A 112,581-nucleotide genomic window follows, 5' to 3' on the forward strand; every position below is an offset into this window, starting at 1 on the left:
GATTTACGTGCCCAATGACGATGCAGCCCGTCTCTGGGAATCGCTGCTCGCGGCCGGCGAAGGGCACGGGCTGGTCCCCGCCGGCCTCGCCGCCCGCGACTCGCTGCGCCTGGAGGCCGGCATGCCGCTTTACGGCAACGAGCTCTCCCTCCGGGTCAACGCCTACGCGGCCGGACTCGGTCCGGTGGTTTCCCTGGCCAAGGAAAGCGACTTCGTGGGCAAGGCGGCGCTGGCCGACCTCAAGGCAGCCGGCGTCGGTTCCACCATCGGGCAGAAGCTCGTGGGCCTCAAGGGCACCGGCCGCCGCGCCGCGCGCGGCCACTACCCGGTCCTCAAAGACGGCACCCTGATCGGTGAGGTCACGTCGGGCCAGCCCTCCCCCACCCTCGGCTACCCGGTGGCCATGGCCTACGTCGACGTCGAGCACTCCGAGGTCGGCACGCTGGTGGACGTCGACCTCCGCGGCAAGCCCGAGCGCTTCGAAGTCGTCGAACTGCCGTTCTATAAGCGCCAAAAGTAACGCGCTACGGGCCCGACCGGCCCTCCCCCCGACCACAACAAGTTTCAAAACGTAAAGGACATACACATGGCAAAGGTTGTTGCTGAACTGAAGTACTCCGCCGAGCACGAATGGGTTGCCGTTGACGGATCCGGGCCTGTGGGCATCGGGATCTCCGCCGTGGCCGCCGATGCCCTGGGCGATATCGTGTACGTGGACCTGCCTGAGGTGGGCGCTACCGTCACGGCCGGCGAAACGTGCGGCGAGGTGGAGTCCACAAAGTCCGTCTCGGACCTGTACGCCCCGGTCACCGGCGAGGTCACCGAGATCAACGACGGCGTCGTCGCGGACCCGGCTCTCATCAACAGCGACCCCTACGGTGCCGGCTGGCTGTTCAAGGTGGCCGTCACCGACGAGGGCCCGCTGATGTCGGCCGAGGAATACGCCGCAGCAAACGGCGGCGAACTCTAGCGCCTGCTCCTCCGCTTAACCTCCCCAGCCCGAACCGATCACAACTATCCCAGTTAGGAACCGACCATGGCTGTTGGCGTCTTTGACCTGTTTTCCATTGGAATTGGCCCCTCGAGTTCGCACACGGTTGGCCCGATGCGGGCTGCCGCCGTTTTCGCGGAGGAGCTGAAGGCTGCCGGGACGCTGGCGGACGTGGCGTCGCTGCGGGTGGATCTCTACGGTTCGCTCGCGGCGACGGGGCACGGGCATGGCACCATGACGGCGGTGCTGCTCGGCCTGGAGGGCTTTCACCCGGAGCTGATCCTGCCGGATGAGGTGGAGGAGCGGCTGGCCTCGATCGCGGAGACCGGCATCCTGAACCTGGCGGGGTCGGTTCCGCTGCCGTACGGGGTGGAGGACATGGTGCTGCGGCCGCTGACGGTGCTGCCGCGGCACACGAACGGGATGACGTTCACGGTGTTTGATGCCGACGGCGGTGAGCTGCAGAAGGCGACGTTCTTCTCGGTCGGTGGCGGGTTCATTGTCCGCGAGGGCGAGGAGGACGCTGCACAGCAAGAGCTGGAGGAGTCGAAGCAGGAGCTGCCGCTGCCGTTCCGGACGGCCGCGGAGCTGCTGGAGCACTGCCGTGCCCAGGGCCTGTCGATCGCGGACATCATGCTGGTCAACGAGTGCGCGTCCCGGTCCGAGGAGCAGGTCCGGGAGGGCCTGCTGCATATCTGGTCGGTGATGGAGGGCTGCGTGGCGGCGAGTCTGAAGCGGGAGGGGCTGCTGCCCGGCGGACTGAAGGTCCGCCGTCGTGCCCCTGACTGGCACGAACGCCTGCTGAAGGAAGACAAGGACCGCGACCCCAAATACTGGCAGGAGTGGGTGAACCTGATTGCCCTCGCCGTCAACGAGGAGAACGCCTCCGGCGGCCGCGTAGTCACCGCCCCGACAAACGGCGCCGCCGGGATCATCCCGGCCGTGCTGTACTACGCGCTGCACTTCGCACCGGGCATGGAGAACGCGACACAGGAGGACCGCGACGACGTGGTGGTCCGGTTCCTGCTCGCCGCCGGCGCCGTCGGGGTGCTCTACAAGGAGCAGGCGTCGATTTCAGGGGCGGAGGTGGGCTGCCAGGGCGAGGTCGGATCGGCGTCGTCGATGGCCGCCGCCGGGCTGGCCGAGGTCATGGGCGGGTCCCCGGCCCAGGTGGAAAACGCGGCCGAGATCGCGATGGAGCACAACCTGGGCCTGACGTGTGATCCGATCGGCGGGCTGGTCCAGGTGCCCTGCATCGAACGGAATGCGATCGCCGCCGCCAAGGCGATCAACGCGGCCAAGATGGCGCTGTGGGGCGACGGCTCGCACCGGGTCTCCCTGGACGAGGTCATCGTGACCATGCGCGAGACCGGCAAGGACATGAGCTCTAAATACAAGGAAACCGCGATGGGCGGCCTCGCCGTCAACGTCGTGGCCTGCTGATTCAGCGCTCCTGCTGACAAGTACTACGGAAAGAGAACAATGACACTGGCACCAGAAGGCCGGAAAATGCTGCGGATCGAGCAGCGCAACGCGGCCACCCCGGTGGAACGCAAACCGGACTGGATCAAGGCCAAGGTCCAGATGGGCCCGGAATTCGTCGGCCTGAAGAACCTGGTCAAAAAGGAGGGCCTGCACACCGTCTGCGAAGAGGCCGGCTGCCCGAACATCTTCGAATGCTGGGAAGACAAGGAAGCCACCTTCCTGATCGGCGGGTCCGAATGCACCCGCCGCTGCGACTTCTGCCAGATCGACACCGGCAAACCCTCCCCCGTGGACCGGTTCGAACCCACCAAGGTCGCCCGCTCCGTCCAGGCCATGCAGCTGCGCTACGCCACCGTCACCGGCGTCGCCCGCGACGACCTCGCGGACGAAGGCGTCTGGCTCTACGCCGAAACCGTCCGCAAGATCCACGAACTCAACCCCGGCACCGGCGTCGAACTCCTCATCCCGGACTTCTCCGGCAACCCCGGCCACATCGCCGCGATCTGCGACTCCAAACCTGAGGTGTTCGCGCACAACGTCGAAACCGTGCCCCGGATCTTCAAGCGCATCCGCCCCGCGTTCCGCTACGAACGCTCCCTGGACGTCATCACCCAGGGCCGGAACCTGGGCATGGTCACCAAGTCCAACCTCATCCTGGGCATGGGCGAAACCCGCGAGGAGATCTCCGAGGCCCTGTGTGACCTGCACCAGGCCGGCTGCGACCTGATCACCATCACCCAGTACCTGCGCCCCTCCGAACGGCACCTGCCCGTGGACCGCTGGGTCAAACCCCAGGAATTCGTGGACCTGCAGCACGAAGCCGAAGAGATCGGCTTCCTCGGCGTCATGTCCGGCCCCCTGGTCCGTTCCTCCTACCGCGCCGGCCGGCTCTGGGCAACCGCCATGCGCAAAAAAGGCCGCGACATCCCCGCCGAACTCGCCCACATCGCCGAGGGCATCCAGGACTCCGGAACCACCCGCCAGGAAGCCAGCACCCTGCTCAAAAGGCCGGCCTGAAACCGCGGGTATAGCGTTATTGCATGACCGAAACCTACAGATACGACGTTGAGGTCCTGCACCTGCTCGTGTCGCCTGGCCATGCGTACTTCGGCCGCGCGCGGGACGGGGCGGCCGAAGTCCCGACAGCGGACGCCGAACGGGTGGAGATCGTCGCCGGCAAGGGCATTGTCGGGGACAGGTTTTTCGGGAAGGCGGCGCACATGGACGCCGCGGTCACGCTGTTCGCCGTTGAGGCCCTCGAGGCCATGGCTGCCGAACTCGACGCCGGCCCCTTCGACCCGCTGCTGACCCGGCGCAACGTGATCCTCAGGGGCGCACACCTGGCCCCGCTCCTCGGGCAGGACTTCGCACTGGAGTCCCGGGGCAGTGTGGTGCGGTTCAAGGGCGGGCGCCCCGCCCACCCTTGCGCCTGGATGGACAGGATGCTGGCGCCCGGCGCGCACGCCGCGATGCGCGGGCGCGGGGGCATGCGCTGCCGGGCTCTTTCCGACGGCGTGCTGCACCGCGGGCCTGCGGTGCTGGTCAGCCCGGTGCCGCTCGAGCCCGCGCAGGCGGGAACGCCGAACGTGCTCCGGCCGGGCCGGCTGCCGTAAAGCGGTAATAGCCCCGGTGCGGGACCGGGTTACAGCCCGGGCGCCTGGCCCAGCTCAGCCCGGAGCTGCGAGAGCCGGGCGTAGGTGCTGTCCCGGTAAGCCACGAGGTCCTCCCGGCTGGCCGGATCGATGTCCAGGAACCCGTGGCCGGTTTTCAGCCCCAGGTTGCCTTCCTCCACGGTGGACGTCAGCGCCGCGGGCGGGGCAAACCGCTCGCCGTAGGCCTTCTCCAGGGTCCGGTACGAGGACTCGTACACGTCCAGGCCGGCCATGTCCCCGATGGCGAAGGGGCCGAAGAGGGCGAGCCGGAACCCGAAGGTGCTGCTGACCACCGCATCGATCTGGGAGGGGGCGGCCACGCCCTCTTCAACGATCCGGGCCGCTTCCTTGTACAGCGCGAACTGCAGGCGGTTGGCAACGAATCCGGGTGTGTCGGCCACCCGGGCCGGAGTCTTGCCAAGGGACCGGATGAGCTCTTCGGCAAGGTCCATCACGCCGGGCGCGGTCTGCGGTCCGGGGATCAGCTCCACCCCGGGAATGAAGGGGGCAGGGTTCATCCAGTGGACGCCGAGGAAGCGTTCGGGGTTGCTGACCGCCGCTGCCAGTTCCCCGATCGGAATGGCGGACGTGTTGGATGCGATGACCGCCCCGGCGGGCGCTGCCGTAGAGATGCGGCCCAGGATGTCCGCCTTGATCACCGGGTCCTCCGGGACCGCCTCGGCGACATAGTCCGCCGTCGAGACAGCCTCCTCGATGCTCGCGGCAGCGGTGAGGTTGCCCTCAATGGTTTCGGCCGCGCCGGCGGGCAGCAGCCCCCGGGCTTCAAAGTCCCGGGCCTGGCCCACGAGCCGGACCCGGGAGCGTTCGGCGATCCCGCCGTCGACATCTCCCAGCGCCACCTTGTGGCCGTGCATGGCCAGAACCTGGGCGATGCCGCCGCCCATGTAGCCGGCACCGACCACGGCCGTGGCCGCGATGGTCTGCGTAATTTGCATGTTGCTGCTCCTATTCAAGACGCCATGGATGGGTCAGCGGATGGTGTAGCCGCCGTCGACGGCCAGCGTGTGACCGGTGATGAGCGACGCCGCGTCGCTGAGCAGGAACGCCACCCCGCCGGCGATGTCTTCCGGTTCCCCGAAACGGCCCGCCGGGATCCGGGACAGCAGTTCGCTGGCCCAGTCCGGCCTGCTGAGCGTGGACTCGGTCAGTTCCGTTCGGACGAAGGTCGGGGCGACGGCGTTGACCCGGATTCCGGCGGCGGCCCACTCCAGCGCCAGGATCTTGGTCAGGTGGATCAGCCCCGCCTTGCTGGTGCCGTACGCCGCGCGCTCTTCGATCCCGACGATTCCCGCCTGGGAGGCGATGTTGACGATGGCCCCGTGGGTACCCGCGTCCACCCAACGCCGGACAAGTGCCGTGGTGAGGAAGAAGGTGCCCTTGAGGTTGGTGTCAAAGACCGTGTCCCAGTCCTCCTCCGTGAGCTCCAGGGCAGGCTTGGGCACGTTGACGCCGGCGTTGTTGACCAGCAGGTCAATCCCGCCGCTGGCCTGCTGGAGTGATTCGACGAAGCCCTCGACGTTCCTGGTGTCGGTGACGTCCACGGCCAGCGGCGCGGTTCCGTACCGCTCGCTGATCTGCTTGGCGGTTTCGGCGTCGCGGCTGGTTCCGTAGACGGTGGCGCCGCAGCCGGCAAGGCCGTCAGCGATGGCCTTGCCGAGCCCGCGGCCCGCCCCCGTGACCAGGGCCTTCTTGCCGTCCAGTCGGAAATTCGGCGCTTTCGGCACTGGGTCCTCTTTCGGCACTGGGTCCTCTTTAGCTGTCGAAGGTGTGGTCCGACCAGGGCAGGGACGTGCCGCGGTACTTCGCGGCGCGGACGTCGCCGGACCGGGCGTGGCCCTCAAACCGCTCCACCCTGGATGCTCGGCCGCAGAGTTCGCCGAAGAAGGCGCTGGACTCGGTGTTGGTCACTTCCTGGTAGGTGACGGTGCGCAGGTACTTCCCCACCCAGAGGCCGCCGGTGTAGCGGGCCGCACCGCGCGTGGGCAGCACGTGGTTGGTGCCGATCACCTTGTCGCCGTAGGAGACGCAGGTCCCCTCGCCGAGGAACAGGGCGCCGTAGTCGTGCATCTTCTCCAGGGCCTCGCGGGGGTTCTGCGTCAGGATCTGGACGTGCTCGTAGGCGTACTCATCGGCCAGGGCGTAGGCGTCATCGAGGGTGGCCACCACGTGGACGGCGCCCCAGTCACGCCAGGCCGCGGCGGCGTAGTCGCGGGTGGGCATGTCAACCAGGATCGTGTCGATGTGCTCCATGACCTTGCGTCCCAGCTCCTCGCTGGTGGTGATCAGGACGGCCGGGGAGTCAGGGCCGTGCTCGGCCTGGGAAAGAAGGTCGACGGCGACAATGAACGGGTCGGCGTGCTCGTCCGCCACGATCAGGACCTCCGTGGGGCCGGCAAAGAGGTCGATGCCGACCTCGCCGAAGAGCTGGCGCTTGGCTTCGGCGACGAATGCGTTGCCCGGGCCGGCCAGCATGTTCACCGGCTTGATGGTCTCGGTGCCGGTGGCCAGCGCGGCCACGGCCTGGATGCCGCCCAGCAGGTAGATCTCGTCGGCGCCGGCCAGGTACATGGCGGCCACGGTGGCGTCCGGGACCTCGCCCTGGATCAGCGGGGTGCAGGCGGCAACGCGCTCAACGCCGGCCACCTTGGCGGTGACGATGGTCATGTGGGCACTGGCCAGGAGCGGGTACTTGCCGCCCGGAATGTAGGCGCCGGCTGCCTGGATCGGAACGTTCTTCTGGCCGAGGAAGACGCCGGGAAGGGTCTCGATCTCGAAGTCGGAGAGCGACTCGAGCTGCTTCTGCGCCATCACGCGGACCTGCTGCTGGACGAACTTGATGTCCTCGATGACCTGCTCCGGAACCCGGGCCATGATCTCGTCGAGCTGCTCCTGGCTGAGCAGGAAGGATTCAGGTGCGTGCTTGTCGAACTTGGCCGAGTATTCGCGGACGGCCTCGTCCCCGCGCTCACGGATGTCCGCAATGACGGCTTCCACGGTGGCGCGCACCTCGGGAGTGCTGCCCCGGGACACGCTGTTGCGCTCGGGCTCCTTCAGCAGGGTGGAGTCCACGGCGGTGCTAAGTGCTGTTGTAACGGTCATCAGGATTGCCTTTCCATCTTCGTCGATGGGCGACCTATGAAGCGCCCGGGCCGGCCCCTGCAGGACCGGATGATGATCGAGTGTATACGTATACATTTTCCGGCACAAGGTCTTGTTTCTGCTTTTTGCATACGTATACACTGCTAGTCACGAGCCAGCCGGTGTGGCTGGGCTCACTGTCCGGACGAAGACAAAGGAGTCTCTACATGAGCGCCCCCGTGACAACGGCAGCAACGCCGGCCATCGATCCGAAGATGCGCCGCAAAGCACTGGTCTCCTCAGTGCTTGGCAGCTGCATCGAGTGGTACGACTTTTACGTCTATGGCGTTGCCGCCGCAATCATTCTCAACAGCCAGTTCTTCCCGCAGGTGAGCCCGTTCGCCGGCATCCTGCTGTCCTTCAGCACCTACGCGATCGGTTTTGCCGCCCGCCCCGTCGGCGGCCTGATTTTCGCCCACTTCGGCGACCGCCTGGGCCGCAAGAAAATGCTCATGGCCACCCTCGGCCTGATGGGCGCCGGCACCTTCCTGATCGGCTGCCTGCCCAATTACTCCCAGATCGGCATTGCCGCACCGATCCTGCTGGTCCTGCTGCGGATCATCCAGGGCATCGGCGTCGGCGGTGAATGGGGCGGCGCCGCCCTCATGGCCACCGAATACGCCCCCGCCAAGCGCCGCGGCTTCTTCGGCTCCTGGCCGCAGATCGGCGTTCCGGCCGGCACCCTGCTGGCCAACGGCGCATTCTTCATCATGGGCGGCCTCATCTCCCCCGAGGCCTTCATGGCCTGGGGCTGGCGCATCCCGTTCCTGGTGTCCATCCTGCTGGTGGTGCTGTCCTTCTACATCCGCCGCAACGTGGACGAGTCCCCTGCTTTCGAGGAGATCAAGCGCAAGGGCGAAATCGAGAAGATGCCGGTGGTCAAGGTCATCAAGACCCGCCCGCTGACCATCCTGAAGGTCATCATGATGCGGTTCGCGGAGAACGCGAACTACTACATCTACACCACCTTCCTGCTGGCCTACGGCCCGGCGATCCTGCTGGAAAAGAACAGCATCCTGCTGGCAACCATGATCATGGCCGGCCTCGGCATCTTCTCGATCCCGTTCTGGGGCTGGGTTTCGGACCGCTGGGGCCGCCGCTACACGGTGATCGCCGGTGCGGTGACCATGCTCCTGATGGCCTTCCCGTTCTTCTGGGGCGTCCAGACCGGTGACTTCCTCATGGTCCTGCTGGTCCTCATCCTGACCTGCAACGTCGGACGCGACCTCTGCTACTCCGTGGAACCGGCCTACTTCACCGAGCTGTTCGAGCCCAAGCTGCGCTACTCGGGCGCCTCTGTCGGCCCGCAGGTGGCCGCGGTCTTCGCCGGCGGCTTCGCACCGCTGATCGCCACCGCCCTGATCGGCCCGGAGTTTGACCGGTTCTGGCTCGTGGCGCTGTACATGATCGCGACGTCGGTCATCACCATTGTGGGTGCGCTCTGGTCCCCCGAGACGGCACCCCGGGTCCGGCTGCGCCGCGGCCTGAGCGCCGAGCACGACCCCACAACGAGCCGGTAAGCAGACCCCGGCCGCCAGCCGCCACCGCCGGTGCCCCGCAGTAGGAAGGGGCCTCGGCGGTGCCGGTTTTGGATTGGCTAGTCTGAAACAGCAAACTAGAAAACTGCCCCAACAAATAAGGAGAACGCCCGATGGTCACCAGCCGCGACGTCGCAGAACTGGCGGGCGTTTCACAGGCCACCGTATCCCGGGTCATGTCCTCCCCCGCCAAGCTGTCCCCTGCAACGCGCGCCCGCGTCCAGGCCGCCATGGAAACGCTGGGCTACGTGCCGCACGCCGGAGCGCAGGCCATGAAAACCAGGCGGACCAACACCATCGGCGTTGTGGTCGCGGACCTGACCAACCCGTTTTACCCGGAGGTCCTCGACGAACTTAGCCGGGAGCTGGACACCGCAGGTTTCCGGGTTGTCATCTGGAATGCCGGGGGCGGCAGCCACCACGACGCCCTGAAGGCCATCCGGGAACACGCCGTCGACGGCGTCATCTTCACGACGGCGACCGAGGATTCCGTCGAACTGCAGGCAGCCATTGAGAAGAAGAGCCCGATCGTGCTCATCAACCGCGTGGTCGAGGGCCTGGACTGCGACCAGGTCACCAGCAGCAACACCGAAGGGGGCGCCGCGGTCGCCGACTACCTCCTGGACAACGGTAGGACCCGGGTGGCCTTCATCGGCGGCGCCGAAAACGCGAGCACGTCACGTGAGCGCGCCCGCGGTTTCCTGGACAGGATGGCGGAGCGGGGCCACGGCGTGCCGGAACACTTCCGCTTCCATGGCGGGTTCTCGCACGACGTCAGCGCGCAGACCATGAACCGGCTGCTTGCCCGCGCGGACCGGCCCCAGGCCGTCTTCTGCGCCAACGACCTGATGGCCTTTGGCGCGCTCGACGCCCTGCGGGCCAACCGGATCCCGGCGGAGGACTGCTGGGTCATCGGCTACGACGACGTCGACATGGCGGCGTGGGATTCGTTCAGCCTCACCACCGTGCGCCAGCCCAGCCGCGAAATGGCCCGCGCGGGTGCAAAGATGCTGCTCGAGCGCATCCATCTACCCGGCGAGCCGCCGCGCAGGGTGAATTTTCCCTGCGACCTGATCGTCCGGGGCAGCACCGGGCTCGCTGCAAAGTAGCCGAACGCAGTGTCCGCGTAAGCCGGACTGGCCGCCGCTACCGCTTGGCGTTCTCCAGGGCGGCCAGGTGCTCGGGCCGGACAGCGCTTGCGCGCTCCTGGTAGTCCGGGTGCTTCCGCAGCCAGAGCTTGACGTACGGGCAGACGGGCACGACGGCGATTCCGGCATCGAGCGTATCGTCCAGGGCGTCCTGTACCAGGCGCGCGGCAAGGCCCTGCCCGGCATGGTCCTCGCTGACCGTCGTATGGTAGAAAATGCGCTCCGGCCCCTGTACTCCGTCGTAGGGCAGGTAGTGCGCTTTGCCGATGACGGTGTCGCCGTCGAGAAGCTCGTAGCGGCGGCGCTCCGGGGCGCTCCGGACGGCCAGGGTTGATTGCTGTTCCAAAGGTCCTCCTGGGTTGATGGTCTGTCAGCCGCGGGGCCGAAGCCGGGCGTTGGGCAGAGCCGGGGCAGGCAGTGGCGCGGGTTGGCCCTCGGGAAAAGGCCCAAAGCGCGGGAAGGGCGCGCCGTCCGGGTACGTGTTGCCGGCGGGAGCGCCAGCAGGTTCGGCGCCGATCTCTGCCTGCCAGGCCGCACGGTAGGCCACCACTTCCTCGTGCGTGCGGCCCACAAAATTCCACCACATCACGATCTGTTCACCGAGCGGCTCTCCGCCAAGGATCAGCATGCGGGCCGGCGCCTGTCCGGCCTCCAGCGAAATCCTGGTCCGGCCTGGCTGCAGATAGTGCAGGTGGTCCACCGCCATGGCCGTCCCGTCGATGGAGGCTTCACCCGCATCGAGCAGGATTCCGTGTTCAAAGGACGGGTCCAGGTCCAGTTCGAGCCGCCCACCGGCAGGCAGGACCGCTTCGGCACCCAGCAACGGCGGGGTGTAAGTGGTCACGGGCGAGGAGGACCCGGCGAGTGAGCCGAGGAAAACACGCAACTCGCTGCCGTTTCCCCGCACGGGTTCCGGGGCGTAATGCTCGAACGTCGGGGCCATGTTCCTGGTTTCCTCGGGCAGGGCGTACCAAAGCTGGGCGCCGTGGAGGATGCGGGTGTCCGGGGTGGAGAACTCCTGGTGGGAGATCCCCCGTCCGGCAATCATGAGGTTGACTTCCCCGGGGCGGACGGTCGCCGCGTACCCCGCCGAGTCGCGGTGTGCCACGGTGCCGCTGAACAGCCAGCTCACCGTCGCCAGGCCCGTGTGCGGATGGCGTGGGACTTTCATGCCGCCCGACTCCGGGACGGGGTCCGGGCCGTAGTGGTCCAGGAAGCACCAGGCGCCGATGAGGCTGCGCTGCTTCTGGGGCAGCGTCCGGCGGACGGGCATGGCCCGCGGTCCGCCCAAGGGAACGCTCCGCGGAGCCAGGAATTCGATCGCTCCCGCATGGCCGCCCTCCGTGCAGACGATCTCCTCCGGGAAGGTTTCCAGGTTGCTCATGCCGCTCATCCTTTCAACAATGCGGCTTTCGGAGCAACGGACCTTCGGGGTTAAGGACCTCGGCTGCTCCACAACTGCCGTTTTCAGCCCGGAAAAGGGCAGTTGCGGAGCACTCGATGGAGGGAATTAGCTCTTGGGCAGGCCCGCCGGGTTCAGTTCCGACTTGGCGACGGCTTCCGATGACAGGCCCCAGCGGTCCAGGATCTTGCCGTAAGTGCCGTCCTCAATCAGGTGGTTCAGCCCGGCCTGGGCAGCAGCGGCAAAGCCGTTGCCCTTCTTGGTGGTGGCGGCGATGCTCGCCTTCAGCGGCCAGCCGCCGTCCACCAGGCCCACCAGCTTGGTCTTCTGGTCGGTCGCGGCCTTGTAGGCGGCCGTGGCGTTCGGCCCGAAGGTCAGGTCCGCGCGGCCGGACTGCAGTGCCAGGTTCGAGGCGGAGTCGTCGTCGTAGTACTGGAACTCAACCGGCTTCAGCCCCTTGGCCTTGTTCTCCTCGTCCCAGCGCAGCAGGATGGACTCCTGGTTGGTGCCCGAGCCAACGATGATGCGCTTTCCGGCGACGTCGGGCGCCGACTCGATTTTGGTAATGCCGCTGGAGCTCTTGGCGTAGAAACCCAGCTTGTCGTCGCGGTAGCTGGCGAAGTCGAATTTGAGCTTCCGTTCTTCCGTCACGGTGACATTGGAGAGAACAGCCTCGTACTTGCCCGATTCGACGCCGAGGGGCCAGTCGGCCCAGGCGGTCGGAACGATCTCGGCTTCCAGTCCCAGCGTCTGGGCCAGTGCGACGGCGATGTCCACTTCGTTGCCCACCGGCGTTTTGTTGTCGGTGGCGTATACCGCCAGCGGCGGGGCGAACGGGCTGACGGCCACGGTCAGCTTCCCGTCCTTCTTGATGGCTTCCGGAACCAGCGCCGCCGCCTTCTCGTCCACGCCGGCGGGGAACCGGTCCTGCTCGGGCGTCAGGTTAAAGGTCTTGGCTGCAGGTTCGCCTGACGATGTAGTGGTGTTTGTGGCGGCTGTCGCGTTCGCGGACGCGGCGGCCCCGGGATCGGAGCAGGCAGAGAGTGCCAGCAGTGTGGTGGCGGCGAGGGCCAGGCCTACCCCCGGCTTGAGTGCGCCCGTGCGGGATTTGAGAGACTGACGGACCATGGTTGCCCCCTGGAAGTAGTGGATGCGAAGGTTGTGGCAGCAACTATCCGGCAGCAAAAAAGCGGCGGTCAAAGCGCCGGAAACCGGAAGATACACGGCGTAACCGCGATTAACACGGTGTTCGAAGGCGTCATTCAGCCTGCCGTTCATCCCGGAAACGGGCCTAGCATCGAGTATGAGCGATCAATTCACCACCGAACGTGACAGCTACGGCCGGCTCCTTGCGGACCGCGAAGTCTGGCGGCAGGCGGCCACCCTCCCCGCCGCCGGTGAACTCACCGCGCGGTGGCTCGAAGGCATCAGCGAATACCAGCCCGGAACCCTCGCCCCGCGCTTCGATGACGAGACCCTGCCCATTGCCGGCCAGCTGGCCGAGCTCAACCGCAACGGACTCTTCACGAAGGAATCCCAGCCGGGCCTCGGCCCGGACGCCGGCCACGCCCAGCGCGAATACGTCACGGGATTCTGCTCCGCGGCGTCGGCCGCCCGCCTGCTGCGGCTGTCGGCAGAGACGGAACTCATCGCCATCGCCCACGCCCCCGGCGAGGTCAGCCAGGCCTCCGTTCCGGTCACACAGCACGACGGCGAAGTGGTCACCGTTCTGGGAAGCAGCGAAATTCCGGTCGAATCCGAGCAGATCCAGGACTGGGCGGGCGAAACGAACGAAGCCCTGGCCCTCCTGCTGGCAGACTCCTGGTACGTCGAACTGCTCGATCCGGTGTGGGGCCGGAAACAGCACCTCCTGCCCGCCGTGCTGGAAACGCTGAAGTCCGCACCGGACGGCTTTTAGGCCGCCATTTTTGACGTTCCGCGACTCCCGGTGAAGCAGTAAGACCCGGGTGATGACTGATTGCGACGCCGGGTGAACGCCTGCGTCGGCGGCCATTGTGGCCCCCGGAGAGGCCTCCGTAGTCTCAGTCCAACGCTCAGCGCCATCCCCCTCCGCTCCATCATCCAAAGGAAAAACACCATGTCTTCTGCAGACCAGAACCCGGGCTCCACCCGGATCTCCGCGGGCCAGCCCAGCAGCCGCAAACGCCCCAGCGGGCTCAAGATCGGCATCGCCGCCGGCATCCTGGCCGTCCTGGGAGCAGGTGCCGCCGTCGCCACCACGGCCGCCAACAGCTCTGCTCCGAACACTGCCACTGCAGCCGCCAGCCCCGCCGCCGAGCTGAAGCTCGGCTACTTCGGGAACATCACCCACGCCACCGCTCTGGTCGGAGTCCAGAAGGGCTTCATCGCGAAGGAACTGGGCGAGACCAGGCTGAGCACGCAGGTGTTCAATGCCGGCCCGGCCGCGATCGAGGCCCTGAACGCCGGCGCGATCGACGCCACCTACATCGGCCCGAACCCGGCGATCAACTCGTTCGTCAAGAGCAAGGGCGAATCCGTCAGCATCATCGCCGGCGCCGCCTCCGGCGGGGCGCAGCTGGTGGTCAAGCCGGAGATCAAGACGGCGGCGGACCTGAAAGGCAAGACCCTGGCCTCCCCGCAGCTGGGCGGCACCCAGGACGTGGCGCTGCGCGCCTGGCTGGGAAAGCAGGGCTACAAAACCAACCCCGACGGCGGCGGGGACGTTGCCATCAACCCCACCGAAAACGCCCAGACCCTGAAGCTGTTCCAAAACGGCAAGCTCGACGGCGCGTGGCTGCCCGAGCCTTGGGCCTCCCGCCTGGTGCTCCAGGCCGGGGCGAAGGTCCTGGTGGACGAGAAGGACCTGTGGGACGGGTCGCTGACCGGCAAGCCGGGCGAGTTCCCCACCACGATCCTGATCGTGAACAGGAAGTTCGCCGCGGAGCACCCGCAGACCGTGGAGGCGCTGCTCAAGGGCCATGTCGAGGCCGTGAAGTGGCTCAACGACACCCCGTCCGCAGAGAAGGCCACGGAAGTGAACGCCGCCCTGAAGGAAGTGGCCGGCAAGGCACTGTCACAGGACGTCATCGACCGTTCGCTCGAAAACATCGTGTTCTCGGTGGACCCGCTGGCCGGTGCCTTCAAGAAGCTGCTGCAGGACGGCGTCGATGCCGGCACCACCAAGCAAGCCGACATCAATGGCATCTTCGACCTTTCCACACTGAATGCCGTCACCGGCGAAAAGACCTCTGCTGCCGGACTTGGCAAGGAGTAAAGCGGGCAAGGAGTAATCGGTAAGACACGCACAAAAGGATCCGGCGGGAACGTTTCCCGCCGGATCCTCTTGTCTTGCTACTGTGCGGCGGCCGAGTATGTCGGAATTGAATACTCTGCCGAGTACTCAGGTATGGAGACCGGGTCGTCCTCGCTTTTCAAAAAGTAGTGAAAGACCCTTCCGTCCGGACTCTCCTGGCTTCCGACATATTCGGCCGCCGCCCACCCGCCGCTGGCCACGGCTCCGGCCCAGGCGTGGGCCTCCTCCCAGTGGACCGCCGAGGCGATCTGGCCGGGCTGCATGCTCATGGACACGGCTACCCGCACCGAAGGTTGTCCGCTGGAGGAACGGGGGCTGGTGAAGCCGATAATGTCCACCGATACTCCAGGGGAAGCCAGGCACGGCCGGCGGGCCATGGTGGTGGCCGCCGCATCCAGGCCTCCGGCCCCGATGTCCTGCCGCGCCAGCGCCTGCATTTGGCCGCTGAAGGCGTTGAGTTCCGCGCTGCACTGCGTCCGGATTCTGTGAACCAAAGCTGTGATCATGTCCCCCTCGATTCAGGGAGGGCGTGACGCCGCCCCGTCGTGATTATTGACTTACACAACCACCCGGTAACTTGCTTCACAATGGCCGGCGACACCCGCCGTCGTGCAAGGCAACAGTGCTTCATCTTCCGCATTTGGGCGTAACAAAGCGCATGCCCCGCCGAAGAAACGCCTGCTCAGACGTGCATGCGCGCGACGAAGCGGAACCGATCCCCCCTGAAGACCGACTCGGTCCACTCCACGGGCCGTCCCTCAGGCGTGAAGCCGAGCCGGTGCACCAGCAGCATGGGGGCGCCCATCTCGACGTCGAGGAGCTGCACCTCGGCCGGGCCGGCCAGCTTGGTCTCCACGGTGTCCTCCACCTCGGCGATCCGGATGCCGTAGTCCTCACGCAGGGCCGTGTACAAGGAGCCGCGCTCCGCGACGGTCCGTTCGAGGTCCGGCAGCGGGCCGGCAAGGAAAGCGATCTCATGCGCGAGCGGCTCGCCGTCCACCAGCCTGATCCGTTCCACCCGGTGGATATCCGCCCCCGGTTCCACCGCCAGGCGCCGTGCCGTGGCCGGGTCCGCCGGAAGCACGCTCACGTCCACGATCCTCGCCGCAGCCGTGAGCCCCTGGCTCGCGGCATCGTCCGAAAAGGACGTCAGCTGGCGGACGTGCGTCACCTTCGGCGGCGCCACATACGTCCCTCGCCCCTGCGTCCGGTCCAGGCGGCCCTCGGCCACCAGCTCGCCGATGGCCTGCCGCACGGTGGTGCGGGACGTCCCGTACTGCCCGGCGAGCGCACGCTCGGTGGGGATCAAAGTTCCGGGCGCCGCGTCCTCGATGAGGGCGAGGATCTGCTCCTTGAGTACGTAGTACTTGGGGAGGGCAGCCGCGGCAGAGGTATCCATGAATCCGATGGTATCTATTGACACGAAAATTGGTCTAGGCCAAAATAATGGAAATTGGTTTACACCAATTCCGCGGACCCCATCCCCCACACTTCCAAGGACCCAAAGATGTCGTTCCTGCAAGACCTGCGCCAGACGCCCCGCCTCGGCCTTTTGGTCGGCGGCACCGCCGCCACCATCGGCATAATCTACGGCTACGATCTGTCCAATATCGCCGGCGCCCTGCTGTTCATCACCAAGGAGTTCCAGCTCTCCACCAGCCAACAGGAGCTGGTGACCACCGCCGTCGTCGTCGGTGAAGTCCTAGGCGCCATGCTCGGCGGCTGGCTCGCCAACAAGGTGGGCCGCAAGGCCTGCATGGTGGGCGTGGCCGCAGCCTACGCAGCCTTCGCGGTGCTCAGCGCCGCCGCCGCCGACGTTCCCATGCTGCTCGTGGCCCGGCTCCTCCTGGGCCTGACCATCGGCATTTCCGTGGTGGTGGTACCCGTCTTCGTGGCCGAGTCTGCGCCGCCCAAGGTGCGAGGCGCCCTGCTCGTGGCGTACCAGGTGGCCACCGTCATCGGCATCATCATCGGCTATCTGGCCGCCTACGTCCTGTCCGCCAGCGAGAACTGGCGGCTGATGCTGGGCCTTGCCGCGGTTCCGGCCATCGCGGTCCTCGCCGTCACCCTCCGCCTCCCGGACACCGCCCGCTGGTACATGATGCGCGGCCGCACCGAAGAGGCCCGCCGCACCCTCAGCTCGATCGAGCCGAATGCCGACGTCGACGCCGAACTCGCAGACATGCGCCGCGCCATCAGCGAAGAGCGCGGCGGGGGCCTCCGCGAGATGCTCCGCTCCCCCTACCTGAAGGCCACCGTGTTCGTCGTCGGGCTTGGCTTCTTCATCCAGATCACCGGCATCAACGCCGTGGTCTACTACAGCCCCCGGATCTTCGAGGCCATGGGCTTCACCGGCAACGCCGCCCTCCTGCTGCTGCCCGCACTCGTCCAGGCGGCCTCCCTGGTGGCCGTGTTCGTATCGCTGTCCCTGGTTGACCGGGTGGGCCGGCGCCCCATCCTGCTCGGCGGCATCGGCATGATGATCGTGGCCAACGCCATCCTGGTGGGCGTCTTCATGGCCGGACGCGACTTCGGCGGAGCCCTGACCATAGTGGGCTTCCTCGGGGTCCTGCTGTTTACCGTCGGCTTCACCTTCGGGTTCGGCGCCCTCGTGTGGGTCTACGCCGGCGAGTCCTTCCCTGCCCGGCTGCGTTCCCTGGGCGCCAGCGCCATGCTGACCTCGGACCTGGTGGCCAACGTGATCGTCGCGGCCTTCTTCCTGACCATGCTGCAGCGGCTCGGCGGTGCCGGCACCTTCGCGGTGTTCGGGGCGCTGGCCATCGCCGGGTTCGTCTTCGTCCACCGCCTGGCCCCCGAGACCAAGGGCCGGAACCTCGAGGAAATCCGCCACTACTGGGAAAACGGCGCCCGCTGGCCGGAAGCCACCGGCAGCAGCTCAGGCAGCAGCACCCCGGCGGCCAAGTGATGCGGCACGACCGTCTCCTTGGCCTGGATATCGGCGGCTCCAAGACCCACACCATTTTGGCGGACGCTGGAACGGACGACGGCGGGCCATCAGTTTCCCGCTACCTCGCCGAATGCTCGGTGGGCAGCGCCAACATCGCCTCCGTCGGGGAACGCGAGGCCGCCGCGGCACTGGATGACCTGGCAGCCCGGCTTGGCATCGCCGATCCTGCCGGGCACGGCATCCACACTGTGTTTGCCGGCGCAGCGGGAGCGGACACGCCGGCGGCCCGCGAACGGCTCACCGGCCTGCTCTCCCGCCGGTTCCCCGGAGCCCGGATCCACGTGGACCACGACACCCGCATCATCCTCGCGGCCGGCGGCCTCACGGCAGGGACCGTCCTCATCTCCGGCACCGGCTCCGCCGCCTGGGCCACGTCGCACGACGGCAGGGAAACCCGGGCCGGCGGCTGGGGTTACCTGCTGGGCGACGAAGGCAGCGGCTATGCCGTCGCCCGCAGCGCGGTCCGCAACGCCCTCCAGGAATCGGACCACGGCCTCCCGGCCGGACCCCTGACCGCCCGGCTGCTGGCACAAACCGGAGCTGCGGAACCCACGGACCTGCTGGACCTGTTCTACCGCAGGCCGGAACGCCGGTACTGGGCAGGGCTGGCCGGAACCGTGTTCGCACTGGCCGCCTCGGACGCTGCGGGCGCAGCCATCGCCGAGGACGCCGCACGGCACCTCGCCGGACTGGCCCTGACGGTGAACCGCAGGCTTGGCGTCCTGGCGAAAGGCGTCCCTGCGAAAGGCATGCCGGTCCTGCTGGCCGGCGGCATGCTGGTGAACCAGCCGGCACTGGCCGCCAAGGTGCGTGAACTGCTGGCAGTCAGCGGCCTCACCGACGTCCGCGTGCTGGACCGCGCCCCGGCCTGGGGCGCCGTGGAGCTGGCCCGCCATCTCGCCGTAACACCACTGCAGCCACCGGTACAGGCCCCCGCCTGATCCCTATCCCTGCCCCATCACCCCATGCCCCTCTGATCCCCCAAGGAGACCCATGACCGCCCCGCACACCGCCATTGACACCATCACCGCCACACCCCCGCACATCACCCCCGTCCCCGGCGCCCTGATGGCCGCCGAAATCCTGGAACAGCCGGACGCGCTGGCCCGGCTGCTTGAGCACGGCCGTCCCGACATCGCCCGCCTGGCCGGGGTCCTTCGGGAAGCGGATATCCGGTACGTCCTCCTGGCCGCCCGCGGCACCAGCGACCACGCCGCCCTGTACGCGAAGTACCTCATCGAAACGGTGCTGGGGCTGCCCGCCGGGCTGGCGTCGCCGTCGAGCCTTACCGTGTACGGCGCTAAGCCGAAGATGGACGGGGTACTGTGGCTGGCGGTGAGCCAGTCCGGCGGTTCCCCGGACCTGGTGGACTCCACCGCCGCAGCCGCCCGCGCCGGCGCCCTCACCGTGGCCGTCACGAACGCGCCCTCCTCGCCGCTGGCGACCGCCGCCCGGCACCACCTGGACATTCTGGCCGGGCCGGAACGCGCCGTGGCCGCCACCAAGAGCTACACGTCCCAGCTGCTGGCGCTGTGGCTGCTCCTCGACGCGTGGGCCGGGGGGAACGGCGCGGAAGCGGCGGACCTGCCGCGTCTCGCCGCCGATGTCCTGGCCCGGCCGGAGATACTGGAGGTGGCAGGCCGCTACCGCTTCGTGAACCACATCATCACCACCGGGCGCGGCTTCTCCTACCCCACCGCACGGGAGGCGGCACTGAAACTGATGGAAACGTCCTACCTGGCGGCGCACGCCTTCTCCGGCGCGGACCTGCTGCACGGGCCGTTCGCAATGATCGACGCCGACCGGCCCGTCATCGCCGTCGCCTCGCCGGGCGCCGGCGGCCGGGCCCTGCACCCGGTGCTGGACCGCCTGGCCGAACGCGGCGCCGACGTCTGCCTGGTGGGCGACGCCGGCGCGGCCCGGCCCGGAAACCACGTGGTGCCGCTGCCGGCTGTCCACGAGCAGCTCTCGCCGGTCCTGGAGATCATGCCCCTGCAGCGGCTGGCGCACACGATGGCGGCGGCGCGCCACCGGGACCCTGATGCTCCCCGCGGCCTGCACAAGATCACGGAAACCTGGTGAGTCCGACGCTGATTTCTGCTTCCCGGGTCATCCTGCCGGACACCGTGCTGGAGCCCGGCTGGGTGGAAACCGACGGCGGCCGGATCACCGCCGTCGGCCCCGGGCTGCCCGCCCGCGAACCTGACGCGGACTTTCCGGACGCCACCCTCGCGCCCGGCTTTGTGGACGCCCACATCCACGGCGGCGGCGGTTTCAGCTTCAACGACGCTGATCCCGCTGCCGCAGCGGTCCGGATCGCCGCGGTGCACCGCTCGCACGGCACCACCACGCTGATGGCAAGCCTGGTCACCGCGCATCTGCCGGAGCTTGAGAAGGCGGTAGCCGCGCTGGCGTCCCTCGTGGAGCAGGGCGTCCTGGCCGGGATCCATCTGGAGGGGCCGTGGCTCAGTCCCGACCACCGGGGCGCCCACGCGGACGAGCTTCTGCTCGCACCGGAACCGGCCGCCGTCGACCGGCTGATGCTGGCCGGGCGGGGCACCGTCCGGATGGTGACCATCGCGCCTGAACTGGAAGGCGGTCTGGCCGCCGTTCGGCAGGTCACGGGCTACGGCGCTGTCGCGGCCATCGGCCACACGGGTGCCGGCTACGACCTGGCCCGGCAGGCAATCGCGGCGGGAGCCACTGCCGGAACGCACGTGTTCAACGCGATGCGGCCGCTGCACCACCGCGAGCCGGGTCCGGCCCTGGCGCTGTTGGAGGACCCCGCCGTGTTTGCCGAGGTGATCGCCGACGGCGTCCACCTCCACCCGTCGCTGGTCCGCTTCATCGCCGCCAGCCCGGCGCGGGCGGTCTTTGTCACCGACGCCATGGCGGCGGCCTGCGCGCAGGAGGGCCACTACCGGCTCGGCGGGCTGGACGTGCAGGTATCCGGCGGCGAGGCCCGCCTGGTCAGCGACGGCACCATCGCCGGCAGCGTCCTCACGCTGGATGCCGCGGTGCGGCACGCTGTCCGGGAGGCAGGCATTCCGCTGGCCGACGCGGTCCGCGCCGCAAGCCAGAACCCCGCGGACATGCTGGGGCTGTCCGACGTCGGCCGGCTGGAAACCGGACGGAAGGCGGACCTGGTGGTGCTCACCGGCGGCCTTGAAGTGGCCGCCGTCATGAAGTCAGGCGAATGGCTCGGGGGGTGAACCCCTCGGCCAGGAACTGCTCTCAGTCGCTGTCGTCCGGGCTCTGGCTCAGCACCTGGAAGTCCGGACTGATATTCACTTCGACTTCGGACCCGTCGCTCTTGCGGATCTCCACTTCGTAGGAGGAGCCGGGATCGTCGCCCCGCTCCACTTCGGTCACCTGTCCGGAACCGACCTTCGCCATCGCGGCGTCGACTGCCTTGTCGCGGTCGGTCTGGCTCAGCGGCTGCTGAGTGCCGCCGTTGCCTGTTGTGTCGTCGTCGAACGGGTTGATGGACGACGAGGCGCCTCCCAGGGCCGCCGCAGCGACGGCCGAGCCGATAATCCATGCTGTTCTCTTGCGCACGGCAGACTCCTTTCACATCGTTTTTCCAGTGTCCCCCCGCGGCCAAAGCGGGACAAGGTGCCCGGGAGTAGCCTTAGGGGCAGGAGGGCAACATGACGGTCAGGAGCGCAGGCCTTCTGCTGTACCGGCGGAACGGCAAAGCGGAATTGGAAGTGTGGATCGCCCACATGGGCGGGCCCTTCTGGGAGCGCAAGGATGAGCGTGCCTGGTCGATTCCCAAGGGCGAGTATCTCGAAGAAGAGGACCCGCTGGCAGCCGCACAGCGAGAGTTCGCCGAGGAAATGGGAGTCCCTGCACCCTCGGCCGACTACGTGCCGCTCGGAACCTTCCGGCAGCCCTCGGGCAAGCTCATCACTGCGTTCGCGGCCGAGTCCGCTTTCAAACCGGAGAAGATCCTGAGCAACACCTTTCCCCTGGAGTGGCCGAAAGGGTCCGGAAGCGTCCAGCATTTCCCCGAGATCGACCGTGCCGAGTGGATCAGTGAATCCGAGGCCCGGATCAAGCTGGTGAAGGGCCAGCTGCAGATCCTCGACGCGCTGCTCGAGCACCTCGCGGAATGATGCCCCGCGCCTTATAGACTCCTGAAGTGCCGTCACTGGGAATGGCCGAGGAAGGAAAAGTACAAGCATGACCGTAGTTGTCACCGCCATATTCACACCCAAGGAAGGCGCCTTCGACGACGTCGTGGCTGCTCTGTTGCCAGCCATCGCGGAGGTGCACGAGGAGCCCGGCTGCATCCTGTACGCCATCCACGAGGCCCCGAACGGCCAGATCGTCATGATCGAAAAGTGGGAAAGCACCGAGCTCCTCGACGCCCACGGCGCCGGCGACGCCGTCAAGCGGCTGAATGCCTCACTGGAGGGACTCCTGAAGGAGCCGGTGGAAGTGACCCGGCTGACCGCGATCCCGGCGGGCACCAGCGCGCAGGGCGCGCTCTAGCTTGTAGCACAACGACGACGGCGCCCCTCGCCTTTGTGGGCGGGGGCGCCGTTTGCGCGGTTCAGGCCGGGGACGCCGTCGAGCCTCTGACCACCAGCTCCGGATCCACCAGTTTCGTCTGGACCTCAGCGTCCGGATCCTTCATCCGTTCCAGCAGGGCCTGTGCGGCCCCGGCACCCACCTCGGCATTCCGGCCGTCGATGGTGGTCAGGCGGAGCAGATTCGCTGACGCGAGGGGCGAATTGTCGTAGCCGATCAAGGAAAGGTCCTCCGGGATGCGCCGGCCACGGTCGCGCGCCGCGGCCGCAACCCCCATCGCCATCACATCGTTGGCAGCAAAAATCGCGGTGAGTGCCGGGTTCTGGTCCAGCAGCTTCAGCCCGCCCTCGTAGCCGTCGGGCTCCATCGTCTGCCCGTGGCCCTGCACCGTGTACGGCCGCAGCCCCCGTTCGCGCATCGCAGCCTCAAACCCCTGGGCCCGCAGCCGCGCGGCGCCGCCCCCGCCGGTCACATGCCCGATGTCCGTGTGCCCCAAGCCGATCAGATGCGCGGCTGCCAGGCGGCCGCCGGCCTCATCGTCGTTGGCAACGATGTCCGCCCCCGGAATTGCGACGTCGCGGTTGCCCGCCACCACAGCAGGAACATCGACGGCGGCGAACATCTCTTCGGTGGGTTCGGTCGCGATCACAATCCCGTCCACCCGCAGTGACATCAGGCCGTCCACCGGCGTCCGGTCCAGATGGGCGTTGAAGGACGGGTCGGCCACAGCCACCCGGAACCCGAGCGGCGCGAGCTCGTCGTGCAGGCCGCCCAGCAGACCGACGAACCACGGGTTCCGGTAGTCATCCAGAACGACGCCGATGGTCCGGGACCGGTTGCCGGCCAGGGTCGCTGCCGCCCGACTGGGGCGGTAGTTCAGCTGTTTGATCGCCTCCTCGACGGCGGCCCGGCGCGCGGCGGAAACTCCAGGGGCGCCGCGCAGAACCAACGAGACCAGGGATTTTGACACCCCGGCCGCGGAGGCAACGTCATAGATATTCGGGCGTTTGCCGGTCTCCTGGGTCACCCTGCCATTGTCGCCCATGCACTGCTCTTTGGAGTATTGACAGGACAAAGTCGCGCCTCTATCGTGTTTATGGAGCGCTCCATTCTTGCCCTGCGTCACACCGGCAGGGTCCCACAGAGCCCGTTTCAAAGGAGAAAACCAATGCCCAAAGACATCGGCGTCGCCGTCATCGGGGCGGGCATGGCCGGCAAGGCCCACGCCGCCGCCTACCGCACCGCAACCGCCCTGTACAGCCCCGTCCTTCCGCCGGTCCGGCTGGTCTCCATCGGCGACGTCAACCCGGAATTCGGCTCCCTCGCCGCCCGGCGCTTCGGCTACGAGCGCAACGACACCTCATGGCAGGCCATCGCTGAGGCCGACGACATCGATGTGGTCAGCGTCGTCATCGCCAACTCGCTGCACCGGGAAGTGGTGGAAGGCCTCCTCGCCGCCGGCAAGCACGTATTGTGCGAGAAGCCGCTGAGCGACACCCTCGAGGACGCCCGCGTCATGGCCGACGCCGCCCGCAACGCCTCCTCGATCGCGCGCATCGGATTCACCTTCCGCCGCACCCCCGGCATCGCCTACATCCGCGACCTCATCCAGAACGGGACCCTGGGCAAGGTGCTGCACTTCAGCGGCCGCTACTGGACGGATTACGGCTTCAGCCCGGAGGCCCCCATGAGCTGGCGCTACAAGGGCGGCCCCGGATCGGGCGCGCTGGCCGACGTCGGAAGCCACCTCGCCTACGTCTCCGAGTTCCTGTGCGGTGACATCAAGTCCGTCAGCGGCGGCCGCCTCAGCACGGCCATCGACAAGCGGCCCCTGCCGCTGGGCGCCGTCATCGGACACGACCACGCCGCCGTCAGCGACACCTTTGAGGCCGTGGAGAACGACGACTACGCAGCCTTCTCCGCCGAATTCGAAAACGGCACAGGCAGCCTCGAGGTCTCCCGCGTCGCCGCCGGACACGCCAACAGCCTCAACTTCGAGGTCTTCTGCGAGAACGGCGCCGCCAAGTTCGACCAGCGCCGTCCCGGCGAGATCCAGCTGTTCCTCAACGACGGCTCCGGCCACGAGAGCGGCTACCGCCAGGTCAGCCTCGGCCCCGGCCACCCCTACATCGCCGGCGGCCTGGCCATGGACGCCCCCGAGGTCGGCTTCGGCCAGAACGACGCCTTCGCCTACCAGTCACGCGCGTTCCTCGAGGAGGTCGCCGGCCTCAGCGAAGAGGAATCCCTGCCGCGCTGCGCCACCTTCGACGAAGGCGTCCGCAACATGGAACTGCTCGCCGCGGTCACCGAATCGGCCCTGAACAACGGAAAGAAGATCACGCTATGAAGCTCGGCGTCTACAACGCGATCCTGCACGACCGCCCGCTCCCCGAAGCGCTGAAGGTCGTCGCCGGCCTGGGCCTGACCGGCATCGAAATCAACTCCGGCGGGTTCCTGCCCGCGGTGCACGTGCCCACCTTCGACCAGATCCTCGAAAGCGACGCCGCCCGGGACGACTATCTGGCCATCTTCGAGGGCACCGGCGTCTCCATCGCCGGGCTGAACTGCAACGGCAACCCGCTGCACCCAAACCCTCTCATAGGCGACAAGCACGCCGAGGACGTCCGCCGTTCCATCCGCCTCGCCCACCGCCTCGGCCAAAACCGTGTGGTCACCATGTCCGGGCTGCCCGGCGGGGAACCAGGCGCCACCGTGCCGAACTGGATCGTCAACGCCTGGAACTCCGCGGCCCTGGACGTCCTGGACTACCAGTGGGGCGTCGCCGCGAAGTTCTGGAAGGAAACCGACCGGCTCGCCGCCGACCACGGCGTCAAGGTCGCCCTGGAACTGCACCCGCAGAACCTCGTCTTCAACCCCGCCGACGTGTACAAGCTCGTCGAACTGACCGGCGCCACCCACGTCGGCGTTGAGCTGGACGCGTCCCACCTGTTCTGGCAGCAGATGGACCCGGTCGCCGTCGTCCGCGAGCTCGGACCCCTGGTCTTCCACGCCGCCGCCAAGGACGTGCGCGTCAACAAGGACACCGCCGCAATCTACGGCGTCCTCGACAACCGCTTCCGCCGGCTCTCCCCCGAGGAGAACCGCACCAACCTCGGCGGCGACGAATGGGCCAACGAATGGCCCAAGCCCGCCGCGTGGGACTTCGTCGCCCTCGGCAAAGGCCACGACACCGCCTACTGGACCGAGTTCCTGCGGGCCCTCCACGAGGTGGACCCCGACATGCTCGTCAACATCGAGCACGAGGACGTCGAACTCGGCCGCATCGAAGGCCTCGAAGTAGCCGCCAAAGTCCTCAAGGACGCAGACGCAGCCCTGGCCGCCTCGCTCGTCAGCCCCTAGCCCGGGAACAGACACCGAAGCAGGAAGCCTGCCAGCCGCGAGCTGGCAGGCTTCCTGCTTTGTCTTCTCATCCGTGAGTTCCCGCCCGGGCGGCACGCCTGCTGCCGCTTTCGGGCAGGACGGTCGAGGGGACCGGCAGAAGTCGATAGTCTAAAACTTATTGTTATCTGTTGAGATCGCGCGACGAGGAGCGGCCCGGCCCCATGGCGAAAGAAGTGAGGGATGATGGCGGATCCGTGTCCCTCCGCGCCCTGGAAATGGCGGCCCAGGTCCGGACCCAGAACCAGGACATCTCCGGCCGCGCCGAACAGGTGACCCTGCAGCTCGAAAGCGCCATCGGCATGGGACTGCTCAACCCCGGCGAGCGGCTTCCCCCGGAATCAGTCATGGCCGAGCACATGGGCGTCTCACCCCTCACGCTGCGGCAGTCCCTTGCCGTGCTGCGAAGCAAAGGCCTCCTTGGCACCCGCCGGGGCCGCGGCGGCGGAAGCTACGTCGCTGGAGTGCTCCCGGTGCGGGAAGCGGAGATCGCCCAGCAACTGCGCCGGCACAAGAGCGATGACCTGCGCGACCTCATCGACCTCGCCGCGGCGACTGCGGGCTCGGCGGCGCGGCTCGCATCCAGGCGCTCCGATGAGCAGGACGTGCGGCGCCTGCGGAAACTCGCCCAGCGCTTCGCCTCGAGCTCGGAGCCGCACATGCTCCGGCAGGCGGATGCCCGCCTGCACATTGGGCTGGGCGTGGCAGCGCAGTCCCGCCGCCTTACCGCCCTTCTGATCCAGATCCACGCCGAGCTGTCCCCGCTGACCTGGGGGCAGGCGTGGCTTGACGCGCAGTCGACAGCCGTAGCGGAGCACGAGGCACTCCTCGAAGCCATCGAGCAGGGAGACCCCGCGGCGGCGGAGAACACCGCCATCGCCCACTTCGAACGGGAAGGTGCCCTCATCATCAACCAGCGCCTGGCCATCCTCACCTCGGACCTGGCGGACCAGCGGTGACGGCCGTCGGGGAGGTCCTGCAGTCAACGGCCCGTGCCCTCGGGCAGAGCCTCGAGCGTGTTTTCGCCGACCTTGACCGGCTGGCCGAAGCCACCACGAAAATCCTGGGTGAGCCGGGCACCTCGAAAAGCAAACTCGAAGCTCTGAGGCCCGTCGTTGAGGACATCGTCCTCCAGCACGGCGGCCTGGTGGACAGCGCCGGCGTCTCCGTTGCCCGGGGCCTGTTCAGCGACGCCGACGCCTGGCACCAGTGGTGGAGCCTCGTTGGGGGAAAGCTGGTGTTTATCCCCCACAATCTCAACCCGGCCTCCATCAACTACTACGACTACACGGAAATGACGTGGTACGAGCGGCCGATTACGTCCGGCCGGCCCGAACTCATCGGCCCGTACATCGACTTCGGCGGCGCTGACATGAAGATCGTCACCGCGTCACGGCCCGTGCTGTATGAGCAGCGGACCGTGGCGGTGGCGGGCGCAGACCTCTCGATGGAGTCCATCGAGCGCACCTTCCTGCTCAACCTTGGGCGGCGCGAGGAACACGTCGCGCTGGTCACGGAAACCGGCAAGATCGTCGCCTCCAACAGTGCGCGGTTTGCCCCCGGGACCCGCTTCGAGGGTGCGCCCGGAGGCCCTGGCTCCGTAACCGTGCCGGTGGCAGACCTCGCCGCTTCCCCATGGCACCTGGTCGCGAGCGACTGAATTTTGGCGGCCCGGCCTACCGGATGCCCTGGTCGGAGAACTTCACGACGTCGGCTGCATTGGACTTGTCAACGATGGTGGGGCCGGTCAGCACGGGCTGCCCGCCGCCAAGCTTGAAGCCACCCCGCTTGACCTGCCACAGGGCATCGACGGAACCGTAGCCCTGAAGCCAGGGCTGCTGGTCCACCGTGAACAGCACGGTGCCGTCGGCGATCTTCTGGGCCAGGTCCTTGTTCAGGTCAAAGGAGGCCACCTTCGCCGAACTGCCCGCGGTGGCCACGGACTTCAGCAGGGTCAGGGTGATGGGTGCCCCCAGCCCGATGATGACGTCAGCGTCCTTGGCTGCCTGCAGCTTGGCCGTGGCCGTGGACTCAACGGAGGTCATGTCGGCGCCGTTCACGTACAGGATCTCCGTTCCCGGAACCTTGGACTTCACTCCCGCGCAGCGCGCTTCCAGCCCCACGTGTCCCTGGGCCTGGATCACGCAGACGGGGTGCCTGAAGTTTTCTGCAGCCAGCTTTTCACCCACCGCCTGGCCTGCGAGCTCCTCGTTGGAGCCGAAGTGCGTGAAGGCCCCGAGTTCCTTGGAGACGGACTCGCCCGCGTTCAGGCTCACGATGGGGATTCCGGCGTCAGAGGCCTTCTTGAGGGAATCCTTCAACGCACCGGGCGTGGCCAGGGTGACTGCGATCCCGTCGACTTTTTGGTCCACCGCCTGCTGGATCAGCTGCGCCTGCCGGCCGGCCTCGGGATCGTTCGTGTAGAGCAGCTCCACGTTGTCCTTGGCGGCGGCCTCCTCGGCGCCCTTCCGGACCGTGTCCCAGAAGGTGTCACCCGCCGGAGCATGCGTGATCAGGGCGATCTTCATGCGCGGCGTTGATGCCGCCTGGCCGCCGCCTCCGTTGTTGGCTTCCGGTGTCCTTCCACCCTGGCTGGAGCATGCCGTCAGGGCCAGCATCGGGACCGCAACTGCGGCGACCGCAGCGCGGCGCCAAAAAAACTTCTTCACTGGTGATCTCCTTCGATCCCATTCAGGTGTGAGCGAGCGCACTTGGAGCGCTCCATAAAGTGACAATAAGAGCAGGACTTTGTCCTGTCAATAGTGCTATTCCGGCGGTGGGCGCCGCTAGCGCTGGTAAACGCCGGTCAGTGTGGCCGTACCCAGCAGGTGCCGGGCAAGTTCGGAACCCAGGGCTGCAGGCTTGGCGCCTGCCCCGCCCGGCAGCTCCTCGACGTCCAGCGCGTAGACGGTGAAGATGTAGCGGTGCCGTCCGTGCCCGGGCGGCGGGGCCGCCCCCAGATAGCCGCGGAAGTCGCCGTCGTTCTTCAGCTGCACAGCCCCGGCCGGGAGCTGCGGGCCGCCCTCGGCTCCGGCACCTTCCGCAAGCGAGGTGACGTCGGAGGGGATGTTGAGGACGGCCCAGTGCCAGAACCCGCCGGCGCCGGGAGCGTCGGGATCAAACACCGTGACGGCGTAGCTCCTCGTGCCGTCCGGTGCCCCGCTCCAGCTCAGCTGCGGTGACTCGTCGGCGCCGCCCGCGTGCATCCTGCCGCTCCGCTGCGGCGGCGGCAGGGTCTCGCCGTCCTGGAAGGACCGGCTGGTGAGCCCGAACGCGGGGACGTCCGGCAGGTTGGAAAACGGGCGCGGCGATGTCATGGCTGCTCCTCAGGTGGCGGGAACTTCAGGTGGTGGGAACTTCGGCTTCCTCTGCTGCTGCTTCGATGTGGTTGAGCTCCGCCCGGGTGGGCGGGTTGGCGCCGGGACGGGACACCGTCACGGCTGCGGCGCGGGAAGCGTGGGCCAACAGGGCGGCGAGCCCCTCGGCCGGCAGCTCCCGCAGGTCCGCGCGGTTCTGGGCCCCATCCAGGCCGCGGTCCACCACGCCTGAAAGCAGTGCGGCCATAAAGGAATCGCCGGCGCCCACGGTGTCCGCCACTTCCACGCGGGGCGCCGCAAACTCGGCCTCTCCTGCGGCGGTAATCCCCCACGGCCCGGCCGCGCCGCGCGTCACCACCACCATGGCCGGCCCCTCCGTGCCGCCCAGCGCCAGCCAGCGGCGTGCGGACTCCAGCGGGTCCACCCCGGGGTAGAGCCAGGCGAGGTCCTCGTCGGACGCCTTGACGATGTCCGAGAGGGTCACGAACTTTTCCGCCTGCCGGCGGGCGTAATCCACATCCGTGATGATGCTGGGACGGCAGTTGGGGTCAAAACTGATGGTCGACGCCGGGTGGGCGTGTTCGACGGCGGCCAGCACCTCCGTGGCACCCGGCGCCAGCATGGTGGCTATGGAGCCGGTGTGCAGCAGCCTGCTTCCCTGCAGCATGAACGGCAGCCGTTCGCCCAGGCCGGGAAGCTCCCAGGCGAGGTCGAACGTGTAGGTGGCGGCGCCGTCGTCGTCCACCAGGGCGGTGGCAACACTGGTGGGGAGCCCATCCGGAGCCAGCGGCAGCATGACCGAACTGGACCTCAGGTGGGCGGCAACCGCGTCCCCGTAGGCGTCTCGGCCGTAGCGCCCGATGAACTGCACCGGATGCCCCAGGCGGGCAAGCCCGACCGCGACGTTGAGCGGGCTGCCGCCCACATGGGCTTCGATTCCGGAGCTGCGCTGGACCACGTCAACGAGGCCCTCGCCGATAACAGTGAGCATGGTCATACTCTGCCAGAGAACGCCGCCCGGCGCTCGGGTGGGCGGCAACGAAGTTGCCGGACGCCGCTATGCCTTCTTTCCCGGCAGCGCGAGCTTGAAGACCTTTCCCCAGGAGGATCCAACCTGCTTCAGCAGTGGCCCGGTGGTGTACGGCAGGCCGTAGCGGCGGCAGATTTCCTGCACCTTCGGCGCCACTTCCCCGTACCGGTTGGAGGGCAGGTCCGGGAACAGGTGGTGCTCGATCTGGTGGGACAGGTTACCGGTCATGATGTGCATGAACTTGGATCCGGAGATGTTGGCCGAGCCGATCATCTGCCGGACGTACCAGTCGCCGCGGGTCTCGCCCTCGACCATTTCCTCCGTGAAGGTGTCCGTCCCTTCGGGGAAGTGGCCGCAGAAGATGACCGCGTGGGCCCAGACATTGCGCACGGCGTTGGCCGCGAGCGTTCCGAGCAGGGCCTGTTTGCCGGAGCCGGTCAGCATGGCCACGGCCGGCGTGGCGGCGTAGTCCTTGGTGAACTGCTTGAGGGCTTTGACGCCGAGCGCCTTGAGGTCCCGGGCCATGGCCTCCTTGCTCTTCTTGCCCTCCTTGTATTCGACGAGCTCGAGGTCGTAGACGGCGATGCCCCATTCGAAGATCGGGGCCAGGATGGCGTTGTAGAGGGGGTTCCCCAGCGCCCGCGGCGTCCACGGCTGGTCCTCGTCCATGCGCAGCAGGTTGTATCCGACGTCGTTGTCCTTGCCCACCACGTTGGTCCAGCGGTGGTGGAGGTCGTTGTGGGTGTGCTGCCAGGAGCGTGCCGGGGTCACGAAATCCCACTCCCACGTGGTGGAGTGGATGTCCGGATCCCGCATCCAGTCCCACTGGCCGTGGAGGATGTTGTGGCCGATCTCCATGTTTTCCAGGATCTTGGCGAGGCTGAGCAGGCTGGTGCCAAGGACCCAGGCCTTTTTGTCCTTGCTGGCCAGCAGCGCTGCCCGGCCGCCGATCTCCAGGCCGCGCTGGATCTTGATCATCCGGCGGATATACGCGGCGTCGGAGGAGCCGCGCTTGGCGAGGATGTCATCCCTGATGGCGTCCAGTTCGCGGCCGAGCTCTGCCACCTGCTCGTCGGAAAGGTGCGCCGCGGCAGGCGGGCGCACGGCCGGCCGGCCGGAGGCGGCCAGCGCCCCCGGCCGCGGTTTGGCCGCCGGCTTCTCGGCGGACGTGGTGCTCGCGGCTGTGCGATCGGATATAGCTGTCATGCTGGTGTTGCTCCTCAGATGTCGAGGTTAACGGGCCCGGCGGCTGCCGAAACACACGTCTGGATCAGTTGGCCCGGTTCACCGTGAACTTCACCGGTGCGCAGGTCCCGGACCTGCCCTGCACGCAGGGGCAGCAGGCAGCTGTGGCAGATGCCCATGCGGCAGCCGCTGGGCATGAGGACGCCGGCATCCTCGCCGACGTCGAGAAGGGGCGTGTCGCCGTCGGCCTCCACCTCACGGTCGGAGGCCTCAAAGGTGACCAGGCCGCCGTCGTGCCCCTCGCCCCCGAGCAGGCTGGTGTTGAAGCGTTCGATGATGAGGTTGACGGGGTCCGCGGCGAAGGGCCCTGTGGCCGCCTCTTTGCCGGAGGACCCGGCGGTCCCGGGGTGGGCGGCCGCCTCCGCTGCCCACAGCGCTTCGGCGTCGTCGAGGAAACCTTCCGGACCGCAGGCGTAGGCGGCCCGGCGGCGCCAGTCGGGGCACAGGGCGTCGAGTCCGGCGGCCCGGCCGAAGTCCATCCGGCCGCGTTCGCCCGTGTACCAGTGCGTGACGCGGAAGTTGGGAAACTGGTCAGCGAGCTCGGAGAGTTCCTCGCGGAAGATGCTGTCCTCCGGGGTCCGGGCCGAATGGATCAGCACCACGTCGGCGTCGGGCCGGTGCGGCACGAGCGTGCGGACCATGGACATCACGGGGGAGATGCCGCTGCCGGCGGTGAGCATCAGGAGCGGCCGCGGATGTTCGGGGAGGACAAAATCTCCCTGCGGCGGGGCAAGGAACAGGACGTCGCCGGGCCGTGTGTTGCGGACCAGGGCGCCGGACACGGCACCCATGTCGCTCACGGTGATGGCCGGGTCCTCGCCCGCCGGGGCGCTGAGCGAGTAGGAGCGCCAGTGCCGGACGCCGTCGAGCTCCACGCCGATCCGCGCCCACTGGCCGGCTTTGTGGGCCTTCCAGCCGCGGCCGGGCCGGAAATGGATGGTGGCCGAATCAGCTGTTTGGGGGACAACCTTGGTGACCACGCCGCGCAGCTGCCGGGCAGAGAACACGGGGTCAAAGAGCGCGAGGATATCCTCCGGCGCGAGGGGAGTGGTCAGGACGGACGCGGCGCGCGCCAGCTTTCGAAGCCGGATCAAGCTGTCCACCGCATTATGGGTTCACCCACGTGTATCTCCTAGTGAAACCCGGGATCGTAACAAGCAAAAGTACCGCAGCCCCCACGTACAAGCGTCCTCTATGCCGGCGCCGGGGGCAACCGGAGTCCACTTTGGCGTGCGATCAGGCAAGGCGGGGTTCCTCCGTTGTGGCGTCTGCGGCATGTGCGGTTGATGATAAGCATACTTACCGCCGGAGTGCATATATACCGCTAAGCCCGTAGCTACAACGAACGGACGCTCCGAAAGTTCCCTGCCTGGTCCCCGCCTACAGCAGGAGCAGCTCCTGGACCAGCTCGCGGCACTTCCGGTACGACGGCGCCTTCGGGTCAATCAGCGCGAAGTGGTCGCCGGGGACCTTGACCACCTGCACCGGGGCGCCGGCCGCCCGGGCGGCGGTGGCGTAGGCCTCGGACTGGCTCACCGGCACGGTGTCGTCGTCGAGGCCGTGGACCGCGTAGACCGGGATGGTGAGCGGCACGGCGCTCATCGGGTCGGCGTATTTGTGGCGCTTGGGGTACCTCTCGGCGGAGCCGCCCAGGAAGTTGCTGACCGCGCCGTTGCTGAGGTCCAGCCACTCCGCCTGCGCGAGGTTGAGCAGCCCCGACTGGCTGACCACGCCCGTCAGGTGAACGGCCTCGCCGTTGAGGTTCCTGGCGACCTGCCGGTCGGCGTCGGCCGCGCCGAGTCCTGCAAGCCGGTCCCGCCCGGCCGCCCAGACGGCCAGGTGGCCGCCGGCCGAGTGCCCCAGCGCCACCACACGGTTCAGGTCGAGGTCATGTTCGCCGGCCACTTCACGGAGCTTGTCGATCCCGGCGAGGACATCCTCGAACGTCCGCGGCCAGCCGCCACCGTTGCCGGCGCGCCGGTACTCCAGGTTCCAGGCCACGATGCCGTGCGCCGCGAGGTCCTTCGCCAGCGGCTCGCCCAGCTCGGCGCCGTACTGCGAGCGCCAGTAGCCACCGTGGATCACCACAACAATGCCGCGCGGGGCAGGCATCCTGCCGTTGCGTGCGGCAGGTGTTTCCGGCAGGAAGAGCTCGCCCCACTGGCTGGGGTGGTCACCGTAGTGGTACTTCTGCCGCTTCACTGCATCCTCCTAGGATCCTTCGAACGGGGCGCCGGCCCCTCCTTGCCGCCGCCAGCGCACCCGGGATCCGGATTGCAGCTCACGACTGCACACAACAGCCATGTGCCGAGCCTACATGGATGCCGCTTCCGTGGGGCAGAAGGGGCTGCCGAGGCAGGGGTGTCACCGGAGCTGCTGTCGCACGGCCTTGATAGTTTGGAACCATGGCAAGCAACTGGGATCGCCTGGACGTCACGCAGCGCGACTCCGTGCAGGAAAACGTGGAACTGTATGAGCGTGTCCGGCCTGCCCTGAAGCTTGTCACCCGGGAAGTCCTGCAGATACTGCGGACCATGCTCAAGGACACCGAGGTCACCCCGCTGTTCGTCACCGGCCGGACCAAGACGGTCGATTCCTTCCGGGAGAAGATTTCCCGCACCGAGGAACCGCTGGAAGCCGGCGGCCCGCGGCTGCTGAAGTTCCCGGACCCGTTCCGGACGCTCAATGACATGGTGGGCGTGCGGGTCATCACCAAGCTGCCGGCGGAGAACGCCTTGGTGGCCAACCTGATCAAACGCCAGCGGCACCTCTTCGACTGCCGCGGGGACCGCGAAAAGGACATCGGCTCCATCGAGTCCGGAACGTACGGCTACTCCAGCCGGCACCTGATCCTGCGCACCCTCCAGAACGATGTGGTCAAGAACTACCAGCAGGTCTTCAACCCCGACCTCCCGCCCAACGGCAGCTACTTCTTTGAATGCCAGATCCGCACCGTCTTCGCGCACGCCTGGAGTGAGATCGAGCACGATATCCGCTTCAAGGCCGAGGACCCGCGGGCCTGGACACCGCACTTCGACCGCCAGTTCACGGCCACCGCCGCGATGCTGGAAACGGTGGAGAGCGCCTTCGCTGACCTGCACGAACGCTACGAGGAGGTCCGCAGCTACTGGGACCTGGACGGAGAGGGCGCGGCCCAGCTCACCCCCAACCGTATCCGGGACGTGTGGCGCACCCTGCTCCCGCACGTAGACCGTAAAGTAGACGATGACTGGGGATGGGCGGCCGAACTCCTGGCGGCCCACGGACTCAAGCAGACCGTGCAGCTTGCCGGCCTGCTCAGCGCCAACCGGATCACCGAGGTCCGCAGGGCCCTGGATCACCGCTACTCCCCCGGCCCGGACCGCTTGCTGGATGACCTCCTGCTGTGGCAGTACGGCACCAAACACATCGACCTCACCGCTGAGGCGCCCGACGCCGTCCCCCACCCGCGGCGCGACAGCCTCCTGCGGCGGCTGAAGCAGATCGAGCGCTACCGCCAGACCAAGAAATAGAGTTTCATGAAGCCCGAACAGCTCCAGTCCGTCCGGGCCACGCTCCGTTCCCCGCGGCGCCTCAAGACCGAGGCCCTCGCCGGACTGGTGGTGGCCCTTGCCCTCATTCCGGAAGCCATCGCGTTCTCCGTGATCGCCGGGGTGGACCCCCGGATCGGACTGTTCGCGTCCTTCACCATGGCGGTCACCATCTCGTTCGTCGGCGGCCGGCCCGCCATGATCTCGGCCGCAACCGGCGCCGTCGCCCTGGTGATCGCACCGCTGATGCGCAGCCACGGGCTGGACCACCTGATCGCCGCGGTGATCCTGGCCGGGGTGTTCCAGATCCTGCTGGCCGTCCTGGGCGTCACCCGGCTCATGCGTTTCATTCCGCGTTCGGTGATGGTGGGCTTCGTGAACGCGCTGGCCATCCTCGTTTTCATGGCCCAGCTGCCGGAACTGATCGGGGTTCCCTGGCCGGTGTATCCGCTGGTGGCCGCGGGCCTGCTGATCGTCGTCGGCTTCCGCAGGATTACGACGGCGGTGCCGTCACCTTTGGTGGCCATCGTCCTCCTGACGGCCCTCGCCGTGGCGGCCGGGATCGATGTCCCCGCCGTCCAGGACAAGGGCCAGCTGCCGGAAAGCCTGCCCACGCTGTTCATCCCGAACGTGCCGCTCACATGGGAAACCTTCCAGACCATCGCCCCCTACGCGCTGTCCATGGCACTCGTGGGACTGCTGGAATCGCTGATGACAGCCAAGCTCGTGGACGACATCACCGACACCCGCTCCAACAAGACCCGCGAATCCTGGGGCCAGGGCGTGGCCAACATCGTCACCGGATTCCTGGGCGGCATGGGCGGCTGCGCCGTGATCGGGCAGACGATGATCAACGTCAAGGGTTCCGGAGCCCGCAGCCGGGTGTCCACGTTCCTCGCCGGCGTCTTCCTGCTGGTGCTGGTGGTCGCCCTCGGCGACATCGTGGGGCTCATCCCGATGGCGGCGCTGGTGGCGGTGATGATCTTCGTTTCGGCCATCACCTTTGACTGGCATTCGGTGGCACCGGCGACGCTCAAACGCATGCCCAAGTCGGAGACCGCCGTCATGCTCATCACCGTGGGCACGGTGGTGGTCACGCACAACCTGGCAATCGGCGTCGGCGTCGGCGTGCTGGCGGCGATGGCGATGTTCGCCCGCCGGGTGGCCCACTTTGCCACTGTGGAGCGGACGGAAATGGAGCTCAACGGCCGCACCGTGGCCACCTACACAGTGGACGGCGAACTCTTCTTCGCCTCCTCCAACGACCTCTACACGCAGTTCGACTACGCCCGCGACGCCGAGCCGGACATCGACGGCGTGGTGATCGACCTGCACGCCTCGCATCTGTGGGATGCCTCCACCATCGCCGTCCTGGATGCGGTCACGGAGAAATACCGCCGGCACGGGCGCGAGGTGGAACTGATCGGCCTTAACTCGGCCAGCATCCAAATGCGGGAACGACTCGCCGGAAAACTCAACGCAGGAGCGTGAGGTTAATCACGTTACGCGCCCCGAAATCCCTTATCTGACGCGGATCATCCGCGGATGAACGACACGGTGCCGTTACCTTAATGTGACATTGCGGGGAAGCCTCCCGTACGGTGGAAAACGTGCCTTCTTCACCGATGAGGCACTCCCGCGCTGATTGCCTAACTCTGCCGCAGCCCGAGGAACCAATCGAACACCCATGTCAGGCAGAGACGGGGAAACCACTTTTCGGCCCGCTTGAAGCTGGCCTTGGGGTGAAGCCGCGCAGTCCTGGCCATGCTCAGGGCCGCGGCCGGGTGCCTCCCATCCGAATCCGACAGCTCACCTCGCAGGCATCGGGAGAGGCTTCTTCATGTCGTTCCGCTTTAATTCTGGCCGCCGTGCTGCGGTCATCCTTGCCGCATCCGGACTCGCCTTCACCGGCACCGTCGCAGCCAACGCCGCGAACGTTCCGGCACAGCAGGCACAGGCTCCCGCTGCCGCCCCCGCGGCCGCCAACCAGATCCAGGTTCCGCTGACCGCTGCCTCCAGCGTCAAGATTGACTTCGAGCGCCCCGCGGTCACCTCGGCCCCGGCTCCCGCGGCGGCACCCGTCGTCGTGAAGCCCGCGGTGAAGAAGGTTGCAGCACCTGCCGTTGCCGCGGCCCCCAAGGCTGCGCCGGCACCGGCAGCTGCCGCACCGAAGATCACCGTCAAGGCCGCCGCTCCGGCTCCGAAGGCGCCTGCCAAGGCCCCTGTTACGGCGGCCGCAGGCGTCAACGCCGCGATGCTGGCCTCGGCCCGGTCCCAGATCGGCATCACGCAGGACTGCACCGCCATGGTTGAGAAGGCCCTCGGCGCCGCCGGCATCCGCGTGGGTGACCTCGCACCGATGCAGTTCCTGAATCACGGCAGGGTCGTTTCCACTCCTCAGCCCGGCGACATGGTGGTCCAGTCCGGCCACGTGGCCATCTACGCCGGCGCCGGCAAGGTCATCAGCGGCGGCATGAACGGCATCAACGCCACCATGGAGCACCCGCTGTCCTGGCTCACGGCCACAGGTCCCGTCACGTTCGTGCGCGCGGCCTAGCAGAGGCAAGACCGCTGTGTTCCGCTGCCTTGGGGGCGGCGGAATACAGCTGTCCCCCCAAGGTGCTCCCACCTTTCTATAAGGATCGCGGGACACACTGGCTATGCCTGATGAAAGACCGCAGTCTCCGGCTGCGAGTCAGGGCCGCCGGGTCCGGATTGTCCCCCCATGCATTCCGGATCCGGTGCCTGCCAGCCGCAGCGTGCTGCACCTCAGCCTCAGCCTCAGCGGTTCCGGTTCACCCCCGGACAGTACGGTTCCGCCCCTGGGACTTGGCTTCGTACAGGGCAACATCCGCGGCCGCGATGACTTCGTCGAGGTCCGCGGTTTTCGCGTTGTAGGTGGAGATACCGTAGCTGACGGTCGGCATCCGCATCAGTTCCGGGATGTGCTGGCCTGCCAGCCTCCTGCTGATTTCCCCCGCAATGATCTCAGCACTCTTGGGTCCGGCACCGGGAAGCAGGAGGATGAACTCCTCACCGCCGTAGCGCCCGGCAAGGTCCGTGGACCGGACCGCTGCACTGCAGGCCTCGGCAAAGGCCTGCAGCGCGAGGTCACCCGCCGCATGGCCGAAGGTGTCGTTCACCGCCTTGAAATGGTCAAGGTCCGCCAGGATCAGCGAGCCCCCGCCATTAGCCGCTTTGCTTCGCGCCAGCTCCTCGGCCGCCGCCTCCAGGAAGGCGCCGCGGTTAAGGAGGCCTGTCAGGCCGTCCTGCGTGGCAACGGTCCGCAGCGCCCGCGTCTGCTGCTCGGTGCTGAGCCCCGCCATGCTGAACGAAACCACCACCAACAGCACCATAGTCACCATGGTGGTCACCGCGGACCCGAAGAACGTGACGAAGACGGCGCCGTCCTGCCCGTTGATCAGGAAAGCAAGCAGCCGGCAGAAGTAGAAGACCGCCACACCGCCCGCCGCGATGGCCATGGGGATCCTGACCCGGGAATAGCCCGGTTCCAGCCGCCACAGTTCATGCGAAGCCAGGCCGATGAGCGCCGCCATGGACCCCAGGAACACCGCTCCCCCAGCCCAGACGTTGGAGCCGGGGTTGTCGACGGCGGCAGCCACCCCGGCGAGGAGCGGCAGGGCCGCGGACAGCCACGGGCTGGGTTTGAGGTTCCGGAGGGAGCGCGCACCTGCCCAAACGCACGCCGCACCGGAAACCAGCATGACGTTGCCCACGGGGTTGGCCCAGACCTGCTGCGGCGTTCCGTTCATGAGGAAGAACGTCGCGCCGAGGAGGAACAGGAGCAGGGCGGCGCACCACCAGGCGCTGTAGGGCGAGCGCGTGCTGCGGTAGGTTGAAAAGTAGAAGAGCAGGGCCAGAATCAGGGCCATCGCGGCAAAGGCGATCCGAAGTGTCGCCGTGTCCAGGATCATTCCGGCCCCCTAGAATCCCGATCCAATGCACACCAGTATGGCACCCCGGAGCCATCGTGGCGGCCTGCTGGCCCGGAAGCCCCTCCGGACCAGCAGGAGGCCTAGACTCCGGCGGGCACCGCCTGCGCAAACCCGTTCACGGGACGTGGCAGTCCGTAGTGCTCGCGCAGCGTGTGCCCCGTGTACTGCTGCCGGAACAGCCCGCGCGACCGCAGGATCGGAATGACGTGGTCCACGAAGGCGTCCAGGCCCGAAGGCAGCACCGGCGGCATGATGTTGAAGCCGTCGGCCGCCCCCTTTTCAAACCACTCCTGGATGGCGTCCGCCACCTGCTCGGGCGTTCCCGAGAAGGTGCGGTGCCCGCGGCCCCCGCCCAGCCGGCCGATGAGCTGCCGGACCGTGAGCCGTTCCCGCCGGGCGAGTTCGACGATGAGCGTGTACCGGCTCTTGGCGCCTTCGATCGCGTCCTCCGAGGGGAGGTCCTCGGGCAGCTGTGCATCCAGCGGGAGGGATTCCGGCGCGACCCGAAGGACGCCGGCCAGCTGCTTGCGCGCGTGTTCGGGGTGAATGAGCTCATCAAGCTGCTTTTCCAGCTGCCGTGCTTCGCGCTCGGTGGAGCCGATGACCGGGACAATGCCGGGAAGGATCTTGATGTGCTCCGGGTTCCGCCCCGCTGCCGCTGTCTTCCGCTTGAGGTCGGCGTAGAAGCGCTGGGCCTCGGCCAGCGTCTGCTGCGCCGTAAAGACAGCCTCGGCGTAGCGGGCGGCGAAGTCCTTGCCGTCCTCGGAGGAGCCGGCCTGCACGATGACGGGATGCCCCTGCGGCGAACGCGGTACATCCAGCGGGCCCTGGATCCGGAAGTACCGGCCGGTGTGGCCGACGGTGTGGACGCGGGAGCTGTCCGCCCAGACTCCGGCGGCCTTGTCCCCCACCGCGGCGTCGTCTTCCCAGCTGTCCCAGAGCTTCCGGGCTGCATCGAGGAACTCGGCGGCGCGCTCATAGCGGCGCCAGTGGGCGGGCTGGTCCTCCAGCGAGAAGTTCCGCGCGGCGGCCTCGCCGGCCGTGGTCACCACGTTCCAGCCGGCCCGGCCGCCGCTGATGTGGTCCAGGGAGGCGAACCTGCGGGCCAGGTTGTAGGGGTCGTTGTAGGTGGTGGAGGCGGTGCCGATGAGCCCGATGCGCCTGGTCACGGCGGCGATGGCGCTGAGCAGGACTGTCGGCTCCAGCGTGCCGTAAGGGCGCTGGCGCACGTCGCCGTGCAGTACGGGAGAGTCGGCGAAGAAGATCGAGTCGAACGTGCCGCGTTCGGCGGTGCGCGCGAGCTGCTGAAAGTGGGCCACCTTGGTACCGGCGAAGCTGTCGTTCCCGGGCAGCCGCCAGGACGCCTCATGGTGTCCGGTGCTCATCAGGAAGGCGTTCAGGTGGAGTTGGCGTTCAGGCATGGTCAGGTTCCTTGGGTTTGGAGGGCGGTCAGGCGGTCCGGGAGCCGACGGCGGTCCGCCAGCGGGAGAAATGGCGTTCGACGGCGACGAGCAGGTAGTTGACCAGCAGGCCGAGCAGGGACACGGTCAGGATGCCCGCATACATGTCCGGGATGAGGAAGCTCATCTGGGAATTCACGATCAGGTAGCCCAGGCCGGCCTTGGCACCGACCATCTCGGCAGCGATCAGGACGAGGATGGAGGAGGTGCCGGCCATCCGGATGCCCGTGAAAATGGTGGGTACGGCCGAGGGAAGGATGACCTTCTGGAACAGCTGGAAGTTGGACAGCCCCAGTGAGCGGGCCGCCCGGATGAGCAGCGGGTCCACGGTGCGGACGCCCGCGATGGTGTTCAGCAGCACCGGGAAGAACGCGGCGTAGGCAACGATGCTGATTTTGGACGTCTCCCCGATGCCCAGCAGCAGCGTGAACACCGGGAGCAGTGCCAGCGCCGCTGTGTTCCGGAAAACCTCCAGCAGCGGGTTGAGGAAGCGGTCAAGGGCCCCGTACCAGGCCACGAGCAGTCCAAGTGCGACGGCGGACACCACGGCGATGCCGAAGCCGCTCGCAGAGCGGCTCAGGCTGGCCGCGAGGTGGTTTTGCAGCTGCCCGTTTGCAATAAGGGCGCCCAGCGCCTCAAGCACCTCGTGCAGGGGCGGAAGGAACACCCTCGTCGATGCCGGCGCGAGGTAGGTGGGCCCCAGTTCCCACAGCAGCAGAAACAGGATGATCGCCCCGGCACCCCACACGGCTTTGCCGCCCTGCACGGCGTACAGGCGCAGCCTGGCCGCCGGAGTCCGGGCGGGTCCCGGACGCAACGCCGGCGGGGCCGGCGCCGTTTCCTTCCCGGCGGCCTGCTCGGGACCGGTGCGGACTTCCGTTTCCTTCGTCAGTGTTGGCGTGCTCATCAGGCTGCCTTTCCGGTGGTGATGGTCCTGGTTTCGTCCGGCGCCGTTCCATCGGGCTGGATCTTTGCGTGCCCGGCCTCCTGGGCCCGGCGTACCTCGTCATGCAGCAGCGACCAGACCTCGTGCCGGTGTTCCACGAAGGCCGGGTTGGAGCGGACGTCCTCGTCACCGGAGCGGTCCCCGAGGTCGATGTCCACGATTTCCTTCAGCCGCCCGGGCCGGGAGCTGAGCACCGCGACGCGCTGGCCGAGGTACACGGCCTCGTCGATGCCATGGGTAATGAAGATGATGGTCTTGCCCGTGGTGGCCCAAATGCGCAGCAGCTCGGTCTGGAGCTGCTCGCGGGTCTGGGCATCCAGCGCGGCAAACGGCTCATCCATCAGCAGGATGTCCGGCTCATAGGCCAGGCTGCGGGCAATGGCCACGCGCTGCTTCATGCCGCCGGACAGCTCATGGGGGTACCTGTCCTCAAATCCGCCGAGGCCCACAAGCTCCAGGTATTCGCGCGCCTTCCCGGCCCGCTCCTTTCGGGTGTAGCGCTTCCCGTCGCTGCCCACGCCTTCCAGGCCGAAGGATACGTTGGCCGCCGCCGTGCGCCACGGGAACAGCGCATACTGCTGGAAGACGACGGCGCGGTCCCTGCCCGGGCCGGCGACTGCCCGTCCGTCCACCAGCACCTGGCCGGTATCCGGTTTGGTCAGTCCTGCCAGGAGGTCCAGGAGGGTGGTCTTCCCGGATCCGCTGGGGCCCACCAGGGTGATGAACTCACCGGCGGAGACATCGAGGGAGATGCCGTCCAGTGCGGTCAGCACCGACCCTTCCGGGTTGTCCTTGCTGGGCCGCACCGTGAACTTCTTGGTGATGTTTTGAAGGCTGATTTTCGGTATCGGCCCGGTTCCGGAGGTCATGGTGTGCTTCCCTTCAGCAGGTCGTTCAAGGCGTTTGGTGTCCACCATGAGAGCAGAGTTAAACCACCGCCTGAAGGGGGCGGTCACGAGGGGAAACGGGGCGTAACCTGCCGGTCGGGGCCGCGGCCGGCAACGCCGGGACGCGCAGAGACTTCAAAGTAAACAGGGCGTAATGGCGGGCGTCTTCCGGCGACACCGGGTGACGCATGGCGACAGACGCGCACCGCGAAGGGCGCCGATGTTGCGGCCGGCTACGGACAATGACAGGCCGGCACCACCCTGCCCCGCGCCCTGTACCTGCAGGTGGCGCGCGCCGGGCAGGGATGATTGTTACGCGGCTGCCGCCATCCGGTCCATGAGCAGCGCGACGGCCTGTTCGGCGTGCACCGATTCGGAGATAACCACCTGCGCGATGCCGCGCCTGGCCAGTTCGGCGATGGCACGGTCCTCTTCCTCGCTGGAGGGCAGGACGCCCACGATGACGCCGTCGGCGCCGCCGGCCAGCATGAACTGCCGCCACGACCGGCCAAGCAGGATGACCGGCTGGTAGCCGTGCCGGGGAAGTATCGCGGCAGCGGCCATGGCCAGTGCCCGGTCGGCCGGCCATTCAAGGTCCTCAATGGCGATGGCCACCACGTCCGTCCTGCCGCGGCGCATTCCCCGCGCCGCCTGGTTGGGCACGTAGCCGAGGTCGTCGACGGCGGCCATGACCCGTTCCTGCGTGGACGCACTGATCCGGGTGGTGCCTCCGCTCCTGCCGGACAGCACGTAGGACACCGTAGTCAGTGAGACCCCGGCCCGTTGCGCAACGTCCCGGATGGTGGGGCTGGACATGCTCCTCACTGTTTCTCCTATCGATTCTCCACAGTTTCCGGTTGTGGAAGTGGTGCGTCCCGGTACCTTCCCCGCTTTGTTCATGGTGCGCCGAGTGACTTCAGAAAACCTTGGAAAGCAGCGTCCTCAGGGGCCTGTCCCACCCGAATTGGTGGGATGCCGCAGCTGCGCCAGGCACCGGCAGGGGTGGGACCCCCCAGGTTGGCCGCCGCACGTGCCGCAGCTCCGGCTGGCTCCGGGTTATTCATAACGGACCGGCGGCAGACTGCCCCCGGGAGCAAAGGAGCGTGGTCGCATGCAGGAGGAAGGCCTTCGGCACCAGATCATGGGTGTGATCACCCATGTCCTCAATGACGAGGCCACCGACTCGGAGGTTCGGATGGCGCTGTTGCGGCATCTCGGCGAAAACCCCGGACGCCCTGAGCAGGCGCTGCTGGCCCATCTCCGCGATTTCCGGCGGCCTGGTTCTGGTCCTGGCAGCGGCCGCGGATCATCCCGGGCTGGTTCCGCCTGACATCATGCGGTCTCGTTCGCTCCCGAGCCCGCCGCGCGGTTGGTCCTCCTGTTGACCAGCCATGTGACCAGCCACAAAAGGACGCCAATTGCCATCAGTCCACCGGCGATCTGGTACTGGATGGCGCTCCGGCCGACCCACGGACCGGCGAGGAAGGCACAAAGAAGCGCAGCGACGAGCGGCAGCTGCCCCGGCGAGGTGAAGAACACCTCCCTATTGGGGTCCCTCCTCCGGCGAAGAACAAGACACGCCACGTTCACCACGGTGAACACGCACAGCAGCAGGAAAGCGGTGGTGCCGGAAAGGTTCGCCACGATGTTGCTCTCGGGATCGCTGGTGACGTACCAGATCAGCCCCAGCGCGAGGACCGTGGAGAACGCGATGCCGGCCCACGGAGTCCGCCGGCCGGGCAGCACCTTGCCCAGCGGCCGCGGCAGGACGTCCTGGCGGGCCATGCCGTAGATCAGCCGGCTGGCCATGAGCATGTTGATGAGAGCGGTGTTGGCCACGGCGAACACCGCCAGGAACGGGAAGATCCTGTCGATCGGGAAGTCCGGCGAGCCCTTGTGCACCACCTCGAGGAGTGCAGCGCCCTCGGCTTCCCTGATTCCCGCGAGTTCGGTGGGTGTGAGCACGGTGACCACGGAGATGGCCACCAGCATGTAGAGGATCACCGCGATACCCAGGCCGGTGAGCATGGTCCGCGGAAAGATCCGCTCGGGATGGTGGGTTTCCTCGACCATGTTCACCGAGTCCTCGAAGCCCACCATGGCGAAGAAGGCGATGGACGTGGCCGCGGTGACAGCAAGGAACAGGCCCTTGTCCTGTCCGTCTGTGAAGACAGTGATCTCTTCGAGGTTTCCTCCGCCCTGCGCCATCGCGTAGAAGCCCACCCCGATCACGATGCACAGTGCGGTCATCTCCACCAGGGTGAGCACCACGTTGAATTTCACGCTCTCGCCTACGCCGCGCAGGTTGATCACTGCCAGCAGGAGCATGAAGCCGAGCGCAACCGCGGTGACGGCCCCCTGCCCGGGGGCGTCGATCCAACCGTTGATCTCGAGGCCGCCGAAGAAGTTCTGGGCGAGCACGTTCGCCGACGTCGACGCGCTGGTGATGCCGGAGCAGACAACGGCGAACGCCACCAGGAAGGTGACGAAGTGGATACCGAACGCCTTGTGGGTGTAGAGCGCGGCGCCGGCTGCCTGCGGGTATTGCGTTACCAGCTCAAGGTAGGAAAATGCGGTCAGCGTCGCCACGACGAAGGCCAGCAGGAAAGGGAGCCATACGATGCCTCCCACCGTGCCGGCCATGGTCCCGGTGACTGCGTACACGCCCGCACCGAGGATGTCGCCAACGATGAAGAGGAGCAGGAGCTTTGGTCCGAGGACCCGCTTGAGCTCGGGCGCGTCGCCTTCCGGGGTTGCGTCGTACACTTCATCGGACGTCTTGCTCATGTTGACCTCCACAGCGGTGCCGTACCTGGGGCGCGGCCGGACTTCCGGCCTCGGGCGTAACTCACTTCACTGTGACCCCGCCAACCCGCTTTGGCAACACCGGCCAGCGCAGTTACCGCCTGCCCTTCTTCCGCGAGCCGCGGCCCCGCCCCTTGTCCGGATTGGGGGCGTAGCGCTGGGCGACTTTGGGTTTCTGCCCGCCGGTCCCGGCGTCGCGGCGGTCCGGCTTAGGCGCCTTCTTGGGTTTCTCCTGCCGGGCGGAGGGCTGCCGCGAGCTCTGCGCCGTGCGGCCGCGGACAATGCCGATGAACTCTTCGATCACGTCGTCCGTGGCGTCGCTGGGCCAGGCGAGTGCGATCTGTGTCCCCGGCGCCCCCGTGAGGCGGCGGGCCACGGTGTCTTTGACGTTGAAATGCCGCGCTACGGACATCGGAAGTATCAACAGGCCCGCGCCGGACGCCACCACCTGCAGGGCGATTTCCGCCCCGCCCAGTTCATCAGCGTCGAGGAACGTTTCCTCGGCAAGGTCCTCCAGCGCCACGTCCTCGAACACGCTGATTTCATGTCCCTTGGGCGCCACAACCACGGGCTGTTCCTCATACAGCGGGATGACGTTGAGGCCTTCGCGCTCCACCGGGAGTCGGACAAAGCTGAGGTCCGCCGAACCGTCACGCAGGACGGAAAGCTGGCTGCCGCCGTCGGACATGAACGAGCGCACGGGAACGTGCGGCATCCGCTCCTGCCAGCGCCGGACCCACTTGCCCGGCGTTACGCCGGCAACGTAGGCGAAGCGGAGCTCGCGCGGCGGGGAGTCCGGGGCGGCCGGGTCCAGGGTGGGTTCGTCTTCAGCGGGCACACCTTCACACTACTGCCAGGCATCCTGGTCAGGGGACGCGGTGCAGCCGGATACCCTTAACGCATGACCTCTGCTAACTCCCAGTCCATGAAGCCGGCCACCGCTGCCAAGAAGCTTGGCATCTACCTGCCTGCGACACCCCAGGAGTTCCAGGATTCAACCATCACCCGCGCGGAGTTCGCCGAGCTGCAGTCCAACCCGCCGGAGTGGCTGGCCGAACTGCGCCGCAACGGCCCGCACCCCCGTCCGGTGGTCGCCCAGAAACTCAACATCTCCATCAGCGGACTCGCCCGCGGCGGCGTAGAAGAGGCACTTACGACGGCGGAAATCACCGCGCTGCTGCAGGCTCCCCCTGCATGGCTGGTTGCCGAGCGGGCCACGCACGCCGCCGTCCGCGCCGAGGCCCAGCGGGTCAAGGAAGAGGCTGCCAGGAAGGCAGCAAAGAAGGCGCGTCAGGGCTAAGGGAGACCGGTCCCGCCGCATAAACCTGCCACGGCCCGGTTTCCGGGCCGTGGCCTTGGGGAAAACCGGAATTCCGATCCCCCCGGGCTGGGGGTGCGTGGGGGTTCGTGCTGCCGTAAGGGGGCGCACCTCCCGCTGATGGCCGCACGGGCACTGACGTGCGCAAACCGTCGGCTATCCCCTCAGGGGCCCTCCAGGTAGGGGGACCAAAAGGTGTTCCCATAGGCGCTGACCGGCCACTTATCCGGCCTGAAGCGTGCAACATTTCTCCAAGGGCACCTATCAATCCTGTGGTTGTGCGTGAAGGTCGCGCACCTCGGATCGATGAGGTCATCATGAAATCAGCTCGGAACGAGCCGGGAGCGCACACTTCTTGTCTTCCCGCCACACGGAGGGCCGCCGTCTTTGCCACGGCCTCTGCCGTCATTTGCTCAACCTCCATGTTCGCCATTCCGGCCGCGAGCGCGGCTGTCCCTACTTTCCCGGACAACATCGTGGTCTTCCCCGACCGCGACTTCATCACCATCGAGGGTTACCAGGACCGCATCGGTGAGACTGCAACCGTGGAGGTTTCCCGGGGTGGAAAGGTCGTAGGATCCGCCCAGTCTGAAGTCGCAGCCGGCGACGTCGCCTTCGAAATCAACCACCCCGGCGGCGTCTGCTGGGGAGCCGGAACCGGCCTGAATGTCACCCCGGACATCCTCCCCGGAGACGTCGTCTCCATAAAGTTCGGCGGTACGTCCGCCGGCGAAACCAAGGTGCAGGACACCTACGTGACAGGATCCTCCACCCGCAACGGCAATACCGTAACTGTCAAGGGTTATGTCGGCAACGGCGTCAATCAGGCCCAGATGGAACAGCGCATCATCGAGCCTGCGCTGAATGACACCAGCATTGGCCGGCGCGACGTCCGCGCACTGCCCGGCCCCGTGGTGGCGTCCGACAAGGGCGGCTACTCATCCGGCATGACCATCGAAGGAACCACCTTCACCGCCACCTACGTTTTCGACGAGACGGCAGCGGCTGAGCTGGCCGCCAACGCCGCCGGCGCCCGCTCCATGGCCTGGGAAGTCGCGGACGCAGACGACAACCGCCAGGGCCTGACGATCTCCGAATACGGGGAACCCGGCGGTCCGGGCATGGGCGGCTGCCCGAACGGCCCGCTGCAGTCTGGCCCTCCGGCGCCGTCCGGCATCACCGCTGCCAACACCGCCGACGGCATTAAGCTGAACTGGAAATCGGCCGAGGCCATCCCCGGCACTCCCGCCATCACCGGCTACCGCGCCGTGGCCGTGGGCAAGACCGTGACCGGCAACGAGCGGGTGGAAATCGGCAAGCGCATCTCCGGCGCCGGGGCCACCGGCACAACCATCACGGGGCTTTCCGCCGATGAGGAATACGACGTCTACGTCGTGGGCGTCAGCAGCGTCGGTGAGACCTTCCCGGCCGCCCATGCGATCCCGGTCACGGATACCGAGGCACCGACTGTGTCGGCGTCCCCGGACGGCGGCACTTCCGCTGTGGCGCAGACCGTCACCCTGACCGCCAGCGAGACGGGCAGCGACATCTACTACACCATTGACGGTTCCGAACCGGTGATCTCGGGCGGCGTGCTTTCAGACTCCGCACTCCACTACGAGGGCCCGATGGACGTCGCTGCCACGACCACCCTGAAGTTCGTGGCATTCGACCCATCGGGCAACGTCTCCGCCGTCACCGAGCGGGTCTTCACCGTGACGAATGATCCGGTACCGGCTGCCCCGACCTTCACCACCGCACCCGTGGTGGGCCAAGGCACGGCCACCCTGTCCTGGAACGCACCCGACCCGGGGGCAACGGGACTCACCATCACCGGCTACACGATCCAGGCCTACACCGGAGGAGTTGCTTTCGGTGAACCCAAGACGACGACCGGTGACGTCACCACACTGGTCTACGGCGGACTCAACGGCGATACCGAATACCAGTTCACCGTGCGCGCTTCCAACACCAACGGCATGGGTCCCGTTTCGGAAATGACCCAGGCCGTCACTGTCCAGGGCGCCCTCGTCGCCCTGGCCGGACCGGACCAGAACGTTGTCCGCCGCACCACCGCCACCACGGTCACCCTGGACGGCGCCGGTTCCACCACGGCAGGCGCAACCTACCAGTGGGCACAGGTCCTGACCAGCCCGACCGATCCTGACAAGGTCACGCTGAGCGGAAGCAGCACCCTCAAGCCCACGTTCAGCCTTCCGGTCTTCCGGACGCCGATGACCAACAACCCGCTCACCTTCCGGCTGACGGTGACCGCTGGCGGCCAGACCCGGACGGACGACGTCAAGGTGGTTCCTGTTCCGGACCGCGTGACCATCAGCAGCGCCACGTGGAAGAGCGGCGACTTCCGGGTCAGCGGCACCAGCTCTGTGGTTGGCGGCACCATCACCATCCGCCAGAACAACGCGACCGGCAGGATTCTGGGAACGGCGGCCGTTACCGCCGCTGCGGCACCGGCCACCGGCGGCGTTTGGAGCATGCGGCTCCGCAACGGAGCTGCCGGCACCAGCAACCCGGGCAGCGTCTGGGTTGAGTCGACGGTAGGCGGCATGGCCGGCCCGCTGACGGTAACCAACAAGTAAAGACCCAGCCTTAACCACAGAAGTCCGGTGGCCGGCGGCATCAGCCGTCAGCCACCGGACTTCGGTGTGCTTGGGATCCTTATGAACTGCTGGTGGCGTCCTGCACCTCGCCCACCAGTTCCTCGATGATGTCCTCGAGGAACAGCACGCCGGTGGTGTTCCCTCGCGCATCGAAGACGCGGGCCACGTGGGCGCCGGTCCGGCGCATGGTGGCCAGGGCGTCCTCCAGTTCGCTGCCGCGGAACGTCGAGGCCAGCCGGCGGATGCGCTTCTCGGGCACCGGCCGGCTGAACTTCTCCGCCGTGGTGAGGTCCATGACGTCCTTCAGGTGAAGATAACCGGAGGGGTCGCCGTCGTCGTCGGTCAGAATGTAACGGGAGTAGCCGTGCTCGGCGACCGCCCGCTGGATATCCGCCGGCGTCGACGACGCCGGCAACAGCACCATCTGGCCGATCGGAACCTCAACATCGGCCACGGTCTTAGCCGTGAACTCGAAGGCGGCGCTGAGGGCACCTGTGTTGTCCGTCAGGACACCTTCCCTCGTGGACTGTTCCACGATGGTGGCCACCTCGTCCAGGGTGTAGGCGCTGGTCGCCTCGTCCTTGGGTTCCACCCGGAACAGGCGGAGGATTGAGTTGGCAATGCCGTTCAGGCCCCAGATGACCGGTTTGAAAACCCGCGCCACCATCACCAGCGGCGGCGCAAGGATGAGCGCCGCGCGGGTGGGAACCGAGAACGAGATGTTCTTGGGAACCATCTCGCCAAGGACCACGTGCAGGAAGGTCACCAGCAGCAGCGCCGCCACGAAGGCGATGACTCCGATCGCCTCCCCCGACAGGGATGTCAGGCCCAGCGGGATTTCCAGCAGGTGGTGGATGGCCGGCTCGGAAACGTTCAGGATCACCAGCGAGCAGACCGTGATGCCCAGCTGGCTGGTGGCCAGCATGAGCGTGGCATGCTCCATGGCCCACAGGGTGGTTTTCGCCGCCTTGCTGCCGGCCTCCGCCTTAGGCTCGATCTGGGACCGCCGTGCGGAGATGACGGCGAACTCGGCACCGACGAAGAACGCGTTGACCACCAGCAGGACGGCAAGCCAGATGATGCCCGGAAGGTACTCACTCATGGGTCAGCTCCTGGGTCAGGCTGTCGATGATCCGGTCATGCGCGCTCTTGGGCGGCTCTGCCGTCTCCTCCGGTGTGAATTTGAGGCGCTCAACGTGGGTGCCGGCCACCCGCTCAACGCGGAGCGTGCCGCCGTCGATGGCCACCTCGTCGCCGAGTTCCGGCATGCGGTCCAGCTGGTCAGCGACGAAACCGGCCACGGTGTCATAGTCCTCGCCGTCGGGGACGGCGATGCCGGTGCGGTCCAGGAGCTCGTCCGGGCGCAGCGAAGCGTCGAAGGTGACGGACCGTCCGGTCCTGACCACGCCCACCCGGGCACGGTCGTGCTCGTCCTCCAGTTCACCGACGATCTCCTCCACCAGGTCCTCCAGGGTGACGATGCCGGCCGTTCCGCCGTGCTCGTCGGAGACGATGGCCACCTGCAGGCCCTGCTTGCGGAGCAGCACCAGAAGGGAGTCGACGCCCATGGATTCGGGGACCATGAGCGGTTCGATCATCAGGTCGGCAGCCAGGACCCTGGCGCGTTCCTCGAGGGCGACGGCGAACGCCTGCTTGACATGGAGCACGCCGAGCACGTCGTCCCGGTCGCGGCCGATGACCGGAAACCGCGAGTAGCCGGTGGCGCTGGCCAGTGCGATGACCTGCTCGGCCGTGTCCTCCGTGTTCACTGCGGTCATCCGTACACGGGGGGTCATAACGTCGCCGGCGCTGTGCTCGGAGAAGCGCAGCGTCCGGTGCAGCAGGGCCGCGTGGTCCAGGTCGAGAACGCCTTCCACAGCGGAGCGGCGGACCAGCGAGCTCAGTTCCTCGGCGCTGCGGGCGCCCGAGAGTTCCTCCTTGGGTTCGATGCCGAAGGACCTGATAATGGCGTTCGCCGTATTGTTGAACAGGAGGATGATGGGCTTGAACACCGTGGTGAACAGGGTCTGAAACGGGACTACCACCTTGGCGGTAGCCAGCGGCAGCGCGAGCGCGAAGTTCTTCGGAACCAGCTCACCGATCACCATCGAGAAGATGGTGGCGATGAAAATCGCGACGACGGCACCCACCCCGGGCACGAAGCCTTCCGGGAGTCCGGCCGCCACCAGCGGTCCGCTCAGCAGCCTGCTGATGGCCGGCTCAAAGGTATAGCCCGTCAGGAGGGTGGTGAGGGTGATGCCCAGCTGCGCACCGGACAGGTGCGTCGAGGTGATTTTCAGGGCTTTGATGGTGGGGGCAAGGCGTTTCTCACCCCGGGCCTGGCGCGCTTCCAGGTCGTTGCGGTCAAGATTGACCAGGGCAAACTCGGATGCGACGAAGAATCCGGTGCCGACTGTCAGGATCAGGCCGATCCCGATCATGATCCATTCATTCATTGAGGGCGCCCCTCTCCCGTGCTAACCGGCGTGCCGGTCAAGAGGATGAGGGGCCAGGGCATATGTGAAGGAGGGTCGTCCATAGTGCATTCCACTATATCGGGTGTTTATCGCTGCCCCGTTGCTCCATCGCCAGGAGCGAACAGCTAGGCCTTCGGATACGCGGCCATCAGGGCTGCCGATGCAACCCAGACGATTCCGACGACGGCCAGGCTCAGCGCGCCGCCGAATCCGGTGGCAGAGGCGGCCAGGGCTGCGCCACCGGCCGAGGCACTGGCGCGAAGACCGGCGCCGACGGTGAATATCTGGGACCGGAGGTGCGGCGGGCTCAGATGGTTGCGGAGGAAGAGCATCGCGGCGGCAGTGGACGCCGTGAAGACGCCCGACAGGCCGATTGCGACGACGGTCCAGGCCGTCCCGATCTCGACGGCGGCGCCGACGGTCAGCAGCCCGGTGGCGAAGAAACCGGCCGTCATGACGGCGTGGGGCCGGGCCTGCGTGGGACGCACTGTCTCGTACAGCGCACCCAGCAGGCTTCCGACGGCGAACGACGTCACCACGAGTGCGCCGTCGCTGGGCGAACCGATCCGTTCGATGGAAAGGGCGACGGCGGCGATCGCGAGGCCGCCCTGGCCAAGCTGGCTAAGCGTGGAGGCGGCGGTGACCACGGTCAGCGGGCGGTGGCTGGAGATCCAGTGCAGCCCTGCCACGACCGTCTGCCACGGTGAAACCCGGGGAGCCGAGTGCGGTCTCAGGGCGATGAAGCTGACGCTCACTGCCCCTGCAGCGGCGATGGCGGCCAGCACCGCGAGCGAGGCCGGGGCGGGCAGGAACAGCGCCAGGATGGCAACAAAGGCCGGGCCCGCCACCGCCGAGACGTTGTAGGAAAGGGCGTCGTAGGCAAACGCCCGGCGGCTGTCAGGGATGACATCGGCGACGAAGCTGGAAAGTCCGCCCATGTAGAAGGGCGAGACAGCTCCCGCCACGGCCAGGCAGGTGAACACCAGCGGCAGCGGGAGCTGTCCGAGGAATGCGGTTACGGCAAAGGCCATGGCGGTGAGCACTCCGGAAACGGCCACAAGCAGGGCGGGGCGCCTGGCCCGGTCCAGTGCGGCACCGGCGAGCGGCGCGGCAAGGACACTGGGTCCGAGGGACACGGCCACCAGCGCACCGCCGATCCCCACATCGTTCATCTGCTGCACGGCGAGGATGGGGATCGCGACGGCCGAACCGGCCATGGCCATCCTCGGGGGTATCGAAGCCGCAAGGTATCCGGACGCGCTCATGGGCCGGCAGGGACCGCCTTTCTGGATGTGTTGCTTTGACCATAGTCCATCCCCGGCGGGTCCCCTGCCGGCGGCGATCCCTAAAACGGCAGCGGCAGCTTTGCCGTCCTGCCGCCGTCGAGCACCACAACCTCCCCGGTCAGGAAGCCCGACCGGCCACTGGCCAGGAAGACAGCCAGGTCCCCGACGTCCGTGGGGCGGCCCACCCGCCCCACGGGGTGCAGGCGGTCCAGCGCCTCCCGTGCGCCGGCCGCATCCGGCTGTGACTCAAGGTAGTTTTCGCTCAGCTCAGACGCGATCCACCCAGGGGCAATGGCATTGCAGCGGATGCCGTCCTTGCCCAGGTCCACTGCCATGGCGCGTGTCATTCCGTGGATGCCGGCCTTGGACGCACAGTAGGCGGCGTGGAGTGGATTCGCCGAAAGACCTTCGATGGATCCGATGTTGATGATGCTTCCGCCGCCCCGCCGCTGCATGTGCGGCAGGGCAGCCTGGGCCAGGAACAGCGGCGCACGCATGTTCACCGCCATCATCAGGTCCCATTCGTCCACCGTGATGTCTGCGACGCTGCGCTCAAACATGATGCCGGCGTTGTTCACCAGGATGTCGATGCCGCCGAAATGCCCGGCGGCGTTGTCGGCAGCCGCTTTGATGGCTGTGGTGTCACCAAGGTCGGCCCGGATACCGAGGACGCGCTGGTGCCGCAGCAGCTCCTCCCCCAGTTCCCGGCGCTGCACGACGGCGACCTGGGCCCCCTCTTCCAGGAACCGGTCAACGATCCCGCGTCCTATACCCTGCCCGCCACCGGTGACCAGGGCGACTTTGCCTTCCAGCTCCATGTTTTTGTCCTTCAGTTCCGGCTATTGCTGCATGGAGATGGATTGCTGCGCGGAGATGGATTGCTGCGCGTCGGCCTGCGCCGCCAGGACACTGCGGGTGGCGGTGGACAGAAGCGAGTAGTCCGAGGCTATGGGCATGAAGCTGTATCCCCAGCTGATCGGCGCGGCGGACAGTTCGATGGAACCCGTGTAGATGCCAACGGGAACACCGGCGTCCGCGCAGCGGCGGGCGATGTCGCGCAGGATTCCGTCCGGATCCGCGGAGACCAGGGTGTCAAAGTCAACGCCGAGACTCAGCGAGAGGTCATAAGGGCCAACAAAGATACCGTCGGGGTCGGCGGCCAGGATGGCATCGAGGTTCTCATAGCCCGCCTTCGTCTCCACCATGAGGATGGCCAGCGGATCATCCGCCGGCACCCCGGGCGTCGGCTTCGCGTACCGGGGGGACCTCCGGACCGGCCCGTAGCTGCGGCCGCCCCGCGGAGGAAAGCGGCAGGCCGAAACCAGCGTGGAGGCCGCGGCGCCGCCCTCCACCGTGGGAAAAATGATGCCCTGGGCGCCGGCGTCGATCACGCGGCCTGCACTGCCGACGTCGTGTCCCGGCACGCGCACGATGGCCGGGACGCCGAAAACGTTGGCCGCGTCAATCAGTCCGAGCAGGTCACCGTACTCCGGCTGCCCGTGCTGCCCGTCGATCCCTACCCAGTCCGGACCTTCGGCGCAGATCAGCTCGATCGACGCCGCATCCTGCAGGTCAATCCAGACCCCGCGGCGCCCGCGGTCCGTGAGGTTTAGCTCGGGTGCCTGCAGCGGGCTGGGCCTGCTGGTCTCGCCGGGAATCTTCATGCTGCGCTTCCTTCCTCGAAGAGTGCCGCGACGTGGTGATGTGTCGCGGACCACTTTAGCTTTGCGTTCATCAAATAAACAACCTGTTCATTCTATGAACGGCAGCTGACGTGCCCGTAGAAGCAGCTGGCGTGCCCGTAGAATACGGCTGGAGGCAGCCGGCGAGCAGGAGCAGTGGTGACTGACACAACAATCCAGGCGGTGATGGCCGAACTGGCCGCGCTCGAGGATCCGGGGATGCGTGAGGCAAACCGGAAGCGCGGCGACGACCACGGTGTAAACCTGTCCAAACTGCGCGCCGTCGCGAAGCGGCTCAAGACCCAGCACGACCTAGCCATCGGCTTGTGGGCCACGGATGACACCGCGGCCCGCCTGCTGGCGTTGCTGATCTGCCGCCCCAAGGCGTTCGGCGCGCAGGAACTGGACGCCATACTGCGGCAGGCGCGTTCGCCCAAGGTGCATGACTGGCTGGTGAACTACGTGGTGAAGAAGAGCCCGCATGCCGAAGAATTGCGCGTCGCCTGGACCGACGACCCGGACCACGTGGTCGCGAGTGCCGGCTGGGCCCTGACCACGGAGCGGGTCGCAAAGAAGCCCGAGGGGCTCGACCTGCCGGGCCTGCTGGACACGATCGAGGCCGAGATGAAGGACGCCCCGGACCGCCTGCAGTGGGCGATGAACCATACCCTGGCGCAGATCGGCATCGAGCATGCCGAGCACCGTGCCCGGGCCATCGATATCGGCGAACGGCTGGAAGTCCTGAAGGACTACCCCACCCCGCCCAACTGCACGTCTCCCTTTGCCCCCGCCTGGATCCATGAGATGGTGAGCCGGCGGGGCGGGGCCTAAGGCATCTAACCCTACTTCGCGGCAATGGCCAGAAACCGGATGGGCAGGTCCAGCAGCTCCAGCGGACCGTGCGGGCCTTCGCCGTCCAGGAGCAGGGAATCGCCGGGTTCCATCGTGTATTCGTACGCTCCGTGGCCGTAGACCATCCTGCCGTCGAGCATGTAGATGAACTCGGTGCCGGGGTGCTGGAAGAGCGGGAAGACGTCGGACGCGTCGGTCAGTGTCACCAGCGTGGGCTCGATGGCGTCGGTCCGCCCCTTCAGGGTCCCCAGCACCCGGTACTCGTGCCCGTGCTGGGTTCCGCTGCGCACCGTCAGGCTGCCCTGGCCGCTCTTGGTGAAGGTGGCGTCCCGGTCCGTATCCGCGCCGCGGAACAGCGCGGTGACCGGAATCTTCAGCCCGTCCGCCAGGCGCTGCAGGGTGGTGAGGGAGCAGGACGTGCTGGCGGTTTCAATCTTGGAGATCATCGCCTTGGACATGCCGGTCCGTGACGCCAGCTCTGACGCGGAGAGCCCGTTCGCCGTCCGGTAGTGGCGGACCTGGCCGGCAATGATCCGCTCGAGCTTGCCGGTCACGCCGTCGTCGGTATTCTCCGCGGCCGTGTCCCGCGCTTCGCCAGCCTGATCCGTCATCAAGCCATCATAGGCGGAGCCTGCAGACCGGATCCGAGCGCCCGGGCCGTTCCCAGCAGGCCCGCAAGGGCCTCCGCCAGCGCGGCGGCACCTGCCTCCGCGTCGGCGTCGTCCACCAGTTCCTCGGGCGAGTGGGAGATGCCGGTGGGATTCCGCACGAACAGCATGGCGGTGGGAATGTGGCTGGCGAGCACCCCGGCGTCGTGCCCCGCCCCGGTGTCCAGGACCGGTGCCGCCGGAAGCAGGGCCTGGAGCTGGTCGCGCAGGCCGGCGTCGAAGTGCACCGTGGGGCTGAGGGATTCGACGCCGAACGTCACGGTGCAGTCTTCTTCCGCCGCCATCACCTGGGCGTTGAGGTGGATCGATTCCACCAGGGCTGCGGTGACCTCGTCACGGGGATGCCGGACGTCGATCCACATGTCCGCCCGGGAGGCGATGACGTTGGTCCCGCCGGGAACGGGCTGGAGCCGGCCCACCGTTGCCCGCGCATCCCGGTACTTCGCGGCGGTGTCCCTGATGCCGATCATGATCTTGGCTGCGGCAATCATGGGATCCCGGCGGTCCTTCATGAGCGTGGTTCCGGCGTGGTTTCCCTGGCCGTGCACCGACAGTTTCCACCGGCCGTGACCCAGGATCGAGGAGCCGATGGCCACCGGCCGGCCGAGGTCGGCCAGTCCCCTGCCCTGCTCGACGTGCAGCTCCACGAACACGCCCAGCTGGCTGAGGGTCCTGTGGTCGGCACCGATGAACCGGGGGTCCTGTCCGTTGGCTGTGGCCAGGTCGGCGTACGTGTTGCCGTCCGCGTCCTTCAGGTTGCGGGCCTTGTTCGGATCCAGCGCGCCGGTGAGCAGGCGTGAGCCCAGGCAAGCGACGCCGAAGCGGGAACCCTCCTCCTCGGGAAAGACGGCGATGACCAGCGGCCGCCGGGGACGGAACCCGCGGCTCTTCAGGATGTCGACGGCGACGAGCGCGGACGCGACGCCGAGCGGCCCGTCATATTCTCCGCCGCCGGGCACCGAGTCCAGGTGGCTGCCGGAAACGACGGCGTCCCGGCGGGTGCCGGTTGCCGTGTCCCACCAGGCCCAGATGATGCCGTTCCCGTCGGTGTGGACGTCCAGCCCGCGCCGTTCGGCCTGCTCCACAAACCAGGCCCGGAGCCCGATTTCCGCGCAGGAGAAGACCGGCCGGGAGTAGCCGCCGCGGCGGACGTCCGTTCCCACGCCGGAAATGTCGCGCAGGAGTCCGGCTACGGTATCGGTAGCCGCGGCGGCGCCGGCGCGGCCGGCGCCCGCCACGACAGGTTCGGGTGATTCCGGCATTACTTCGCCCCGGGGATCCAGCTGGTGCCCGCGAGCGGGACCCGGGCCATGGCCGATGCCTCGATGGTCAGGGCCACCAGGTCCTCCGGCTCGAGGTTGCGCAGGTGGGACTTTCCGCAGGCCCGGGCGATGGTCTGCGCCTCCATGGTCAGGACGCGCAGGTAGTTGGCGAGGCGCCGTCCGCCCTCGATCGGGTCAAGCCGGGACGAGAGCTCCGGGTCCTGCGTGGTGATGCCGGCCGGGTCCCGGCCGGCCTGGAAGTCGTCGTAGAAGCCCGCTGCCGATCCCATGGCCGCGTATTCGGCCGCGTACCGGGGGTCGTTGTCACCCAGTGCGATCAGCGCCGCGGTGCCGATGGCCACCGCGTCGGCGCCGAGGGCCATGGCCTTGGCAACGTCGGCCCCGGTGCGGATGCCGCCGGAGACGATGAGCTGGACCTTGCGGTGCAGGCCGAGTTCCTGCAGTGCCTGCACCGCCTGCGGAATGGCCGCGAGGGTGGGGATGCCGACGTTTTCGATGAACACCTGCTGCGTGGCGGCGGTGCCGCCCTGCATGCCATCGACGACGACGACGTCGGCACCGGCTTTCACGGCCAGGGCGGTGTCGTAGTAGGGGCGGGACGCGCCGATCTTGACGTAGATGGGCGTCTTCCAGTCGGTGATCTCACGGAGCTCGCCGATCTTGATTTCCAGGTCGTCAGGGCCGGTCCAGTCCGGGTGGCGGCTGGCGGAGCGCTGGTCGATGCCCACCGGCAGGGTGCGCATACCGGCCACGCGCTCGGTGATCTTCTGTCCGAGCAGCATGCCGCCGCCGCCGGGCTTGGCGCCCTGGCCGAGGACCACTTCGATCGCATCGGCCTTCCGGAGGTCATCCGGGTTCATGCCGTAGCGCGACGGCAGGTACTGGTACACGAGGTGCTTGGATTGTCCGCGCTCCTCCGGGGTCATGCCGCCGTCGCCGGTGGTGGTGGAGGTGCCCACCTCGCTGGCGCCGCGGCCCAGCGCTTCCTTGGCGTTGGCGGACAAGGCGCCGAAGCTCATGCCGGCGATGGTCACCGGGGTCTGCAGGTGCAGCGGCTTGGAGGCGTAGCGGTCACCGAGGACGACGTCGGTATCGCACTTTTCGCGGTAGCCCTCCAGGGGGTAGCGGGACATGGAGGCACCGAGGAACAGCAGGTCATCGAAGTGCGGGACCTTGCGCTTGGCTCCCCAGCCGCGGATGTCGTAGACGCCGGTGGCGGCGGCCCGCTGGATGTCGGCGATGGTGGCGCGGTCGAAGGTGGCTGATTCGCGCAGGCCCAGTTCTTCAACCTGCCGTGCGGGGAGGGCTGAGGGGGCGCCCAGGGAGGTGATGGTCATGGCGTTGTCCTTCTAGTAAGACGTCGAGTTGTGGACGCTGAAGTGGTAGAGGTTCCGGGCCGAGCCGTAGCGTTTGAAGTCCGCAGGGTCGTCGGTGCGGCCGGCGGCGGCGAGCAGCCCGGCGAGCTCTTCCAGGTGCTCGGCCTTCATCGGCTTCTCGATGCAGTCAGCGCCCAGGGAAGCGACGGTGCCCTTCACGTAGATGCGGGCTTCGTAAATGGAGTCGCCGAGGGCGTCCCCGGCGTCGCCGCAGACCACAAGCCGGCCGGCCTGGGCCATGAAGGCTGACATGTGGCCGATGTTGCCGCCCACCACGATGTCCACGCCCTTCATGGAGATCCCGCAGCGGGCTCCGGCATTGCCGTCGATCACCACGAGCCCGCCGTGCCCGGTGGCCGCCGCCGACTGGGAGGCATCCCCTTTTACATGGACCTTTCCGGACATGATGTTCTCCGCGAGTCCGACGCCGGCATTGCCGTTGATGGTCACCTCGCCTTTTTGGTGCATCCCGGCGGCGTAATAGCCTGCATGGCCGTTGATGGTGACGGACACCCCGGCATCGATGCCGACGGCGAGGCTGTGCTTGCCCCCAGGGTTCTCGACAGTCCAGGACTGCCCGTCGAGTGCCTCGTGCAGAGCCTGGTTGAGGTCGCGGACGGGGCTGTCTGCGAGGTCCACGAGGGCGGGAAGCTCATCGGTGGCGGCCGGGTAATCCTGCGTCTGGGTTTCGATCAGAGTGACCATGTGTAGACCTTTCCGGGTTCCGGTTCAAAGATGCGGGCTGTGGCTATGCCGGGCAGGGATGCCAGGGCGCGGTATTCGGAAGCCATGGCCACGTAATCGTCCGTTTCGGCGATGATGGCCGGCTTGCAGGCGATGGGGTCGCGGACCACTGCCATGCTGTCGGCGGTGGTGACGACGAGCGTGTAGAAGCCGTCGAACACCTTGCCGAGGCTGGTCAGGGCCTCCTCAAGGGTGTCGCCCTGCTTCAGGCGCGAGGCGATGTAGCGGGCGCCTACTTCGGTGTCGTTGTCCGAGTCGAACACCACGCCTTCGCGCAGCAGGTCCCGGCGGATGGTGGCGTGGTTGGAGAAGGAGCCGTTGTGGACCAGGCACAGGTCGTCGGCAACGGAGAACGGGTGCGAACCGCCGGCCGTGACGGCCGACTCCGTTGCCATCCTGGTGTGGGACAGGCCCTGGCTGCCGGACATGGCCTCCAGCCCGTGCTCCGCGGCGATCTCCATCGGATGGCCCACGCTTTTCATGACGGCCACGTGTTCACCGCGGCCGATGATAGTGGACTCCGGGAGGGTGTCGCGCACTGCCTTAGCAAGCAGCCCGGTGTCGACGGCGGAACTGACGAAGGTCGTATCGCCCACCACTTTCACCGTTGTCCCTGCGGAGGCGGGCAGCAGGTTCTCCAGCGCCGCGGCGATCCCGGCTGCCGGCATGCCCTGGTCCTTGCCCAGCAGGCTGAGCGTGGAGGTGTTGCCGGAAACGAGGCCTGGGGTGTCGTAGACGGCGAGGCCGGCGGAGTCCGGGCCCCGGTCCACGATTTGGCACATCATCGAGGACAGGAGGCTGCCCATCTGGGGGTGCAGCAGGGGGTTGCGCAGCTGCAGCGCGGCGATTCCGCACATTTCAGGGTCCTTTGCTAGGGCTGGTTCTGTTTTGGGATGGAGCTCAGATCGAGGTCAGGTAGGTCCGGATTTCCCAGTCGCTCACCTGGTTGTGCCAGGTGAGGAACTCCTCCTCCTTGGCGTCGGCGTAGTACTTGCCGATCGCCTCGTCCCCGCTGAGGCTGGAGAGGATCACGGGATCCCGCCGCAGGGCTTCGACGGCGTGGAGCAGCGTTGCCGGCAGCAGGTGGGCGTCGGGCCGCGCTTCACCCGGGCCGGAGGGTGCTCCCGGGTCCGTCTCCCTGGCGATGCCGTCCAGGCCGGCCTCGATGGCGGTGGCGATGGCGAGGTAGGGGTTGGCCGAGCCGTCCCCGGAGCGCAGCTCGATCCGCTTTTCATCCGGCACGCGGACCATGTGGGTCCGGTCGTTGCCGCCGAAGGAGGCCTTTCGGGGCGACCACGTTGCGCCGGAAGAGCTGGTGGTGGCACCGGTGCGCTTGTACGAGTTCACTGTGGGAGCGAGGAACGCCTGCAGGGCCGGGGCGTGTTCGAGCAGGCCGCCAATGAAGGAGTAGGCGAGCGCTGACAGCCCAAGGCCGCGGTCGCCGTCGTTCCCGGGGAAGAGGGCGTCAGCCCCTGACCACAGCGACAGGTGGAAGTGCAGGCCCGTGCCGGTGCGGTCGGTGAAGGGCTTGGGCATGAAGGTGGCCGTCATGCCGCGCTGCTCAGCCAGGATGTTCAGGATGTAGCGCAGGGAGACCACGCGGTCCGCAGTAGTCAGCGCGTCCGCATAGTTGAAGTTTTGCTCGAACTGACCGGCGGCGTCCTCGTGGTCACTGGCGTAGTTGCCCCAGCCCAGGCTGTTCATGGCCGTGGAGATGGACGTGAGGTGCTCGTACATGCGGGTGACGCCGCGGGCGTCGTAGCAGGGACGGGGTGAGTCGTCGCGGGTATCGGCGGTGCTGAGGGTGCCGTCGGTGTTCTTGTTGACGAGGAAGTATTCCACCTCGGCGCCGATCTTTGCCTGCATTCCCTTCTCCGCCAGGCGGGCGAGGGTGTTCTTGAGGATGACGCGCGGCGCGTAGGGCCACGGCTTGCCGTCGACGTAGGGATCACAGTGGATCAGTGCGAGCCCTTCCTTGATGAACGGCACGGGGGTGAAGGACGCGAGGTCGGGAACGGCAATGAGGTCGGAATCCTGCGGCTTCTGGCCGATGAGGCCGGCCGCGTAGCCGGCGAAGCCCATGACGCCGGCCTCGAGCTCATCGGCGGCTTCGACGGGCACCAGCTTGGCGCACGGTTTGCCGGTCATGTCCACGAAGGTGGCCAGCAGGAAGCGGACATCATGGGCCTTGGCGATGTCGGCGAGAGCGATCCGGCCCGCTTCCAATGAAATGGCGGGCTCCGTTGCTACTTCAGGTGTTGCGAGGCTTGTCATCGGAACTGTCCTGTTCGGTTCGGTGTTACCTGCAGTGAACGTTGTTGAACCACAGTAGCCAAACCGATGTTACAAAAGCCCACTGGTTTTGTTAAATCTGCAAGACGGGTGAAGGTGCCGATCGCAACGCGAAATTAACGCCAGCGAAACCCGCAGCCGTTCACTGCGGGGAATCATGGTTTCACCTCACTGGCCTGTGTTCACCCTCAAAGATGTGTCCACCCTCAGGAACCGGGCACGACACGCCTCTTTCCGTCCCCGATTGGAGTTTCCATGAATTCTGGAGATGTTGCCTGGATTCTCGCCGCTAGCGCCCTGGTCTGCATGATGATCCCGGCACTTGCCCTGTTTTACGGGGGCATGGTGGGATCCCGGCGGATCCTGAACATGATGATGATGTGTTTCGGCGGCGTCAGCGTCGTCGCCGTCCTTTGGGCGGTGTTCGGCTACTCGATGGTCTTCGGCAATTCCCTTGGCGGAGCCGGCCTGATCGGCGATGCCACCGAGTACCTCGGCCTGGGCCAGCTGCTGGCCGAGGATCCCGACGCCGCGCTACCGCCGGCGCTGTTCGCCGCCTTCCAGCTGTTCTTTGCCGGGATCACCACCGCCATCATCGCCGGTGCCGCGGCCGGCAGGATGAAGTTCGGCGCCTGGATGACCTTCGCGGCCCTGTGGGCCACACTGGTCTACTTCCCGGTGGCCCACTGGGTTTTCGCTTTCAGCTCCGCTGACGGTTCAGTCACCGGCGGCTGGATCGTCAACAACCTCAAGGCAATCGACTTCGCCGGCGGAACCGCCGTGCACATGAACGCCGGAATCGCAGCCCTCGCACTCGCACTGGTCCTGGGACGCAGCGCCGGCTGGCCCAGGAGCGAGCACGTCAGGCCGCACAGCCGCCCGCTGGTGCTGGTGGGAGCAGGACTGCTGTGGGCCGGCTGGTTCGGCTTCAACGCCGGTTCCGCCCTCACAGCCGGGCATTCGGCGTCGGTGGTTTTCCTGAACACAGCCGTGGCCGGCGCCGCCGGCCTGCTTGCCTGGACCCTCGTGGAACGCATCCGGCTCGGCAGCGCCAGCAGTATGGGGGCGGCGTCCGGACTGATTTCGGCCCTCGTGGCCATCACCCCGGCATGCGGTGCGGTGAGCCCGCTCGGGGCACTGGCCATCGGAGTGATCGCCGGGGCCGTCTGCTCCCTGGCCATCGAACTGAAGTTCCGCCTTGGCTTCGACGACTCGCTCGACGTCGTCGGCGTGCACCTCGTCGGCGGCATCATCGGAACCCTGCTGATCGGGCTCTTCGCCACGGACGCCGCTCCGAACAAGGTCAACGGGCTCTTCTACGGCGGAGGCTTTGACCTGCTCGGCACCCAGACGGTCGCAACTTTGGCCACCCTTGCCTACTCCTTTGCCGTCACCTGGGTCATCGCCAAGGTCCTCAACATCGCCGTCGGCCTCCGCATCGACGAAGCGGCCGAACTCCGCGGCATCGACATCGCGGCCCACTCCGAGTCCGCCTACCTGATGGATGAGGAACCCGTGGAACTGGGCTCCCCGCACCGGGGCTGAACCGCATCGCTCCGGAAAAGGGAACATCTTCGTAAGCAGGCCGGGTCTACTTGGTAGGCCCGGCCTGCTCCGCGTATTCAACAGCCTTGCCGCCCACCTGGCTCAGGTATGCCTCGGACTGGTTGTAGGACCAGATGGCGTCGCTCCACCCCTGGGCGGTGGTGAGGTCGCGGCCGCCGGCGCAAAGATAGCCTGCCGCGCTGAGAGCGGCGTCGTCGATGTTGTGCGGGTCCGCCACCCCGTCCCCGTTGGCGTCCTTGCCCGCCAGCTTCCACGTGGAGGGAATGAACTGCATGGGCCCCACGGCGCGGTCCCAAAGGGTATCGCCATCGAGCGAGCCGCCGTCGGTGTCGGCAATGGCGGCAAAGCCATCGCCGTTAAGTCCGGGGCCGACGATCGGGCGCGTCACTTTCCCCGATGCGGTCAGACGGCCGCCGCCCAGGGCGCCGTGGGCGGACTCGACAAACCCGACGGCGGCCACCGTGTTCCAGCCGATTCTGCACCCCGGTGCCGCAGCGTTCGCCATACCGGCCCCGGCAACATACGCGCGGAGCGCCCGGTCAGGAATGCCTGTTTGCGCTGCGGTCCGCGCCAGCCAGCCAGGGTCCACAGTCCTGGTGATGTTCACCGCATGCTGGCTGCCATCTGCCAGCGGCACGAACTTGCCCGCCGATTGCGGCGGCGCCGGACGGTCCGCGTGAATCCCTGCGCCGGAGGTCCCCGCACCGGTCGCGCCGATAAGCCAGAACGCGGACGCCGTGATGGCGCCGAACGCGACAAGGCTGAGGACCGCAAGGCGTTTCAGACGAAGCACGGAACAGCCTAACCCGGGAGCCCCTGAACGCCCGAGGAATCATGTCAAGATGCCCGCCTGGGTTGATTCGTGGAATCATTTGATTTTGCCCGGATGGCGGGCTGCTTCTTGGGGGCTTGCTTGGCGGTGGTCAGGGTCAGGAGCTCTGTGCAGAGGGCCTGGATCTGGCGTTGGATGGCGGCCGGGTTCAGTGGCCGGTTTTCACGTTTCAGGCGGGCTTTGGTGGCTTTGGTGACGGTGCCGGTGTCGGCCAGGACGCGCTGGAACGGGGTGGCGGGCGCGTCGTAGGTCTTGGTGACCTTCGCGCCGGTCCGGACTTTCGCGACGAGTTTTTGCTGGGGTCCGAAGTGGTTGGTCAGCAGCCGCTGGAGCGCCCAGATCCGGTTCAGCAGTTCCAGCTCGCCGGGTGTGTCGTAGCGGTGGTAGCCGACGGTCTGACGGATGACGTGCCAGTTCTTCTGCTCGACATGGGCGCCGTCGTTCTTGTTCCCGGACCGGGACCGGGTGAAGGTCAGTTTCTCCTGCTCACACCAGCGGAAGAGTTCCCAGTTGATGAACTCCGAACCGTTGTCCGAATCGATCCCCAGGATCGGAAACGGGAACGCGGCGGTGGCGTCCTTGATCGCCGCGAAGACCCATTTCTGCGCCTTGTTCCGCACCGACCGGGTCTCCGTCCAACCGGTCGCGATGTCAGTGATATCAAGGGTGAAGCAGAACTCGCCCTGGTTATTGCCGCCCTCGTGGCCGACCAGATCGATCTCCACGAACCCGGGCACCGCATCATCCCACTCGGCCCAGGTCCTCACCGGAATCGAGTCCTTCAGCAGCGTTCCAGGTTTGGTGTGGGACCGGCCGCGGGGCTCCAGTTTCGCCCGGTCGGCCTTGAGCCGGCGGTCGATGGTCGCCGGTGAGATCGTCAGCAGCTGGGCCGCCGTGGCGGCGTCAATGCGGAGCTCTTTAAACCGCCGCAGCCGCGGGACCAGGTCCGGCAGCGCTGCTGCGAGGAGCCGCCCGCAGGGCGTTCCCTGGACCGCCCAGCAGAACCGCAGCGCCTCGATCACCGGTTCCCCGTACAGAGGCGGCCGAGTCGGCCTGGGCAGCACGGCCCTCAGTACCAGCGCCTGCCGCAGGGCCTTGCGGGCGTGGTCGCGGTGCCATCCCGTCGTCGCGCACAGCTCATCGAGAATCTGCTTCTTCACGGCCCGGTCCGAGCGGGCGTAGCGGGTGGCGATGACCTTCGTGACAGCCCTGCGTTCACTCATCGAAAGCTCCATGGCTCACAGTGCCGACACGGCAAACGCCACCCCGGCGGACACGCCGCTACGCGGGCATTCTCAAATGATTCTTCGAATACCGCTACGCGGGCATCTTTCATGAGTCAACGCGCAACGTTGACAAAGTGCCGGGTCCGCCGTTCTACTTTTATGCAGGCACCGAACAAGATGCACGCGAGACAGTATGCGTGGACCGGCTTCATCAGAGCCCCGTGGGGGCGGTGCATCAGCGGCCTACCGGCTGAACATATTGGCGCCCGGCGCAGCTGCGTACGCAGTGATCCCGGAGCGGCCTGCCGCCATTTCCGCGCGCGGCCCACATTTTCTGATAAAGCCCAAATTTTGAACTGCCCGAAGGACACCCATGCCCAGCACCACCCAAACGATCGACATCCAGGTAGACAACCGCAAGGTCCTCGACGAACGGCTGGATGCTGCCGTCAAGTGCCTTCAGGAGGCGGCCATGCTCACCCGAACGCACGGGATCGTCGTTACCCGCAACAGGCCCGGGAGCTACACCGCCGCGCTGTCCGAAGAGGTTCCATTCGGCATGACCCGCGAAGTCATCCTCTAGACTTTGGGGACCTTAACCCGTCCCCGGTTACCGGGAATACCTGGCGGCGCCCGCTCGTTGAGTCCTGCGAATGTGCGCCGTCCGGCGCTCAGCCGAAGGAGTTAAAACCATGGCAACTGACTACGACGCCCCCCGCGTGACCCAAGAGGACCAGCCGGCCAACGAATCCCTGGAGGCCATCCAGTCCCGGCAGGGCGGGTCCCAGACGGCCCTGCTTGACGTGGAGGAAGCCGACACCGCCGAAGGCATCGACCTTCCCGGTGCCGACCTGTCGCACGAAGAGCTGCTGATCCAGGTTGTTCCGGTGCAGGAAGATGAGTTCACCTGCATGTCCTGCTTCCTGGTCCACCACCGCAGCCAGCTCGCGCGCGAAAAGGACGGCAAGAAGTACTGCTCGGAGTGCGAAGGCTAATACCGAAGCTCTAGCACTGCAGGGCCAGCACTGAGAAGATAGCGCTGTGCTGGCCCGGCTCCGATCGTCCTGGACGGCCGTCGTTCCCGTCGTCGGCCTGATCGTGCTGGCCGTGACCTGGGGAGTTTCCCCCGGCCCGGTGCTGGCCACCGTCATTGCGGTGGTCCTGGTGGGCGCCGTCCTGGCGGCGGTGCACCACGCGGAAGTAGTCGCCCAGCGCGTCGGCGAGCCCTTCGGGTCCCTCGTGCTGGCAGTTGCGGTGACTGTCATCGAGGTGGCCCTGATCGTCACGCTGATCGCGTCCGGCGGTGAGGGCAGCCACTCGCTGGCACGGGACACCGTCTTCGCCGCCGTCATGATCACGGCCAACGGCATCGTGGGGATCGCCCTCCTGGTGGGCGCCCGCAGGTACGGCATTCCGCGGTTCAACCCGGAGGGAGCAGGTGCCGCCCTCGCCGTGGTCACCACCCTCGCCACCCTGACACTGGTCCTGCCGACCTTCACGACATCGCGGCCCGGACCTGAGTTTTCTCCCCTGCAGCTGGGCTTCGCCGCCGTGGCGTCGCTGTCCCTCTACGGCGTGTTCGTGCTGACGCAGACCGTCCGCCACCGCCACTTTTTCCTGCCCGTGGTGTCCCCCGGCGACGGCGAGGACGACCTGCACGGCCCCGTCCCCACCAACCGGGCCACCTACATCAGCCTGGCGCTGCTCTGCGCGGCGCTGGTCGCCGTCGTCGGGCTGGCCAAAACCGTATCGCCGGTCATCGAGGCGGGCGTCACCCGCGCCGGGATCCCTGAGTCCTTCGTGGGCGTGGTCATCGCGCTCCTGGTCCTGCTGCCGGAGGGACTCGCCGCCACCCGGGCAGCGTCGCGGAACAGAATCCAGATCAGCCTCAACCTGGCCTACGGCTCGGCAATTGCCAGCATCGGCCTCACGATTCCCGCCATCGCCGTCGCCAGCATCTGGCTGGAGGGCCCGCTGACGCTGGGCCTCGGCGGCACGCAGATCGTCCTGTTCCTGCTGACCGTCATCGTCGGAACACTCACGGTGGTGCCCGGCCGGGCCACCCGCCTGCAGGGAGCCATCCACCTGGTGCTGTTCGCCGCGTTCCTCTTGCTGGCCATGTTCCCGTAGCTGGATTTTGCACTTCGATATCATGGCTTCATGACTTCCCCCTCAGGGAGCGACGAAGACCTCCTGCTCGAGCGGCAGCTCTGTTTCGCTCTCGCTGTCGCCTCGCGCACCGTCATCAGTGCCTACCGGCCGGTGCTGCAGGAACTGAACCTGACCCACCCGCAGTACCTGGTGATGCTTGCGCTGTGGGAAAAGAGCCCGCGTTCCGTCAAGGAAATCAGCGACGCCCTCCTCCTGGTCCCGGCCACCCTGTCCCCGCTGCTCAAGCGGCTCGAAGCCCTGGGCTATGTCACCCGACGCCGCGTTCCCGGGGATGAACGGTCCCTCGCGGTGGGCCTGACACCCGAAGGCACCGCGCTCCGGGACAGGGCCATGGGCGTACCCGGCACCATGCTGGCCAAGCTCGGCCTCAGCCGCGCCCAGGCGGAGGACATCCACGTTGCCATGACCCAGCTCATCGAAGCCGCCCAGGTAGACCACACCCTCCCGGCCGACCCCGACGCGGAAGACCAGGCAACCGCCTGATCCCCCTCCTGGCGCCACCCCTTGCGGCACCTCCGCCGCACCTGCTTCGCTGAGTGCATGACGGACTACGAAGAGAACCCCGACCTGCCCGGCGACCGGCACCTGCGGGAGGATGTGGTGCCCGGCGCCGAGCAGGAGACCGAAGACTCCGACAATAAGCGGTTGCCGCCGGGCCAGACCAACGCGGACCAGCAGGTAGCCGGGCTGGGTGCTGCCACCCACTACGGGGACGCGGCGGATCCCGAAGCCGAGGCCGATGGGAACAAACCCCTTTAGCGTCACTTTCGCCGGGCGGTCACCTCAAAGGTGACCGCCCGGCGTCGTACTTTCCCCTGTTTTCCCCTGGCTAGAGGCCGACGGCGGTGAGCGCCTGGTCGTAGATGTCCAGGGCAGTGGCCACTTCCGCGGGCGTCACGACGGCGGGCGGGACGACGTGGATGCGGTTGTCGGCGATGAAGGGCAGCAGGCCCCGGCGCAGGAGCTCGGCCTTGAGGCGGCCCATGCAGTCGGCAGAGACCGGCTCGCGGGTGGCGCGGTCCTGGACCAGCTCCAGCGCCCAGAAGACGCCGCGGCCGCGGACATCGCCGATGACGTTGTGCTTTTCGGCGAGGGCGCGGAGGCCGGGTTCGAGGTGGTCCCGGCCGATCCGGGCGGCGTTGCCCACGATGTCCTCTTCCTCGAAGGCCTCAATCGAGGCCACCACGGAGGCTGCGGCGAGGGGGTGGCCGGAGTAGGTCAGGCCGCCGGGGAAGACGCGCTCGTCGAAAGTGGCGGCGATCTCGCCGGAGATGATGACGCCGCCCACGGGGACGTAGCCGGAGTTCACGCCCTTGGCGAAGGTGATGAGGTCCGGGGTGACGTTGAACGCGTCGAGGGCGAACCAGTCGCCGGTGCGCCCGAAGCCGGCCATGACCTCGTCCAGGATCATCACGATGCCGTACTCGTCGCACAGTGCGCGGACGCCTTCGAGGTAGCCGGGCGTGGGAACCAGGATGCCGGCCGTGCCGGGGACGGTTTCGAGCAGGACCGCGGCAACGGACTGCGGACCTTCGGCCTGGATGACGCGGCGCAGGTGGTGCAGGGCGCGCTCGGTTTCCTGTTCCGGGGTTTCGGCCCAGAACTCGGAGCGGTAGAGGTACGGACCAAAGACGTGGACGTGGCCGCGGGCATATTCGTTGGGGATGCGGCGCCAGTCTCCTGTGGCCACGATCGCGGAGCCCGTGTTGCCGTGGTAGGAGCGGTAGCGGGAGATGACCTTGTCGCGGCCGGTGTGCAGCCGGGCCATGCGGATGGCGTTTTCATTCGCGTCGGCGCCGCCGTTGGTGAAGAAGACCTTCTCCATGTTGGCGGGGGCGTGGGACAGGATCTTGGCCGCTGCCGTGGCCCGGACGTGGTTGGCGTGAGCTGGCGCGACGGTGGCCAGGCTGGTTGCCTGCTGGGCGATGGCCGCGATGACCTTGGGGTGCTGGTGCCCGATGTTGGTGTTGACCAGCTGGCTGGAGAAGTCCAGATAGGTGTTGCCGTCGTGGTCCCAGACGGTGCTGCCGGACCCGCCGGCGATCGCCATCGGGTTGAGGGACTTCTGTGCCGACCAGGAGTGGAAGACATTCGCCCGGTCCAGGGCGACGACGTCGGCGTTGCTGATGGTGCCGCGGCTGACGGTGCCGCGGCTGACGGCTGCGCTGGTGACTGCGGAGTCCAGGGTTGCCTGGCTGGCGACCATGACGGTTCCTCTCGGTGGAAGGATTGGGAAGTTCCTTCATCATCCGGTTCCCAGCCGCCGCAACCCCATATACCTTTGTACAATCAGTCCCATCCTGTTCGATGTTTTCACATCCCTGGGGGTCCGGCATGCCGCCAAGCCTGAACGTCCTCCTCCGCAGCCGCGCGCTGAAGCTCCGCCTCGTCGTGCCCGACGCCGGATCCGCCCAGCTGGACGAGCCGGTCAGCTGGGTCCACAGCTCCGATCTGGAGGACCCCACGCCGTTCCTCGACGCCGGACAGCTGCTGCTCACCGACGGGACCCAGTTCCCGGTGGAGGGAGAGTTCCGCAAGGGGTATGAGGAGTACGTGGAGCGCCTGGTGGGGCACGGCATCGCGGGCCTCGGCTTCGCCACACAGGTTATCCACGGGACACTGCCGCCGGCGCTGGAGGAAGCCTGCCGGAACCACGGGCTGCCGTTGCTGGAGGTCCCGGACAGGACGCCGTTCATCGCGATCATCCGCATGGTGGCTGATTACCTGGCCAAGGAGGAGCACGCCCGCGCGGAATGGTCGCTGCAGGCACAGCGGGCCATCTCCCGCGCAGCCCTCCGCCCTGACGGGCTGACCTCGATTCTCGGCGAGCTGGAACGCCAGCTGCACAGCTGGGTGGCGCTCTACGATGCTGCCGGCAACTATGTCCGGATGCCCAGGAACCGGCCGGTTCCTTCCGATATCGCCGGCGAAGTCACGGCGAAGGTCCGTCATGCCCTGGACCTGGGGACGCGGTCCGCCTCGCACCTGGAGATCGCCGGCCAGTCGGTGACGCTGCAGACCCTCGGCCGGAAGGGCAGCCTTCGCGGTGCCCTGGTGCTGGGTGCCATCGAGCCGCTGGACCCGGCCAGGACGGACATCGTCAACAGCGTGATCGGCCTGGCCAGCCTGGCGCTCGAGCAGGCCCGCACCCTGGACACGGCCCGCAGGCACCTCCGCGCGGGCGTCTTCGAGCAGCTGCTGGCAGGCAGCACCGACGTCGCGGTCAGAACGGCGAGGCAGGTGTGGGGCCAGCTGCCGCGGGAGCCGTTGCTCGTGACCGCTTCACGGCAGGAGAATCCGGCGCCGAACCTGCTCGAGGCACTGGAACTGCTCGCCGATGACCACCGGGGCGCCGTGTTCTACGCCCTGCGCGGTGACCTTTTGGTGGTCCTGGCCGGGCGGCAGCACCAGGACAAGGTCGTGGAACTGCTGCAGCGGCACGGCGCCTGCGGCATCTCCTCCGAGACCGCCATGGAGGCTCTTCCCGGCGCTCTTGAGGAAGCCAGCCGGGCGCTGCGGCGCGCGGCGGAGCTGGGGAGGGGCGCCGTCGAGTTTTCCGAACTGTCCGACGGCGGGATGCTGGGTTTGCTGCGTGAGGAAAAGGCCGGGCCTGTGGCCCGGGGGCTCCTGCAGCCGCTCATCGCTCATGATGCGGCGGAGCAGACGGAGCTGCTGGCGACAGTGCGGGAATGGTTTGCGAACGACTGCGTGTGGGACAAGACCGCCCGGCGCCTCGGCGTCCACCGCCACACCCTGCGGAACCGGGTGGACGCCGCCGGGCGGATCCTGGGCCTGAACCTGGACGGCATGCGCGACCGGCTGGAGCTGTTCGCCGCGGTGCAGTTCCTGGAGGAGCGACAGGCGGGAACCGGTAATAAGTGATAGAGGGTCAGGGGGAAACCGGTAATAAGTGATAGAGCGTCAGGAGGGGCAGGACCCTTCCCGACGCTCACTCACGTTATGCGGGTTTTCCCCCAACGCTCTCTCACATCCTGCGGGGTTTTCCCGTTCGCTCTATCAGTTCTGCGGGAAGCCGAGGTTGATGCCGCCGTGGCTGGGGTCGAGCCAGCGGGAGGTGATGGCCTTTTCGCGGGTGAAGAACTGGAAGCCCTGCAGGCCGTAGGCCTTGGAGCTGCCGAAGATGGAGTCCTTGAAGCCGCCGAAGGAGTAGTACGCCACCGGCACGGGGATGGGGACGTTGATGCCCACCATGCCCACCTCGACCTCGTTTTGGAAGCGGCGGGCCGCGCCGCCGTCGTTGGTGAAGATCGCGGTGCCGTTGCCGAACGCGCCGGAGTTGATCAGGTCCAGGCCCTCCTCGTAACTGCGGACGCGGACCACGGCAAGCACCGGACCGAAAATCTCCTCGGTGTAGACGCGGGAGGTGACCGGAACGTCGTCGATCAGGGTGGGGCCGAGCCAGAAGCCGTTCTCGTCGCCGTCGACGTTGATGCCGCGGCCGTCCACCACCACCTTGGCGCCGTCCTCGATGGCGACGTCGATGTAGGAGGCCACCTTGTCGCGGTGCTGCCTGGTGACCAGCGGGCCCATGTCGCAATTGCGGCGGCCGTCACCGATGCGCAGCGTGGCCATCCGGGAGGTGATCTTTTCGATCAGTTCGTCGGCGACGGGCTCGACGGCGACCACGACGCTGATGGCCATGCAGCGTTCACCGGCGGAACCGAAGCCGGCGTTGATGGCGGCGTCGGCGGTCAGCTCAAGGTCGGCGTCGGGCAGGACCAGCATGTGGTTCTTGGCCCCGCCGAGCGCCTGGACGCGCTTGCCATTGCGGGCAGCGGTCTCGTAGATGTACTGCGCGATCGGGGTGGAACCGACGAAGGAGATGGCCTTGACGTCGGGGTGTTCCAGGAGGCCGTCGACGGCCTCCTTGTCGCCGTGCAGGACGTTGAAGACGCCGTCGGGCAGCCCTGCCTCGGTGAACAGCTCGGCGAGCCAGTTGGCCGCCGTCGGGTCCTTTTCGCTGGGCTTGAGGACCACGGCGTTGCCGGCGGCGATGGCGATCGGCAGGAACCACAGCGGCACCATGGCCGGGAAGTTGAACGGGCTGATGATGCCCACAACGCCCAGCGGTGACTTGGTGGAGTAGACGTCCACGCCGCTGGAGACGTTCTCGGAGTGCTCGCCCTTGATCAGGTGCGGGAAGCCGGTGGCCAGCTCCACAACCTCAAGGCCGCGGGTGATTTCACCCAGCGCGTCCGAGAGGACCTTGCCGTGCTCGGCCGTGATGATCTGGGCGAGCTCGCCCTTGCGCTCGTTCAAGAGTTCGCGGAAGCGGAAGATGATCTGCTGGCGCTTGGTGATGGACAGGTCGCGCCAGGCCGGAAAGGCCTTCTGCGCGGATGAGACGGCAGCCTCGATGTCGGCGGCGTTGGCCAGCGCAACCCGCTTGGTCTCGATGCCCCGGGCGGGATCGAAGACCGGCGCGGTGCGGTCACCGGACGAGAGGGCTTCTTCTCCGCCGATCCAGTGGGACAGCACGGGAAGTTCCTGGTTTTCGGACACGCTGTTTTCGGACACGCTTCTTCTCGCTTTCGGGATTGGTGGCAGGGGCGCCGTAGCGGCTTGCTAGCCACCGTAGCCGGGCGGCGGACCGGCGAAGGCGCGACATTTGTCAAGCACGCTGCCTCCGGATCGACACTTGTACACGCCCGACGGCGGGATCCCCGGTTCTAGATTGAGTGGCACCAGCACTTCCACACAGGAGTCCCCCATGAAACCCCGCACCGCCCAGCCCGCCTCCACCCAGGATCCTGCCGCTGTCCGCACCGGAGAACATTGCCCCCGGACCGGTTGGTGGTACCCGCTGCAGGCCGAACCCGCCACCCCCGCCCAGACTCCAAGGTTCGTGGGGCAGGGAAGCGTCATGCCGGCGGCCGGCGGCTTCCCCTCCCTCTGGCTGCCGAGCCAGGCCGCCTGACGGACCCCCCTGTCCGGCTGGGATCCGGCCAAGTCCTGGTGCAAAAGTCCCCCAGCCATTTACGTGTGCGCATGGAACAGCTAGACTTTGTCAGACAATCTGCACAAACAAGGCAGATCAAAAACCTAGCAATTGGGGAAGCGCATGGCGGAAACGCACCTGTCACCCGAGTCGATGTCCCTGCCTGTGAGAATGTCGCCCGTGGCTTCTGTTTCCCGCCGGGACGGCGTGGTCAACGAGATTCGCCGGGCGGTGGTGCTGGGCACCATCAAGCCCGGGGAGAAGCTCACCGAAGTGCAGCTGTCCGAGTGGCTCAATGTCAGCCGGCCCACCGTCCGCGAGGCACTCAACCAGATGGCACAGGAAGGCCTCCTGGTGCAGGAGCCCTACCGCGGACTCCGCGTGGCCTCCCTCGACACGGCGGCCATCATGGATCTGGCCAACACCCGCATGGCCCTGGACATGCTCGCGGTCACCGCGATCATCGAAGACGAAACCGGGCGCCGGATGCGCATGGTTGAGGAAAGCTGGGCCGAGTACAGCCGCGTGGAGATGGACCCGGACCCGGTTGTGCGGCACGAAAGCCACGTGGCCTTCCACCGCAAGCTCTGGGCCGCGTCCGAGAACGCGCTGCTGCTGCGTCTTTGGCCCGTCACCGAAGCCCACGTCACCATCATCCTCGCCCAGGACCAGGCCACCCGCGCGGACCCCGTCCGCGCCCACCGCGTGCACGAGAAGCTCGTGAAGGCCATTCGGACCAAGGACCTTGAGGTCATCCGGAAGGCCTTCACCGAACACACCATCGACAGCGCGAAGGAACTCATCGCGCTGCTGGACGCACAGAACGAGCAGAAGGAGTAACTGCCCATGAAGATCCTCATTGTCGGCGCAAATGGCCTGCTCGGTTCCGCAGCGGTCGCAGCACTCAAGGGACGGCACGAGGTCATTCAAGCCTCCCGCTCGAGCGACGTCAGCGTGGACCTGGCCGAACCCGATTCGATCCGGCGCATGTTCGACCAGGTGGGCACGGTGGATGCCGTCATCTCCTGCACGGGGTCGGTTCCCTTCAAGCCGCTCTCCGAGCTCACGGACAAGGACTTCAGGGCCAGCTTCGAGGATAAGGTCCTCGGCCAGGTCAACCTGGTGCAGCTTGGCGCCGAGTACATCTCCGACGGCGGCTCCTTCACGCTGACCAGCGGTGTCCTCGCCCGCGAGCCCATCCTGACCGGAGCCGCGGCCTCACTGGCCAACGGCGCGCTGGAGTCGTTCGTGATGGCGGCCGCCGCCGAGTTGCCGAGGGGCATCCGCATCAACGCCGTCAGCCCCACGGTCCTGGCCGAGGCTTCCGGCTATCACGAGTTCTTCCCCGGATTCTCGCAGGTGCCCGCTGACGAGGTCGGCCGCGCCTATGTGAAGTCGGTGGAGGGCATCCAGACCGGGCAGGTCTTCGCGCTGGACTAAGCACCTACAAACACAGGCGGCACCGCCCCCGGGGCGCCTTGACGCGAGGCACCCGGGCTGAGTGGCGCCCAGAACCCCCGCCGCCTAAAACGGCGGGGGCTCCGGCTGCTGGACCGGATACGCTGCCCTGCCGACGTCCGCCGGTTCAGTCCTGTAGTTCCGGCCCAGGGGTGACTGCCACTCAAGGTCCCCGCTTGGAGACAACTGCCTGTAGCTCCACGCGCCGATGGACTTCAGCGCGTGGTGCTCTCGGCAGAGCATAGCCAGGTTGCCGGCATCGGTAGTACCGCCATCCTGCCACTCGATGGTGTGATCCGGTTCGCAGACGATGGCCCGGCGCGTGCAGCCCGGGAACCGGCAGGTCCCGTCACGGCAATGCAGGTACCGGCGAAGCGCCTTCGGTGGGCGGTAGACGGTGCGGCCCATGCCGAGGGCCTGGCCCGTAGTGAAATCCGTGAAAAGCCGCTGCCATGTAGGCGCGATGGCCGCCAAGCGGCAGGCCGTTGCAGCATCGATGGGGCCATACCCTTCGAGTTCAGCCATACCGGATTCGGCGGGTTCAGCTGATTCGGCACCAAGTACATCGCCGCCGGGCACGATCCTGGCGCCCAGGACGGACCCGACAGGGATAGTCACCACGACCTCGGCGCGGAATGCCGAGGACCCTGTGTCATCAGATCCACCAACAACTGTGTCAGGTCCACCAAAAAGCCGGTAAGCGAGCGCATCCGCCCTGAGCTCCGACAGCGTGCTGGAATCTGACGCAGGATGCGGCGCAGGAGCACCTCCGAGCTCCGCGGCCCGCGCGCTGGCCTGCCGGGCGTCACGGTCGAGTCCGTTGAAAATGGCCATCCCGACTTCCGCCGGAAGAAACGCGGAAAGCGTGCACATGCCGTCCGGCTCGGCCCTGAACCAAACGCCGCGCTCACGCTGGGCGGCTTCCTTGCGGGCAATGAGGCTTTCAGGGTGAAGTCGCTCGCGCAGCCGGCGCAGGCATGCTCGCAATTCGGATGGCGTGCGACGTCTGCCATGCCGCGTCAGCGTGCGCTGCAGGGCCATAGTGGCGAATTTTTCGGCCTGCCCGGCCGGGAGGGAGCGGGCCTGGTCGAGAATGATCCGGGCGTGCACCTCGGAGATCTCCCCGGCCTCGACCGCCTCGAGGACTCCCCACTGGGACGCCGCAAGATCCCCGGCATCATGCAGCAAGCCCGCGGCCGTGGCTTCCGTCAGAGCGCAGGCCGTGGACACTTCGGAGACGGCCAGCGCATGGGCCTCGTCCCCGGCGAACCGCACCGGTTGGTTCTCTTTCCGCCGGGGAGATTCTTCACCGATCGCTTCTTCGACCCGGGCCAGGGCACTCATTTTCTGTGCTGTTGCCCAGGCAATGAGCCTGTCGGTCGATTCCACCACGCTGAGCGCATCGTCGGCAGAGAGGAAGGATGGAAGCGGCAAGCTCACCGTGCCAACCAACGGCGAATCCTCCTGGTCCGTGAAGTCGACAGCCGGAACCCACGCATCGTCATCCGCCACGAATACCTGGTCTTCCACGCCTGCCCCTTCCCGGAATCCTTGCCCCGAACTGTGCGGGACTATCGCCTGCCTGACACTTTCAGACTAGGGCGAGGGTCTGACATTTAGAGTGCGTGCGGGCATCGGGCAGTCGACAGGACGGCAACTTCCCGGCAGGCAACGGGAAATTTACATTTGCCCGCAATCTCACCACCTTTGTGACGCCGCTCCGGGAAATAGCGGGACCCAGATTTCCGCAATATTTCCTGCTAACCCAGACCCCTCGAAAAAACCACTGGACGTGGCCGGGGTCACAGCGCTACTGTTGAACCAGCACGCAGATTGTTTGACAATAAAACAACCAAACCACAACGGCGGGATTCGTTCAGGCCGCCCTTACCTCCCCCACCGGCAGCACCCGACGCCGCCGGCCACAAAATTCCTTCGAGCTGCGGACGGCCCCTTGATGCCGCTGCCAGCCCGGTAACCCCATTCCCGTAAAAGAGGGTTTAAACCATGACCAAAACAAGCAAGATCGTCCTTGCTGTCCTCGCCATCGCCATACTGTCCGCAGCCGCGGGCTTCTTCGGCAGCGGCTTCCGCGGCAACAGCGCCTCGGCTTCCACCGGATCGGCACAGGGCACATTCATCGAGGAAATCAAGAAGCGCGGCGAGCTTCGCGTAGGCGTTGCAATCGCTCCCCCGATGACTGTCCAGCAGGCTGACGGCACGCTGGGCGGCCCCAACCTCATTCCGCTGGAGGAACTGGCTAAGCAGCTCGGCGTGAAGCTGGTGCCGGTTGCGGCGGAGTGGAAGAACATCGTGGCCGGCCTGCAGGCCAACCGCTACGACTTCGCAGCAAACCTGGACTACACCGTGGAGCGGTCACTGGCGATCTCCTTCACGAACCCCGTCTACGAGTACCCCGGCGTGTTCGTGGTGAAGGCCAACTCGTCGCACACGACCTCTGAGCAGATCCTCCAAAGCGGCGGCCAGATCGCAACTGCACAGGGCGCAGCCCCGGAGGCCACGCTGAAGGGCCTGACCTCCAAGATCATGCCCATGGATTCCTACTCGAACGCCATCTCCGCCATTCAGGCAGGCCGGGCGGTCGCAGAATTCACAGACCTCCCAACCGCTGAATCCCAGGCCCAGGCGGACAAGACACTGAAGATTGTGGTGCCGGATCCGGAGATCTACTCGGGCACAGCTGCCTACGGTGTACCGGCCGGCATCGACGCCCGTTCCATGCAGATCGTGAACATCGCCATCGAGCGCGCGCAGAAGAGCGGCAAGCTCACCCAGGCCTACGCCAAGGTCAACTACTTCGAGGTGGACAACCTCGGCGACCTGAAGAAGAAGTGACCTCTCAAGAAGTCACCGGGCAAGTCGCCGGGTAAGGAGCCAAGACATCATGAACTACAACTTCGACTGGGACGTGATTGCGCGGGCATTCCCTGCAATGATGCAGGGCCTCGGAATCACCGTCCAGATAACACTCATCACCATCGCCATCAGCATGGTCCTCGCGGTCCCCGTGGCCGTGGGGCGCATGTCCAAGATTGAGGTCATCCGTTGGGCCGCCCAGGCCTACATCGAGGTCTTCCGCTGCACGCCGCTGCTGGTCCAGCTGTTCTGGATCTTCTACGCCATGCCGGCGCTGACCGGGGTCACCCTTCCCGGCGAGGTCTCGGCGGTCATCGCACTGACGGCAAACCTCACTGCTTTCATGGCCGAGGCCTACCGCAGCGGATTCCAGTCGGTGCCCGTGGAACAGGTCGAGGCCGGACGGATGCTGCAGCTGAGCCGCTTCCAGCAGCTTCGCTACATCATCGTGCCGCAGGCCCTGCGCCAGCAGCTGCCGGTGATCCTGTCCCTGAACATCTCACTGTTCAAGGACACGGCGCTCGTCTCCACCATCGCCGTCGCGGACCTGATGTTCATCTCGAACACCATCTCCTCCCAGACGTACCGCTCGCTGGAAGTTTTCACCCTCGCGGCATTTGTCTACTTTGCGATCGCCTTCCCGGTGTCCCTGGCAACCAGCGCGCTGGAACGCCGGATGCAGAACAGCTCCGGCATGGGCGCCCCGCCGCCCCGGAAACTTCTGGCCCGCATGATGCCAGGCTCCCGGACGCAGGGCTCCGGAACAGCAGGCTCCGGTACCCCGGGCCCACGGACCACAGACCCGCGGACGGCGGTGCCGGCATGAGCCACTACGCACTCAGCCAACCAACAGAAGGCACGCAGCTTTCCAGCCGCCGGCAGAAGGACAATGATGGAAGCGAACAGAAGGGCACCCCGGTGACAACTCTGGAGCAGATCGCGGGCCGCGCCGGCAGCGGGCAGGCCCTGGTGGAGGCCCGCGGCCTCCAGAAGAGCTTCGGCGAACGGAAGATCCTCCGCAACGTCGACTTCCAGATGAACAAGGGCGACATCACCGTCATCATCGGCAAAAGCGGTTCCGGCAAGTCCACCCTGCTGCGCGCCCTCGCCGGTCTCACCGACCCCGATGAGGGACAGATCGTCGTGGACGGCCAGACCGTGTTCGCTGAGCAGCAGCGCACCAAGGAATGGGAAAACGTCCGTTCGGAAGTCGGCATGGTCTTCCAGACCTACACCCTGTGGCCGCACATGAACGTGCTGGACAACCTGGTCCTGGCACCGCGCAAGGTTCGCGGCGCCGGAGCCAAAGAATCGCGGGACCGCGCCGAGTCCGCTCTCGCCGAAGTGGGTATGGCACACCACATCCTCAGCAAGCCCACCCAGCTCTCCGGCGGTGAACGGCAGCGAGTCGCGATCGCCCGGGCCCTGATGATGAAGCCGAAGCTCCTGCTCTGCGACGAGATCACCTCCGCCCTTGATCCGCCCGTCGCGGCCGAGGTCCTGGACGTCCTGCGCCGCCTGAAGGAGGAAGACGGCATCGCGGTGGCCCTCGTAACCCATGACATGGCCTTCGCCTCCAAGGCCGCCGACCGAGTGGTGTTCTTCCACAACGGCGAGATCGCCGTCAACGCCACCCCGGAAGCAGCATTCGACAAATGCGACAACGAAGACCTCAAGAAGTTCGTGGATGCCGTCCGCTTCTAGCCCGACTGGGTTAAATAGCGGACCGAGAAAGGAAACACTGTGCACACCGTTGTAGTTGGCGGCGGCGTCATCGGCCTGACGCAGGCCTACCACCTCGCCCGGGAGGGCGAGACCGTTACCGTCATTGATGCCCGGGCCACGGGCCTGGGTGCTTCGAAGGTCAACGCAGGCTGGATCTGCCCAGCGGAATCAGCACCCGTGCCGGGGCCCGGCGTCGTACTCAAATCCATGAAGTGGATGCTCCGCCCGGACAGCCCGCTCTACATCCGCCCCTCCCTTGATCCTTCCTTTATACGGTTCATGCTCGGCATGTGGCGCAAGTCCAACGCCCGTGACCAGCGTGCAGGATTTGAGGGTCATCTCCGCCTCGCCGCCGACACCCTCCAGATCTTTGACGAGTACCGCGCCGACGGCATGGACTTCGAAATGCACACGGACGGACTGCTCATGGCGTTCATGGAGCAGGACAACTTCGACCACCACATCGACAACCTGGATCTGGCGTCGCAGTACGGACGCGAGCCGAAGGTGCTGGACCGGGACGCAGTGCATGAGCAGGAACCGCTGCTCACCGACGGCGTGCTTGGTGGGATCTATTTCCCGCAGGAGCGGCACGTCGATCCCGGAGCAATGGCCGCGGCACTGCACAAGCGGCTAGTGGCGATGGGTGTCCGGATCGTTGAGGATTCGCCGATCGATGCGGTTGAGCGCAATGGGGATCGGGTCACCGCAGTGCACAGTGGCGGAAACCGCCATACCGCTGACAACTTTGTCCTTGCTGCCGGTGCCTGGAGCGGCCACCTATCGAAGCAGTTTGGCGTGGCGCTCCCCGTGCGTCCAGGAAAAGGTTACAGCGTTGAGGTTCCTGCGCTGGGCCTGCGGAGCGCCGTGAATCTATGGGACGCCAAGGTCGCCGTGACCCCGTTCAACGAACGCCTCCGCCTCGCCGGCACCATGGAGTTCGGCGGATTGGACGAGAAGATCAACCAGGTCCGGGTGGATGCGATCCTGCGTGCGCCCGTGAAGTACTTCCGCAATTGGGAGCCCCCCGCCGCAAAGCCGACGCCGATGGCCGGCATGCGGCCAATGACACCAGATGGGCTCCCTGTCATAGGTCAACTCGGACACCTGCAAAACACGTATGTTTCCACCGGCCACGGCATGATGGGCATCACCCTCGCCCCAGGTACCGCTGCCGCCCTCACCGACCTGATCATCCGGGGCCGCACGGCACCCACCCTTCAGCCTTTCAGGGCCGACCGCTTCCGCGGCGTCCAACGCCAACAGCTGCTCACAGCCCGCTAAACCACTACCCACTTTTGGCCCGCAACCACGAGGCCTAAACACTTCCCGAAAGGAACACCATGTCACGCACCAAGAAGGACCTCCGCGGCATCCTCGCCGCCGTCACCACCCCGTTCACCGAGGACGGAACCGCCATCGACGAAGCCGCGCTGCAGCACCAGGTGGAACGCCTGGTTACTGCCGGGATCCACGGCATCGTCCCCACCGGAACCACCGGCGAATTCACCACCCTCTCCGCTGACGAGTACCGCCGCGTGATCGAGCTCTACGTCAAGGGCGCCGATGGCCGGATCCCCGTCATCGCCGGCATCGGCGCACTCTCCACCCAGGCCGCGATCGACCTCGCCCAGCACGCCGAAACCACCGGCGCCGACGCGATCATGCTCGTCCCGCCGTTCTACGACCCGCTGGACTTCACCACCCTGAAGGCCTTCCTGTCCGCCGTCGCCGGATCCATCACGCTGCCCATCGTGTACTACAACGTCCCGGGCGCCACCGGCATCCGCCTCACCGCCGCTGAGCTAGCCGAACTCGGCCAGATCGAGGGCGTGGACTACATCAAGAACACCTCCGACGACGCCGTTGGCCTGGCAGAACTGCTCGCCAACCACACGAACAGCATCAAGGCCTTCAACGGCTGGGACACCCTGACGTTCTTCGGCATCGCCTCCGGCGCCGAAGCCTCCGTCTGGGGCACCGCCGGCGTGGTCCCGGAACTCGCCGTCGAATTCTGGGAAGCCCTGGCCGAGCAGAAGGACCTGGACCGCGCCCGCGAACTCTGGAAGCACCTGTGGGCCATCAGCGACTTCCTCGAGTCCGTCAATTACGTCGCAGGCATCAAGGCCGGCCTGGAACTCATCGGCCAGCCGGTTGGCCCGCCGCGGCTGCCGATCCTGCCCCTGCCCGCCCAGGAGCGCGAACGGTTCGCCGCGATCCTGCAGAACGCCGGCGTCCTCCCGGCAGTAGCAGCATGAGCACCCGCTCCACCACCGACCGCCCCACGGGCCGTCTGGCCCTGGATGCCATCGAGGTGCACGCGGAGGGCGAACCCGGACGGATCCTGACCAACGCGGCCGGGCTCGTCAGGGGCGAGACGATGGTGGAGCGGCTGCAGTACTGCAAGGAACACCTGGACTGGCTGCGCCGGCTCATGCTCCATGAGCCGCGCGGCTACCCCGGCCTGTGCTCGGTGATCATCCTGCCCGCGGTGAACGAAGGCTCCGATTTCGGCATCGTGGTTCTGGAGCAGGGCGGCTTCACCCCCATGTCCGGGTCCAACACCATCTGCGCCGTCACCGCGGTCCTGGAAGCCGGCATCGTCCCCGTCCGCGGACCGGAAACTACGGTCACGATCGACACCGCGGTCGGGACCGTGCAGGCGGTCGCGAAGGTGCACGAGGGCAAAGTCATCTCGGTGACCGTCGTGAACGTCCCGGCGTTCGTCGTCGAACTCGACTTCCCGCTCCAGGTGCCCGAACTGGGCACGGTGCCGGTCGACGTCGTGTTCGGCGGCCAGTTCTTCGCCCAGGCCCGCGTGGCCGACGTCGGGCTGGAACTGCACCCGGACAACGGCAAGGAACTCGCCCGCGCCGGTGCGCTGATCAAGATGTCCGCGCTGGAACAGATCCAGGTAAGCCACCCGGACAACCCGCTCATCTCCGGGGTCAACCTGATCATGCTCCACACCGGCGACCGGGCGCCGGGGAGGCAGGACCGCAACACGGTGGTCCTGTCCAACGGCAAACTCGTCCCGTCCGACCCCTCCACTTGGACCGGGGCGCTGGACCGCTCCCCCTGCGGCACCGGCACGTCCGCCCGGATGGCCGCACTCCACGCCCGCGGCCAGCTCCGGATCGGCGAGGACTTCTCACACCACAGCATCATCGGCAGCGAATTCATCGGCCGCCTCACCGGCACGACGACGGTCGGCGGCCGCGAGGCCGTCCTCCCCATCGTCACGGGGCGGGGCTGGGTCGCCGGGCACAGCCAATGGATCCTGGACCCCACCGATCCCTTCCCCACCGGCTACACCGTGGGCGACATCTGGGCACCGGGTTCCTAAAAGCCGGGTTCTTAAATCTTCCAACCAACTGAAAGCAGGAGTTTGTGAGCCAGTTCATTAACGGCAAGCTCGTCGAGGGCACCACCGGGGAAACCGTGGACGTCATCGACCCGTCCAACGGAACCGTCATCGAAACGATCACGCTCGCCGGCAGCGACGACGTCAACCAGGGTGTGCAGGCCGCCCGGGACGCGTTCCCCGCCTGGTCCCGGGCCACCCCGGCCGAACGCTCCGCCTCGCTCACCAAGTTCGCGGCGCTCATGGAGGAACGCGCTGAAGAGTTCGCCCGGCTCGAGTCCCGCCAGGCCGGCAAGCCCATCCGCCTCACCCGCGAATTCGACGTCCCCGGCACCATCGACAACATCGCCTTCTTCGCCGGCGCCGCCCGCAACCTCGAAGGCAAAGCCACCGGCGAATACTCCGCCGACCATACCTCCTCCATCCGCCGCGAAGCGATCGGCGTGATCGGCTCCATCTCACCCTGGAACTATCCGCTGCAGATGGCCGCATGGAAGATCCTGCCCGCCATCGCCGCCGGCAACACCATCGTCCTCAAACCCGCCGAAATCACCCCGCTCACCACCCTCCTCTTCGCCCAGACCGCCACCGACGCCGGTGTTCCGGACGGTGTCATCAACGTCATCACCGGCCGCGGCTCCACCGTCGGCGCCGAACTCCTCCGCCACCCCGACGTGGACATGCTCTCCTTCACCGGCTCCACCACCGTGGGCCGCACCGTCCTGGACGCTGCCGCCACCACCGCCAAACGCGTCCACCTCGAACTCGGCGGCAAAGCACCCTTCGTCGTGTTCGACGACGCCGACCTCGACGCCGCGATCCACGGCGCCGTCGCCGGATCCCTGATCAACACCGGCCAGGACTGCACCGCCGCCACCCGCGCCATTGTCCACCGCTCCCTCTACGAAAAGTTCATCGAGGGTGTCGCCGGACTCTACTCAAGGGTCAAACTCGGCCCCACCGACGACCCCGCCACCGACCTGGGCCCCCTCGTCTCCCGCAGACACCAGGAAACCGTGGCCGGCATGGTGGACCGTGCCCGCGGCTACGCCCGCGTCATCGGCGGCGGCATCCCCGACAAAGAGCACGACGGCGACCTGGCCGACGGCTCCTACTACCGCCCCACTCTGGTTGCCGACGCCACCCCCGACAGTGAAATCTTCCGCGACGAGGTCTTCGGCCCCGTCCTGGCCGTCACGTCGTTCGACACCGACGACGAAGCCATCGACCTCGCCAACGACACCCCGTACGGCCTTGCCGCCTCGGCCTGGACCAAGGACGTCTACCGCGCCCTGCGCGCCACCCGCGAGATCCGCGCCGGCGCCGTCTGGGTCAACGACCACATCCCGATCATCAGCGAAATGCCCCACGGCGGCTTCAAGCAGTCCGGCTTCGGCAAGGACATGTCCACCTACTCCTTCGACGAATACACCGTGGTCAAACACGTCATGTTCGACCTCACCGGAGAGCAGGCCAAGCCCTGGCATCGCACTGTTTTCTCACTGGAGGGTTAAGAGAATGACGACGACGGGACTTACCGGCCGCTTTGACGGCAAGACAGCCCTGGTCACTGGAGCGGGCGGCGGCATCGGCTCGGCGATCGCCCGCCGCCTTGCCGCCGAAGGCGCGCACGTCTGCGTGGCGGATGCCAACGAGACAGCGGCCAAGGAAGTCGCTGATGCCTTGGCTCGCGAGGGCCTTTCGGCCGAGCCGCTGGTCTTCGACCTCCTGGACCCCGAGGCTTCAGAGGCCGCAGTCCAGCGGATCATTGATACACGCGGCAGGCTCGACGTCCTCGTCAACAACGCCGGCGTCAACCGGCGCGGGGACCTGCTCGCCCTGACGGAGGACGACTGGGACCTCTCCTTCGCCGTGAACGTCGACGCGCTGTTCCACCTCTGCCGGGCCGTGCTGCCGCACATGATCGAGGCGGGCGGCGGCGCCATCGTGAACACCGCCTCCCAGTGGGGCCTCTACCCGGCACCCGGACACATCGCCTACAACGTGTCCAAGGCCGCCGTCGTCGCTTTCACCAAGAACCTCGCCCGCGACTATGCGCCGAACAACATCCGGGTCAACGCCGTCGCGCCTGGCGAGGTGCACACGCCCATGCTCGAAGCCGGGCTCGCCCGCAGCGGCCGCACCGTGGCCGACCTCGACGCGCTCGTCCCGTTCGGGCGGATCGGCAAACCCGAGGAAATCGCCGCACTCGTGGCGTTCCTCGCCTCAGACGAAGCCCCCTACATCTGCGGCTCCGTTATCGAAATCACCGGCGCGCAGGCCGTCGCGTGAGCGCGGGCATGCTGGCCGGGAAAACGGTCCTGGTCACCGGCGCCTCGCGCGGCATCGGCCGGGCAACCGCCGAGGCACTGCACCGCGAAGGCGCCCACGTGGTGCTGCACTACGGCAACGACAAGGACTCCGCGCAGGCTACGGCGGACAGGCTCGGGGCGCGCGTGAAGCTGGTGCAGGGCGACCTGCGCAACCCCGACGAAAGACGCAGGGTCTGGACCGAGGCCGCAAACTGGCGCGGCGGCCTCGACGTCCTGGTCAACAACGCCGGTGCCTGGCTGCCGTCGGACATCAACGACGACGGCGCCTGGCAGCAGGGCTGGCAGGCCAACTACGAGCTGAACCTGATGGCCCCTTCCGACCTCTGCAAGGAAGCCATCCTCGGGTTCCGGGAGCGGGGCGGCGGGATCATCGTGAACGTCACCAGCCGCTCGGCGCACCGGGGTGACGACGCCGGACACCTCGCCTACGGCGCGGCGAAGGGCGGGCTGCTCGCCCTCACCAAGGGCATCGCCCGCGGCTACGGCAAGGACAACATCCTCGCCTACGCCGTCGCCCCGGGGTGGGTCGCGACCGACATCGCCGGGGACCTTGCCACGGACCCCTCCGTGCTCGCCGGGCTCCCCCTGGGGGAAGTCACCCCAGCCGAGGACGTCGCCGAGGTGATCGCCTTCCTGGCCTCCGGCCGCTCCCGGCACACCACCGGGGCAACCATCGACATCACCGGCGCCGACTACGTGCGGTAACCGGCGTGAGGTTCAGCCGCATGCTCAACGTCGTGGACGCACACGCCGAAGGTGAGTCCGGCAAGGTTGTGGTCGGCGGTGTCGGCCCGGTGCCAGGGCAGACGATGTTCGACAAGATGCTTCACTTCTCCGAACATCTCGACCATCTGCGCAAGCTGCTCCTCTGCGAGCCGCGCGGCGCCGTATGGCACAACGCGAACGTGGTCCTGCCGTCCAATAACCCTGAGGCCGACTTCGGCTACATCATCCTCGAATCCACGGAGTACCCGGCGATGTCCGGCTCGAACACCATGTGCGTGGCAACGGTGTTCCTGGAGACGGGGATGCTGCCGATGACGGAACCGGTCACCCGGCTGGTCCTGGAGTCCCCCGCCGGCCTGATCCGGATCGAGGCTGCATGTGCCAACGGCAAGGTGGAACGCGTAAAGCTGGTCAACCAGCCGGCCTTCGTTTACCACCAGGACGCCAAAATCGATGTGCCGGGACTCGGGAAGGTGGCCGTCGACGTCGCTTACGGGGGCATGACGTTCGCCTTCGTGGACGCCGGGTCCCTTGGCATTTCCCTGGACGTCAGCCAGGAAGCGGTGCTGTACGACCTCGGGCAGCGCATCAAGAAGGCCGCAGCCGAACAGCTTGGGGTCTCCCATCCCGCCGACCCTCGGATTCCCGGCATCACCAACACGTCATTCACGGGCCCTCTGATGCGTGAGGAAGGTCCGGACGGCGAAGAGATCGTCAGATCCCGCAACGCCGTGATCGTGTCGCCGGGCCGCCTGGACCGCTCACCCTGCGGAACAGGAACGTCCGCCAGGCTGGCACTGCTGCATGCCCGGGGCGAACTCGTGCCGGGACAGCTGTTCCGGCACGAGTCCCTGATCGGCAGCCAGTTCGACGCCAGGATCGAGAACACCACAGCCGTGGGCCCTTACAGCGCGGTGGTTCCCAGCATCTCCGGGCGCGCCTGGATCACGTCATTCAACCAGCTCGTCCTCGACCCTTCGGACCCGTTCCAGGAGGGCTTTGTGGTGGGCAAACCCTGGGAACCGGAGGGGTCCCGCCACCGGGTATCAGCCAGCTAGAACGCGCTCTGCCGTTCCCACGTTCCGGTCCATGCGTGCCAGTGCGTCGCTCCGGCTGATATCGCATGCCAGCGGAGTGGCGCAGGTTTCGTAGTCCGCGATCTGTGCAATGCGGCGCTTGTGCCGGGAGTCCTGCGTGAAGGGCTCCTGCAGGAACAGGAGCGCCAGGTTGCGGCATTCCTCCACGGTGTGTTCGCGGGCGCCAATGGCTATGACGTTCGCGTCGTTGTGCTGCCGCGCCAGCCGTGCAGTTGACTCGTTCCAGACCAGGGCGGCGCGAATGCCCCGGACTTTGTTCGCCGCGATCTGTTCGCCGTTGCCGGAGCCGCCAATGACAATGCCGAGGGCTGGCCGGTTGTGGCTGAGGTCGCGGGCGACGCCCTCGGCTGCGCTGATGCAGAATCCCGGGTAGTCATCCTGGGCGTCGTACTCCAGCGGCCCGTGGTCCACCACGTCAAACCTCAGGCTGGCCAGTTCGTGCTGCAACGAACGGCTCAGTTCGAGGCCTGCGTGATCGGTACCGATGTGGACCCGGTAGGTCGTCCCGGCTCCGCGTTCAATGGTTGATGATGGTTCCTTGGTCATGTGATCGCCTTCAAACTGTTCTCGTAAAATTTAGAAGCTGTGGCCTTTAGAAGCTCTGGCCGGCGGAGCCGAGCTGCTGGGTGGCTTCGACGATGCGGGCGGCGAGGCCGGCTTCGGCGGAGGCGCCCCAGACGCGGGGGTCGTAGGTCTTCTTGTTGCCTACCTCGCCGTCGACCTTGAGGACGCCGTCGTAGTTGCGGAACATGTGGTCCGCCACCGGACGGGTGTACGCGTACTGGGTGTCCGTGTCGATGTTCATCTTGATGGTGCCGTAGGACACGGCGTCCGCGATCTCCTGGTCCGAGGATCCCGACCCGCCGTGGAAGACGAGGTCGAACGGGTTCTCCTTGCCGATCTTGGCGCCGACCTGGGCCTGGATGTCCTTCAGGATCTCCGGACGCAGCTTCACCCCGCCCGGCTTGTACACACCGTGCACGTTCCCGAAGGTCAGGGCCGTGATGTAGCGGCCGTTTCTCCCCGCACCCAGCGCGTCGACGGTGGCCAGGGCGTCTTCCACCGTGGTGTAGAGCTTTCGTTGATCTCGTGCTCAACGCCGTCTTCCTCGCCGCCGACGGTGCCGATCTCCACCTCGAGGATGATCTTGGTTGCGGCGGTGCGGTCCAGCAGTTCACGGGCGATGCGCAGGTTCTCCTGCAGCGTCTCGGCGGAGCCGTCCCACATGTGCGAGTTGAAAAGCGGGTTGCGGCCGGCCTTGACCTCGGCCTCGGAGGCGGCCAGCAGCGGCAGCACGAACCCGTCCAGCTTGTCCTTCGGGCAGTGGTCGGTGTGCAGGGCGATGTTCACGTTGTAGTTCTTGGCCACCTCGCGGGCGAAGGCTGCGAAGCCCAGCGAACCGGCCACCATGTCCTTCGTGGACGCACCGGACCAGTACGCGGCGCCGCCGGTGGAAACCTGCACGATCCCGTCCGACTCGGCCTCAGCGAACCCGCGCAGGGCAGCGTTCAGGGTCTGGGAAGACGTGACGTTGACCGCCGGGAACGCGAAGCCGCCCTTCTTGGCACGGTCGATCATGTCGGCATAGATCTCTGGGGTTGCAATGGGCATGTTACTCGACCACCTCGCCGCTGGTTTCGAAGGTGGCGATCTTGCCGATGCGGCGTTCGTGGCGCACTTCCTTGGTGAACGGTTCGGCCAGGAAGGCCTCGATCAGCTCGGTGGCTTCCTCAACGGTGTGCTGGCGCCCGCCCACGGCGACCACGTTGGCGTTGTTGTGCTGGCGGGCCAGTTTGGCCGTGTCCAGGTTCCATGCCAGCGCTGCCCGCACGCCCTTGACCTTGTTCGCGGCGATCTGCTCGCCGTTGCCCGAGCCGCCCAGCACAATGCCCAGGGCGTCCACGCCGGCAGCCTGGTCGGCCACGACGGCGGAGGCGGCGTTGATGCAGAATGACGGGTAGTCGTCCTCGGCGTCGTAGACGGCGGGACCATGGTCCACCATCTCGTAGCCGCTGGCTGACAGCGCGGTGATGAGGTGGGAGCTGAGCCCCATGCCGGCGTGGTCGGTTGCGATGTGAACGCGCATGAGTGGTCCTTAGGCTTGTTGGAATACGACGTCGTTGGCGCGCTGTCCTGCCGGGGCGAAGGCGAGCTGGCCGTTGGCGCGGAGGGATTCGATGGCGTCGGCCGGTGACGGCTTGCCGTACACGGACGATCCGGCGACGAAGACGTTGGCGCCGGCCTCAGCGGCGCGGACGATGGTTTCCTCGGTGATGCCGCCGTCGACCTGGATGGCGACGTTCACGCCGGAGCCGTCAACGGCGGCCCGGGCGCGGCGGATCTTGGGCAGGGTGACGTCCAGGAATGCCTGGCCGCCGAAGCCGGGTTCGACGGTCATGATCAGCAGCATGTCCAGTTCCGGGAGCATGTCCAGGTAGGGCTCCACGGGGGTGGCGGGGCGCAGTGCCATGCCGGCCTTGGACCCGCGGGCGCGGAGTTCGCGGGCCAGTTTGATGGGGGCGTCGGACGCCTCGACGTGGAAAGTCACGGAGGCCAGGCCGGCGTCGGCGAACTGCGGTGCCCAGCGGTCCACATTGGAAATCATCAGGTGGGCGTCCAGAGGCACAGGGCTGACCTTCTGGATCCGTTCCACCACGGGCAGGCCAATGGTCAGGTTGGGCACGAAGTGGTTGTCCATGACATCCACGTGCACGGCGTCGGCGTTGCTGATGCGGGCCAGCTCGGCTTCGAGGTTTGCGAAGTCCGCGGAGAGGATGCTGGGGTTGATGCAGCAATTCAGGGGTGAGGTGGACATGATGTCTGCCTTTCGGTGGTCAGGCTGTCAGTGAGCAGGGTGACGAGGGCGTGGGGACCCATCGGGTCCCCACGCCCTCGAAACGGATGGCGGTCAGCCGGCGGCTGGGATGCCTGCGGTGGCTAGGAAGCCTTCCGGGCAGCGGCGAGGGCGCCTTCGACGTCGGCCAGGAGTTCCTTCCAGCTGGCCACGAACTTTTCCAGGCCCTCGGACTCGAGCAGCGCAACGACGTTGTTGTAGGACACGCCGAGGTGTTCAAGGGCCGTGAGGACGGTGTTCGCTTCGGAGTACGTGCCGGTCAAGGTGTCGCCGGTCACCACGCCGTGGTCGAAGGTGGCGTCCAGGGTCTTCTCCGGCATGGTGTTCACGACGCCGGCGGCCACGAGCTCGGTGACGTAGAGGGTGTCCGGGTAGGCCGGGTCCTTCACGCCGGTGGAGGCCCAGAGCGGGCGCTGGGGGCGGGCGCCGGCTTCGGCAAGGACTGCCCAGCGGTCCGTGGAGAACAGCTTTTCGTAGACCTGGTAGGCCAGACGGGCGTTGGCGACGCCGGCCTTGCCCTTGAGTGCCTTGGCCGCGGGGGTGCCGATCACGTCGAGGCGCTTGTCGATTTCGGTGTCCACGCGGGAGACGAAGAACGAGGCGACGGAGTGGATCTTGGACAGGTCGTGGCCGTTTTCCTTGGCCTGCTCCAGACCGGACTGGAAGGCGTTGATGACAGCCCGGTAGCGGTCGAGGGAGAAGATCAGGGTCACGTTGACGCTGATGCCCTCGGCCAGCACCGCCGTAATGGCGTCCAGGCCCTCAAGGGTGGCCGGGATCTTGATCAGGACGTTGTCCTTGTCGACCTTCTTGAAGAGGTTCTTGGCTTCGGCGATGGTGCCTTCGGTGTCCCAGGCCAGGCGGGGGTCGACCTCGATGGAGACGCGGCCGTCGACGCCGTTGGTGGCGGCGGCGATCGGGGCGAAGAGGTCGCACGCGTCGGCGACATCCGTCGTCGTGATTTCGAAGATCGTCTCCTCCACGCCGGCGCCCTGCGCGGCAAGTTCGGCGATCTTGGCGTCGTAGTCCGTGCCGGAGGTGATCGCGGCCTGGAAGATGGACGGGTTGGTGGTTACGCCGACCACGTTCTTCTGGTCGATGAGCTTCTGCAGGCTGCCGCTGGCGAGCCGCTCGCGGGATAGGTCATCGAGCCAGATGGACAGGCCTGCCTCGGAAAGCTGTGCGGTGGGTGTTGCGTTGGTCATGGCTTGTTTCTTCCTTCGAAAATTAGTTGGCCGCGGCGGCGAGGGAGTCCTTGGCGGCGGCGGTAACTGCCTCTGCCGTGATGCCGAACTCCTGGAACAGGCGCTTGTAGTCGGCCGAGGCGCCGAAGTGCTCGAGGCTGATGGAGCGGCCGGCGTCGCCGACGAACTCCTTCCAGCCAAGCGCGAGGCCGGCTTCAACGGAGACGCGGGCCTTGATGGCTGCCGGCAGGACAGCCTCGCGGTACTCAGCGTCCTGCTTGTTGAACCACTCGACACACGGCATGGAAACCACGCGGGCCGCGATGCCTTCGGCCTGCAGTGCCTCGCGGGCCTGGACGGCGAGTGCGACCTCGGAACCGGTGCCGATCAGGATGACCTGCGGGTCAACGGTCTTGCCGTCCCTGGCTGCCTCGGCCAGGACGTAACCGCCCTTGGCGACGCCGGCGGTCGACGCGAAAGTGTCGCCCTCGGCGGCGCCCGTACCGCGGGCGAAGACGGGAACGTTCTGGCGGGTCAGGACGATGCCAGCCGGGTTCTCGGTGTTCTCCAGGATGGTCTTCCAGGCGATTCCGACCTCGTTGGCGTCGGCCGGACGGACCACGTCCAGGCCCGGGATCGCACGCAGGGTGGCGAGCTGTTCCACCGGCTGGTGGGTGGGGCCGTCCTCGCCGAGGCCGATGGAGTCGTGCGACCACACATAGATGGACGGGACACCCATCAGTGCGCCGAGGCGGATGGCCGGCTTCTGGTAGTCGCTGAAGATCAGGAACGTGCCGGAGAACGCGCGGGTCTTGCCGTGCAGGCTGATGCCGTTCACGATCGACGCGGCAGCGTGCTCACGGATACCGAAGTGCAGGACCCGGCCGTACGGGTTGCCCTTCCAGGCTTCCGTGGAGCGGGAGGCCGGAATGAACGACGGCGAGCCCTCGATCGTGGTGTTGTTCGACTCGGCGAGGTCGCAAGAGCCGCCCCAGAGTTCCGGCATGACCGGGCCGATGGCGTTCAGGACCTTGCCGGAGGCGGCGCGGGTGGAAACGTCCTTGCCTGCCTCGAAGGCCGGCAGGACGGCTTCGAGTCCGGCCGGGAGTTCGCGGGCTTCGACGCGCTCGAGCAGGGCCGCAGCCTCCGGGTTGGCCGACTGCCAGGCCGCGAACGACTCTTCCCACTCGGAACGTGCAGCCGCGCCACGGTCCACTACCTGGCGCGCGTGGGCCAGGATTTCCTGGTCAACCTCGAAGGACTTGGCGGGGTCGAAGCCCAGCACTTCCTTCAGAGCTGCGACCTCGTCAGCACCGAGGGCGGAGCCGTGGATCTTGCCGGTGTTCTGCTTCTTGGGGGCCGGGTAGCCGATGATGGTCCGCAGCGAGATGATGGACGGCTTGGAGGTCTCAGCCTTGGCAGCCAGGAGCGCGGAGTAGAGCGCCTGGATGTCTTCGACGTAGTCGCCGGTCTTGGTCCAGTCAACGCGCTGGGTATGCCAGCCGTAGGACTCGTAGCGCTTCAGGACGTCTTCGGTGAAGGCGATGTCTGTGTCGTCCTCGATGGAGATGTGGTTCTCGTCGTAGATGACCACGAGGTTGCCCAGTTCCTGGTGCCCGGCGAGGGAGGAAGCCTCGGAGGTCACGCCTTCCTGGATATCACCGTCGGAGGCGATGACCCAGATGGTGTGGTCGAACGGGCTCTCGCCGGCGGGAGCATCGGCGTCGAACAGGCCGCGCTGGCGGCGCTGGGAGTAGGCGAAGCCGACCGAGGAGGCCAGGCCCTGGCCCAGCGGGCCGGTGGTGATTTCAACACCGGCGGTGTGCTTGTATTCCGGGTGGCCCGGGGTCAGCGAACCCCAGGTGCGCAGTGCTTCCAGGTCCTTCAGTTCCAGGCCATAGCCGGAGAGGAACAGCTGGACGTACAGGGTCAGCGATGAGTGGCCCGGGGACAGGATGAACCGGTCACGGCCGATCCAGTCGGCGTCGCGCGGATCATGCCGCATCAGCTTCTGGAACAGCAGGTACGCAGCCGGAGCCAGGCTCATCGCCGTGCCGGGGTGACCGTTGCCGACCTTCTCCACGGCGTCCGCGGCCAGAACCCGGGCGGTATCCACCGCACGCTGGTCCTCGGCCGTCCAGTCGAGTGTTGAATCAATGGTGCTCTCAGCGATACGTGTCGCGGTTGCAGTCGGATTCACGGTATATCTCCTTTGATACGGTCATCGGCCAATAGCGGCCGGTCTCTGGTTGCTACCCATAATTCCGAAACAAATGGGTAGGGGTAACACTGTTTTCTGACGGTTTTTGGCTATACTTTCGGGTGGGCGGATGTTTCGCCCGGTGGCTGTGCGATGAAGCGCAGCCGCTCACCAGTCCAGAAGGAATTCACTATGTCCCTTTCAGACCTGCCGTGGCCTCTTCTGCAATCCGTGGCAGCATTGGCTGATGCCCCCCTCGCCCAGATCGCGGAACGCCTGCGCGACGCGGCGCTGCCGCATCTGGGATGCAGCGCGCTGGTCATCTTCACCGAAGACTGCACGGGCCGCCCGCAGAAGAAGGCAGGCCAGGAAGACATCATCTCCAAGGTGTCCATCGCGGAGCTCGACGAGCTTCGCGCCGGCCTTTCGGATGAGACGCCGTGGTTCGGCGAAGCCGTGCTCGCTGGCCGGCCCCGGCCCGCACTGGCCATGAAACACGGCCCCAGCCAGGCCATCCTGGTCCTCACCGATCCCCGCCCGGAAGATCCACTGGACAACCCCGGGCTGGAACTGCTGACGTACCTGTGGGGCATTACGGCCCGCCGGATCCAGGAAAAGGTGGCCGATGCGTCGCCGTCGTACCTGGCGGAATCGCGGGCGGCCTCGGCTGAACGCGTGCGCGTGACGGCAGAACTGACTGACCTGCACTCCACCACGTTGGAGACCCTGCTGGCGGCCCTGCGCTCGTCCTCCCTGGCGGACGGCGCCGCCCGCGCGACGGTCACCGACCTCACGGCCAAGGCGCTGGTGGGGCTCCGCACCCTCAGCGACCGCACCACGGACCTTGTGGAAGAGCCCGTGGCTAAAGCCTTTGAACGGCTGCGGGAGGACCTGCGGCCGCTCACCAGCTTCAGCGGAACTGAGGTCCAGTTCATCGAACCGCCGCTGAACGGACGGGCCCTTCCCGGCGAAGTTGCCCACGCGGCGCGCGCTGTGGTCCGCGGGTTGGTGCTGGCCATGATGGAACAGCCCGAGGTCAGCAGGATCCGGACGCATTGGGACTGCGACGGCGAGAACCTGCTGATCAACGTGCGTGACGACGGCGGCGGCGCCCTCACCACCCAGGACTCGAGCATCAGCCGCCTCGACCGCCGGGTCCAGGCGCTCAACGGACACCTGCGGATGGACGTCATGCCGGGCTGGGGTGCCGACATCTTCGTTTCGCTCCCGCTGGACCTGCCAGCCCGCCCGGCCGGGGATGCCGCGGGATGGAACCTCGCTGCCCGGGAACTTGAAGTGCTGCAACATCTCGCCGCCGGGCACCGCAACCGCACCATCGCGTCCACCATGGGCATCAGCGAGAACACGGTCAAGTTCCACGTTCGGAACCTCTTCAGAAAGCTCGACGTCGGTTCACGCACCGAGGCGATTGCGCTGGCGCACAGCCACGGATTCCGGTGATCGGATAAGAAGTCCGATCCCCCGGCTGAAGTGCCCGGCTCCGTAAAGGAGGCCGGGCACTTCTGCGTTTGGCGCCGTTGCCGCTGGCCGGTCAGTGCGTTGTGCATGGTGGAACTCTTTCACGTGCTGCTGCTGGAAGTTGGGCCGGAAACGACCCTTTTGGGTAGGTGGTGTGGGGGGTTAGGTGGTCATGGTGGCGAACATGAGGGCCATGGTGGTGGCGCCGAGGGCTTCGAGGGCGTGTTCGGTGCGGGTGGGGTGTTTGCGGCCGTGGTGGGTGGTTGTGGTGGTGCGGTGGCGGAGGATGAGGATGAGGAAGGTGGTTGCGGCGGCGGCGAAGACGAGGGTGAGGGCGATGGCGGGGGTGTTGCCCAGGGCTGCGGTGGTTGTGGTGTCGGCTGTGTAGGCGCTGCCGTGGTGGGCGGTGGGGGTGCCCGCCGCGGTGGTCGTGGTCCCGGTCCCGGTTGCGGTTGCGGCTGCCGTGGGGGTGTGGGTGGTCATGAGGGTGATCATGGTGGCGGCGGCGGCCATGGTGAGGCTGTGGTAGGCGCATTTGAGTCTGCCTTGGTTGCCGGCGCAGAGGAGTTTGAATTCGGGGCGGGCGACGGCCTGGAGGGTGAACCAGAGCGCGGCGCCAGCGAGGATGGCGATTTGGGCGAGCAGGGTGGAGGGGCCGAGGTTCCAGAGCATGGCGGTCATGAGGGTGTTCATGAGGGCGTGGAGGGTGTTGTTGACCCGGTCGGTGAGGTGGCGGGCGCGGACTGCCTGGGCGAGGTGGTAGCTTCCGGCGATGAGCAGGACGGCTGTGAGGGTCCAGGTGAGTGCGGGGATATGGAACACGTTCGATCACGCCCTACTGTCTGGGTGGGTCCGGGTGGGGTTCGGTCCCCGGTGCGGATGCCGTCAGCACCGGGGACCGAAGACTGGGGAAAGTTTTGGGGGTGGATACAGGTGGTCCCCGGGTGCTGCCGTGGGGCAGCGCCCGGGGACCGTCTGTGTGGTGGTTAGTGCTGTGTTGCTGGTTTTTGGTGCTGGTGGTTAGTGGTTGTTGCCGGTGGAGCAGTGGCCGCCGTTGGTGGTGCGGGTTTCGGTGGGGAGGTTGAGGGTGGGGTTTTGGTTGAAGAAGCCGTGGGGTTCGAGCATGAAGCCGATGTTCTGGCGGGGCATGACGGGCCAGTCTTCGAGGCGGACGACGTGGTGCATGCCGAAGGTGTACCAGACCACGAGGTCCTGATCGACGATGTTGCGGTCTTTCTGGGTCCAGATGTGCAGGCCGTCCTCGGCGCCGGTGGCCTGGTTGGGGTACTCGCCGGCGGCGAAGCGTTCGGTCCGGTCGTAGGCGGTGACCCAGAGGTTGTTCCGGGCGAACTGGGCGCGTTGGGAGACGTAGGACTCGTCTCCGGCGGCGAGCTGGATCCCGTTGGTGGGGATCAGGCGGTAGGCGACGGGTTCGTTGACGATGTTCTTGGAGTCGTGGTTGACGATCTTCCAGAACCGGTGCTTGGCCTCGTCGGTTTTGCGGATCGCGGCCTTCTCGGTTTCCAGGAGCCGGTCCACGGCCATGAACGCGGTGTGGGTGGGGTTGTGTTCGGGGTAGGCCATGTCCACTTCGTAGACGGCGTTGTTGGGCCCGTCGACTTCGAAGTCCATGCGGACGTTGAACATGTGCTGGTGGATCGGGGCGTAGAGGCCGTCGTTGTTCAGGGACTGGCCGTACGGGCTCTTCTCCCCGGGCTGCTGGCCGGCGGTGGAGAGGATGCCGGTGGCCTTGACCAGGAACTCGATGGACCCGTCCAGGAACAGGTGCCAGTAGAAGGCGTATTCGTAGTTCGCGACCGTGGCGATGAAGGAGATCACGAGCTTGCGGTTGCGGCGGGTCTCGGCGGTCCTTCACGGAAGTCGAAGTGCTTCCACAGGATCGAGTCGTCTTCTTCGTGCATGCAGATCGCGTTCTCGATCGTCCACGGGTTGCCCAGGGAATCGACGGAGTGACCGTCGAAGTACTTGATCTCGCCCAGGCAGTCACAGCCCAGGGTCAGGGAGTTGGCCATGTTGCCGATGTTGTACTCACCGGAATCGAACGCGTTCTTCTTCGCCTGCACCGGGGCGGTGTCACCGTACGGGACCACCATTTCCGAGAGGGAGGCGCGGTTGATGACCGGGCGGTCCACGTCCTGGTCACGGAATTTCAGCTGGTGCAGCACCAGGCCTTCACGGGGGGTGAAACCGACCCGGAAGGACCAGTCGGCCCAGCGCACGTGGTTGCCGGTGACCTGGAAGGAGGCGCCCTCGGGCTGGGTGATCTCGATCGGCTTCAGGTCCGTGCGGGCCGGGCCGACGTACTTGGGCAGGTAGTTGCCCCGGGCGGAGGGACGGGGATCTTCTGGTCGTCCTCGAGCTTGACGACCTCCCCGGCGTTCAGGTCATAGAAAACAATGAAGTTCTCGATCGGGTGCGCGTACGGGCTGTCATCGGCCTCGTCCCGGACGAAGACCAGGGCACGCATCAGGCGCCGGCCCTCGTTGTCCTCACCGAAATACCCCACGCTCCACGGCTCGAAGCAGACCAGGTCCAGGTCCGTCAGGCCCCGCTTGGCCAGGGCGGCGATAACGTTCGGGTCCTTCCGGCACGCTTCCTCGCACTCGGCGAACTCATCAAGCATGAACGGCGGCTGGACATTCTCGCCAGCTGCTTCCACGCATCCACCGTGCCCGTCTCCAGGTTCACGACCGCCTCGTACGACCGCGCGACCGCCCGGTCCACCAGCACCGCGTCCGCCTCACGGACCACCTGCACACCATTGCGCAGATCAGCCTTGGACGGCTCACGCAGCTCAACACTGATAAAACGGAACGACTCCGCCGCAGCAGGACCAGCCTTCAAAATCCCCACCGCACGCGAAATCTCCTCCCGCGACAACGGATCCAACGGATGCGCCACCCCAACAACAGTCGAAGATTCAATATCAAGAGTCATGCTTATCTCCTAGATAGAACTAAATGAGGATGCCCGAGGTACGAAAAGACCGCGCACACCCGGTACGGGCGGTGGTGGTGTTTCCGTGGGGGCCACAAGGCCGAAAGGTCCCTGGATTCTCGGTGCCGGCGTCGCTGCCGGAACTGTTCGTCTCCGGTGCAGGCCACCCGGCGTGATGCCGGTCACCTGCGTTCCTTTCACAAGCAAAACTACGTGAGGGAATTCGTTTACGCGAGGGATCCATAAACATTTACGTGAGAAATTCGGAGGCACAAATTCCCGCCCCAGTTAACATGCTGGAAACATTCGGGAACACGTCGGCGGCTGCTCTGGACTGGCCGGTTAAACAGTTCGGTCCCCGGTGCCGCCGTGGGGCAGCACCGGGGACCGAGTGGCTAAGCCGGGTCCTTGCGGGGACGGGTCATGCTTTCGTAACGGCCTCCTCTGGGCGCAGCAGGATTTCCGCCAATGGTTCGACGTAGCGTGCAGCCAGCGGGCCCACAACGGCCATGACGAGCACGTAGGCCGTAGCCACGGCCGCGAGTTCCTGGCTAACGGCACCGGAAGCGAGTGCCAGCCCGGCGATGACGATCGAGAATTCCCCGCGGGCTATCAGCGCCGTTCCGGCCCTAAGGCGGCCAGGCCTGGCAATACCCGCTTGCTTCGCCGCCCAGACGCCGGTGGCCATCTTGCTGGCTGCGGTGATCAGGGCGAGCACGAGAGCCCAGCCAAGCACGGGCGGAATGGACGCAGGATCGGTGTTCAGTCCGAACGCCACGAAGAAGATCGCGGCAAAAAGGTCCCGCAGTGGCGTCAGGACCAGCTTGGCATTGTGCGATGTGCCGCCGGAGATTGCGATGCCGAGCAAAAAGGCGCCCACTGCCGCGGACACCTGCATGGCTGATGCCATGCCGGCCACCAGCAGGGCCGCGCCCAGGACCTTTAGGAGGAACACCTCTGAATTTTCGCTGTGAACGGCCTTGGAGACATGGTGTCCGTGACGCAGTGCAACCACGAGGACAACGCTTACTACAGCCAGCGCGATGCCCAATGTTGTGAGCCCGGCGAGGAAACTGACACCGGAAATAACCGTGGTGAGGACGGGAAGATACACGGCCATGGTCAGGTCCTCGAACACCAGGATGGAGATCACCACACGGGTTTCGCGGTTGCCCAGCCAGCCCAGGTCACTGATCACCTTCGCCGCGATCCCCGACGAGGAAATATATGTGACGCCGCCCATCACCATGGCACCCACGGCTCCCCATCCAAGGAAAAGGGCGAGTCCCGCCCCGGGCAGGAAGTTCAGGACCAGGTCGAGGATGCCGCCCTGCCACGATCTCCGCAGCCCGGTGAAGAGCTCGGACGCCGTGTATTCCAGGCCAAGCATCAGCAAGAGCAGGATGACACCGATCTCCCCGGCGAGGTGCGCGAACTCCTTCATGCCTTCAAGCTCGATGATCCCGCCCGTGCCAAAGGCGAGCCCGCCCAAAAGGTAGAGCGGGATAGGTGACACCCCGATTTGTCCGGCAAGTTTGGCCAGGAGGCCGAGGCAGAACACAACGGCGCCCAGTTCAATGAGGCTCAGGGCTAGCGTGTCCATGGCGCCTACCCCCGCTGCAGGATTATCGCCACCGGGGAGACTCCGCACCACTTGCCTGCGGGCTTGGCGCCAAGGGCAACTGACAGAATGCTGTAAGCGATAGGCATGATGGCTTCCTCTCTGAAGCACGAAGAACTTTTTGCTTAAGTGGGTTCGGTCCCCGGCGCGACTGTCGAGTCGCGCCGGGGACCGCGTCTTTAGGGCTGCTCCTTCTCCAGCTCCGTACAGGTCACGGAGTCGGATCCAGAACCTTTTCGGGATCCGGGGCATCGTAGTCCGGAACGTGGGCGGCGGCTGCCTTGCTGCTCGCGCGGCGGGACTCATGCTGGGAGTACAGCCAGATGGGCAGGTAAAGCGCCAATACGAGGAAGCCGACCCAGGTTGAGGTCCAGCCGATCTCCAGGCTGTTCAGGTAGACCACGCCGACCACGCACAGCGGCACGTTGAACAGGCCGAAGGTCAGGGCTACATGCTTCCAGCCCTTGGGTGCCTTGAACGGCCGTTCCAGGTTGGCGAAGGCCGGGTGCTTCCTGGCTTTGACGTAGGCAAACAGGCTGATGCCGTTGGCCAGGGTGTAACCAATGGCGGAGGCTGCAAGGATTGCGGCGGCGTTTCCCATGGAAATCAGCACCAGGTTGAAGGCGCCAATGATCAGCATGGCAATAAAGGGAGTTCCCTGGCGGTTTGTTTTGCCGATGAACTTGGGAAGGTTTCCTTCGGTCGACATGGAGTGCATGGCCCGGGAAGAACCCAGGTATGCCGTTTGGATGATCAGGATCATGGCGGCGACCAGCATGATGATCGTGATGATTGAGCCGGCCTCGCCGAAGGTAGCCTGGGCGACCGGAATTAGGGGCGACACCGCTTCGGCCTGTACACCCTCAACACCGAGTACGCCGATGACTGCCGTTTGCAGCAGCACATACAGGACCAGGCAGATGAGGCCGCAGGCAAGCAGGGCCTTGGGGACGTCCTTCGCGGGGTTCTTGTATTCGGGGCCGTAGATTGCCGCCGTTTCCCAGGCACAGGCGCTCCACTGGGCGATCGCAAAGATGCCAAAGAGCATCAGGACATGATGCAGGTCCCAAGCCCAGTCAGTTGGCCACCAGTTGCCGGTGATGTTGGCCATTTCAACGTGTCCGGTAGCAAAAGGTGCTACCGCCAGGACGACCAGGGGTACCAGGGAGATGGCTGCCAGGATGTAACCGAGGATGGCGCCATCTTTGAGGCCGAACCAGTTCACCACAAACAGCCCGCCGAAAATCACGACGCCTGCAATCAGTGCGAGCTGGTATTCGGTAAAGGTCTGCCCCAGTGCCGGGAACAGCCCGTGCAGGTAACCGCCGACCAGGATGGCGAAGATCGCCAGAATCGGGTTCCAGCCAAACCAGTAGCTCCAGGCAGTGAAGCCGCCGATCAGTTTGCCCTTGTCGTACTTGCCCTTGTAGTTCTCGCTGCGAAATACAAGCTGCGCAAAGCCTGGCAGACCGGAGGCCTTGGGAAAGGTGGTGGCCATTTCTGCGTACGCAGCATTCTGCAGGAAGCCCTGAATGACCGATATCCCCCAGATGAGGATTGCCGCGGCAGAGACGTACATCGGCAGGTAGCCCAAAGATGGCAGAATCAGCAGCGGCACACCCAGTGCGATGGCCATACCTTGCTTCCAGTTGATCGATCTTTTCAGATTATCAACGCCATCCGAACGATTTTCACTCATAACATCTCCTTTGATGAACTGATCGTCTTGTGCCTACGCTGCATCGATCCCCCGTTGGCCTGCGGTGGGTATTGGGGACGGACCCGCGGACGCAAATATCCGAGAACGTAGGTGACTCCGGGAGGATCCCGGGCATGCAGAGGACGTGAAGCGGCCTCAGCGGCGAGATCGCGGGAGCGTCGCGGACGAATGAACGGTTGAGCTCCCGCGATCTCGCTTTCGTTTTACTGTTGGGGCTTGGTACTTGCCCGGATTGTCACTTTCCGGTGGAGCAGTGGCCGCCGTTGGTGGTGCGGGTTTCGGTGGGGAGGTTGAGGGTGGGGTTTTGGTTGAAGAAGCCGTGGGGTTCGAGCATGAAGCCGATGTTCTGGCGGGGCATGACGGGCCAGTCTTCGAGGCGGACGACGTGGTGCATGCCGAAGGTGTACCAGACCACGAGGTCCTGATCGACGATGTTGCGGTCTTTCTGGGTCCAGATGTGCAGGCCGTCCTCGGCGCCGGTGGCCTGGTTGGGGTATTCGCCGGCGGCGAAGCGTTCGGTCCGGTCGTAGGCGGTGACCCAGAGGTTGTTCCGGGCGAACTGGGCGCGTTGGGAGACGTAGGATTCGTCTCCGGCGGCGAGCTGGATCCCGTTGGTGGGGATCAGGCGGTAGGCGACGGTTCGTTGACGATGTTTTTGGAGTCGTGGTTGACGATCTTCCAGAACCGGTGCTTGGCCTCGTCGGTTTTGCGGATCGCGGCCTTCTCGGTTTCCAGGAGCCGGTCCACGGCCATGAACGCGGTGTGGGTGGGGTTGTGTTCGGGGTAGGCCATGTCCACTTCGTAGACGGCGTTGTTGGGCCCGTCGAGTTCGAAGTCCATGCGGACGTTGAACATGTGCTGGTGGATCGGGGCGTAGAGGCCGTCGTTGTTCAGGGACTGGCCGTACGGGCTCTTCTCCCCGGGCTGCTGGCCGGCGGTGGAGAGGATGCCGGTGGCCTTGACCAGGAACTCGATGGACCCGTCCAGGAACAGGTGCCAGTAGAAGGCGTATTCGTAGTTCGCGACCGTGGCGATGAAGGAGATCACGAGCTTGCGGTTGCGGCGGGTCTCGGCGGTGCCTTCGCGGAAGTCGAAGTGCTTCCACAGGATCGAGTCGTCTTCTTCGTGCATGCAGATCGCGTTCTCGATCGTCCACGGGTTGCCCAGGGAATCGACGGAGTGACCGTCGAAGTACTTGATCTCGCCCAGGCAGTCACAGCCCAGGGTCAGGGAGTTGGCCATGTTGCCGATGTTGTACTCACCGGAATCGAACGCGTTCTTCTTCGCCTGCACCGGGGCGGTGTCACCGTACGGGACCACCATTTCCGAGAGGGAGGCGCGGTTGATGACCGGGCGGTCCACGTCCTGGTCACGGAATTTCAGCTGGTGCAGCACCAGGCCTTCACGGGGGGTGAAACCGACCCGGAAGGACCAGTCGGCCCAGCGCACGTGGTTGCCGGTGACCTGGAAGGAGGCGCCCTCGGGCTGGGTGATCTCGATCGGCTTCAGGTCCGTGCGGGCCGGGCCGACGTACTTGGGCAGGTAGTTGCCCCGGGCGGAGGGGACGGGGATCTTCTGGTCGTCCTCGAGCTTGACGACCTCCCCGGCGTTCAGGTCATAGAAAACAATGAAGTTCTCGATCGGGTGCGCGTACGGGCTGTCATCGGCCTCGTCCCGGACGAAGACCAGGGCACGCATCAGGCGCCGGCCCTCGTTGTCCTCACCGAAATACCCCACGCTCCACGGCTCGAAGCAGACCAGGTCCAGGTCCGTCAGGCCCCGCTTGGCCAGCGGCGATAACGTTCGGGTCCTTCCGGCACGCCTCCTCGCACTCGGCGAACTCATCAAGCATGAACGGCGGCTGGACATTCTCGGCCAGCTGCTTCCACGCATCCACCGTGCCCGTCTCCAGGTTCACGACCGCCTCGTACGACCGCGCGACCGCCCGGTCCACCAGCACCGCGTCCGCCTCACGGACCACCTGCACACCATTGCGCAGATCAGCCTTGGACGGCTCACGCAGCTCAACACTGATAAAACGGAACGACTCCGCCGCAGCAGGACCAGCCTTCAAAATCCCCACCGCACGCGAAATCTCCTCCCGCGACAACGGATCCAACGGATGCGCCACCCCAACAACAGTCGAAGATTCAATATCAAGAGTCATGCTTATCTCCTTGGATAGATCCTGATTCAGGATGAAAATGCCTACCGGCTGGAAGCGGAAGCGCTCCCGGTACGGGCCTCGAAGCAGCCGAGGGGTGGTCATGGTGGTTGTTGACCTACACGCCTGGCCTGGAACTCGTGCCCGGCCCGGTGGCTGGTGTGGCCGTGGGGCTAAAAGACACAATCGGTGGATTCTGGGAACTGTTCGTCTTTGTCAGAACTGTCCATCACCGTTGCAAGTGAACGTCCTCTGTTCCTAGAGGGTCAGCCGAGCTCTGCACCGAGCCCTACTCCTGTGATGCAGGTCACTTGCTTGCCTTACAAGAAGCAAAACTACGCGAGCGAATTGGTTTAGGCGAGGCTTTCATAAAGATTTACATGAGAAATTCGGGAGCATAAATTCTCACTCCAGTTAACATGTTGGAAACATTTGGAAACACGCAGACGCCTATCGCTGGCGGCGCGGAAATGCTAATGTTCTGCACCTTGGCTCGATGACTTGCGCCTTCGGGCAAGGCGAGCGCGCCCATCCGAAGGGAGAGTTGGTACCCAGTGTCTGCACGCGGTGATCGCTTCATCACTCCCCGTTCTCCGGTGGAGGGTCTCCGCCGCCGGAATCTTTCCTTCTTGCCTGTCTTCGCGCAGGCAGTTGCCGCTGTGGCACCGGCGGGCGCAATGTCCGTCATTCCGGCTCTTGTCTTCCCCGGTCTTGCTTTTGGATCCAATGGACCGAACCCTGTGGTGACATTCGGCGTAGCCATGGCCGTCATGGTCCTGGTGGCCTTCTGCCTCAGACCAATGGCGAAGCGGATGGCAGCCGTCAGCGGTCTCTACAGTTACACGGCCAAGGGACTTGGCCAGCGCACGGCGATCACCGCCGGGTGGTCCGCCATGTTCGGTTACGGTCTTGTGGCCATGGCCAGCCTGCTGCTCGTTGGCATATACGTCGCCCAGATGTTCACCAACCTTGGGGTTCCCGCCGCGGACTCCAAAATCTTCACGGTCCTGGTCGTTCTTGCCGCCGCGGCCGGCGCCTCTCTCCTCATGGTCAGAGGTATCCGCATATCGGCGTGGTTCACGCTGCTGATGGAAACGATCTCAATCGGAGTGCTGGCCGTCCTCATGACCGTCTACTTCGTCTTCAACCCGTCGAAGTTCAATCTGGGTAACGTGTTTACCTGGAACGGAAATCTTGACGCGTTACCCATCGGAATCGTCGTGGCCGTGAGTGCCTTTGTTGGCTTCGAAAGCCCGACCACTCTGGGCGGGGAGGCGTACAGACCCTTTGCCACCGTTCCCCGCGCCATCACGTGGACACCTATCCTCATGGGTACGCTCTGTATTCTGGCCGTGACCGCGCAGGACGCGGCCCTGAAGGAGGCACCGTTAAGCATTGCAACGAGCTCTACCCCACTGTCTGACCTGTTTTCCCAGGCTTCCCCCGCGGCCGCTGCGGTCCTTGACCTGGGGATCGCAGCATCGTGGTTTGCGTGCGCGATCGCCTCTGTGAACGCCCTCGCCCGAATATTTTTCTGCATGGGCAGGGAAGGCGTCGCGCCGAAAATAGCCGGCAGGACCCATCCCGTCTTTCGGACCCCTTCGATGGCAATCCTGTCGGTAATGCCGGTGGTTGCCGCCGTTCCCGTCGTGGTCATCATCTCAGGAGTCAGTCCTTACCAGGGGCTCGTGAGCCTCCTGACGCTGGGCGCTTACGGATACCTCGGGTCCTATATTCTGGCCAGCGCGTCCCTGCCCTTCTTCCTGCGCCGCATCGGGGAGAGTACCTACTCCAGCTGGATAGTGGGCGGCATAACGACGCTGGCCGTCGGAGCGTTGTTCTGGACGGCTGCGGCGGCGTCGATTCGCACAGGCAGCCTGCAGACCGTCGTCTACGCCGGCGTCCTGCTCGCCAGCGTGCTTTACGCTACGTTCCTTCGCCTCCGTTTTCCCAAGCGTCTGGAATCTGTGGGCATCTACGACGAGACCCGGGAACTGGACCTGTTTCAGGGCAGGCCCACTCCATGAACTACTACCGGCCCACCTCCAAGCCCAGCACAGCGTCAAACCCGCTCAAGATCCTGGAAGTTGTAGCACAGTACGGCACGGGGACCACTGCGAAAGAGATCACTGACGCCCTGCAGATGCCACAGGCAACCGCCTACCGCGTGCTCAATTCCCTGGTGGCGGACGAATATCTGGCCCGCACCTCCGACCTCCGCGGCTTCGCGCTCGGACACGCGATTTCTGGACTCGTTACCGCTGCCAACCCGCCCACCGTTCCCACTGCTGCCCGGACGGTAATAGAAGATTTCCGCCGCGGAAACCGTTTCGCGGTGCACCTCATCATGTTCCGCAACGCTTCCCTCAGAATTGCCGATGAAGACCGGGACTATCCGCTCCATTCAGCTTTCGAAATGCTCCGTTATCCACATGCCTCTGCGGCAGGAAAACTGATGCTCGCCGAACTGGGCGATTCGGCTGCCCTTCTTCCGAGAGGGCCATTAACGAAGCTGACACAGCACACCATCACGGACACTGGCCGGCTGGAAGCGCAGCTGGCGGAAATAAGGCTCAAAGGCGAGGCCTCGGAAATCAATGAACTGGCACAAGGGTCAGCGAGTCTGGCACTTCCGGTAGGACTGCCCAACAGCCCCGCCGGCGCAGCCCTCTGCCTCTCCGGCCCCTCAGAACGGTTCACCACTATCTACGAGCACGCCGCAGCTGCCCGGGAAGTGAGCACCAGGCTCGCTCCCCTCCTGTTCTGACTGGAAGAATCTGACTTGAAGCTGGAGGGGAGCTCTGCCTACTGGGATACCTGGCCAGCACTCATGCCGGCACCCCGAATGCGTCCAGCTCCAGGTTGGCCTGCTCAAAGACGCTTTCTTGGTACAGCACCTCGGAACTGCCAAGGCTACGGACCGTTTCACCGAACACCTCGTCCGGGTCGAGGCGGCGGAGTTCCTCGATGAGGCAGTCTTCAAGACTGCGGCGCTGCAGGGAGATCCGCTGTGCAGGCTGCCCGGGCTGGGTCAGTTCGGCGACGGCGGATCCGGGCCGGAACAGCCGGATGTCACCGGAGGACCGGGAAAGCCGGACACCCCGGATCCCGGTGCCGGCGGGGTGCGCGACGATGGTGACGCGGGCGTTCAGGGCCCGTTGCAGCCAGGTGGCCAGCAGGATCGTGCTGGGGGAATCGGAGGCGCCCTCGACGGCGACGGCGGTAACCGGCGTGGTGTCCGGCTGGTCCAGGACGGCGGCAAGCTGGATCCGCCAGTTCGTCAGCCGGGTCCAGGCAAGGTCGGTGTCACCGGCTTTGTAAGTGCGGCGGATATTCTCCAGGGCCCGCTGCGGGTCCGTCTCGTTCGCGGAGTCCGTGATCCTGCGGTGGGCGATGCGTCCGATTGAGGTTTCGCTGGCATTGTCCGGTGCACCGTGCGGCCACCAGGCCACGATCGGAGCGTCGGGCAGCAGCAGCGCGGCGACGAGGGACTCGCTTTCCTCGGCGAGTTCGCCGTAGCCGCGCAGCACGATGACCTCGGACGCACCGGCGTCCCCGCCGACCCGGATCTGGGCGTCCAGCCGGGTGGACTCTTCCGGTGAACCCGCGGCGAGCACGATGATCCGGCAGGGGTGCTCGCGGCTGGCCTCATTGGCCGCCGCGATGGCTTCTTCTTCCAGTCCCGACTTGGTGATGACTACCAGAGTCATGACGCGGCCAAGGGCGATCACGCCGCCCTGTTCGCGCAGGGACTGGATCCTCTTGGAAACCTTGGAAGTAGTGGTGTTGGGCAGATCTACAATCATGGCCTTCTCCAGGTGCGCCCATCACGGGCTAGCAGCTCATCAGCCGAGGCGGGGCCCCAGCTGCCGGGCGCGTAGGGCTCGGGCTGTTCGCCCAGGCTGGCCCAGTATTTCTCGAACGGGTCCAGGATTTTCCAGGACAGCTCCACCTCCTGGTGGCGCGGGAACAGCGGCGGCTCGCCCAGGAGCACGTCCAGGATCAGCCGCTCGTACGCCTCGGGGCTGGATTCCGTGAAGGAGTGCCCGTAGCCGAAGTCCATGGTCACATCCCGGACTTCCGCCTGGGTGCCGGGGACCTTGGAGCCGAAACGGATCGTGGCGCCCTCGTCAGGCTGGACCCGGATCACCACGGCGTTCTGCCCAAAGTTATCATCGGTGTGGTCGCGGAACAGCAGGTTCGGTGCCCGCTTGAACACGACCGCGATTTCGGTGACCCGCCGGCCCAGCCGCTTGCCGGCGCGCAGGTAGAACGGCACTCCGGACCAGCGCCGGGTGTTGATGTCCACGCGGATCGCCGCGTAGGTTTCGGTGGTGGAGTCGGCCGGGATGCCTTCCTCCTCCAGGTACCCCTGCACCTGTTCCCCGCCTTGCCAGCCGCCGGCGAACTGCCCGCGGGCCGAGTGGGTGGAGAGGTCCTCCGGCAGCCCGACCGCGGCGAGGACCTTTTCCTTTTCCGCGCGCAGGTCATCGGCGTTGAAGGAGATCGGTTCCTCCATCGCGGTCAGCGCGAGCAGCTGCAGCAGGTGGTTCTGGATCACGTCGCGGGCCGCGCCCACGCCGTCGTAGTATCCGGCACGGCCGCCGGTGCCGATGTCCTCGGCCATGGTGATCTGGACGTGGTCCACGTACTTCGCGTTCCAGAGCGGTTCGAACAGCTGGTTGACGAAACGCAGCGCCAGGATGTTCTGGACCGTTTCCTTGCCCAGGTAGTGGTCGATCCGGAACACCGCATCCTGCGGGAACACCGACTCGACAATGTCGTTGAGCTGCCGGGCCGATTCGAGGTCATGGCCGAACGGCTTTTCGATCACCACGCGCCGCCACTTCTCGCCCTCGGCCTGCGCCAGCCCGTGCTTGGACAGCTGCCGGCAGACCTGTTCGAAAGCCTTCGGCGGGATCGACAGGTAGAACGCGTGGTTCCCGCGCGTGCCGCGCTGCTCGTCCAGCCCGGCGAGAGTGGCGGAAAGCCGTTCAAAGGCGGCGTCATCGTCGAACGCGCCCTGCACGAACCGGATGCCTTCGGACAGCTGGTTCCAGACCGCCTCGTCAAACGGCGTGCGTGCGTAGGACGTCACCGCGTCCTTCACCTCGGCGGCGAAGTCCTCGTTGTCCCAGTCCCGCCGCCCGAAACCCACCAGCGCAAAGCTCGGCGGCAGGAGTCCGCGGTTTGCGAGGTCGTAGATGGCCGGCAAAAGCTTTTTGCGTGCCAGGTCTCCGGTTACGCCAAAGAGCACCAGGGACGATGGGCCCGCCACGCGGGACAGGCGGCGGTCGCGCGGGTCCCGGAGCGGATTCTGCCCGGACCTCACACCCGAATCAAGGTAAGTAACAGACATTGTTGCCTTCTAATTTTCGACGGGCGGTGCCCCGTCGACCGACGGTCACGAGCGGCAAACCGTTTCCCTATCCCTACGACTGCGGCCCCCTGACGTCGCAGGGGGCCGCAGTCCGGTGGCGGCGTTCCGCGCCTTTCAGCAGCGCGGAACGACACGGTCAACCGGGTGATTAGACGATGGCGGCGCGGAGTTCCTTTGCGGCCTGTGCGGGGTCCTCGGCACCGTAGATGGCGCCACCGGCGACGGCGACGTCGGCGCCGGCCTTCTGGACGTCACCGATGGTGGCCAGCTTCACGCCGCCTGCCACGGAGAACGGAACACGGGCCTCGGCACCGGCGCGGAGCAGACCGTTCAGGTCGAAGCCGGGCTTGGCCTGCTCGTCCAGGCCGGCGTGCATCTCAACGAACTTCGCACCCAGGGCGCGGACTTCCTTGGCACGGGTGACCTTGTCCTCGATGCCGATAAGGTCAACGACAACGCCCTTGTTGTGGGCCTGGGCTGCCTTGACCGCACCGGCGATGGTGGAGTCGTCGGCGGAACCGAGAACGGTAACCAGGTCAGCGCCGGCCTTGAAGGCGATGTCGGCTTCAAGTTCCCCGGCGTCCATGGTCTTCAGGTCGGCGAAGACGATCTTCTCCGGGTGGGCGTTCTTCACGGCGGTGATGACGGAGAGGCCTTCGGCCTTGATCAGCGGGGTGCCCAGTTCGATGATGTCAACGTGCTCGGCAACCTTGCCGGCCAGCTCGAGGGCAGCTTCGGTGGTCAGGAGGTCGATGGCAACTTGGAGCTTCATGGTGTTTTGTTTCTTTCTGTTGTGAACTGCAATTGGGTGTTGAAAACGTTGGGTGTGAGAAGCGCGCCCCTCGGGGGTTTGCTCTTACTCGAGGTTGGCGTGGCGCAGCCACAGCTCCTCAGCCGGCTGGGCGTCGTTGTCCCAGAGCGACTGGAAGATTGCCTCGGTGGCCACGAAAAGCGCCTGCTCGAAGAGGGACCCGGCGTACTGGCGGGAAACGCTGGTACCGTGGTCGGTCTTCTGGGCTGCCGGAATGATCACCACAGCGTCGGCCAGACCGGCGAGCGGGGAGTCCGGGTTGGTGGTGAACGCGGCAATCCGAGCGCCGGCCTTGGCCGCAGTCTCTGCTGCCTTCACCACACCTGAGGTCGTTCCCGATCCGGAGGCCACCAGGAGGAGGTCGCCGGAGGCGATGGCGGGCGTGGTGGTGTCGCCGGCGACGTGGACGTTCAGGCCCAGGTGCATCAGCCTCATGGCGGCCATGCGCAGGACCAGGCCGCTGCGGCCTGCTCCGGCGACGAAGATGCGGCCCGTCAGGTTGATGTGCCGCGCCAGCGTGGCTACCTGCTGCTCGTCGATTTTGGCCACCGTGGCCGAGATCTCGTCCTTGACGAGGGACAAGTTGCGCACAATGTCTTCCGTGGTGCTGTACACCGCAGTCGTCGCGGTTGCTGTCGGATTCACGATTTTTCCCTTCGATTCGGCCATCGGCCTGTAGCAGCCGAGTGGATGCTTTCTGGTTGGTATCCATAATTCCGAAGCAAACGGGTGGGGGTAACACTGTTTTCTGACAGTTCTTACTACCCTTAAGGATTGGTCCTCGGTTGGGGCAGGACGCTTGGGGACGGGAAAATCTAAAGGCTCTGTAAGAGATCAAAGCCCTTTAAGTACTCCCGGACTGTAGTATTAGCCCCAACCCGTACCCCATGTTCGGAGCGCAGACTTTTGGCCTCGCCGACCCCATTCGAGTCGCAGATATACAGGTCCCTGCCCGAAATCGAGCGGGCCGATGCGATCGTCGACAGGATTTCCACGGCCATCGCGCTAGGGCTGATCAAGGTAGGCGAACGTTTGCCTCCCGAAGCCGCGCTATCGGACATGTTCGGAGTGGGTGGCGCAACCCTTCGTGAAGCTTTGGGAGAACTGCGCGAGCGCGGAATCGTTGAGACCCGCAGAGGCCGAAGCGGCGGATCCTTTGTGGTCAGGCAGCCCCAGACCCAGACAGACGCGATACGCGATTGGTTCCTCTCGACGTCCATCTCCGAGATACGCGACATCGGCGACGAACACTCAGCTATTGCCGCTACAACCATTCGTCTGGCATGTGAGCGTGCGGAACCGCACGACTTTGAGCGGCTCCAGGAACTTGCCCGGGCATTGGTTCTGGCCAGGACCCCCGAGGTCCGTGCATCTGCTGACAGCCGCTTCCATATCGAGCTGGCAGTGTCTGCCCAATCACCGCGGTTGGCCAATGCAGAAATCCGGCTCCAGGAAGAGTCAGTCCAACAGCTGTGGGCTCCCCTCGGTGTAGCACTTGACCCCGAAACGGCAACCGCTGAACACTTGGAACTGGTCCGGGCGGTAGCCCAGGACCAACCGGAGAAGGCCCAGAAACTGGCGCTTGAGCACATCAGGCGGAATATTTTTCACCTCATTGACACGAAACTGACCCTCGGATACAGCCAATCAATTCAGGAACCTGATGAAGCCCGACAATGAAGTCGTACACGCCGCCAACGCCCTCACTTCGTGGACCAAGGGAGTCGCCACCGAGATCGAGGAGCTTTCCCGCAACGTCGCCTCGCTGCTTGAACGAAATCTCGTGGACAAGCCCAAGGTCGACAAGGGTGCCTTGGCCGGACTGGAGAAGCTCTCGCGGGATTTCCTGGCAAAGAACGCTTTCGCCGTCGGGGCCGGGACGTTCTTCGCCCATGAATTCGTTGAGGAGGGCGGCCGGGCCCTGGAATGGTGGTCCCGCAAGGGAACGGGCTCGGTTGAACGGCTTGATCTTGACCGCACTCCGGGCAGCAACCGGTACTACGACTATGAGAAGCTGCCCTTCTTCTCGACTGCCGCGTCCACAGGTGAACAGACCCTCTGGGGCCCGTACATCGACTATCTCGGCTTCGAGGAATACATCCTGACGTTCACGGCCCCCATTTCTGTCCACGGAACCTTCACGGGGGTTGCTGGATGCGACATCCGGATCAAGGACCTCGAACCCCTCATCATGCCCTACCTGCGCCTGATCCGGGGCAACGCCGCCCTCATCAACGCCAGCAACCGCGTCATTCTCGGCAACTCCGGGATGTACTTGGTGGGCGAACGGATCAAACCCGGATCTCCGGAGCAGCACCGGCTGCCTCTGGACGTTCCGCATCTGGGGCTTTCCCTGATCTACACCCCCTAAGTCCCGCCCCACTTGCCGGCATATAAGCTGGCCAGCTTGTACTCCAAAAACATTCAGGGCTGAAGCTTTCTCGAGAGGCAATGAAACGGCGGCCGGCGGGCCTGTCTGGCGTTTTAGTCGCCCCCCTGCGGAGGCAGCCCTCCCCCGCCGGACCCCACAGGGCCCTCCGTTCAGCCCGGGCCGCCGCTTGGCCGGAAAGCGAACATCTCTCGCCCCAGACTGGGAGTAAAGCCCCAGTTTGCGCCCGACTGCGCGGACCAGGCGGGACAAGACTGAGCGAGGCGGCGCACTCAGTACGCCGGCATGACATCGCACTGTTGCCTCACGGAGGGTGGCAGGGCCAAGCCGCGGCGATTTTCGGGAGGCGGCCCGGTCTCGGACGAGATTTCGAAATTAAAGCTATTGCAATGGAGCTTTAAGGAGTAATCTTCGAAGTGATCTGTTTCACAGGAGAGCCGGCGTGCGTGCGTGCCTAGCCGGCTCGGAAGCCTTCAGCTCGAAGAATCCGGCGCTCAATGCCGACCCGCCGGGGTTGGAGAGGGGATCACCGAAAGCGGCTTCGCTTCCAGGCGTTCATTGATGAGCCAGACCTGAAGCGGCGGAACCGGGACAAAGGTGTCGTATTCGGGAAGTGCTTCCTCATCCGGCCTGCGACCTCACGCAGGACCAAGACACAAATCTGACAACGTTCAGTTGTCCAAGGGAGATTGTTATGAGTGAAAATCGTTCCGACGGAGTCGACAATCTGGAAAGGTCGATCGACTGGAAGCAGGGCTTGGCTATTGCCATGGGGGTGCCCCTGCTGATTCTGCCATCGTTGGGCTACCTTCCGATGTATTTGTCGGCAGCAGCCATTCTCATCTGGGGGTTGTCGGTCGTTCAGGGTTTCCTGCAGAGCACTGCGTACGCTGAAATGGCCACCACGTTCACCAAGGCCTCTGGCCTGCCGGGCTTTGCCCAAGCCGTATTCCGCACGGAGAACTACAAAGGAAAGTACGACAAGAGCAAACTGCTCGGCGGCTTCAGCGCCTGGAGCTACTGGTTTGCCTGGAACCCGGTCCTTGCGATCTTTTCCATCCTGGTCGGCGGTTACCTCCATGGGCTGTTTCCAGTGCTGGGTGAGACCTTCACCGAATATCAGCTCTCGCTGATTGCA

At 66.3% G+C, this 112,581-nt stretch carries 108 protein-coding genes, 2 pseudogenes and 1 riboswitch (2 of these 111 running past the window's edge); of the genes and pseudogenes, 52 read left to right on the forward strand and 58 right to left on the reverse strand.

The features are described from left to right. The 5 genes from gcvT to BWQ92_RS09285 form a co-directional block, all read left to right on the forward strand. Positions 1 to 520, forward strand: partial view of a glycine cleavage system aminomethyltransferase GcvT gene (gene gcvT, locus BWQ92_RS09265; RefSeq protein ID WP_076799259.1) — the 3' portion only. The gene continues 614 nt to the left of window position 1, outside the view; 520 of the gene's 1,134 nt are visible here — the last part of the coding sequence; its start codon lies off the left edge, out of view; its stop codon occupies positions 518 to 520. A gap of 66 nt (positions 521 to 586) precedes the next feature. Further along, positions 587 to 970 (forward strand): glycine cleavage system protein GcvH, encoded by a 384-nt coding sequence (gene gcvH / locus BWQ92_RS09270; protein ID WP_076799260.1) that lies wholly within the window; start codon positions 587 to 589, stop codon positions 968 to 970. Positions 971 to 1,036: 66 nt separating this feature from the next. Next, entirely contained in the window at positions 1,037 to 2,434 is a 1,398-nt protein-coding gene (locus BWQ92_RS09275; protein WP_076799261.1) for an L-serine ammonia-lyase, read from the forward strand. A 39-nt stretch (positions 2,435 to 2,473) separates the two neighbouring features. Further along, positions 2,474 to 3,493 carry a lipoyl synthase gene (gene lipA / locus BWQ92_RS09280; RefSeq protein ID WP_076799262.1) on the forward strand — a complete coding sequence of 340 codons (1,020 nt, stop codon included), beginning with the start codon at positions 2,474 to 2,476 and terminating at the stop codon, positions 3,491 to 3,493. Between the two features lie 23 nt (positions 3,494 to 3,516). Beyond that, complete coding sequence (locus BWQ92_RS09285) at positions 3,517 to 4,089, forward strand: MOSC domain-containing protein (protein WP_076799263.1); 573 nt, start codon at positions 3,517 to 3,519, stop codon at positions 4,087 to 4,089. A gap of 29 nt (positions 4,090 to 4,118) precedes the next feature. Here BWQ92_RS09285 and BWQ92_RS09290 read toward each other — a convergent pair whose 3' ends face one another. From BWQ92_RS09290 to hisD, 3 genes are read right to left on the reverse strand one after another with little or no spacing between them, the layout of a single operon-like run. After that, positions 4,119 to 5,084: a 3-hydroxyacyl-CoA dehydrogenase family protein gene (locus BWQ92_RS09290; RefSeq protein WP_076799264.1), complete on the reverse strand. Its 966-nt coding sequence runs from the start codon at positions 5,082 to 5,084 to the stop codon at positions 4,119 to 4,121. Positions 5,085 to 5,117: 33 nt separating this feature from the next. Next, positions 5,118 to 5,873, reverse strand: a complete 756-nt coding sequence (locus tag BWQ92_RS09295) for an SDR family NAD(P)-dependent oxidoreductase (RefSeq protein WP_076799265.1) — start codon at positions 5,871 to 5,873, stop codon at positions 5,118 to 5,120. A 28-nt stretch (positions 5,874 to 5,901) separates the two neighbouring features. Then, a complete protein-coding gene (hisD, locus tag BWQ92_RS09300) occupies positions 5,902 to 7,248 on the reverse strand; it encodes a histidinol dehydrogenase (protein WP_076799266.1) in 1,347 nt (448 codons plus the stop codon). Positions 7,249 to 7,454: 206 nt separating this feature from the next. On the opposite strand from hisD, the gene BWQ92_RS09305 reads away from it, so the two are divergent. Continuing rightward, complete coding sequence (locus tag BWQ92_RS09305) at positions 7,455 to 8,807, forward strand: MFS transporter (RefSeq protein WP_076799267.1); 1,353 nt, start codon at positions 7,455 to 7,457, stop codon at positions 8,805 to 8,807. 131 nt (positions 8,808 to 8,938) lie between these two features. Further along, entirely contained in the window at positions 8,939 to 9,934 is a 996-nt protein-coding gene (locus tag BWQ92_RS09310; protein ID WP_076799268.1) for a LacI family DNA-binding transcriptional regulator, read from the forward strand. A 37-nt stretch (positions 9,935 to 9,971) separates the two neighbouring features. Here BWQ92_RS09310 and BWQ92_RS09315 read toward each other — a convergent pair whose 3' ends face one another. The 3 genes from BWQ92_RS09315 to BWQ92_RS09325 all read right to left on the reverse strand — a co-directional run bounded on the left by BWQ92_RS09315 (position 9,972) and on the right by BWQ92_RS09325 (position 12,503). Then, entirely contained in the window at positions 9,972 to 10,319 is a 348-nt protein-coding gene (locus BWQ92_RS09315; protein ID WP_076799269.1) for a GNAT family N-acetyltransferase, read from the reverse strand. Positions 10,320 to 10,343: 24 nt separating this feature from the next. Beyond that, positions 10,344 to 11,357, reverse strand: coding sequence for a pirin family protein (locus BWQ92_RS09320; RefSeq protein ID WP_076799270.1), 1,014 nt, complete (start codon positions 11,355 to 11,357; stop codon positions 10,344 to 10,346). A 126-nt stretch (positions 11,358 to 11,483) separates the two neighbouring features. Further along, entirely contained in the window at positions 11,484 to 12,503 is a 1,020-nt protein-coding gene (locus tag BWQ92_RS09325) for an ABC transporter substrate-binding protein (protein WP_076803622.1), read from the reverse strand. A gap of 175 nt (positions 12,504 to 12,678) precedes the next feature. Between BWQ92_RS09325 and BWQ92_RS09330 the strand changes: the two genes are divergently transcribed. Both BWQ92_RS09330 and BWQ92_RS09335 read left to right on the forward strand, forming a co-directional pair. After that, entirely contained in the window at positions 12,679 to 13,293 is a 615-nt protein-coding gene (locus BWQ92_RS09330) for a DUF6919 domain-containing protein (protein ID WP_076799271.1), read from the forward strand. A gap of 180 nt (positions 13,294 to 13,473) precedes the next feature. Next, on the forward strand, positions 13,474 to 14,631 hold the full coding sequence (locus BWQ92_RS09335) for an ABC transporter substrate-binding protein (protein WP_076799272.1): 1,158 nt from the start codon (positions 13,474 to 13,476) through the stop codon (positions 14,629 to 14,631). A gap of 77 nt (positions 14,632 to 14,708) precedes the next feature. Here BWQ92_RS09335 and BWQ92_RS09340 read toward each other — a convergent pair whose 3' ends face one another. After that, on the reverse strand, positions 14,709 to 15,176 hold the full coding sequence (locus tag BWQ92_RS09340) for a hypothetical protein (RefSeq protein WP_076799273.1): 468 nt from the start codon (positions 15,174 to 15,176) through the stop codon (positions 14,709 to 14,711). A 176-nt stretch (positions 15,177 to 15,352) separates the two neighbouring features. Beyond that, complete coding sequence (locus tag BWQ92_RS09345) at positions 15,353 to 16,069, reverse strand: GntR family transcriptional regulator (RefSeq protein WP_076799274.1); 717 nt, start codon at positions 16,067 to 16,069, stop codon at positions 15,353 to 15,355. Positions 16,070 to 16,177: 108 nt separating this feature from the next. Between BWQ92_RS09345 and BWQ92_RS09350 the strand changes: the two genes are divergently transcribed. The 4 genes from BWQ92_RS09350 to nagA are packed head-to-tail and all read left to right on the forward strand — an operon-like array spanning position 16,178 to position 20,850. Further along, positions 16,178 to 17,596: a sugar porter family MFS transporter gene (locus BWQ92_RS09350; protein WP_076799275.1), complete on the forward strand. Its 1,419-nt coding sequence runs from the start codon at positions 16,178 to 16,180 to the stop codon at positions 17,594 to 17,596. Beyond that, positions 17,596 to 18,579 (forward strand): N-acetylglucosamine kinase, encoded by a 984-nt coding sequence (locus BWQ92_RS09355; RefSeq protein ID WP_157365125.1) that lies wholly within the window; start codon positions 17,596 to 17,598, stop codon positions 18,577 to 18,579. The genes BWQ92_RS09350 and BWQ92_RS09355 overlap by 1 nt, the downstream gene beginning before the upstream one ends. Before the next feature lie 52 nt (positions 18,580 to 18,631). Then, on the forward strand, positions 18,632 to 19,720 hold the full coding sequence (locus tag BWQ92_RS09360) for an SIS domain-containing protein (protein WP_236783157.1): 1,089 nt from the start codon (positions 18,632 to 18,634) through the stop codon (positions 19,718 to 19,720). Further along, positions 19,717 to 20,850: an N-acetylglucosamine-6-phosphate deacetylase gene (gene nagA, locus BWQ92_RS09365; protein WP_076799276.1), complete on the forward strand. Its 1,134-nt coding sequence runs from the start codon at positions 19,717 to 19,719 to the stop codon at positions 20,848 to 20,850. The genes BWQ92_RS09360 and nagA overlap by 4 nt, the downstream gene beginning before the upstream one ends. A 22-nt stretch (positions 20,851 to 20,872) precedes the next feature. On the opposite strand, the gene BWQ92_RS09370 is transcribed toward nagA, so the two are convergent. Further along, a complete protein-coding gene (locus tag BWQ92_RS09370; protein WP_083706260.1) occupies positions 20,873 to 21,196 on the reverse strand; it encodes a PepSY domain-containing protein in 324 nt (107 codons plus the stop codon). Positions 21,197 to 21,288: 92 nt separating this feature from the next. On the opposite strand from BWQ92_RS09370, the gene BWQ92_RS09375 reads away from it, so the two are divergent. Continuing rightward, positions 21,289 to 21,756 carry an NUDIX domain-containing protein gene (locus BWQ92_RS09375; RefSeq protein WP_076799277.1) on the forward strand — a complete coding sequence of 156 codons (468 nt, stop codon included), beginning with the start codon at positions 21,289 to 21,291 and terminating at the stop codon, positions 21,754 to 21,756. 67 nt (positions 21,757 to 21,823) lie between these two features. Beyond that, entirely contained in the window at positions 21,824 to 22,135 is a 312-nt protein-coding gene (locus BWQ92_RS09380; RefSeq protein ID WP_076799278.1) for a putative quinol monooxygenase, read from the forward strand. Positions 22,136 to 22,196: 61 nt separating this feature from the next. On the opposite strand, the gene BWQ92_RS09385 is transcribed toward BWQ92_RS09380, so the two are convergent. Further along, a complete protein-coding gene (locus BWQ92_RS09385; protein ID WP_076799279.1) occupies positions 22,197 to 23,219 on the reverse strand; it encodes a LacI family DNA-binding transcriptional regulator in 1,023 nt (340 codons plus the stop codon). Positions 23,220 to 23,342: 123 nt separating this feature from the next. On the opposite strand from BWQ92_RS09385, the gene BWQ92_RS09390 reads away from it, so the two are divergent. The 4 genes from BWQ92_RS09390 to BWQ92_RS09405 all read left to right on the forward strand — a co-directional run bounded on the left by BWQ92_RS09390 (position 23,343) and on the right by BWQ92_RS09405 (position 27,233). After that, positions 23,343 to 24,521 (forward strand): Gfo/Idh/MocA family protein, encoded by a 1,179-nt coding sequence (locus BWQ92_RS09390; RefSeq protein ID WP_157365126.1) that lies wholly within the window; start codon positions 23,343 to 23,345, stop codon positions 24,519 to 24,521. After that, on the forward strand, positions 24,518 to 25,534 hold the full coding sequence (locus BWQ92_RS09395; protein ID WP_076799281.1) for a sugar phosphate isomerase/epimerase family protein: 1,017 nt from the start codon (positions 24,518 to 24,520) through the stop codon (positions 25,532 to 25,534). The genes BWQ92_RS09390 and BWQ92_RS09395 overlap by 4 nt, the downstream gene beginning before the upstream one ends. Before the next feature lie 203 nt (positions 25,535 to 25,737). Further along, on the forward strand, positions 25,738 to 26,532 hold the full coding sequence (locus tag BWQ92_RS09400; protein WP_076799282.1) for a FadR/GntR family transcriptional regulator: 795 nt from the start codon (positions 25,738 to 25,740) through the stop codon (positions 26,530 to 26,532). Continuing rightward, positions 26,529 to 27,233, forward strand: a complete 705-nt coding sequence (locus BWQ92_RS09405) for a cache domain-containing protein (protein WP_076799283.1) — start codon at positions 26,529 to 26,531, stop codon at positions 27,231 to 27,233. Before BWQ92_RS09400 ends, BWQ92_RS09405 begins: the two co-directional genes overlap by 4 nt. A gap of 16 nt (positions 27,234 to 27,249) precedes the next feature. Here BWQ92_RS09405 and BWQ92_RS09410 read toward each other — a convergent pair whose 3' ends face one another. The 6 genes from BWQ92_RS09410 to BWQ92_RS09435 all read right to left on the reverse strand — a co-directional run bounded on the left by BWQ92_RS09410 (position 27,250) and on the right by BWQ92_RS09435 (position 33,367). Continuing rightward, on the reverse strand, positions 27,250 to 28,242 hold the full coding sequence (locus BWQ92_RS09410; protein WP_076799284.1) for a substrate-binding domain-containing protein: 993 nt from the start codon (positions 28,240 to 28,242) through the stop codon (positions 27,250 to 27,252). A 117-nt stretch (positions 28,243 to 28,359) separates the two neighbouring features. Next, complete coding sequence (locus BWQ92_RS09415) at positions 28,360 to 28,890, reverse strand: YbhB/YbcL family Raf kinase inhibitor-like protein (RefSeq protein WP_076799285.1); 531 nt, start codon at positions 28,888 to 28,890, stop codon at positions 28,360 to 28,362. A 25-nt stretch (positions 28,891 to 28,915) separates the two neighbouring features. Next, on the reverse strand, positions 28,916 to 29,881 hold the full coding sequence (locus tag BWQ92_RS09420; protein ID WP_076803625.1) for a carbohydrate kinase family protein: 966 nt from the start codon (positions 29,879 to 29,881) through the stop codon (positions 28,916 to 28,918). Between the two features lie 66 nt (positions 29,882 to 29,947). Next, positions 29,948 to 31,126 (reverse strand): fatty acid desaturase family protein, encoded by a 1,179-nt coding sequence (locus BWQ92_RS09425; protein WP_076799286.1) that lies wholly within the window; start codon positions 31,124 to 31,126, stop codon positions 29,948 to 29,950. 14 nt (positions 31,127 to 31,140) lie between these two features. Next, the gene (locus BWQ92_RS09430; protein WP_076803626.1) at positions 31,141 to 32,259 is read right to left on the reverse strand and encodes a ferredoxin reductase; all 1,119 of its coding nucleotides are present in this window, start codon (positions 32,257 to 32,259) and stop codon (positions 31,141 to 31,143) included. A gap of 286 nt (positions 32,260 to 32,545) precedes the next feature. Further along, positions 32,546 to 33,367: an alpha/beta hydrolase gene (locus BWQ92_RS09435; protein ID WP_076799287.1), complete on the reverse strand. Its 822-nt coding sequence runs from the start codon at positions 33,365 to 33,367 to the stop codon at positions 32,546 to 32,548. Between the two features lie 203 nt (positions 33,368 to 33,570). Between BWQ92_RS09435 and BWQ92_RS09440 the strand changes: the two genes are divergently transcribed. The 3 genes from BWQ92_RS09440 to BWQ92_RS09450 all read left to right on the forward strand — a co-directional run bounded on the left by BWQ92_RS09440 (position 33,571) and on the right by BWQ92_RS09450 (position 37,252). Beyond that, complete coding sequence (locus BWQ92_RS09440) at positions 33,571 to 34,677, forward strand: GTP pyrophosphokinase (RefSeq protein ID WP_076799288.1); 1,107 nt, start codon at positions 33,571 to 33,573, stop codon at positions 34,675 to 34,677. Positions 34,678 to 34,683: 6 nt separating this feature from the next. Continuing rightward, positions 34,684 to 36,186, forward strand: coding sequence for a SulP family inorganic anion transporter (locus BWQ92_RS09445; RefSeq protein ID WP_076799289.1), 1,503 nt, complete (start codon positions 34,684 to 34,686; stop codon positions 36,184 to 36,186). 181 nt (positions 36,187 to 36,367) lie between these two features. Then, positions 36,368 to 36,532: riboswitch (cyclic di-AMP (ydaO/yuaA leader) on the forward strand. Positions 36,533 to 36,535: 3 nt separating this feature from the next. After that, a complete protein-coding gene (locus BWQ92_RS09450) occupies positions 36,536 to 37,252 on the forward strand; it encodes an NlpC/P60 family protein (protein WP_157365127.1) in 717 nt (238 codons plus the stop codon). A 238-nt stretch (positions 37,253 to 37,490) separates the two neighbouring features. On the opposite strand, the gene BWQ92_RS09455 is transcribed toward BWQ92_RS09450, so the two are convergent. The 5 genes from BWQ92_RS09455 to BWQ92_RS09475 form a co-directional block, all read right to left on the reverse strand. After that, the gene (locus tag BWQ92_RS09455; RefSeq protein WP_076799291.1) at positions 37,491 to 38,630 is read right to left on the reverse strand and encodes a GGDEF domain-containing protein; all 1,140 of its coding nucleotides are present in this window, start codon (positions 38,628 to 38,630) and stop codon (positions 37,491 to 37,493) included. Positions 38,631 to 38,731: 101 nt separating this feature from the next. Continuing rightward, a complete protein-coding gene (locus BWQ92_RS09460; protein WP_377957999.1) occupies positions 38,732 to 40,072 on the reverse strand; it encodes an LLM class flavin-dependent oxidoreductase in 1,341 nt (446 codons plus the stop codon). Positions 40,073 to 40,100: 28 nt separating this feature from the next. Beyond that, complete coding sequence (locus tag BWQ92_RS09465; protein ID WP_076799293.1) at positions 40,101 to 41,018, reverse strand: ABC transporter permease; 918 nt, start codon at positions 41,016 to 41,018, stop codon at positions 40,101 to 40,103. Beyond that, positions 41,018 to 41,926: an ABC transporter ATP-binding protein gene (locus BWQ92_RS09470; RefSeq protein ID WP_076803627.1), complete on the reverse strand. Its 909-nt coding sequence runs from the start codon at positions 41,924 to 41,926 to the stop codon at positions 41,018 to 41,020. The genes BWQ92_RS09465 and BWQ92_RS09470 overlap by 1 nt, the downstream gene beginning before the upstream one ends. Positions 41,927 to 42,256: 330 nt before the next feature. Next, on the reverse strand, positions 42,257 to 42,760 hold the full coding sequence (locus tag BWQ92_RS09475) for a LacI family DNA-binding transcriptional regulator (RefSeq protein WP_076799294.1): 504 nt from the start codon (positions 42,758 to 42,760) through the stop codon (positions 42,257 to 42,259). 295 nt (positions 42,761 to 43,055) lie between these two features. Between BWQ92_RS09475 and BWQ92_RS09480 the strand changes: the two genes are divergently transcribed. Next, positions 43,056 to 43,274, forward strand: a complete 219-nt coding sequence (locus BWQ92_RS09480) for a hypothetical protein (protein WP_076799295.1) — start codon at positions 43,056 to 43,058, stop codon at positions 43,272 to 43,274. A gap of 2 nt (positions 43,275 to 43,276) precedes the next feature. Here the strand turns inward: BWQ92_RS09480 and BWQ92_RS09485 are convergent, their stop codons facing one another. Together BWQ92_RS09485 and BWQ92_RS09490 are read right to left on the reverse strand one after the other, a co-directional pair. Then, on the reverse strand, positions 43,277 to 44,731 hold the full coding sequence (locus BWQ92_RS09485; RefSeq protein ID WP_076803628.1) for an APC family permease: 1,455 nt from the start codon (positions 44,729 to 44,731) through the stop codon (positions 43,277 to 43,279). A gap of 112 nt (positions 44,732 to 44,843) precedes the next feature. After that, positions 44,844 to 45,587, reverse strand: a complete 744-nt coding sequence (locus tag BWQ92_RS09490; protein ID WP_172804270.1) for a LysR family transcriptional regulator substrate-binding protein — start codon at positions 45,585 to 45,587, stop codon at positions 44,844 to 44,846. Positions 45,588 to 45,650: 63 nt separating this feature from the next. On the opposite strand from BWQ92_RS09490, the gene BWQ92_RS09495 reads away from it, so the two are divergent. Together BWQ92_RS09495 and BWQ92_RS09500 are read left to right on the forward strand one after the other, a co-directional pair. Beyond that, the gene (locus BWQ92_RS09495) at positions 45,651 to 46,049 is read left to right on the forward strand and encodes a DUF5997 family protein (protein WP_076799296.1); all 399 of its coding nucleotides are present in this window, start codon (positions 45,651 to 45,653) and stop codon (positions 46,047 to 46,049) included. Positions 46,050 to 46,489: 440 nt separating this feature from the next. Beyond that, the gene (locus BWQ92_RS09500) at positions 46,490 to 48,667 is read left to right on the forward strand and encodes a chitobiase/beta-hexosaminidase C-terminal domain-containing protein (RefSeq protein ID WP_236783158.1); all 2,178 of its coding nucleotides are present in this window, start codon (positions 46,490 to 46,492) and stop codon (positions 48,665 to 48,667) included. A gap of 79 nt (positions 48,668 to 48,746) precedes the next feature. Here BWQ92_RS09500 and BWQ92_RS09505 read toward each other — a convergent pair whose 3' ends face one another. The 5 genes from BWQ92_RS09505 to BWQ92_RS09525 all read right to left on the reverse strand — a co-directional run bounded on the left by BWQ92_RS09505 (position 48,747) and on the right by BWQ92_RS09525 (position 54,115). Then, positions 48,747 to 49,790 (reverse strand): hemolysin family protein, encoded by a 1,044-nt coding sequence (locus BWQ92_RS09505; RefSeq protein ID WP_076799298.1) that lies wholly within the window; start codon positions 49,788 to 49,790, stop codon positions 48,747 to 48,749. Then, complete coding sequence (locus BWQ92_RS09510) at positions 49,783 to 51,144, reverse strand: hemolysin family protein (protein ID WP_076799299.1); 1,362 nt, start codon at positions 51,142 to 51,144, stop codon at positions 49,783 to 49,785. Before BWQ92_RS09510 ends, BWQ92_RS09505 begins: the two co-directional genes overlap by 8 nt. Positions 51,145 to 51,290: 146 nt before the next feature. Further along, positions 51,291 to 52,382 carry an MFS transporter gene (locus tag BWQ92_RS09515; RefSeq protein ID WP_157365128.1) on the reverse strand — a complete coding sequence of 364 codons (1,092 nt, stop codon included), beginning with the start codon at positions 52,380 to 52,382 and terminating at the stop codon, positions 51,291 to 51,293. Positions 52,383 to 52,510: 128 nt separating this feature from the next. Next, complete coding sequence (locus BWQ92_RS09520) at positions 52,511 to 53,269, reverse strand: SDR family NAD(P)-dependent oxidoreductase (RefSeq protein WP_076799301.1); 759 nt, start codon at positions 53,267 to 53,269, stop codon at positions 52,511 to 52,513. Positions 53,270 to 53,290: 21 nt separating this feature from the next. Then, positions 53,291 to 54,115, reverse strand: coding sequence for an HpcH/HpaI aldolase family protein (locus BWQ92_RS09525; protein WP_076799302.1), 825 nt, complete (start codon positions 54,113 to 54,115; stop codon positions 53,291 to 53,293). 204 nt (positions 54,116 to 54,319) lie between these two features. Between BWQ92_RS09525 and BWQ92_RS09530 the strand changes: the two genes are divergently transcribed. After that, the gene (locus BWQ92_RS09530) at positions 54,320 to 54,964 is read left to right on the forward strand and encodes a DNA alkylation repair protein (RefSeq protein ID WP_216639996.1); all 645 of its coding nucleotides are present in this window, start codon (positions 54,320 to 54,322) and stop codon (positions 54,962 to 54,964) included. Positions 54,965 to 54,975: 11 nt separating this feature from the next. On the opposite strand, the gene BWQ92_RS09535 is transcribed toward BWQ92_RS09530, so the two are convergent. From BWQ92_RS09535 to glnT, 6 genes are read right to left on the reverse strand one after another with little or no spacing between them, the layout of a single operon-like run. Then, complete coding sequence (locus BWQ92_RS09535; RefSeq protein ID WP_076799304.1) at positions 54,976 to 55,596, reverse strand: helix-turn-helix domain-containing protein; 621 nt, start codon at positions 55,594 to 55,596, stop codon at positions 54,976 to 54,978. Further along, entirely contained in the window at positions 55,596 to 56,915 is a 1,320-nt protein-coding gene (locus BWQ92_RS09540; protein WP_076799305.1) for an allantoate amidohydrolase, read from the reverse strand. The genes BWQ92_RS09535 and BWQ92_RS09540 overlap by 1 nt, the downstream gene beginning before the upstream one ends. Continuing rightward, positions 56,915 to 58,273 (reverse strand): FMN-binding glutamate synthase family protein, encoded by a 1,359-nt coding sequence (locus tag BWQ92_RS09545; RefSeq protein ID WP_216639979.1) that lies wholly within the window; start codon positions 58,271 to 58,273, stop codon positions 56,915 to 56,917. Before BWQ92_RS09545 ends, BWQ92_RS09540 begins: the two co-directional genes overlap by 1 nt. A gap of 12 nt (positions 58,274 to 58,285) precedes the next feature. After that, on the reverse strand, positions 58,286 to 59,017 hold the full coding sequence (locus BWQ92_RS09550; protein ID WP_076799306.1) for a protein glxC: 732 nt from the start codon (positions 59,015 to 59,017) through the stop codon (positions 58,286 to 58,288). Continuing rightward, a complete protein-coding gene (locus tag BWQ92_RS09555) occupies positions 59,005 to 59,913 on the reverse strand; it encodes a glutamine amidotransferase (protein ID WP_076799307.1) in 909 nt (302 codons plus the stop codon). Before BWQ92_RS09555 ends, BWQ92_RS09550 begins: the two co-directional genes overlap by 13 nt. 43 nt (positions 59,914 to 59,956) lie before the next feature. Next, positions 59,957 to 61,330, reverse strand: a complete 1,374-nt coding sequence (gene glnT, locus BWQ92_RS09560) for a type III glutamate--ammonia ligase (RefSeq protein WP_076799308.1) — start codon at positions 61,328 to 61,330, stop codon at positions 59,957 to 59,959. Between the two features lie 273 nt (positions 61,331 to 61,603). Here glnT and BWQ92_RS09565 point away from each other — a divergent pair, with 273 nt between their 5' ends. Further along, on the forward strand, positions 61,604 to 62,893 hold the full coding sequence (locus tag BWQ92_RS09565) for an ammonium transporter (RefSeq protein WP_076799309.1): 1,290 nt from the start codon (positions 61,604 to 61,606) through the stop codon (positions 62,891 to 62,893). A 46-nt stretch (positions 62,894 to 62,939) separates the two neighbouring features. Here the strand turns inward: BWQ92_RS09565 and BWQ92_RS09570 are convergent, their stop codons facing one another. Then, entirely contained in the window at positions 62,940 to 63,707 is a 768-nt protein-coding gene (locus BWQ92_RS09570) for a lytic transglycosylase domain-containing protein (protein ID WP_076799310.1), read from the reverse strand. A 44-nt stretch (positions 63,708 to 63,751) separates the two neighbouring features. Next, entirely contained in the window at positions 63,752 to 64,969 is a 1,218-nt protein-coding gene (locus BWQ92_RS09575) for an integrase catalytic domain-containing protein (RefSeq protein ID WP_216639975.1), read from the reverse strand. 376 nt (positions 64,970 to 65,345) lie between these two features. Between BWQ92_RS09575 and BWQ92_RS09580 the strand changes: the two genes are divergently transcribed. From BWQ92_RS09580 to BWQ92_RS09600, 5 genes are all read left to right on the forward strand, one after another. Then, positions 65,346 to 65,555, forward strand: coding sequence for a hypothetical protein (locus BWQ92_RS09580; protein WP_076799311.1), 210 nt, complete (start codon positions 65,346 to 65,348; stop codon positions 65,553 to 65,555). A gap of 109 nt (positions 65,556 to 65,664) precedes the next feature. Next, positions 65,665 to 65,967 carry a DUF4193 domain-containing protein gene (locus tag BWQ92_RS09585; protein ID WP_076799312.1) on the forward strand — a complete coding sequence of 101 codons (303 nt, stop codon included), beginning with the start codon at positions 65,665 to 65,667 and terminating at the stop codon, positions 65,965 to 65,967. A 46-nt stretch (positions 65,968 to 66,013) separates the two neighbouring features. Then, positions 66,014 to 67,102, forward strand: a complete 1,089-nt coding sequence (locus BWQ92_RS09590) for a calcium:proton antiporter (RefSeq protein WP_076799313.1) — start codon at positions 66,014 to 66,016, stop codon at positions 67,100 to 67,102. 30 nt (positions 67,103 to 67,132) lie between these two features. After that, positions 67,133 to 67,627 carry a MarR family winged helix-turn-helix transcriptional regulator gene (locus tag BWQ92_RS09595; RefSeq protein WP_076799314.1) on the forward strand — a complete coding sequence of 165 codons (495 nt, stop codon included), beginning with the start codon at positions 67,133 to 67,135 and terminating at the stop codon, positions 67,625 to 67,627. Positions 67,628 to 67,684: 57 nt separating this feature from the next. Next, on the forward strand, positions 67,685 to 67,903 hold the full coding sequence (locus BWQ92_RS09600) for a hypothetical protein (protein WP_076803631.1): 219 nt from the start codon (positions 67,685 to 67,687) through the stop codon (positions 67,901 to 67,903). Positions 67,904 to 67,973: 70 nt separating this feature from the next. Here the strand turns inward: BWQ92_RS09600 and BWQ92_RS09605 are convergent, their stop codons facing one another. Further along, positions 67,974 to 69,350: an aspartate aminotransferase family protein gene (locus BWQ92_RS09605; protein WP_083706261.1), complete on the reverse strand. Its 1,377-nt coding sequence runs from the start codon at positions 69,348 to 69,350 to the stop codon at positions 67,974 to 67,976. Positions 69,351 to 69,478: 128 nt separating this feature from the next. Here BWQ92_RS09605 and BWQ92_RS09610 point away from each other — a divergent pair, with 128 nt between their 5' ends. Beyond that, complete coding sequence (locus BWQ92_RS09610) at positions 69,479 to 71,026, forward strand: PucR family transcriptional regulator (RefSeq protein WP_076799315.1); 1,548 nt, start codon at positions 69,479 to 69,481, stop codon at positions 71,024 to 71,026. A 135-nt stretch (positions 71,027 to 71,161) separates the two neighbouring features. Here BWQ92_RS09610 and BWQ92_RS09615 read toward each other — a convergent pair whose 3' ends face one another. Then, a complete protein-coding gene (locus tag BWQ92_RS09615) occupies positions 71,162 to 72,682 on the reverse strand; it encodes a CoA-acylating methylmalonate-semialdehyde dehydrogenase (protein ID WP_442856753.1) in 1,521 nt (506 codons plus the stop codon). A gap of 193 nt (positions 72,683 to 72,875) precedes the next feature. On the opposite strand from BWQ92_RS09615, the gene BWQ92_RS09620 reads away from it, so the two are divergent. From BWQ92_RS09620 to BWQ92_RS09630, 3 genes are all read left to right on the forward strand, one after another. Next, positions 72,876 to 73,082, forward strand: a complete 207-nt coding sequence (locus tag BWQ92_RS09620) for a hypothetical protein (protein WP_076799316.1) — start codon at positions 72,876 to 72,878, stop codon at positions 73,080 to 73,082. A 192-nt stretch (positions 73,083 to 73,274) separates the two neighbouring features. Then, positions 73,275 to 73,943 (forward strand): GntR family transcriptional regulator, encoded by a 669-nt coding sequence (locus BWQ92_RS09625; RefSeq protein WP_236783205.1) that lies wholly within the window; start codon positions 73,275 to 73,277, stop codon positions 73,941 to 73,943. Between the two features lie 6 nt (positions 73,944 to 73,949). After that, on the forward strand, positions 73,950 to 74,543 hold the full coding sequence (locus tag BWQ92_RS09630) for a short chain dehydrogenase (RefSeq protein WP_076799318.1): 594 nt from the start codon (positions 73,950 to 73,952) through the stop codon (positions 74,541 to 74,543). Positions 74,544 to 74,627: 84 nt separating this feature from the next. On the opposite strand, the gene BWQ92_RS09635 is transcribed toward BWQ92_RS09630, so the two are convergent. Beyond that, the gene (locus tag BWQ92_RS09635; RefSeq protein ID WP_076799319.1) at positions 74,628 to 76,091 is read right to left on the reverse strand and encodes an HNH endonuclease; all 1,464 of its coding nucleotides are present in this window, start codon (positions 76,089 to 76,091) and stop codon (positions 74,628 to 74,630) included. A 477-nt stretch (positions 76,092 to 76,568) separates the two neighbouring features. On the opposite strand from BWQ92_RS09635, the gene BWQ92_RS09640 reads away from it, so the two are divergent. Genes BWQ92_RS09640 through BWQ92_RS09685 form a run of 10 tightly spaced genes read left to right on the forward strand, consistent with a single transcriptional unit; the run spans position 76,569 to position 86,644 of the window. Further along, positions 76,569 to 77,417 (forward strand): substrate-binding periplasmic protein, encoded by an 849-nt coding sequence (locus tag BWQ92_RS09640; protein ID WP_076799320.1) that lies wholly within the window; start codon positions 76,569 to 76,571, stop codon positions 77,415 to 77,417. A 49-nt stretch (positions 77,418 to 77,466) separates the two neighbouring features. Further along, a complete protein-coding gene (locus BWQ92_RS09645) occupies positions 77,467 to 78,264 on the forward strand; it encodes an amino acid ABC transporter permease (RefSeq protein ID WP_076799321.1) in 798 nt (265 codons plus the stop codon). Continuing rightward, positions 78,261 to 79,142, forward strand: coding sequence for an amino acid ABC transporter ATP-binding protein (locus BWQ92_RS09650; RefSeq protein WP_083706262.1), 882 nt, complete (start codon positions 78,261 to 78,263; stop codon positions 79,140 to 79,142). Before BWQ92_RS09645 ends, BWQ92_RS09650 begins: the two co-directional genes overlap by 4 nt. A 39-nt stretch (positions 79,143 to 79,181) precedes the next feature. Then, on the forward strand, positions 79,182 to 80,447 hold the full coding sequence (locus BWQ92_RS09655) for an NAD(P)/FAD-dependent oxidoreductase (protein ID WP_076799322.1): 1,266 nt from the start codon (positions 79,182 to 79,184) through the stop codon (positions 80,445 to 80,447). A gap of 59 nt (positions 80,448 to 80,506) precedes the next feature. Further along, positions 80,507 to 81,421, forward strand: a complete 915-nt coding sequence (locus BWQ92_RS09660) for a dihydrodipicolinate synthase family protein (RefSeq protein ID WP_076799323.1) — start codon at positions 80,507 to 80,509, stop codon at positions 81,419 to 81,421. Next, positions 81,418 to 82,509 carry a proline racemase family protein gene (locus BWQ92_RS09665; RefSeq protein WP_076799324.1) on the forward strand — a complete coding sequence of 364 codons (1,092 nt, stop codon included), beginning with the start codon at positions 81,418 to 81,420 and terminating at the stop codon, positions 82,507 to 82,509. Before BWQ92_RS09660 ends, BWQ92_RS09665 begins: the two co-directional genes overlap by 4 nt. A 44-nt stretch (positions 82,510 to 82,553) precedes the next feature. After that, complete coding sequence (locus BWQ92_RS09670; protein ID WP_076799325.1) at positions 82,554 to 84,041, forward strand: gamma-aminobutyraldehyde dehydrogenase; 1,488 nt, start codon at positions 82,554 to 82,556, stop codon at positions 84,039 to 84,041. A gap of 4 nt (positions 84,042 to 84,045) precedes the next feature. After that, positions 84,046 to 84,819, forward strand: a complete 774-nt coding sequence (locus BWQ92_RS09675; RefSeq protein WP_076799326.1) for an SDR family NAD(P)-dependent oxidoreductase — start codon at positions 84,046 to 84,048, stop codon at positions 84,817 to 84,819. Then, a complete protein-coding gene (locus BWQ92_RS09680) occupies positions 84,816 to 85,565 on the forward strand; it encodes an SDR family NAD(P)-dependent oxidoreductase (protein WP_236783159.1) in 750 nt (249 codons plus the stop codon). The genes BWQ92_RS09675 and BWQ92_RS09680 overlap by 4 nt, the downstream gene beginning before the upstream one ends. 20 nt (positions 85,566 to 85,585) lie before the next feature. Next, positions 85,586 to 86,644: a proline racemase family protein gene (locus BWQ92_RS09685; RefSeq protein WP_216639980.1), complete on the forward strand. Its 1,059-nt coding sequence runs from the start codon at positions 85,586 to 85,588 to the stop codon at positions 86,642 to 86,644. Here BWQ92_RS09685 and BWQ92_RS09690 read toward each other — a convergent pair. From BWQ92_RS09690 to tkt, 6 genes and pseudogenes are all read right to left on the reverse strand, one after another. Continuing rightward, entirely contained in the window at positions 86,633 to 87,229 is a 597-nt protein-coding gene (locus BWQ92_RS09690; protein ID WP_076799328.1) for a ribose-5-phosphate isomerase, read from the reverse strand. The genes BWQ92_RS09685 and BWQ92_RS09690 overlap by 12 nt on opposite strands. A 46-nt stretch (positions 87,230 to 87,275) precedes the next feature. Beyond that, positions 87,276 to 88,294 (reverse strand): annotated as a pseudogene (fbaA, locus tag BWQ92_RS09695) (class II fructose-bisphosphate aldolase). Between the two features lies 1 nt (position 88,295). Beyond that, on the reverse strand, positions 88,296 to 88,769 hold the full coding sequence (locus BWQ92_RS09700) for a ribose-5-phosphate isomerase (protein WP_076799329.1): 474 nt from the start codon (positions 88,767 to 88,769) through the stop codon (positions 88,296 to 88,298). Between the two features lie 9 nt (positions 88,770 to 88,778). Next, entirely contained in the window at positions 88,779 to 89,498 is a 720-nt protein-coding gene (gene rpe / locus BWQ92_RS09705) for a ribulose-phosphate 3-epimerase (RefSeq protein ID WP_076799330.1), read from the reverse strand. Positions 89,499 to 89,620: 122 nt separating this feature from the next. Continuing rightward, on the reverse strand, positions 89,621 to 90,742 hold the full coding sequence (tal, locus tag BWQ92_RS09710) for a transaldolase (protein WP_076799331.1): 1,122 nt from the start codon (positions 90,740 to 90,742) through the stop codon (positions 89,621 to 89,623). A gap of 22 nt (positions 90,743 to 90,764) precedes the next feature. Then, positions 90,765 to 92,921 carry a transketolase gene (tkt, locus tag BWQ92_RS09715; protein WP_442856754.1) on the reverse strand — a complete coding sequence of 719 codons (2,157 nt, stop codon included), beginning with the start codon at positions 92,919 to 92,921 and terminating at the stop codon, positions 90,765 to 90,767. Positions 92,922 to 93,113: 192 nt separating this feature from the next. On the opposite strand from tkt, the gene BWQ92_RS09720 reads away from it, so the two are divergent. Further along, positions 93,114 to 94,382: a helix-turn-helix transcriptional regulator gene (locus BWQ92_RS09720; RefSeq protein WP_076799332.1), complete on the forward strand. Its 1,269-nt coding sequence runs from the start codon at positions 93,114 to 93,116 to the stop codon at positions 94,380 to 94,382. A gap of 180 nt (positions 94,383 to 94,562) precedes the next feature. Here BWQ92_RS09720 and BWQ92_RS09725 read toward each other — a convergent pair whose 3' ends face one another. The 9 genes and pseudogenes from BWQ92_RS09725 to BWQ92_RS24265 form a co-directional block, all read right to left on the reverse strand. Then, the gene (locus BWQ92_RS09725) at positions 94,563 to 95,222 is read right to left on the reverse strand and encodes a DUF5134 domain-containing protein (RefSeq protein WP_076799333.1); all 660 of its coding nucleotides are present in this window, start codon (positions 95,220 to 95,222) and stop codon (positions 94,563 to 94,565) included. Positions 95,223 to 95,420: 198 nt separating this feature from the next. Further along, positions 95,421 to 96,239, reverse strand: coding sequence for a copper amine oxidase (locus BWQ92_RS24240; protein ID WP_250637857.1), 819 nt, complete (start codon positions 96,237 to 96,239; stop codon positions 95,421 to 95,423). Then, positions 96,236 to 96,640, reverse strand: coding sequence for a copper amine oxidase (locus BWQ92_RS24420; RefSeq protein WP_250637856.1), 405 nt, complete (start codon positions 96,638 to 96,640; stop codon positions 96,236 to 96,238). The genes BWQ92_RS24240 and BWQ92_RS24420 overlap by 4 nt, the downstream gene beginning before the upstream one ends. Before the next feature lie 56 nt (positions 96,641 to 96,696). Next, positions 96,697 to 97,080, reverse strand: coding sequence for a hypothetical protein (locus BWQ92_RS24245; RefSeq protein ID WP_236783160.1), 384 nt, complete (start codon positions 97,078 to 97,080; stop codon positions 96,697 to 96,699). Beyond that, the gene (locus BWQ92_RS24250; RefSeq protein WP_236783161.1) at positions 96,963 to 97,358 is read right to left on the reverse strand and encodes a hypothetical protein; all 396 of its coding nucleotides are present in this window, start codon (positions 97,356 to 97,358) and stop codon (positions 96,963 to 96,965) included. Before BWQ92_RS24250 ends, BWQ92_RS24245 begins: the two co-directional genes overlap by 118 nt. 421 nt (positions 97,359 to 97,779) lie before the next feature. Next, the gene (locus tag BWQ92_RS09735) at positions 97,780 to 98,961 is read right to left on the reverse strand and encodes a cation:proton antiporter (RefSeq protein ID WP_076799334.1); all 1,182 of its coding nucleotides are present in this window, start codon (positions 98,959 to 98,961) and stop codon (positions 97,780 to 97,782) included. A gap of 229 nt (positions 98,962 to 99,190) precedes the next feature. After that, on the reverse strand, positions 99,191 to 100,615 hold the full coding sequence (locus BWQ92_RS09740; protein WP_236783162.1) for an APC family permease: 1,425 nt from the start codon (positions 100,613 to 100,615) through the stop codon (positions 99,191 to 99,193). Positions 100,616 to 100,934: 319 nt separating this feature from the next. Beyond that, a pseudogene (locus BWQ92_RS24260) lies at positions 100,935 to 102,436 on the reverse strand (primary-amine oxidase). Beyond that, positions 102,420 to 102,968: a hypothetical protein gene (locus BWQ92_RS24265; protein WP_236783164.1), complete on the reverse strand. Its 549-nt coding sequence runs from the start codon at positions 102,966 to 102,968 to the stop codon at positions 102,420 to 102,422. Before BWQ92_RS24265 ends, BWQ92_RS24260 begins: the two are co-directional and overlap by 17 nt. A 449-nt stretch (positions 102,969 to 103,417) precedes the next feature. On the opposite strand from BWQ92_RS24265, the gene BWQ92_RS09750 reads away from it, so the two are divergent. Together BWQ92_RS09750 and BWQ92_RS09755 are read left to right on the forward strand one after the other, a co-directional pair. Next, positions 103,418 to 104,890: an APC family permease gene (locus BWQ92_RS09750; RefSeq protein WP_076799336.1), complete on the forward strand. Its 1,473-nt coding sequence runs from the start codon at positions 103,418 to 103,420 to the stop codon at positions 104,888 to 104,890. Continuing rightward, a complete protein-coding gene (locus BWQ92_RS09755; RefSeq protein WP_076799337.1) occupies positions 104,887 to 105,630 on the forward strand; it encodes an IclR family transcriptional regulator in 744 nt (247 codons plus the stop codon). The genes BWQ92_RS09750 and BWQ92_RS09755 overlap by 4 nt, the downstream gene beginning before the upstream one ends. A 61-nt stretch (positions 105,631 to 105,691) precedes the next feature. Here BWQ92_RS09755 and BWQ92_RS09760 read toward each other — a convergent pair whose 3' ends face one another. From BWQ92_RS09760 to hxlB, 4 genes are all read right to left on the reverse strand, one after another. Beyond that, positions 105,692 to 106,669, reverse strand: coding sequence for a glucose-6-phosphate dehydrogenase assembly protein OpcA (locus tag BWQ92_RS09760; protein WP_076799338.1), 978 nt, complete (start codon positions 106,667 to 106,669; stop codon positions 105,692 to 105,694). Continuing rightward, positions 106,666 to 108,222 (reverse strand): glucose-6-phosphate dehydrogenase, encoded by a 1,557-nt coding sequence (gene zwf / locus BWQ92_RS09765; protein WP_076799339.1) that lies wholly within the window; start codon positions 108,220 to 108,222, stop codon positions 106,666 to 106,668. The genes BWQ92_RS09760 and zwf overlap by 4 nt, the downstream gene beginning before the upstream one ends. A 169-nt stretch (positions 108,223 to 108,391) precedes the next feature. Beyond that, on the reverse strand, positions 108,392 to 109,015 hold the full coding sequence (gene hxlA / locus BWQ92_RS09770; protein ID WP_076799340.1) for a 3-hexulose-6-phosphate synthase: 624 nt from the start codon (positions 109,013 to 109,015) through the stop codon (positions 108,392 to 108,394). Positions 109,016 to 109,099: 84 nt separating this feature from the next. Next, positions 109,100 to 109,699: a 6-phospho-3-hexuloisomerase gene (gene hxlB, locus BWQ92_RS09775; RefSeq protein ID WP_087874713.1), complete on the reverse strand. Its 600-nt coding sequence runs from the start codon at positions 109,697 to 109,699 to the stop codon at positions 109,100 to 109,102. 261 nt (positions 109,700 to 109,960) lie between these two features. On the opposite strand from hxlB, the gene BWQ92_RS09780 reads away from it, so the two are divergent. The 3 genes from BWQ92_RS09780 to BWQ92_RS09795 all read left to right on the forward strand — a co-directional run. Beyond that, positions 109,961 to 110,734, forward strand: coding sequence for a FadR/GntR family transcriptional regulator (locus BWQ92_RS09780; RefSeq protein ID WP_076799342.1), 774 nt, complete (start codon positions 109,961 to 109,963; stop codon positions 110,732 to 110,734). Next, entirely contained in the window at positions 110,718 to 111,425 is a 708-nt protein-coding gene (locus BWQ92_RS09785; RefSeq protein ID WP_076799343.1) for a cache domain-containing protein, read from the forward strand. The genes BWQ92_RS09780 and BWQ92_RS09785 overlap by 17 nt, the downstream gene beginning before the upstream one ends. A 712-nt stretch (positions 111,426 to 112,137) precedes the next feature. Next, on the forward strand, positions 112,138 to 112,581 hold the start of the coding sequence (locus tag BWQ92_RS09795; protein ID WP_076799344.1) for an APC family permease. 1,041 nt of this gene lie beyond the right edge of the window; 444 of the gene's 1,485 nt are visible here — the first part of the coding sequence; it begins with the start codon at positions 112,138 to 112,140; its stop codon lies off the right edge, out of view.

Origin of the sequence: Arthrobacter sp. QXT-31, assembly GCF_001969265.1 — a bacterium.
Taxonomy (GTDB): Bacteria; Actinomycetota; Actinomycetes; order Actinomycetales; family Micrococcaceae; genus Arthrobacter.

Coding starts and splice junctions, on each gene's coding strand:
- BWQ92_RS09585 (WP_076799312.1), top strand. CDS start 65,665: ATGGCAACTGACTACGACGCCCCCCGCGTGACCCAAGAGGACCAGCCG.
- BWQ92_RS09325 (WP_076803622.1), bottom strand. CDS start 12,503: ATGGTCCGTCAGTCTCTCAAATCCCGCACGGGCGCACTCAAGCCGGGG.
- BWQ92_RS09495 (WP_076799296.1), top strand. CDS start 45,651: ATGACCTCTGCTAACTCCCAGTCCATGAAGCCGGCCACCGCTGCCAAG.
- hxlA (WP_076799340.1), bottom strand. CDS start 109,015: ATGAAGCTCCAAGTTGCCATCGACCTCCTGACCACCGAAGCTGCCCTC.
- BWQ92_RS09510 (WP_076799299.1), bottom strand. CDS start 51,144: ATGAATGAATGGATCATGATCGGGATCGGCCTGATCCTGACAGTCGGC.
- BWQ92_RS09420 (WP_076803625.1), bottom strand. CDS start 29,881: ATGCTCACTGTTATCGGCGAGGGCCTCGTTGACGTGGTCCAGCGCAGC.
- BWQ92_RS09580 (WP_076799311.1), top strand. CDS start 65,346: ATGCCCAGCACCACCCAAACGATCGACATCCAGGTAGACAACCGCAAG.
- BWQ92_RS09275 (WP_076799261.1), top strand. CDS start 1,037: ATGGCTGTTGGCGTCTTTGACCTGTTTTCCATTGGAATTGGCCCCTCG.
- BWQ92_RS09310 (WP_076799268.1), top strand. CDS start 8,939: ATGGTCACCAGCCGCGACGTCGCAGAACTGGCGGGCGTTTCACAGGCC.
- hisD (WP_076799266.1), bottom strand. CDS start 7,248: ATGACCGTTACAACAGCACTTAGCACCGCCGTGGACTCCACCCTGCTG.
- rpe (WP_076799330.1), bottom strand. CDS start 89,498: ATGTCCACCTCACCCCTGAATTGCTGCATCAACCCCAGCATCCTCTCC.
- BWQ92_RS09450 (WP_157365127.1), top strand. CDS start 36,536: ATGTCGTTCCGCTTTAATTCTGGCCGCCGTGCTGCGGTCATCCTTGCC.
- BWQ92_RS09395 (WP_076799281.1), top strand. CDS start 24,518: ATGAAGCTCGGCGTCTACAACGCGATCCTGCACGACCGCCCGCTCCCC.
- BWQ92_RS09545 (WP_216639979.1), bottom strand. CDS start 58,273: ATGACCATCACCTCCCTGGGCGCCCCCTCAGCCCTCCCCGCACGGCAG.
- BWQ92_RS09285 (WP_076799263.1), top strand. CDS start 3,517: ATGACCGAAACCTACAGATACGACGTTGAGGTCCTGCACCTGCTCGTG.
- BWQ92_RS09440 (WP_076799288.1), top strand. CDS start 33,571: ATGGCAAGCAACTGGGATCGCCTGGACGTCACGCAGCGCGACTCCGTG.
- BWQ92_RS09500 (WP_236783158.1), top strand. CDS start 46,490: ATGTTCGCCATTCCGGCCGCGAGCGCGGCTGTCCCTACTTTCCCGGAC.
- BWQ92_RS09400 (WP_076799282.1), top strand. CDS start 25,738: ATGGCGAAAGAAGTGAGGGATGATGGCGGATCCGTGTCCCTCCGCGCC.
- BWQ92_RS09470 (WP_076803627.1), bottom strand. CDS start 41,926: ATGACCTCCGGAACCGGGCCGATACCGAAAATCAGCCTTCAAAACATC.
- BWQ92_RS09515 (WP_157365128.1), bottom strand. CDS start 52,382: ATGGCCGGTTCGGCCGTCGCGATCCCCATCCTCGCCGTGCAGCAGATG.
- BWQ92_RS09345 (WP_076799274.1), bottom strand. CDS start 16,069: ATGGATACCTCTGCCGCGGCTGCCCTCCCCAAGTACTACGTACTCAAG.
- BWQ92_RS09425 (WP_076799286.1), bottom strand. CDS start 31,126: ATGACAGCTATATCCGATCGCACAGCCGCGAGCACCACGTCCGCCGAG.
- BWQ92_RS09390 (WP_157365126.1), top strand. CDS start 23,343: ATGCCCAAAGACATCGGCGTCGCCGTCATCGGGGCGGGCATGGCCGGC.
- BWQ92_RS09700 (WP_076799329.1), bottom strand. CDS start 88,769: ATGCGCGTTCACATCGCAACCGACCACGCCGGCATGGGGCTCAGCTCC.
- BWQ92_RS09755 (WP_076799337.1), top strand. CDS start 104,887: ATGAACTACTACCGGCCCACCTCCAAGCCCAGCACAGCGTCAAACCCG.
- BWQ92_RS09540 (WP_076799305.1), bottom strand. CDS start 56,915: ATGCCGGAATCACCCGAACCTGTCGTGGCGGGCGCCGGCCGCGCCGGC.
- BWQ92_RS09760 (WP_076799338.1), bottom strand. CDS start 106,669: ATGATTGTAGATCTGCCCAACACCACTACTTCCAAGGTTTCCAAGAGG.
- BWQ92_RS09610 (WP_076799315.1), top strand. CDS start 69,479: ATGCCGCCAAGCCTGAACGTCCTCCTCCGCAGCCGCGCGCTGAAGCTC.
- BWQ92_RS09375 (WP_076799277.1), top strand. CDS start 21,289: ATGACGGTCAGGAGCGCAGGCCTTCTGCTGTACCGGCGGAACGGCAAA.
- gcvH (WP_076799260.1), top strand. CDS start 587: ATGGCAAAGGTTGTTGCTGAACTGAAGTACTCCGCCGAGCACGAATGG.
- BWQ92_RS09660 (WP_076799323.1), top strand. CDS start 80,507: ATGTCACGCACCAAGAAGGACCTCCGCGGCATCCTCGCCGCCGTCACC.
- lipA (WP_076799262.1), top strand. CDS start 2,474: ATGACACTGGCACCAGAAGGCCGGAAAATGCTGCGGATCGAGCAGCGC.
- BWQ92_RS09305 (WP_076799267.1), top strand. CDS start 7,455: ATGAGCGCCCCCGTGACAACGGCAGCAACGCCGGCCATCGATCCGAAG.
- BWQ92_RS09355 (WP_157365125.1), top strand. CDS start 17,596: ATGCGGCACGACCGTCTCCTTGGCCTGGATATCGGCGGCTCCAAGACC.
- BWQ92_RS09535 (WP_076799304.1), bottom strand. CDS start 55,596: ATGACGGATCAGGCTGGCGAAGCGCGGGACACGGCCGCGGAGAATACC.
- BWQ92_RS24250 (WP_236783161.1), bottom strand. CDS start 97,358: ATGACTCTTGATATTGAATCTTCGACTGTTGTTGGGGTGGCGCATCCG.
- BWQ92_RS09330 (WP_076799271.1), top strand. CDS start 12,679: ATGAGCGATCAATTCACCACCGAACGTGACAGCTACGGCCGGCTCCTT.
- BWQ92_RS09665 (WP_076799324.1), top strand. CDS start 81,418: ATGAGCACCCGCTCCACCACCGACCGCCCCACGGGCCGTCTGGCCCTG.
- BWQ92_RS09520 (WP_076799301.1), bottom strand. CDS start 53,269: ATGGAGCTGGAAGGCAAAGTCGCCCTGGTCACCGGTGGCGGGCAGGGT.
- BWQ92_RS09740 (WP_236783162.1), bottom strand. CDS start 100,615: ATGGCCATCGCACTGGGTGTGCCGCTGCTGATTCTGCCATCTTTGGGC.
- BWQ92_RS09455 (WP_076799291.1), bottom strand. CDS start 38,630: ATGATCCTGGACACGGCGACACTTCGGATCGCCTTTGCCGCGATGGCC.
- BWQ92_RS09735 (WP_076799334.1), bottom strand. CDS start 98,961: ATGGACACGCTAGCCCTGAGCCTCATTGAACTGGGCGCCGTTGTGTTC.
- BWQ92_RS09465 (WP_076799293.1), bottom strand. CDS start 41,018: ATGAGCACGCCAACACTGACGAAGGAAACGGAAGTCCGCACCGGTCCC.
- BWQ92_RS09530 (WP_216639996.1), top strand. CDS start 54,320: ATGGCCGAACTGGCCGCGCTCGAGGATCCGGGGATGCGTGAGGCAAAC.
- BWQ92_RS09445 (WP_076799289.1), top strand. CDS start 34,684: ATGAAGCCCGAACAGCTCCAGTCCGTCCGGGCCACGCTCCGTTCCCCG.
- BWQ92_RS09575 (WP_216639975.1), bottom strand. CDS start 64,969: ATGAGTGAACGCAGGGCTGTCACGAAGGTCATCGCCACCCGCTACGCC.
- tal (WP_076799331.1), bottom strand. CDS start 90,742: ATGACCAACGCAACACCCACCGCACAGCTTTCCGAGGCAGGCCTGTCC.
- BWQ92_RS09525 (WP_076799302.1), bottom strand. CDS start 54,115: ATGAAGATTCCCGGCGAGACCAGCAGGCCCAGCCCGCTGCAGGCACCC.
- BWQ92_RS09685 (WP_216639980.1), top strand. CDS start 85,586: ATGCTCAACGTCGTGGACGCACACGCCGAAGGTGAGTCCGGCAAGGTT.
- BWQ92_RS09350 (WP_076799275.1), top strand. CDS start 16,178: ATGTCGTTCCTGCAAGACCTGCGCCAGACGCCCCGCCTCGGCCTTTTG.
- BWQ92_RS09475 (WP_076799294.1), bottom strand. CDS start 42,760: ATGTCCAGCCCCACCATCCGGGACGTTGCGCAACGGGCCGGGGTCTCA.
- BWQ92_RS09605 (WP_083706261.1), bottom strand. CDS start 69,350: ATGGTCGCCAGCCAGGCAACCCTGGACTCCGCAGTCACCAGCGCAGCC.
- zwf (WP_076799339.1), bottom strand. CDS start 108,222: ATGTCTGTTACTTACCTTGATTCGGGTGTGAGGTCCGGGCAGAATCCG.
- BWQ92_RS09645 (WP_076799321.1), top strand. CDS start 77,467: ATGAACTACAACTTCGACTGGGACGTGATTGCGCGGGCATTCCCTGCA.
- BWQ92_RS09720 (WP_076799332.1), top strand. CDS start 93,114: ATGTCCCTTTCAGACCTGCCGTGGCCTCTTCTGCAATCCGTGGCAGCA.
- BWQ92_RS24265 (WP_236783164.1), bottom strand. CDS start 102,968: ATGACCACCCCTCGGCTGCTTCGAGGCCCGTACCGGGAGCGCTTCCGC.
- BWQ92_RS09650 (WP_083706262.1), top strand. CDS start 78,261: ATGAGCCACTACGCACTCAGCCAACCAACAGAAGGCACGCAGCTTTCC.
- BWQ92_RS09625 (WP_236783205.1), top strand. CDS start 73,275: ATGTCGCCCGTGGCTTCTGTTTCCCGCCGGGACGGCGTGGTCAACGAG.
- BWQ92_RS09360 (WP_236783157.1), top strand. CDS start 18,632: ATGACCGCCCCGCACACCGCCATTGACACCATCACCGCCACACCCCCG.
- BWQ92_RS09460 (WP_377957999.1), bottom strand. CDS start 40,072: ATGCCTGAACGCCAACTCCACCTGAACGCCTTCCTGATGAGCACCGGA.
- BWQ92_RS09785 (WP_076799343.1), top strand. CDS start 110,718: ATGAAGCCCGACAATGAAGTCGTACACGCCGCCAACGCCCTCACTTCG.
- BWQ92_RS09640 (WP_076799320.1), top strand. CDS start 76,569: ATGACCAAAACAAGCAAGATCGTCCTTGCTGTCCTCGCCATCGCCATA.
- glnT (WP_076799308.1), bottom strand. CDS start 61,330: ATGACAAGCCTCGCAACACCTGAAGTAGCAACGGAGCCCGCCATTTCA.
- BWQ92_RS09600 (WP_076803631.1), top strand. CDS start 67,685: ATGACGGACTACGAAGAGAACCCCGACCTGCCCGGCGACCGGCACCTG.
- BWQ92_RS09555 (WP_076799307.1), bottom strand. CDS start 59,913: ATGTGCGGAATCGCCGCGCTGCAGCTGCGCAACCCCCTGCTGCACCCC.
- BWQ92_RS09690 (WP_076799328.1), bottom strand. CDS start 87,229: ATGACCAAGGAACCATCATCAACCATTGAACGCGGAGCCGGGACGACC.
- BWQ92_RS09415 (WP_076799285.1), bottom strand. CDS start 28,890: ATGACATCGCCGCGCCCGTTTTCCAACCTGCCGGACGTCCCCGCGTTC.
- BWQ92_RS09675 (WP_076799326.1), top strand. CDS start 84,046: ATGACGACGACGGGACTTACCGGCCGCTTTGACGGCAAGACAGCCCTG.
- BWQ92_RS09320 (WP_076799270.1), bottom strand. CDS start 11,357: ATGAGCAACCTGGAAACCTTCCCGGAGGAGATCGTCTGCACGGAGGGC.
- BWQ92_RS09565 (WP_076799309.1), top strand. CDS start 61,604: ATGAATTCTGGAGATGTTGCCTGGATTCTCGCCGCTAGCGCCCTGGTC.
- BWQ92_RS09550 (WP_076799306.1), bottom strand. CDS start 59,017: ATGGTCACTCTGATCGAAACCCAGACGCAGGATTACCCGGCCGCCACC.
- BWQ92_RS09505 (WP_076799298.1), bottom strand. CDS start 49,790: ATGAGTGAGTACCTTCCGGGCATCATCTGGCTTGCCGTCCTGCTGGTG.
- BWQ92_RS09380 (WP_076799278.1), top strand. CDS start 21,824: ATGACCGTAGTTGTCACCGCCATATTCACACCCAAGGAAGGCGCCTTC.
- BWQ92_RS09385 (WP_076799279.1), bottom strand. CDS start 23,219: ATGGGCGACAATGGCAGGGTGACCCAGGAGACCGGCAAACGCCCGAAT.
- BWQ92_RS09290 (WP_076799264.1), bottom strand. CDS start 5,084: ATGCAAATTACGCAGACCATCGCGGCCACGGCCGTGGTCGGTGCCGGC.
- BWQ92_RS09620 (WP_076799316.1), top strand. CDS start 72,876: ATGAAACCCCGCACCGCCCAGCCCGCCTCCACCCAGGATCCTGCCGCT.
- BWQ92_RS09340 (WP_076799273.1), bottom strand. CDS start 15,176: ATGATCACAGCTTTGGTTCACAGAATCCGGACGCAGTGCAGCGCGGAA.
- BWQ92_RS09485 (WP_076803628.1), bottom strand. CDS start 44,731: ATGAGCAAGACGTCCGATGAAGTGTACGACGCAACCCCGGAAGGCGAC.
- BWQ92_RS09630 (WP_076799318.1), top strand. CDS start 73,950: ATGAAGATCCTCATTGTCGGCGCAAATGGCCTGCTCGGTTCCGCAGCG.
- BWQ92_RS09335 (WP_076799272.1), top strand. CDS start 13,474: ATGTCTTCTGCAGACCAGAACCCGGGCTCCACCCGGATCTCCGCGGGC.
- BWQ92_RS09480 (WP_076799295.1), top strand. CDS start 43,056: ATGCAGGAGGAAGGCCTTCGGCACCAGATCATGGGTGTGATCACCCAT.
- BWQ92_RS09595 (WP_076799314.1), top strand. CDS start 67,133: ATGACTTCCCCCTCAGGGAGCGACGAAGACCTCCTGCTCGAGCGGCAG.